This window comes from Zeaxanthinibacter sp. PT1 (genome assembly GCF_028464225.1).
In the GTDB taxonomy this organism is placed as follows: domain Bacteria; phylum Bacteroidota; class Bacteroidia; order Flavobacteriales; family Flavobacteriaceae; genus Zeaxanthinibacter.
In genome coordinates this window covers 57672-173014 of record NZ_JAQPCN010000002.1, presented here as the reverse complement: position 1 = coordinate 173014, position 115343 = coordinate 57672, and the positions used below count along the sequence as shown (strand labels likewise).

General features: G+C 45.2%; 91 protein-coding genes and 2 tRNA genes (2 of these 93 cut by a window edge). 51 read left to right on the top strand and 42 right to left on the bottom strand.

Annotated elements, in window-relative coordinates; translation table 11 throughout:
* On the top strand, positions 1 to 796 hold the 3' portion of the coding sequence (locus tag PP178_RS07765) for a UDP-2,3-diacylglucosamine diphosphatase (protein WP_272593772.1). 65 nt of this gene lie to the left of the window's left edge; only the last 796 of its 861 coding nucleotides appear in the window; the start codon falls outside the window, past its left edge; the stop codon is at positions 794 to 796.
* On the opposite strand, the gene PP178_RS07760 is transcribed toward PP178_RS07765, so the two are convergent.
* Positions 776 to 3685 carry an FAD-binding and (Fe-S)-binding domain-containing protein gene (locus tag PP178_RS07760; RefSeq protein WP_272593771.1) on the bottom strand — a complete coding sequence of 970 codons (2910 nt, stop codon included), beginning with the start codon at positions 3683 to 3685 and terminating at the stop codon, positions 776 to 778. The genes PP178_RS07765 and PP178_RS07760 overlap by 21 nt on opposite strands.
* Positions 3686 to 3778: 93 nt before the next feature.
* On the opposite strand from PP178_RS07760, the gene PP178_RS07755 reads away from it, so the two are divergent.
* Both PP178_RS07755 and PP178_RS07750 read left to right on the top strand, forming a co-directional pair.
* A complete protein-coding gene (locus PP178_RS07755; RefSeq protein WP_272593770.1) occupies positions 3779 to 4264 on the top strand; it encodes a hypothetical protein in 486 nt (161 codons plus the stop codon).
* 106 nt (positions 4265 to 4370) lie between these two features.
* Positions 4371 to 5477, top strand: a complete 1107-nt coding sequence (locus PP178_RS07750) for a TlpA disulfide reductase family protein (protein ID WP_272593769.1) — start codon at positions 4371 to 4373, stop codon at positions 5475 to 5477.
* A gap of 72 nt (positions 5478 to 5549) precedes the next feature.
* On the opposite strand, the gene PP178_RS07745 is transcribed toward PP178_RS07750, so the two are convergent.
* The gene (locus tag PP178_RS07745) at positions 5550 to 7178 is read right to left on the bottom strand and encodes a hypothetical protein (RefSeq protein ID WP_272593768.1); all 1629 of its coding nucleotides are present in this window, start codon (positions 7176 to 7178) and stop codon (positions 5550 to 5552) included.
* Between the two features lie 141 nt (positions 7179 to 7319).
* Positions 7320 to 7970, bottom strand: a complete 651-nt coding sequence (locus PP178_RS07740; RefSeq protein ID WP_272593767.1) for a rhomboid family intramembrane serine protease — start codon at positions 7968 to 7970, stop codon at positions 7320 to 7322.
* A 57-nt stretch (positions 7971 to 8027) separates the two neighbouring features.
* On the opposite strand from PP178_RS07740, the gene PP178_RS07735 reads away from it, so the two are divergent.
* Positions 8028 to 8906, top strand: coding sequence for a lysophospholipid acyltransferase family protein (locus PP178_RS07735; RefSeq protein WP_272593766.1), 879 nt, complete (start codon positions 8028 to 8030; stop codon positions 8904 to 8906).
* A 72-nt stretch (positions 8907 to 8978) separates the two neighbouring features.
* On the opposite strand, the gene glmM is transcribed toward PP178_RS07735, so the two are convergent.
* Positions 8979 to 10373, bottom strand: a complete 1395-nt coding sequence (gene glmM / locus PP178_RS07730; RefSeq protein ID WP_272593765.1) for a phosphoglucosamine mutase — start codon at positions 10371 to 10373, stop codon at positions 8979 to 8981.
* 88 nt (positions 10374 to 10461) lie between these two features.
* On the opposite strand from glmM, the gene PP178_RS07725 reads away from it, so the two are divergent.
* Both PP178_RS07725 and ggt read left to right on the top strand, forming a co-directional pair.
* Complete coding sequence (locus tag PP178_RS07725) at positions 10462 to 11064, top strand: acyl carrier protein phosphodiesterase (protein WP_272593764.1); 603 nt, start codon at positions 10462 to 10464, stop codon at positions 11062 to 11064.
* Entirely contained in the window at positions 11043 to 12725 is a 1683-nt protein-coding gene (gene ggt / locus PP178_RS07720) for a gamma-glutamyltransferase (protein WP_272593763.1), read from the top strand. The genes PP178_RS07725 and ggt overlap by 22 nt, the downstream gene beginning before the upstream one ends.
* 23 nt (positions 12726 to 12748) lie before the next feature.
* Here ggt and PP178_RS07715 read toward each other — a convergent pair whose 3' ends face one another.
* The gene (locus tag PP178_RS07715; protein WP_272593762.1) at positions 12749 to 13504 is read right to left on the bottom strand and encodes an XRE family transcriptional regulator; all 756 of its coding nucleotides are present in this window, start codon (positions 13502 to 13504) and stop codon (positions 12749 to 12751) included.
* 172 nt (positions 13505 to 13676) lie between these two features.
* Between PP178_RS07715 and PP178_RS07710 the strand changes: the two genes are divergently transcribed.
* The 8 genes from PP178_RS07710 to PP178_RS07675 all read left to right on the top strand — a co-directional run bounded on the left by PP178_RS07710 (position 13677) and on the right by PP178_RS07675 (position 25650).
* On the top strand, positions 13677 to 13841 hold the full coding sequence (locus tag PP178_RS07710; RefSeq protein ID WP_272593761.1) for a hypothetical protein: 165 nt from the start codon (positions 13677 to 13679) through the stop codon (positions 13839 to 13841).
* A 24-nt stretch (positions 13842 to 13865) separates the two neighbouring features.
* Positions 13866 to 15128, top strand: a complete 1263-nt coding sequence (locus tag PP178_RS07705) for a putative DNA modification/repair radical SAM protein (RefSeq protein ID WP_272593760.1) — start codon at positions 13866 to 13868, stop codon at positions 15126 to 15128.
* A 2-nt stretch (positions 15129 to 15130) separates the two neighbouring features.
* Positions 15131 to 15922 (top strand): TIGR03915 family putative DNA repair protein, encoded by a 792-nt coding sequence (locus PP178_RS07700; protein ID WP_272593759.1) that lies wholly within the window; start codon positions 15131 to 15133, stop codon positions 15920 to 15922.
* A 98-nt stretch (positions 15923 to 16020) separates the two neighbouring features.
* The gene (gene uvrA, locus PP178_RS07695) at positions 16021 to 18879 is read left to right on the top strand and encodes an excinuclease ABC subunit UvrA (protein ID WP_272593758.1); all 2859 of its coding nucleotides are present in this window, start codon (positions 16021 to 16023) and stop codon (positions 18877 to 18879) included.
* A gap of 52 nt (positions 18880 to 18931) precedes the next feature.
* Positions 18932 to 19618, top strand: a complete 687-nt coding sequence (locus PP178_RS07690) for a TIGR00730 family Rossman fold protein (RefSeq protein WP_272593757.1) — start codon at positions 18932 to 18934, stop codon at positions 19616 to 19618.
* A 66-nt stretch (positions 19619 to 19684) separates the two neighbouring features.
* Positions 19685 to 22465, top strand: a complete 2781-nt coding sequence (locus PP178_RS07685) for a metalloprotease (RefSeq protein WP_272593756.1) — start codon at positions 19685 to 19687, stop codon at positions 22463 to 22465.
* Positions 22466 to 22628: 163 nt separating this feature from the next.
* Positions 22629 to 25040, top strand: coding sequence for an alpha-ketoacid dehydrogenase subunit alpha/beta (locus PP178_RS07680; RefSeq protein ID WP_272593755.1), 2412 nt, complete (start codon positions 22629 to 22631; stop codon positions 25038 to 25040).
* A gap of 232 nt (positions 25041 to 25272) precedes the next feature.
* Positions 25273 to 25650 carry a DoxX family protein gene (locus tag PP178_RS07675; RefSeq protein ID WP_272593754.1) on the top strand — a complete coding sequence of 126 codons (378 nt, stop codon included), beginning with the start codon at positions 25273 to 25275 and terminating at the stop codon, positions 25648 to 25650.
* 1 nt (position 25651) lies between these two features.
* On the opposite strand, the gene holA is transcribed toward PP178_RS07675, so the two are convergent.
* Positions 25652 to 26656: a DNA polymerase III subunit delta gene (holA, locus tag PP178_RS07670; protein WP_272593753.1), complete on the bottom strand. Its 1005-nt coding sequence runs from the start codon at positions 26654 to 26656 to the stop codon at positions 25652 to 25654.
* Positions 26657 to 26682: 26 nt separating this feature from the next.
* Here holA and PP178_RS07665 point away from each other — a divergent pair, with 26 nt between their 5' ends.
* The 4 genes from PP178_RS07665 to PP178_RS07650 all read left to right on the top strand — a co-directional run bounded on the left by PP178_RS07665 (position 26683) and on the right by PP178_RS07650 (position 32001).
* Positions 26683 to 27144 carry a type I restriction enzyme HsdR N-terminal domain-containing protein gene (locus PP178_RS07665; RefSeq protein ID WP_272593752.1) on the top strand — a complete coding sequence of 154 codons (462 nt, stop codon included), beginning with the start codon at positions 26683 to 26685 and terminating at the stop codon, positions 27142 to 27144.
* 95 nt (positions 27145 to 27239) lie between these two features.
* Positions 27240 to 28244, top strand: a complete 1005-nt coding sequence (locus tag PP178_RS07660; protein ID WP_272593751.1) for a glycosyltransferase family 2 protein — start codon at positions 27240 to 27242, stop codon at positions 28242 to 28244.
* Between the two features lie 112 nt (positions 28245 to 28356).
* Positions 28357 to 29226, top strand: a complete 870-nt coding sequence (locus PP178_RS07655) for an OmpA family protein (protein WP_272593750.1) — start codon at positions 28357 to 28359, stop codon at positions 29224 to 29226.
* A 216-nt stretch (positions 29227 to 29442) separates the two neighbouring features.
* The gene (locus PP178_RS07650) at positions 29443 to 32001 is read left to right on the top strand and encodes a zinc-dependent metalloprotease (RefSeq protein WP_272593749.1); all 2559 of its coding nucleotides are present in this window, start codon (positions 29443 to 29445) and stop codon (positions 31999 to 32001) included.
* Between the two features lie 2 nt (positions 32002 to 32003).
* On the opposite strand, the gene PP178_RS07645 is transcribed toward PP178_RS07650, so the two are convergent.
* Both PP178_RS07645 and PP178_RS07640 read right to left on the bottom strand, forming a co-directional pair.
* A complete protein-coding gene (locus tag PP178_RS07645) occupies positions 32004 to 32624 on the bottom strand; it encodes an L-threonylcarbamoyladenylate synthase (protein ID WP_272593748.1) in 621 nt (206 codons plus the stop codon).
* 34 nt (positions 32625 to 32658) lie between these two features.
* Positions 32659 to 34983 (bottom strand): ATP-dependent helicase, encoded by a 2325-nt coding sequence (locus PP178_RS07640; RefSeq protein ID WP_272593747.1) that lies wholly within the window; start codon positions 34981 to 34983, stop codon positions 32659 to 32661.
* 180 nt (positions 34984 to 35163) lie between these two features.
* On the opposite strand from PP178_RS07640, the gene PP178_RS07635 reads away from it, so the two are divergent.
* From PP178_RS07635 to PP178_RS07620, 4 genes are all read left to right on the top strand, one after another.
* On the top strand, positions 35164 to 35709 hold the full coding sequence (locus PP178_RS07635) for a DsrE family protein (RefSeq protein WP_272593746.1): 546 nt from the start codon (positions 35164 to 35166) through the stop codon (positions 35707 to 35709).
* Positions 35710 to 35713: 4 nt separating this feature from the next.
* The gene (locus PP178_RS07630; RefSeq protein ID WP_272593745.1) at positions 35714 to 36988 is read left to right on the top strand and encodes an amidohydrolase; all 1275 of its coding nucleotides are present in this window, start codon (positions 35714 to 35716) and stop codon (positions 36986 to 36988) included.
* 45 nt (positions 36989 to 37033) lie between these two features.
* On the top strand, positions 37034 to 37843 hold the full coding sequence (locus tag PP178_RS07625) for an OmpA family protein (RefSeq protein ID WP_272593744.1): 810 nt from the start codon (positions 37034 to 37036) through the stop codon (positions 37841 to 37843).
* A 105-nt stretch (positions 37844 to 37948) separates the two neighbouring features.
* Positions 37949 to 38467 carry a DUF7935 family protein gene (locus PP178_RS07620; RefSeq protein WP_272593743.1) on the top strand — a complete coding sequence of 173 codons (519 nt, stop codon included), beginning with the start codon at positions 37949 to 37951 and terminating at the stop codon, positions 38465 to 38467.
* 5 nt (positions 38468 to 38472) lie between these two features.
* On the opposite strand, the gene PP178_RS07615 is transcribed toward PP178_RS07620, so the two are convergent.
* Both PP178_RS07615 and PP178_RS07610 read right to left on the bottom strand, forming a co-directional pair.
* Positions 38473 to 39381, bottom strand: a complete 909-nt coding sequence (locus tag PP178_RS07615; protein WP_272593742.1) for a patatin-like phospholipase family protein — start codon at positions 39379 to 39381, stop codon at positions 38473 to 38475.
* Complete coding sequence (locus tag PP178_RS07610; protein ID WP_272593741.1) at positions 39378 to 41477, bottom strand: M1 family metallopeptidase; 2100 nt, start codon at positions 41475 to 41477, stop codon at positions 39378 to 39380. Before PP178_RS07610 ends, PP178_RS07615 begins: the two co-directional genes overlap by 4 nt.
* Positions 41478 to 41549: 72 nt before the next feature.
* Here PP178_RS07610 and recG point away from each other — a divergent pair, with 72 nt between their 5' ends.
* From recG to leuB, 5 genes are all read left to right on the top strand, one after another.
* Positions 41550 to 43655, top strand: coding sequence for an ATP-dependent DNA helicase RecG (gene recG, locus PP178_RS07605; protein ID WP_272593740.1), 2106 nt, complete (start codon positions 41550 to 41552; stop codon positions 43653 to 43655).
* Between the two features lie 301 nt (positions 43656 to 43956).
* Positions 43957 to 45366 carry a 3-isopropylmalate dehydratase large subunit gene (leuC, locus tag PP178_RS07600; RefSeq protein ID WP_272593739.1) on the top strand — a complete coding sequence of 470 codons (1410 nt, stop codon included), beginning with the start codon at positions 43957 to 43959 and terminating at the stop codon, positions 45364 to 45366.
* Positions 45367 to 45397: 31 nt separating this feature from the next.
* A complete protein-coding gene (gene leuD / locus PP178_RS07595; RefSeq protein WP_272593738.1) occupies positions 45398 to 45994 on the top strand; it encodes a 3-isopropylmalate dehydratase small subunit in 597 nt (198 codons plus the stop codon).
* Between the two features lie 33 nt (positions 45995 to 46027).
* Positions 46028 to 47545 carry an alpha-isopropylmalate synthase regulatory domain-containing protein gene (locus PP178_RS07590; RefSeq protein WP_272593737.1) on the top strand — a complete coding sequence of 506 codons (1518 nt, stop codon included), beginning with the start codon at positions 46028 to 46030 and terminating at the stop codon, positions 47543 to 47545.
* A gap of 17 nt (positions 47546 to 47562) precedes the next feature.
* Entirely contained in the window at positions 47563 to 48618 is a 1056-nt protein-coding gene (gene leuB / locus PP178_RS07585) for a 3-isopropylmalate dehydrogenase (RefSeq protein ID WP_272593736.1), read from the top strand.
* Here leuB and PP178_RS07580 read toward each other — a convergent pair.
* From PP178_RS07580 to PP178_RS07535, 10 genes are all read right to left on the bottom strand, one after another.
* Positions 48615 to 49817, bottom strand: a complete 1203-nt coding sequence (locus PP178_RS07580) for an MFS transporter (RefSeq protein WP_272593735.1) — start codon at positions 49815 to 49817, stop codon at positions 48615 to 48617. The genes leuB and PP178_RS07580 overlap by 4 nt on opposite strands.
* Before the next feature lie 235 nt (positions 49818 to 50052).
* A complete protein-coding gene (locus PP178_RS07575; RefSeq protein WP_272593734.1) occupies positions 50053 to 51645 on the bottom strand; it encodes an NADP-dependent glyceraldehyde-3-phosphate dehydrogenase in 1593 nt (530 codons plus the stop codon).
* Positions 51646 to 51686: 41 nt separating this feature from the next.
* On the bottom strand, positions 51687 to 53162 hold the full coding sequence (ilvC, locus tag PP178_RS07570) for a ketol-acid reductoisomerase (protein WP_272593733.1): 1476 nt from the start codon (positions 53160 to 53162) through the stop codon (positions 51687 to 51689).
* A 39-nt stretch (positions 53163 to 53201) separates the two neighbouring features.
* Entirely contained in the window at positions 53202 to 53729 is a 528-nt protein-coding gene (gene ilvN / locus PP178_RS07565; RefSeq protein WP_272593732.1) for an acetolactate synthase small subunit, read from the bottom strand.
* 6 nt (positions 53730 to 53735) lie between these two features.
* A complete protein-coding gene (ilvB, locus tag PP178_RS07560) occupies positions 53736 to 55469 on the bottom strand; it encodes a biosynthetic-type acetolactate synthase large subunit (protein ID WP_272593731.1) in 1734 nt (577 codons plus the stop codon).
* A 26-nt stretch (positions 55470 to 55495) separates the two neighbouring features.
* A complete protein-coding gene (gene ilvD, locus PP178_RS07555) occupies positions 55496 to 57172 on the bottom strand; it encodes a dihydroxy-acid dehydratase (protein ID WP_272593730.1) in 1677 nt (558 codons plus the stop codon).
* Between the two features lie 189 nt (positions 57173 to 57361).
* Positions 57362 to 58201, bottom strand: a complete 840-nt coding sequence (locus tag PP178_RS07550; RefSeq protein ID WP_272593729.1) for a biotin-dependent carboxyltransferase family protein — start codon at positions 58199 to 58201, stop codon at positions 57362 to 57364.
* Entirely contained in the window at positions 58188 to 58931 is a 744-nt protein-coding gene (pxpB, locus tag PP178_RS07545; RefSeq protein WP_272593728.1) for a 5-oxoprolinase subunit PxpB, read from the bottom strand. Before pxpB ends, PP178_RS07550 begins: the two co-directional genes overlap by 14 nt.
* Entirely contained in the window at positions 58928 to 59671 is a 744-nt protein-coding gene (gene pxpA / locus PP178_RS07540) for a 5-oxoprolinase subunit PxpA (protein ID WP_272593727.1), read from the bottom strand. The genes pxpB and pxpA overlap by 4 nt, the downstream gene beginning before the upstream one ends.
* 4 nt (positions 59672 to 59675) lie before the next feature.
* Positions 59676 to 60866 (bottom strand): Nramp family divalent metal transporter, encoded by a 1191-nt coding sequence (locus PP178_RS07535; RefSeq protein WP_272593726.1) that lies wholly within the window; start codon positions 60864 to 60866, stop codon positions 59676 to 59678.
* Between the two features lie 220 nt (positions 60867 to 61086).
* Between PP178_RS07535 and PP178_RS07530 the strand changes: the two genes are divergently transcribed.
* From PP178_RS07530 to PP178_RS07520, 3 genes are all read left to right on the top strand, one after another.
* A complete protein-coding gene (locus PP178_RS07530) occupies positions 61087 to 61530 on the top strand; it encodes a hypothetical protein (protein WP_272593725.1) in 444 nt (147 codons plus the stop codon).
* Positions 61531 to 61703: 173 nt separating this feature from the next.
* Complete coding sequence (locus tag PP178_RS07525; RefSeq protein WP_272593724.1) at positions 61704 to 64094, top strand: penicillin acylase family protein; 2391 nt, start codon at positions 61704 to 61706, stop codon at positions 64092 to 64094.
* A 91-nt stretch (positions 64095 to 64185) separates the two neighbouring features.
* Positions 64186 to 65319 carry a DUF819 family protein gene (locus PP178_RS07520; protein ID WP_272593723.1) on the top strand — a complete coding sequence of 378 codons (1134 nt, stop codon included), beginning with the start codon at positions 64186 to 64188 and terminating at the stop codon, positions 65317 to 65319.
* Positions 65320 to 66173: 854 nt separating this feature from the next.
* On the opposite strand, the gene PP178_RS07515 is transcribed toward PP178_RS07520, so the two are convergent.
* The 8 genes from PP178_RS07515 to PP178_RS07480 form a co-directional block, all read right to left on the bottom strand.
* Positions 66174 to 67499: a serine hydrolase domain-containing protein gene (locus PP178_RS07515; protein WP_272593722.1), complete on the bottom strand. Its 1326-nt coding sequence runs from the start codon at positions 67497 to 67499 to the stop codon at positions 66174 to 66176.
* Positions 67500 to 67630: 131 nt separating this feature from the next.
* Positions 67631 to 69166, bottom strand: a complete 1536-nt coding sequence (locus PP178_RS07510; protein ID WP_272593721.1) for a YifB family Mg chelatase-like AAA ATPase — start codon at positions 69164 to 69166, stop codon at positions 67631 to 67633.
* Positions 69167 to 69235: 69 nt separating this feature from the next.
* Positions 69236 to 71626 carry a penicillin acylase family protein gene (locus tag PP178_RS07505; protein ID WP_272593720.1) on the bottom strand — a complete coding sequence of 797 codons (2391 nt, stop codon included), beginning with the start codon at positions 71624 to 71626 and terminating at the stop codon, positions 69236 to 69238.
* Positions 71627 to 71698: 72 nt separating this feature from the next.
* Positions 71699 to 73684 (bottom strand): cytochrome c biogenesis protein CcdA, encoded by a 1986-nt coding sequence (locus PP178_RS07500; protein WP_430974702.1) that lies wholly within the window; start codon positions 73682 to 73684, stop codon positions 71699 to 71701.
* Positions 73672 to 74979 carry a tRNA lysidine(34) synthetase TilS gene (gene tilS / locus PP178_RS07495; RefSeq protein ID WP_272593719.1) on the bottom strand — a complete coding sequence of 436 codons (1308 nt, stop codon included), beginning with the start codon at positions 74977 to 74979 and terminating at the stop codon, positions 73672 to 73674. The genes PP178_RS07500 and tilS overlap by 13 nt, the downstream gene beginning before the upstream one ends.
* Positions 74980 to 75022: 43 nt before the next feature.
* Positions 75023 to 75865 carry an alpha/beta hydrolase gene (locus PP178_RS07490; RefSeq protein WP_272593718.1) on the bottom strand — a complete coding sequence of 281 codons (843 nt, stop codon included), beginning with the start codon at positions 75863 to 75865 and terminating at the stop codon, positions 75023 to 75025.
* Between the two features lie 45 nt (positions 75866 to 75910).
* The gene (locus tag PP178_RS07485; RefSeq protein ID WP_272593717.1) at positions 75911 to 77218 is read right to left on the bottom strand and encodes an anthranilate synthase component I family protein; all 1308 of its coding nucleotides are present in this window, start codon (positions 77216 to 77218) and stop codon (positions 75911 to 75913) included.
* A gap of 5 nt (positions 77219 to 77223) precedes the next feature.
* Complete coding sequence (locus tag PP178_RS07480) at positions 77224 to 77757, bottom strand: NADPH-dependent FMN reductase (protein ID WP_272593716.1); 534 nt, start codon at positions 77755 to 77757, stop codon at positions 77224 to 77226.
* A 118-nt stretch (positions 77758 to 77875) separates the two neighbouring features.
* Here PP178_RS07480 and PP178_RS07475 point away from each other — a divergent pair, with 118 nt between their 5' ends.
* The gene (locus PP178_RS07475) at positions 77876 to 79060 is read left to right on the top strand and encodes an acyltransferase family protein (RefSeq protein WP_272593715.1); all 1185 of its coding nucleotides are present in this window, start codon (positions 77876 to 77878) and stop codon (positions 79058 to 79060) included.
* A 55-nt stretch (positions 79061 to 79115) separates the two neighbouring features.
* Here PP178_RS07475 and lpdA read toward each other — a convergent pair whose 3' ends face one another.
* Entirely contained in the window at positions 79116 to 80522 is a 1407-nt protein-coding gene (gene lpdA / locus PP178_RS07470) for a dihydrolipoyl dehydrogenase (protein ID WP_272593714.1), read from the bottom strand.
* Positions 80523 to 80662: 140 nt separating this feature from the next.
* Positions 80663 to 81127 carry an Lrp/AsnC family transcriptional regulator gene (locus PP178_RS07465; RefSeq protein WP_272593713.1) on the bottom strand — a complete coding sequence of 155 codons (465 nt, stop codon included), beginning with the start codon at positions 81125 to 81127 and terminating at the stop codon, positions 80663 to 80665.
* A 151-nt stretch (positions 81128 to 81278) separates the two neighbouring features.
* Between PP178_RS07465 and PP178_RS07460 the strand changes: the two genes are divergently transcribed.
* From PP178_RS07460 to ribB, 8 genes are all read left to right on the top strand, one after another.
* On the top strand, positions 81279 to 82496 hold the full coding sequence (locus PP178_RS07460) for an aminotransferase class I/II-fold pyridoxal phosphate-dependent enzyme (protein ID WP_272593712.1): 1218 nt from the start codon (positions 81279 to 81281) through the stop codon (positions 82494 to 82496).
* A 76-nt stretch (positions 82497 to 82572) separates the two neighbouring features.
* Complete coding sequence (nhaC, locus tag PP178_RS07455) at positions 82573 to 84051, top strand: Na+/H+ antiporter NhaC (protein ID WP_272593711.1); 1479 nt, start codon at positions 82573 to 82575, stop codon at positions 84049 to 84051.
* Positions 84052 to 84160: 109 nt separating this feature from the next.
* On the top strand, positions 84161 to 84667 hold the full coding sequence (gene tpx / locus PP178_RS07450; RefSeq protein WP_272593710.1) for a thiol peroxidase: 507 nt from the start codon (positions 84161 to 84163) through the stop codon (positions 84665 to 84667).
* Positions 84660 to 85025 carry a diacylglycerol kinase gene (locus PP178_RS07445; RefSeq protein WP_272593709.1) on the top strand — a complete coding sequence of 122 codons (366 nt, stop codon included), beginning with the start codon at positions 84660 to 84662 and terminating at the stop codon, positions 85023 to 85025. Before tpx ends, PP178_RS07445 begins: the two co-directional genes overlap by 8 nt.
* A 64-nt stretch (positions 85026 to 85089) precedes the next feature.
* Positions 85090 to 87450 (top strand): FtsK/SpoIIIE family DNA translocase, encoded by a 2361-nt coding sequence (locus tag PP178_RS07440; RefSeq protein ID WP_272593708.1) that lies wholly within the window; start codon positions 85090 to 85092, stop codon positions 87448 to 87450.
* 3 nt (positions 87451 to 87453) lie between these two features.
* Positions 87454 to 88101 (top strand): LolA family protein, encoded by a 648-nt coding sequence (locus tag PP178_RS07435; protein WP_272593707.1) that lies wholly within the window; start codon positions 87454 to 87456, stop codon positions 88099 to 88101.
* A gap of 72 nt (positions 88102 to 88173) precedes the next feature.
* Positions 88174 to 89625, top strand: a complete 1452-nt coding sequence (locus PP178_RS07430) for an LptF/LptG family permease (protein ID WP_430974701.1) — start codon at positions 88174 to 88176, stop codon at positions 89623 to 89625.
* Positions 89598 to 90764, top strand: a complete 1167-nt coding sequence (gene ribB / locus PP178_RS07425; protein ID WP_272593705.1) for a 3,4-dihydroxy-2-butanone-4-phosphate synthase — start codon at positions 89598 to 89600, stop codon at positions 90762 to 90764. Before PP178_RS07430 ends, ribB begins: the two co-directional genes overlap by 28 nt.
* Here the strand turns inward: ribB and PP178_RS07420 are convergent.
* The 3 genes from PP178_RS07420 to PP178_RS07410 form a co-directional block, all read right to left on the bottom strand.
* Positions 90761 to 91954, bottom strand: coding sequence for a DegT/DnrJ/EryC1/StrS family aminotransferase (locus PP178_RS07420; protein WP_272593704.1), 1194 nt, complete (start codon positions 91952 to 91954; stop codon positions 90761 to 90763). The genes ribB and PP178_RS07420 overlap by 4 nt on opposite strands.
* A gap of 64 nt (positions 91955 to 92018) precedes the next feature.
* Positions 92019 to 92663: an NAD(P)H-dependent oxidoreductase gene (locus PP178_RS07415; RefSeq protein ID WP_272593703.1), complete on the bottom strand. Its 645-nt coding sequence runs from the start codon at positions 92661 to 92663 to the stop codon at positions 92019 to 92021.
* A gap of 4 nt (positions 92664 to 92667) precedes the next feature.
* The gene (locus PP178_RS07410; RefSeq protein ID WP_272593702.1) at positions 92668 to 93426 is read right to left on the bottom strand and encodes a sulfite exporter TauE/SafE family protein; all 759 of its coding nucleotides are present in this window, start codon (positions 93424 to 93426) and stop codon (positions 92668 to 92670) included.
* A gap of 158 nt (positions 93427 to 93584) precedes the next feature.
* Here PP178_RS07410 and PP178_RS07405 point away from each other — a divergent pair, with 158 nt between their 5' ends.
* Positions 93585 to 94049, top strand: coding sequence for a hypothetical protein (locus PP178_RS07405; protein ID WP_272593701.1), 465 nt, complete (start codon positions 93585 to 93587; stop codon positions 94047 to 94049).
* Positions 94050 to 94080: 31 nt separating this feature from the next.
* Here PP178_RS07405 and PP178_RS07400 read toward each other — a convergent pair whose 3' ends face one another.
* The gene (locus PP178_RS07400) at positions 94081 to 94407 is read right to left on the bottom strand and encodes a DMT family transporter (protein WP_272593700.1); all 327 of its coding nucleotides are present in this window, start codon (positions 94405 to 94407) and stop codon (positions 94081 to 94083) included.
* A gap of 1494 nt (positions 94408 to 95901) precedes the next feature.
* Positions 95902 to 95986: transfer RNA gene (locus PP178_RS07395), tRNA-Ser, on the bottom strand.
* A gap of 250 nt (positions 95987 to 96236) precedes the next feature.
* Between PP178_RS07395 and PP178_RS07390 the strand changes: the two genes are divergently transcribed.
* From PP178_RS07390 to PP178_RS07375, 4 genes are all read left to right on the top strand, one after another.
* Positions 96237 to 97049, top strand: a complete 813-nt coding sequence (locus tag PP178_RS07390) for a sulfite exporter TauE/SafE family protein (RefSeq protein WP_272593699.1) — start codon at positions 96237 to 96239, stop codon at positions 97047 to 97049.
* A 75-nt stretch (positions 97050 to 97124) separates the two neighbouring features.
* Positions 97125 to 97472 (top strand): rhodanese-like domain-containing protein, encoded by a 348-nt coding sequence (locus tag PP178_RS07385; protein WP_272593698.1) that lies wholly within the window; start codon positions 97125 to 97127, stop codon positions 97470 to 97472.
* A gap of 105 nt (positions 97473 to 97577) precedes the next feature.
* Positions 97578 to 98885 (top strand): NAD(P)/FAD-dependent oxidoreductase, encoded by a 1308-nt coding sequence (locus PP178_RS07380; RefSeq protein ID WP_272594094.1) that lies wholly within the window; start codon positions 97578 to 97580, stop codon positions 98883 to 98885.
* A 149-nt stretch (positions 98886 to 99034) separates the two neighbouring features.
* Positions 99035 to 100363 carry an MBL fold metallo-hydrolase gene (locus PP178_RS07375; RefSeq protein WP_272593697.1) on the top strand — a complete coding sequence of 443 codons (1329 nt, stop codon included), beginning with the start codon at positions 99035 to 99037 and terminating at the stop codon, positions 100361 to 100363.
* A gap of 41 nt (positions 100364 to 100404) precedes the next feature.
* Here the strand turns inward: PP178_RS07375 and PP178_RS07370 are convergent, their stop codons facing one another.
* Genes PP178_RS07370 through PP178_RS07360 form a run of 3 tightly spaced genes read right to left on the bottom strand, consistent with a single transcriptional unit; the run spans position 100405 to position 103923 of the window.
* Positions 100405 to 101412 (bottom strand): 4-hydroxyproline epimerase, encoded by a 1008-nt coding sequence (locus PP178_RS07370; protein ID WP_272593696.1) that lies wholly within the window; start codon positions 101410 to 101412, stop codon positions 100405 to 100407.
* A 7-nt stretch (positions 101413 to 101419) separates the two neighbouring features.
* The gene (locus PP178_RS07365; protein WP_272593695.1) at positions 101420 to 103003 is read right to left on the bottom strand and encodes an aldehyde dehydrogenase (NADP(+)); all 1584 of its coding nucleotides are present in this window, start codon (positions 103001 to 103003) and stop codon (positions 101420 to 101422) included.
* Positions 103000 to 103923, bottom strand: coding sequence for a dihydrodipicolinate synthase family protein (locus PP178_RS07360; protein ID WP_272593694.1), 924 nt, complete (start codon positions 103921 to 103923; stop codon positions 103000 to 103002). Before PP178_RS07360 ends, PP178_RS07365 begins: the two co-directional genes overlap by 4 nt.
* A gap of 208 nt (positions 103924 to 104131) precedes the next feature.
* On the opposite strand from PP178_RS07360, the gene PP178_RS07355 reads away from it, so the two are divergent.
* Entirely contained in the window at positions 104132 to 105694 is a 1563-nt protein-coding gene (locus tag PP178_RS07355; RefSeq protein ID WP_272593693.1) for a M28 family peptidase, read from the top strand.
* Between the two features lie 108 nt (positions 105695 to 105802).
* Here PP178_RS07355 and PP178_RS07350 read toward each other — a convergent pair.
* Positions 105803 to 105878, bottom strand: a tRNA-His gene (locus PP178_RS07350).
* A 346-nt stretch (positions 105879 to 106224) separates the two neighbouring features.
* Between PP178_RS07350 and PP178_RS07345 the strand changes: the two genes are divergently transcribed.
* The gene (locus PP178_RS07345; RefSeq protein ID WP_272593692.1) at positions 106225 to 108294 is read left to right on the top strand and encodes a tetratricopeptide repeat-containing sensor histidine kinase; all 2070 of its coding nucleotides are present in this window, start codon (positions 106225 to 106227) and stop codon (positions 108292 to 108294) included.
* Here PP178_RS07345 and bshB1 read toward each other — a convergent pair.
* Both bshB1 and PP178_RS07335 read right to left on the bottom strand, forming a co-directional pair.
* Positions 108291 to 109013: a bacillithiol biosynthesis deacetylase BshB1 gene (gene bshB1, locus PP178_RS07340; RefSeq protein WP_272593691.1), complete on the bottom strand. Its 723-nt coding sequence runs from the start codon at positions 109011 to 109013 to the stop codon at positions 108291 to 108293. The genes PP178_RS07345 and bshB1 overlap by 4 nt on opposite strands.
* Positions 109014 to 109066: 53 nt before the next feature.
* A complete protein-coding gene (locus PP178_RS07335; protein WP_272593690.1) occupies positions 109067 to 110242 on the bottom strand; it encodes a trans-sulfuration enzyme family protein in 1176 nt (391 codons plus the stop codon).
* A 347-nt stretch (positions 110243 to 110589) separates the two neighbouring features.
* On the opposite strand from PP178_RS07335, the gene proC reads away from it, so the two are divergent.
* From proC to PP178_RS07310, 5 genes are all read left to right on the top strand, one after another.
* Positions 110590 to 111396 (top strand): pyrroline-5-carboxylate reductase, encoded by an 807-nt coding sequence (gene proC, locus PP178_RS07330; RefSeq protein WP_272593689.1) that lies wholly within the window; start codon positions 110590 to 110592, stop codon positions 111394 to 111396.
* A 2-nt stretch (positions 111397 to 111398) separates the two neighbouring features.
* The gene (proB, locus tag PP178_RS07325; protein ID WP_272593688.1) at positions 111399 to 112169 is read left to right on the top strand and encodes a glutamate 5-kinase; all 771 of its coding nucleotides are present in this window, start codon (positions 111399 to 111401) and stop codon (positions 112167 to 112169) included.
* A 16-nt stretch (positions 112170 to 112185) separates the two neighbouring features.
* Positions 112186 to 113385, top strand: coding sequence for a glutamate-5-semialdehyde dehydrogenase (locus tag PP178_RS07320; protein WP_272593686.1), 1200 nt, complete (start codon positions 112186 to 112188; stop codon positions 113383 to 113385).
* A gap of 94 nt (positions 113386 to 113479) precedes the next feature.
* Complete coding sequence (locus PP178_RS07315; RefSeq protein ID WP_272593685.1) at positions 113480 to 114322, top strand: GNAT family N-acetyltransferase; 843 nt, start codon at positions 113480 to 113482, stop codon at positions 114320 to 114322.
* Between the two features lie 115 nt (positions 114323 to 114437).
* The gene (locus PP178_RS07310) at positions 114438 to 115256 is read left to right on the top strand and encodes a membrane metalloprotease (protein ID WP_272593684.1); all 819 of its coding nucleotides are present in this window, start codon (positions 114438 to 114440) and stop codon (positions 115254 to 115256) included.
* A gap of 3 nt (positions 115257 to 115259) precedes the next feature.
* On the opposite strand, the gene ccsA is transcribed toward PP178_RS07310, so the two are convergent.
* A protein-coding gene (gene ccsA, locus PP178_RS07305; RefSeq protein WP_272593683.1) for a cytochrome c biogenesis protein CcsA crosses the window boundary here: on the bottom strand, positions 115260 to 115343 show its 3' end. It continues 3105 nt past the right edge of the window; only the last 84 of its 3189 coding nucleotides appear in the window; the start codon falls outside the window, past its right edge; the stop codon is at positions 115260 to 115262.

Below are 115343 nucleotides of genomic sequence, written 5' to 3'. Positions count from 1 at the left end.
GGCTCATGAACTTCTGACATACCTGAGCAGCATTAAACCAAAGACCCTGATTCTCAACGGCGGACTAGTCGCAGATGCCGGCAGTGGTTTGTATCAACTCCCGAAGATACAGCTTAAAGTGATCAAAAAGATTATCGCTATGGCTTCACAAGGAACATCAGTTTATGTTCTGGCCGATGAAAAAGACCACTACCTAAAAAAACTTACCGGAATTGCCATCGGCACCATAGAAATTAGGAAAGAACTTATCCTGGAACTGGATCATAAAAAAACCTGGTTTTTACATGGGCAGCATTTTGATCTTGATCAGAAATCCGCAGTATTTTTAAAACCATTCGGGCGTTACAGTTACGCCTTGTTAACCCAGTGGAATAGCCTGTTTAGCCCCCTGAGAGCATTATTTAGAAAGACAAAGAATGATACAACTCAACCGGTAATCGACTCATTACGCCTCAAGCAGTTTCGCAATTACGCGATCAGCTGTGCCGGTAACAGGGGGTATGAGGCAATCGCCTGCGGTTACACCGGGCATGCGGATAAGCACTTAAAGGAAGGTAAATATGGGAATGTGCTTTACCTGAACTCCGGGGACTGGCTGGGTGAAATGACCGCCCTCGAATACGCTTTCAAACGCTGGAAGATATATAAGTACAATGCAGATAAATGCAGTGCCTTTTATACCGATGAAGAGCTTAAGGCCCTGGCCCTGCATGACGTCAGGGCCCTCGCGGACTTACCCAATAAACGCAAACAAGGCAGGGATTCCAAAAAGTTTTTACACAAGCGCGTCTCTTAGGATACTTACAGGGTGTTGAGCCTCCCTGCCGGTCCCATCCATGATCTGGTGCCTGCAGCTGGTACCGTTAGCCGCAATCAGCACTTCCGGAGCAGCCTTGCGAACCGCGGGAAATAACCTGAGCTCCCCTATGGCCATACTTACGTCATAATGCTCTTTTTCATACCCGAATGAACCTGCCATACCGCAACAACCCGAGTTAATTATAGTCACTTTAAAATTCTCAGGCAGGTTCAGCAGATCAAAGCTCACCTTTTGGTCAGACAATGCTTTTTGATGGCAATGTGTGTGCAGCTTAACAGTTTTTGCCTCTTTAGTGAATAGTTGTTTATCCAGGTGGCCCAACTTAATTTCCGCGGCAAGAAATTCTTCAACCAGGAAGGCTCTGCCGGCGATCTTGTCCACCCTTTCCTGCTCCAGTCCAAATCTTTTGTATTCGTCCCGGAAGGTCAGTATGGCTGATGGCTCCAGTCCTAAAAGCACCCAATCTTCATCCAGTTTACCGGCTAGGGTTTCCACATTCTTGCCGGCAAGTTTTTTGGCCTGTCCCAGGAATCCCTTAGAAAGATAAGTACGTCCACTTTCTCCGTAAAAAAGTTCCACTTCATATCCCAAAGACCGTAGCAAAACTATGGCGTCCTCTCCCAGGCCGGTATCCAGGTACCTGGTGAATTCATCAATATACAGGATAACTTTTTTATTTTTTGTAATTTCTTTATTATCAAGGTGTTTTAATTGTTTATGGAAATTAAAACTTGAAACTTTAGGAAGGCTTCTGTCGGCGGCTACTCCTGTCACTTTCTTTAATAATCCACTGAGTCCCTTACTGCTGTAGAGGGCGTTGGTCAATCCCGGCCATAAACTTCCCAGCCTGTTCAGGCTTGTATTGTGAGCGAAAAGCCGACTCCGTAAACTAAAGCCATTAGCCTTCTGGTATTGGTATAGGAATTCGGACTTAAGACTCGCCATATCTACATTACTCGGACACTCACTTCCGCAAGCTTTACAGCTAAGGCAAAGATCCATAGCATCTTTCAGGGCAGTACTGTCAAAACTGTTGGCACTGCCATTGCCGGTAAGCACCTCCCTTAAAACATTGGCACGACCCCGGGTGGTATCTTTTTCATTCCGGGTGGCGTGATAACTTGGACACATAGCCCCGGCTGAATGATGCGTTTTCCTGCAATCCCCGCTACCGTTACATTTTTCAGCAGCCTTTAATATGCCCTCACTGTCTGAAAAATCCATAAATGTGCTTATAGAGGGTTCTTCCCGCTCCACTACATACCTCAGGGATTCATCCATGGGGTAGGCATCCACGATCTTACCGGGATTAAATATACCCCTGGGGTCAAAATACGATTTCACCCTGCGAAGCAGTTCGTAGTTCTTTGCACCGATCATCAGGGGAATAAACTCTGCGCGTACAATTCCGTCACCGTGCTCACCACTGAATGATCCCTTGTATTTTTTGGTCAGCTCAGCCACATCGGTAGTAATCTTCCGGAACAGCACCACATCTTCCTTCTTCTTAAGGTTGAGGATGGGTCTTAAATGAAGCTCCCCGGCACCTGCATGAGCGTAATAAACCGCCTTCTGGTTATACGAATCCATAATGTCCGTAAATTCTGAAATAAACCCGGATAGGTCTTCGAGGGCGACAGCAGTATCTTCTATGCAGGCCACAGCCTTCCTATCCCCTACCATATTCCCGAGTAGCCCTAAGCCGGCTTTCCTCAGCTCTATTGCTTTGTTAATGTCCGGACCGGACAGTACGGGCTGGGCATAACTGTTTCCTGAGGCCGTAATGGATTGTAATAAGGATGCGACTCTTTCCTCCAGCAGGGCCTCGCTTTCTGCGCGCACCTCTAACATCAGTAATGCAGCAGGGTCTCCCTGTACAAAAAAGCGGTTGGCCAACTGGGCGCGATTATTTTTCGTGCAGTCCAGGATCACCTTATCCATCATTTCACAAAGGTAAAGGGTGTGCTGCATCAAGGGGGCAACATCAGCCAGGCAGGCTTTTAAGGTCTCGTAATGAGTCACCACCATGGCAGTATAGGCAGGAGGCAATTCATCCAACGCCAGGGTGATCTCCGTGCTAAATGCCAGTGTACCCTCACTACCGCTTAGAAGTGAACAGAGGTTAATACTAGGAGAATCACCACCAAAAAGTTCACTCTCCAGCAAGGCGTCCACGGCGTAGCCGGTATTTCGCCTGTGGATACTTTTCTTGGGAAATTCTGAATGAATTTCATTCTGTATTACTTTGTTAGACAGCTCCTTATATATATTATTATAAACCTCTCCTTCAAATGTGTCTTCTTCGGCTTTTTCCAGGAATTCCGCAGAACTCATCTTGCTGAAGGTGGCGATAGAACCATCCTGCAGAATAGCTTTTAAAGACAGCACTTTATCCCTGGTAACACCATACTGGATAGATGTGGTACCACTGCTGTTATTTCCTACCATCCCCCCGATCATACAGCGGTTAGAGGTAGAGGTATTAGGTCCGAAGAATAATCCGTGTTCAGCGAGGTATGCATTTAACTCATCCCGGATTACCCCGGGTTGCACCGTCACCTGTTTCTTATCCACATCAAGATGCAGGATCCTGGTAAAATACTTTGAAACGTCAACAACTATACCCTCCCCTACGCACTGCCCGGCAAGGGAAGTTCCGGCGGTACGGGGTATGATTCCCACTTCGTGTTCCGTAGCAAAACGCAACAATTTTTTAATATCGTCGTTAGAGCGTGGAAAAGCCACCGCTAATGGTGTTTTTCGATATACCGAGGCATCTGTAGCATAGAGTTTCCTGCCAAGGTCACTATAGTCTAGGTTCCCTTCCAGGGAGTCACCTAAGGCTTTGAGCAAATTATTATTCAATTTAAACTAAATTTGGTTACTAAATTAAGTCTTTATTAACGATACACCATTAGCAAGTAGCTAATTTTGGTCTAACTAAAAAAATGATTCACCATGAGAATATTGAAACCATTAACACTATTATTTTTATTTGCGACTTGCGCCATCAGCGCACAGTCTTTATCCGAACACGCTCTTGGTCTGCGACTGGGGGATAGCGACGGTTTCGGAGCTGAGATCTCTTACCAGAACGCACTGAGTTCGGATACCCGGCTGGAGCTTGACCTGGGTTGGAGAGACAGCAGGAATTACGATGCTTTTAAACTGGCCGCTGTACACCAGTGGGTGCGCCCTCTTGATGGCAACTTCAACTGGTTTTACGGCCTAGGAGGCGGACTGGGTAATGTTGATTTCGCCAACACCGAGTTTGATGATGGTCTTTTCCTTTTCGGGGCCGGGAACATTGGTGTGGAATACGATTTTGATATTCCCCTGATGCTTTCATTAGATTTCAGGCCGGAGATCGGTATTGTCGGGTATGATGATTTCAGTGATAACTTTGATTTTGACATCGCACTGGGAATTCGTTACCAGTTCTGATCCAATTTTAAATAAAAATCCCTTAAAGTCCTTAACATAAGCTCTTGTTAAGGACTTTTTTTATTCGAGGGCAGTTAGCTATATTTGGCCATCTTAAAATAAAGAAATGAAGAAATACACCCTAGTTTTGTTAAGTGTCCTTGGCCTTGTTGCCTGTAATAGTGAACCCGATGGCTTCACCATCAATGGTGAACTCAAAGGTGAAATAGAGGACGGAACAATGGTCTTCCTTAAAAAGACCAACGAACAGAACCAGCCCGTAGATGTAGATACTGCCCAAGTGAAAGACGGGAACTTTTCATTTAAAGGAAAAGCAGGAGAACCGGAAATACATTACGTATTTATCGATAATATCAGGGGTAATATTCCCGTGATCATAGAAGAAGGAGAAATTGAAGTGGAAGCCCAAAAGGACAGTCTTCCATTTGCCGAAGTTGAAGGGACCTTACAAAACGACCTGTTTGGCGACTTCCTAGATGCTTCACGGGAGCTATCGCGCAAGGCGATGTCCATGAACGAGGACATGAGGGCTGCTACTGCTAAAAAGGATACCGTAGTGATGAATTCGCTGCGCGAGGAATATTTTGAACTTCAGGAAGAAGCTAAAAATTTTGAAATATCTTTTGCAGAAGAAAACCCCAACTCCCTGATCTCTGCTTTAATCATCGAGAAAGGATTAACTACCGGATCGCTGGCTGATAACAAGGCCAAGACGATGTACGATGCTTTGACCGAAGAGATCAAGAATACCCGGGTAGGAATGCGTATCAAGGAAAAACTGGAGAAAAGTGCTAACACCTCCATCGGTGCAAAGGCTCCTAACTTTTCAGCCCCTACTCCTGAAGGTGGAGAATTAGCCCTGGCCGATGCCATGGGAAAAGTAACCATAATCGACTTCTGGGCAGCATGGTGTAAGCCGTGTCGCGCAGAAAACCCTAATGTAGTTAAGATCTATAACAAGTATAAGGACCAGGGATTAAATATTCTCGGAGTTTCCCTGGACCGGAAGGCCGAAGACTGGAAAAAAGCCATCGAAGACGACGGGCTGGCCTGGGATCACGTATCTAACGTGAATTATTTTGACGAAATAGCACAGTTATATAGTGTCAATGCTATCCCGGCTACTTTCATCCTGGATGAAAACGGCGTTATTGTTGCAAAGAACCTGCGAGGGGAAGCACTTGAACAAAAAATTGCAGAGCTTTTGCAATAAGTAAAACCATATTTAAAATAAAAAAAGCCCGTTGATCAACGGGCTTTTTTATTTAGGGTATAGAATGTATTATTAGAATTTACCCCTTACATCTTCAAAATTACCTTTCACCGTGGCATTTTCATGTATAACCACATCCCCGAAAACATTAGCGACGGATGAATCACCGAGAAATTCCAGTGTTGCTCCTTCCTCTACTTTCAAATTTCCGTACAAGATCATGTCACCTTCTATCTTAAAGGTTGCACCTTTTTTAACCGTTATATCTTTACGTCCATTATTACGACCTACGATCAGTACGCCATTTAATTCCATAAGGGCATCGGCTTCAATACTCACAGCATTACGGATAGACCACGAGCCACAGAGAAGTAAAGCTCCTTTATTGACAATATGGTTTAATCTTTTTGCACCACTGTAGGCCACAGATTCCCCGACATTTACAGAAAATTTATCACTCCCTGTATATTCTGGAAGATCAGAACATCGGTCTACCAACGTTTCCGCAGGACGGTTCATTTTAATAATCTGCAGGCCTTCTGATCCGGAAGCAGCAAATATATAATCGCCTTTAGAAGCCACATAGTTGATAGAGCCTCTCAGCTCTACCACTCCCACGACCTTAGAACTGCCATTCTCAATTTCTGTAAGACTAAGGCCGGCGCCGCCGTTGGCCATCATCAGCAGCCCGTCATTGGTCGCCACGGCATTGGTTACCTGGTCTCCCGGGCTAACCCCTTCCGGGTCTACCATAATTGGGATATAATCCAGCAGAGCTCCGTCAGACAGCGAATAGACCCCGGTTCCTTTGGCAGCTTCGGAAACCATGATCCTGTCGTCGTGAAACTTCAAGGTCTTTTTGGTGGATGGACCAAAATCTGTATTGATGTTTATCTCACGGACTGTCTTATATTTTTTATCCAAAACCTTTACACCTTGGGAAGCATCCAATAAAGCGATCTCTTCGCCCCTGATCGAGAGGGACCTGAGATCGGCATACATAAATTCATCTTGCAGTGTCAGGTCATTCTGACTGTAAACCGTCAGCGAGCCGTCTTTTCCACTGGTCACCAAAACTTCGTCATTGTGGATAAATACATCATTGGCTGTAAATCCTTGCTGGAAACCGTATATGATCCCACTGAGATTAGAAAAATCTCCGGCGTTTACCGGGATCTTTGCTATAAAGGAATTGCTGGGAGCGGCATCGGAGATCATGGCATCTACACCGCCTACGGCATATACATGACCATTGTGATATTGAAGGGCATTGATATCCGCATTCCTGTAGACCACCCTGGAGGTAACCCTGGGGTCATGGGGATTGGAGATATTGATGATCTCAATGGCACCGGAAAAGGTTTCATTCACCACATTATAAGACACATAGGCAAAGTCACCTTCTACATCCACGTGAGAGGCTGTAAGCAGGCTATTTGGGGGACTCACTTGGGCCACCAGGCTCAATGGGTAATTACCCGCTGTGTCTGCAGCACCTTTGCCGTTAGCGCCGGGAGCATCATCTTCATAGATGTCTAGCACTCCGGCTACTGAGAATGAAACACTGGGTTGCAATACGGTTGCGTCATTTTCGGTGACGACGGTATCCGTAAGGTTGTCTTGGTAGATTGTCGTCTGATCAGAACAAGAGGTAGCCAATAGTGAAACAGCGACCACAACCAGGGGGATCTTCTTAAGCATAAATAGGTGTTTTTGTTAATGTAGGGCTTTACACTAACGAACGAATATCCTATTTCTTGTCCTTTTTCGATATTCGGTAAGAAAAACACCTTGAATTACAGTAATTAGCCAAAATTTCATGTGAACAGCCTTAATAGGGCGCTATAGCTTTCCCATTTTCTGAAGGATAAAGAGCAGGGCAATCGGAATCGCGAGCAACAGGACCATCCAGGTATCGGTAACCAAAAGATCCGGCTTAAAAAGCAGGGTGGTGATGTAGCCCCCGACTGCTCCGCCAAAATGAGCTGTATGACCTATGTTCCCTACTCTTTTCTTCATACCATAAATGGAATATAGCAAGTATCCAACTCCCAGGATATAAGCAGGTATCCCGACTGTGGGAAGAAAGATAAAATACAAGGGGTCATTGGGTTGTAGGAGGATGGCAGCATACAATACACCGGTTACTGCACCACTGGCCCCTACCGCGCTGTAATAATATTCGTTCCTATGAAAATATAAAGCCAGGAGACTACCGGCCAATAAGCTCACAAAGTAGAGCAACAAAAACTTTACAGAGCCAAACCAGGCAATAACCACATCGGCAAAGAAGAAGAGCGTGAACATATTCAGGAAAAGATGCGCGATGTCTACATGGAGAAAACCCGAAGTGATCATTCGCTCCTTTTGACCCGCCTGGATCTGGCCAATTCCGAATTTATAACGCTCAAAAAAACTAAGATCATTAAACCCTTTTATTGATATTAAGGCGTTCGCTGCGATCACAGCCAGGGTTACCAGGGCAATATTCATAGGCAGTACTTAATTTAGGGCCAAATATAAGTATATTTGCCCACAGTAAAATACTGCATGCAACTACTCATCTACATCCTCTCCTACCCCTTTTTGTGGTTACTTTCCATACTTCCGGCCCGTATATTTTACGGGGTATCAGACGTCATCTACATACTCATATTCCATGTTGTGGGATATCGGAAAAAAGTCGTCCTGGACAACCTGAAACTATGTTTCCCGGAGAAAGTAGAAGAAGAACTCTTCAGAATCCGGAAAGAGTTCTACAAACATATGTGCGATATGTTCCTGGAAATGACCAGGACCATGAACTTCAGCCAGGCCCAATTGGAGAAGCACTATCGAATAATAAACCTGGATACCTTACTGGAATCTGAAAAACATAAGAGCACCCTGGTGCTTACTGCACATTACGGGAACTGGGAATGGAGTGTAATCCTGAACAGGCTGATAAAATCTAAGGGATATGCGGTGTACCAGAAGATCAATAACCGGTATTTTGATCAATTGGTTCGCAATATACGCTCCAAATGGGGAGCAGAGCCCATTCACCAGAAAGAGACCGTAAGAACTATAGTAAAAAATGAAAAAGAGGGCATAAGGTCACTGTATGGGATCGTGGCCGACCAATCTCCTCAAAAACACCGGGCAAAGTACTGGAATAATTTTATGGGACATTATGTTCCTATCTTCACCGGGCCGGAAGACCTTGCTCGCAAATTGGACCTGGCCGTATATTTTGCCCGCGTCACAAAAATTAAAAGGGGCTATTACACTTTTGAATTGGTCCCTATTACCTTGAATGGCGGGAATACCCAAGAACACGAGATCACTGATACATTTATGGCACTGACCGAGGATCGAATCCGCACAGCTCCAGCCTATTACTTATGGACGCACCGCCGATGGAAACATCGCAAAAAAGCAGGGGCCTGATTCTTAATAGTCGCTACTTTCCATCAAAAAGAAACCCCGGTTTCCCGGGGTTTACAAATTATAGCGCGAGGACTAGGAGGTGATCCCGGCCGTCGCCCTGATCTCTTCCATAATCCTGTCGCCCAGAGCATCTGCCTCTTGCTGGCTTTTGGCTTCTGTATAGATTCGGATGATGGGTTCTGTATTGGATTTACGCAGGTGTACCCAGCTTTCTGAAAAATCGATCTTGACCCCATCTATGGTAGAGATGTCTTCATTGCTGTATTTATCTGCCATCTCCTGGAGAAGCATGTCTACATTCAGCTCCGGGGTAAGTTCTATTTTCTTTTTGCTCATAAAATAGGCTGGGTAGGAAGCTTTTAATTCCGCAACTGTTCCTCCCCTTTCTGAAAGCAACATTAAGAATAAGGCTGTACCTACCAGGGCATCCCTTCCGTAGTGGCTTGCAGGGTAAATAATTCCACCATTACCTTCACCGCCAATAACGGCATTCACTTCTTTCATTTGCGACACCACATTCACCTCTCCTACTGCTGCAGCGTGGTACTTTCCGCCATGCTTCTCTGTAATATCCCTCAATGCCCTGGAAGACGACAGGTTAGACACTGTATCTCCTTTCTTCTTTCCTAATACGTAATCTGCGCAGGCAACAAGGGTGTATTCTTCCCCGAACATTTCTCCATCATTGCTGATAAAGGCCAGTCGGTCCACATCGGGGTCCACAACGATCCCAAAATCTGCCTTCTCAGCCACGACCATCTTACAGATATCTCCTAGATGTTCTTTAAGGGGTTCCGGGTTATGGGGAAATTGACCGGTAGGATCACAATATAATTTTACGACTTCCACCCCTAAGGCTTCAAGCAGCATGGGGATGGCAATACCCCCGGATGAATTAACTCCGTCTACTACTACTTTAAATTTTTTCTCCCTGATAACATCCGCATCGACCAATTCCAGGTCCAGGACTTCATCGATATGAATATCCATATAAGCGTCATTGTTCAAGACAGATCCCAGGGAATCTACGGTAGCAAAACTGAAATCTTCACGTTCCGCGATATCCAGGATGGTAGCACCTTGTGCAGCATCCAAGAATTCGCCTTTCCCGTTAAGTAATTTTAAAGCGTTCCATTGCTTGGGGTTATGGCTGGCAGTAAGGATAATTCCCCCATCAGCTTTCTCAAGGGGAACGGCGATCTCTACTGTAGGCGTAGTAGAGAGACCTAGATCTATCACATCAATACCTAAACCAACCAAGGTAGATACCACCAAGTTCTGTATCATTTCCCCGGATATCCTTGCATCACGACCAATGACCACTTTTAATGCCATCCGGCCTGTATGCATTTGCAGCCATCGTCCGTAAGCCGCGGCAAATTTTACAGTATCTATAGGTGTGAGGTTATCATTCGGGCGACCTCCAATGGTGCCCCTTATCCCTGAAATGGATTTGATCAGTGTCATATGTTCTTCTTACTTTTTGGCAAATATACATCTCTTATGAGGATGCTGTGTTGTGAATTTGTAAATTCGAGATCCTAAGCTGTTACCTATGAATTTCCTTGCGCATATCTACCTTTCCTTTGAAGATGACGAGATCACCATTGGGAATTTTATAGCAGACAGTATCAAGGGTAATAAGTTTAAGCATTACCCCGACCGCATTCAAAAAGGAATATTATTGCACCGCGCCATCGATACTTTTACTGACGCACATCCCATTACCAAACAGAGTAGCAAACGTTTGCATAAGAATTACAGTCACTACAGCAGGGTGATCGTCGACATATTTTACGATCATTTCCTCGCCAAGAACTGGCAGCGCTATTCCAGCATGCCCCTACCCTTGTATACAGATCGGTTTTATGATCTGCTCGAGACGAATTTTGAGATATTACCAGAAGGGGTACAACGGATGATGCCCTACCTGGTCACGGACAATTGGTTATTGAGCTACGCCTCTATTGACGGGATCTCCCGGGTGTTAAATGGAATGAACCGCAGAACACAGAATCGCAGTAAAATGAATTTTGCCGTAGAAGACCTGCAAGAACATTACACCGTTTTTGAAATTGAATTCACCTTATTTTTTGAAGAAGTTATATCTTTTGCCAAAGATAAATACCTGAGACTATGCGACGACTCATTTACCTGATCCCTCTTTTACTTATAATTTCATGTGCCCGGAAAGAAGCAGAACCCACCGGGTTTGTTGCGGAAAAGGCGATGGTAGTATCGGCCAGGGAAGAAGCATCCCGAATAGGGGTGGAAATCCTGAAGAAAGGCGGTAACGCATTTGATGCCATGGTGGCTACAGAGATGGCATTGGCTGTGGCTTACCCCTTTGCCGGTAATTTAGGAGGTGGCGGTTTTATGGTCTACAGGAAAGCTGACGGAGATGTCGGTGCGCTGGATTACCGGGAAATGGCCCCCCTTTCTGCTGATAAGGATATGTACCTGGATTCGCTCGGGAACGTTATCCCGGGAAGAAGCAGGATAGGAGCTACCGCTGTCGGGGTACCGGGGACCGTAGCAGGGGTATTCGAGGTTCATAAAAAATTTGGTTCCCTCCCTATAGAGGAGATCTTTGCCCCTGTGATAGCCCTGGCAAAAAACGGGGTTGTCGTCACAGAAAAACAAGCAGAACGATTAGATAAATACCGTGATGAGATCTTGGAAGTCAGCGGGGACAGCACCTTCTTCTACACTCAGTGTAAGGCCGGTGATAGCCTAAAATACCCTGCCCTGGCAGAAACACTCACACAAATTTCATTGCATGGGAGGGATGCTTTTTATAAGGGCGATATAGCACAAACCCTTGCCAAATTCATACAGCAAAGAGGCGGTTATGTGACCACCGAAGACCTGGCCGCATACGAGGCCAAATGGCGACAGCCCGTTATTTTCAATTACGAGGACCTGCGAATTATTTCCATGAGCCCCCCCAGCAGTGGTGGGGTGACCATGAACCAGATCTTCAGAATGATCGCGCCTTATAACTTGTCGAAATTCGGACATAACAGTGCAGAATCCATACAGTTGCTGACCGAAGCCTTCAGAAGGGCTTATGCAGACCGGAATTACTACCTGGGAGATCCGGACTTTGTGGATATTCCATTAGATTACCTGTTGAGCGAGAGCTACCTGCAGGAAAGGATGTCCGATTTCAGTTTTAAGCAGGCCACACCTTCAGAGGAGATCAGGGAAGGACAGGTGCAGATGGCCGAAAGTATGGAAACAACTCACTATTCTATAGTGGATTCGGAGGGTAATGCTGTTTCCGTAACCACCACCCTGAACGGAGCCTACGGTTCTAAACTCTATTCTGATGAACTGGGCTTCTTCCTCAACAATGAAATGGACGATTTTAGTGCTAAGGCAGGTGTTCCCAATATGTTTGGTCTTATCGGTGCCGAAGCCAATAGTATAGCACCGGGTAAGCGAATGCTGAGCAGTATGACCCCGACCATAGTGGAAAAAGATGGAAAGCTATGGATGGTAGTGGGTACCCCCGGTGGTTCTACCATCATAACCGCAGTAGCACAGACCATTCTCAACGTACAGGAGTTTAACCTGAGCATGCAGGAGGCAGTAAATGCCCCGAGGTTTCATCACCAGTGGCTGCCGGACGAGATCGTCTTTGAGCCCGAAGCTTTTTCCGAGGAGCTTATTAAAACACTGGAATCTAAAGGGTACCATATTAACCAAGGACGTACACCGGTCATCGGGAAGGTAGATGCCATTAAGATCTTAGAGGATGGTCGACTGGAAGGCGGAGCCGATCCAAGGGGTGACGATACCGCTGTTGGTTATTGATAGATTAATTCCCTATTTGCAGATCAGGATTTACCCAGCTGGCGTTTAAGGTCGTCCATGGATTCCTGCAGTTGCTTTAATAATCCTTTTTCGGTGGTTGCATCCAGACCAAATGTGATCTTACTGCTCACCTGCCAGAGCTCCTGGATATGCTGGGGGTCTACCTCGTATGGCGGGTAGGTCTCGTTAAGGGAAATGAGCATTACCCTCCTGCTGTTAGGCGGCCTTTCTATCTTTTTAACCAGTACCGCATCCTGTAATACCACCACATACATCTTGTTAGCACTTACATCTTCTAAACTCTCTACAGCCTTGGCAAGAACCCACTCTCCCGGTCTAAGATTGGGCAGCATACTGTCTCCTTCTACCTGGAATCCCCGGTAAGTGGCATTCCTGAACTCGGGTAAGGGAAGGTCAAACGCTGGCAGTTGCTGGTACCAACTCGTATCCTGAATATTCTGAGGATATCCGGCTGCTGCCTTGGCATTGACCAGGACCATATTATCGCGGTCAGCAGAATCGACGGTCACCACCTTTGGAATGACATTCACATTAGCGGTTTCCAGGTATTGCTGATCGCTTTCCCCATATAACCACAGCGGATTAATCTTGAAGGTTTTCAGGAGTTCGGCAACCACCTTACCGGATAGTTTGGTCCTTCCCCTTTCAATATCCGCAGTAGTGCTGGATATGCCTAATAACTGGGCGAACTCTGCCTGGGTATACCCTAATGCCCTGCGAACTTCGGTGAATCTTTTAATCGTTAACTCCTGGTCCATAATACATATCCTTTTATCAATAAGCCCCTGTCTATCCTGATGCTGCGCCTATCACATCAGAGTTCCCGGCCCTCTTCAAAAGTACAAAATTTGGAGTATTTCCAAAATTTTATTTGGATTATTTCCAATATTAGGAATATTTCCATAATTTTGGAATAATTACAAATAATGCGTGATGATACTACAGCAGAAATTGGCCGATTGGGCACGGAAGGGAATGGAGGACCAGGGGCAACAACCCGGGCAGGTGAGAGTGAGAAGACGGGGAAGGGTAAAAAGCACCTCTTCTTTAGAAGCATCAGCGACCAGCGGAATGCAACTGAACCTATTTGAATAGTTCAAATCAAAACTTAACCTGGGAATGGATTATAACAGAATTCGTGAAAAATTAAGTATACTGGCCGATGCCGCTAAATACGATGTCTCTTGTGCCAGCAGCGGCAGTAACCGGAAAAATACATCCAAAGGTCTGGGCGATAGCACAGGAATGGGAATCTGCCATAGTTATACAGAAGATGGGCGATGTGTTTCCTTGCTGAAAATATTGCTTACCAATCACTGTATTTTTGATTGTGCCTACTGTGTCACCCGCAAGAGCAATGATATTCCAAGAGCCGCTTTTAAGATACAGGAGGTGGTAGACCTGACTATTAATTTTTACCGCCGTAATTATATTGAGGGGCTCTTTCTGAGCTCCGGTATCTTTAAGAGTGCAGACCATACTATGGAGCGACTGATCGCAGTGGCGAAGAAGCTGCGGTTAGAGGAAAACTTTAATGGGTATATCCACCTGAAATCCATTCCGGGCGCGAGTGATGAACTCATGTACGAGGCTGGCCTGTACGCGGACCGCTTATCGGTCAATATTGAGATCCCCACCATTTCCGGTTTAAAATTACTGGCTCCCGATAAGCGTCACGAAGACTTTACCCAGCCCATGAATAAGGTGAAAAACGAGATCATCCGATACCGGGACGAGTTAAAGGTGAACCGCCATACTCCTAAATACGCTCCGGCCGGGCAGAGTACCCAGATGATCGTTGGTGCCACGGGCGAGTCTGACCGGGACATCATGTACAGTGCCACCCATTACTATCGAAACTACGGTATGAAACGCGTCTACTATTCCGGCTACATCCCCGTGGCTTCGGACACCCGCTTACCTGCATTGGGTTCCCAGGTTCCTGTGTTACGGGAGAATCGCTTATACCAGGCAGACTGGCTGCTACGGTTTTATGGTTTTTCAGTAAAAGAACTGTTGGATGAGCAAAAGCCTTTCCTCGATACCGATATAGACCCCAAGCTCAGCTGGGCCCTTCGAAATTTACAATTGTTCCCCGTAGATATAAATACCGCTGACAAACAACTGCTGGCGAGGGTACCCGGGATCGGGATCAAAAGTGTACACACTATTTTAAAAGCTAGAAGACACCGCGCCCTTACCTGGGATCACCTCTCCCGCTTTCAGTTGGCCCTGAACCGGGCCAAATATTTTATCACCTGTGCCTCCCCTGATGTATACCACAGGGACCGGGAAGCAGGTAACCTTAAAGCGCTGATCTTACAGCAGTCTCATGGCAAATACAGACACCTTCACTCTAATCAACTCAGTTTATTCAATTGATCATGGAACAAGCTACAATTTTACTTTACGACGGAAGTTTTAACGGTTTTCTGACCGCAGTGTTTAAAACTTACAGTGATAAGATCATCACTGCGGATATCCAAAGAGCGGACCATGGCCAACATGGGTTGTTCTCGGATGCCGTCTATATCGTGACTGATACGGCCCTGGCTCAAAGGGTGTGGAACGGGATAAGAAAAAAAAACGGGCAGGCCATTAAAGAGATCTATTTTGCTTTTCTCAGTGAGCAGGAAGGTATAGAGCGGCTGTTGTTATCCTATATACAGAGAATCTTTTCAGAAGTACGTGCAGTTCGCACAGATCTCGGGAACGAAATGGTGCTGCGCATCGAACAATTGGCTCGTAAGGTGGGGCGTGAAAAGCATCGGATGGAAGCTTTTGTTCGATTTCAGCTTACCGCAGATGGAATCTATTTTGCCAATATTGAACCTGACTTCAATGTACTGCCCTTAATCTCACGCCATTTCCGTTCCCGTTATGCAGACCAGGAGTGGATCATATACGACCTGAAACGCAATTATGGCCTCCATTATGATGGAAACCGACTAAGCTTAGTCAATATGGACCTGCCTAAGTCTTATACCAATAGCCTGAAGCTGGGAGATGAATTCCACGAAGATGAAAGTGCTTACCAGCAGCTCTGGGGCACTTATTTTCAGAAGACCAATATTCGATCAAGAATCAACAAAAAACTTCACGAACAACACGTTCCGCGTCGCTATTGGAAATACCTGAGTGAGAAGAACCCGGCGAATGCTCTACCGGGTGCCTGAGCGTTTTAAATCTTAACCTGATATTAACAGCCGGCAAGATGAATGCTGCTTCCGTTTTACGGCTGATTATTGTATTTTAGCGGTTTGGCTGATTGTTAATGATAAGATACGAAGAGAACATAGAAGTAAAGGGGGCAAGGGTACACAATCTAAAGAATATTGATGTCACCATCCCCAGGGAACAATTGGTTGTAATTACAGGGCTCAGCGGCAGTGGCAAGTCGTCACTGGCCTTTGATACCATCTATGCAGAAGGACAACGAAGGTATATTGAAACCTTTTCGGCCTACGCAAGGCAATTCCTGGGGGGATTAGAAAGGCCTGATGTAGACAAGATTGATGGTCTCTCGCCTGTAATTGCCATAGAACAGAAAACTACCTCTAAATCACCCCGGTCTACCGTGGGGACCATCACCGAAGTTTACGATTTTTTAAGGCTGCTGTTCGCAAGGGCTGCAGATGCTTATAGCTACAATACCGGGGAAAAGATGGTCAGTTATAACGATGAGCAGATCGGGCAGTTGATCACATCTTCATACGACGGTAAAAAGATCAATATCCTGGCTCCCGTCATACGTTCCCGGAAAGGTCATTACAGGGAACTATTTGAGCAGATTGCAAAACAAGGTTTTGTAAAAGTACGTGTAGATGGTGAGATCCGCGACCTGGTCAAGGGGATGAAAGTAGACCGTTATAAAACACATGACATAGAGATCATTATAGATCGTTTAAAGGTCTCGGATACCCCCGATTTCCAGAAAAGACTTGCTGAAACAATCCCCACGGCCATGTACCACGGAGACAATGTGATGATGGTCCTGGAAGAAGGAGCCGAAGTGCCGCGATACTTCAGTCGTGACCTCATGTGCCCTACTACGGGTATCTCCTACCCCAACCCGGAACCCAATACCTTTTCCTTTAATTCGCCCAAAGGGATGTGTCCTAAGTGCAACGGCCTGGGCCACGTTCACCAGGTTAATAAGAAAAAGATCATCCCTAATCCAAAGCTGTCTATCAAGGCCGGAGGATTAGCTCCATTGGGAGAATTCAAGAAATCCTGGGCATTCCGACAGCTGGAAACCATCGGTACCCGCTATGGGTTCGAATTGACCGACCCAATAGAGAAGATCCCGGCAGAAGCCCTGGATGTGATCATGAACGGCGGAAACGAAAAATTTGATTATACCTCCAAAACCCTTGGGGTAAAACGGCAGTACCATATTGATTACGAAGGCATCGCCAATTTTATCCACAGCCAGTTTGAAAGTAATGACAGCAGGGCTATCCGGCTCTGGGCAAAGGAATATATGGATAAGGTAGAATGTCCTGCCTGCGAGGGGAGTCGCCTGAAAAAAGAAGCACTTAACTTCAGGATTTCTGAAAAAAGTATTGCAGACCTGGCTCATATGGATATCGGGGAATTGGCTGAATTCTTTGAGAATCTGGATCACTCCCTGGAAGGTAACCAGAAGATCATTGCCAGTGAGATCATTAAGGAGATCAGCAGCCGAGTGCAGTTTTTACTGGATGTAGGCCTCAATTACCTATCATTGAACCGCAGCTCAAAATCCTTATCGGGGGGTGAAGCGCAGCGTATTCGGCTGGCCACCCAGATCGGCTCGCAACTTGTCGGAGTTTTATATATCCTGGATGAGCCCAGTATCGGCTTACATCAACGGGACAACCAACGCCTGATAAATTCCCTGGAATCACTGAGGGATTTAGGGAATTCAGTGATCGTGGTCGAGCATGATAAAGATATGATCCTCAGTGCAGACCATGTCATTGATATTGGTCCGCGTGCAGGACGGCATGGAGGTGAGATAATTTCCGAGGGGCCACCGTCAGAATTGGCACACCACAAAACCTTAACCGCAGAATACATGTCCGGAACACGGGAGATCCCCGTTCCCGAAGAAAGGAGAAAGGGCAATGGAAAATCCATTACCCTGGAAGGATGTACAGGGAATAACCTGAAAGATATCAAGGTCAAATTCCCGCTGGGTACCCTGATCGGGGTTACCGGGGTTTCGGGTAGTGGAAAATCTACCCTGGTCAACGAGACCCTCTACCCTATCATGAACGCTCACTATTTTAACGGGGTTAAAAAACCCATGCCCTACAAGTCGATCAAGGGCCTTGAACATATAGATAAGGTAATCGATATCAACCAGTCGCCAATTGGGCGTACCCCGAGATCTAACCCGGCAACCTATACCGGGGTCTTCAGCGAGATCCGATCGCTGTTTGCCAAGACCCCTGAGGCTGCGATCCGTGGATATAAGCCGGGCCGTTTTAGTTTTAACGTGAAAGGCGGGCGATGCGAAACCTGCCAGGGCGGTGGGATGCGGGTAATAGAAATGAATTTCCTCCCTGATGTCTACGTAGAATGTGAGACTTGCAACGGCAAGCGATTTAACAGGGAAACCCTGGAGATCCGCTATAAAGGCAAATCTATATCGGACGTATTGGAAATGACCATTAATGAGGCGGTCGAATTCTTTGAAAATATTCCAAAGATCTACCGTAAACTCAAGACCATCCAGGATGTAGGCCTTGGTTATATCTCACTGGGCCAACAGTCTACCACACTCTCCGGGGGTGAAGCACAGCGGGTTAAATTAGCCACTGAGCTCTCTAAGAGAGATACCGGTAATACGTTCTATATCCTTGACGAGCCTACTACCGGACTTCACTTTGAGGATATACGAGTGCTGATGGGCGTATTAAATAAGCTGGTTGATAAAGGAAACACTATCTTGGTCATCGAACACAATATGGATGTTATCAAGATGGCAGACTATATTATAGATATAGGTTACGAGGGCGGACGTGATGGCGGACAGGTCGTCGCCACAGGTACCCCGGAAGAAGTAGCACAACATACTAAAAGTCATACTGCGAAGTTCTTGAAAGAGGAACTTAAGATAAAAATACCTCAATCCGTAGACCGATAATTACCGCAGGGGAATATCATAAGCGGAAATAAATACATACAGACTATTACCAATGAGAAAAGAACAACATTCTAAAGGATGGAATGAGATAAAAACAAACGACTCCTGGGCGATCTTCAAGATCATGGGAGAATTTGTAAATGGATTTGAAAAAATGAGTGCCATAGGACCATGCGTTTCCATATTTGGTTCAGCCCGGACCAAAGAGGACGGGAAGTACTACCAATTGGCTATCGAGATTGCACAGAAGGTGGCTGAGGCCGGTTACGGTATCATCACCGGGGGTGGGCCGGGGATCATGGAAGCCGGTAACCGTGGCGCGCACCAAGCCGGGGGAACCTCGGTAGGTTTGAATATCGATCTGCCTTTTGAGCAGCACGATAACCCGTACATCGACAGTGATAAAAGCCTGGATTTTGATTACTTCTTTGTGCGCAAGGTTATGTTTGTGAAGTATTCACAAGGATTCGTGGTAATGCCCGGCGGATTTGGAACCCTGGATGAACTCTTTGAAGCGATCACACTGATACAGACAAATAAGATCGGGAAGTTTCCCATCATTCTGGTCGGATCCGAATTCTGGCAGGGACTGCTGGACTGGATCAAAGAAACCATGTTAGGTGTAGGAAACATCTCTGCCACGGACCTGGACCTAATCCACCTGGCAGATAATGCCGAGGAAGTGGTTGACATAATTGATGCCTTTTACAAAGGGCATACTCTTAGTCCAAACTTCTAAAGGCTTATGGTGTCCCTGCGCTCTAATGCCTTTACCATCCTATTGCTGTCCTATCTATGTACTGGTATGATCCAGGAAATAAAGGGGCAGCATAATAATATTATTACTGCTACGCTAGACGCTGAGTCCAAGCAGATAGAGATTCAGCAAGAATTTGTCTACGTTAATGACTCCAGGGATACCCTGCAATTTGTCTACTTTAACGACTGGGCCAATGCTTATTCCGACAAGAATACAGCCCTGGCAGAACGCTTTGCTGAAGATTTTAAAAAAAGTCTCCATCTCGCCTCGGAGGACGAAAGAGGGTACACCGAAATTCTAGGTGTGGTAGATGATGAATACAGGGCTATCTCTTATAAACACCTGCAAGGGAAAGACATGATCCGGGTGGCCCTCAATAAACCCCTAGCACCGGGATCTTCAGTCAAAATCTTTTTTACCTATAAAGTTCAACTCCCGCCAAATAAGTACACCCCATATGGCTACAACAGTCGCGGGGGTTATTACCTGAAAGACTGGTACCTTACTCCCGTGGTGTACGACAGCACCTGGCATCTTTACAGTAATAAGAACCTTGAAGATCTGTATACCGATGTAACAGATACATACCTTAATTTTGTATTCCCTGATTCCCTTTACCTGGGTACAAACTTTAACGAAGTGAGTATCACCAGGCTGCCCGGGAAGCAATACGCATCACTAAAAGGGATTAACCGCAAGAATTGCGATATTATCCTGAATCATCAAAAGCGTTTCCAAAAACATGTTACCCCGGAACTTATCGTAGTTACGGATATACAGGCTAATAAATACGACGAACTCTCCCAGGGCTTGTCTATTAACAGGATCACCCGGTTTATCGATGATAACCTGGGGAAATTCCCCTATGAGCAATTACTGGTCTCCGAGATCGATTTTGACAAGAATCCCTTGTATGGATTAAATATGCTGCCTTCGTTCATCAGGCCGTATAACGAACAGTTCCAGTTTGAGATGAAATTTTTGAAGACCGCGTTGCGTAGCTATATGAGGGAAACGGTCTTCCTGGATCCAAGACATGAAAATTGGGTTAGTGATGCCATGGTCAATTACCTGATGATACAATTCGTAGAAGAATTCTACCCGGACCAAAAATTATTAGGGAAATTGTCCGACATCTGGGGATTGCGCAGTTTTCAACTGGCACAACTGGATTTTAACGACCAGTATTCATTGTTCTACATGCTGATGGCTCGGAAGAACCTGGATCAGCCCCTGACTACCCCCAATGATTCCCTCATCAAGTTCAACCAGAAGATTGTCAACACTTATAAGGCGGGCCTGGGCCTGGCCTATCTCGGAGAGTATATCGGGAAAGAACGCGTAGATAACAGTATTAAGGAATTCTACCAGGAGTATCGATTAGCCCCGGTTACCGCCGCCGATTTTGAGCGGGTTCTCGAGCAAAATTCGAATAAGGACATCGGTTGGTTCTTTGAAGACTATGTCTCATCAAATAAAAGAATCGATTTTAAGATCAGAGATGTTGAAAAGACAGAAGATTCCTTACATGTGACCCTGAAGAACAAAACAGGAACTAAGGTGCCCATCTCTATTTTCGGTTTGCAGAATGATTCGGTCGTCTCCAAATACTGGATCAGTGGTTTTGAAGAAGAAAAAGAGGTTACCCTACCACGGGGTGACGAGGACCGATTGGTCCTGAATTATGACCAGGTAATCCCGGAATTCAATCAAAGGGATAACTGGAAATCCCTGAACGGTTTTTTTTCCAGTAATAAGAAGTTGAAACTACAGTTCCTGAAAGATGCGGAAGATCCTTACTACCGGCAGATCTTCTATATGCCCGTAGCCAATTTCAATATTTACGATGGAGTTTCGCCCGGAATTCGCATTACCAATAAAACTCTGATAGAGCGACCTTTTATATTCGACTTTGCCCCTACTTACGCTATGAGGGAGAGATCCATGGTAGGCTACGGTCGTTTTACCCTGAGGAATTACCATGCTAAAAGTGGTTTATACGTCAGTAACTTCAGTTTAGGAGGGTCTACGTTTCATTTCCAGGAGAATTCCCGCTATTCTACCCTGACCCCTTCCTTCTCATTAGGTTGGCGGCCGGATAACCTGCGTTCCAACAAAAGACAGTCACTGCTGTTGCGACACGTCAATGTATTCAGGACCATCGACCCATCATTAGGAGATTTGGAAACGGAACCGGATTACAGTGTGCTCAATGCCAGGTTTATTCATAGTAATAATGGGATAATCGACTATTTCTCTTGGTTTGCCGATTTCCAATATGAAAATAATTTCACCAAGCTGGCCCTCGATATGGAGTACCGCAAGCTGTTTGAGAATAACCGACAGCTGAACCTGAGGTTTTTTGCCGGTAAATTCTTTTCAAATACCACCAATTCCGATTTTTTCAGTTTTGCGCTAGACCGTCCTACGGATTACCTGTTCGATCTTAATTACCTGGGCAGATCAGAAGAGTCCGGGATTACCAGCCAGCAGATCATTATCGCTGAGGGTGGGTTTAAATCTAAAATCCCCAACCCCTTTGCGAATGATTGGATGGCCACCACCAATGCCAGTTTCAATCTTTGGAGGTGGATAGAGGTATACGGAGATGCCGGATTCCTTAAAAATAAGGGGGAAAGTGCCAGGTTCGTCTATGATTCCGGTATCCGCCTTAACCTGGTTACCGATTATTTTGAACTGTATTTCCCGGTGTATTCGAGCCTTGGATGGGAACTGGGGCAACCCAATTACGACCAGAAAATTCGTTTTATCGTAACCTTAAGCCCGCGTACACTAACCGGTCTTTTCACCAGGCAATGGTTCTGATTTATTGAATAATTCTCAGAATAACAGCTTTATTTTAGTGGATACATAAAATTTTAGGCATCAAACCAAGCTTTGTTAAAAAATTATTAATCATTTAGCGTATTTTCTCATTGCAAAAATCAACTGGATTTGATATTTTTGCAGCAAACATGAACTTAGCCCTATGAAAGTTAAACTAGAGACCGGAGACGATATATCATTTGAGGATTTCAGGGCGCAAATACTCCAGGACTACCAGACCGCAGTAACCAGCAGGGAATGCAGTGTTCTTGGTCGCAGGGAAGTTCTCACCGGAAAAGCGAAGTTCGGTATTTTTGGCGACGGAAAAGAATTACCACAACTTGCCATGGCAAGAGCTTTCAAGGATGGCGACTTCCGAAGTGGATACTACAGGGACCAGACCTTTATGATGGCCTTAGACCTGCTTAAACCTAAAGACTTTTTTCACGGCTTATATGCCACCACAGATATTGCCCAGGAACCAATGAGTGCCGGTAGGCAGATGGGTGGGCATTTTGGCACTTACAGCCTGAACGAGGACGGCAGCTGGAAATTCCTTACCAAACAAAAAAACAGTAGTCCTGACATCTCTCCTACTGCAGGACAAATGCCCAGGTTGTTAGGTTTGGCCCAGGCCTCCAAAATATACCGACATGTCAAAGGAATCGATGCTGAAAAATTCTCTGTCAATGGGAATGAAGTAGCATGGGGAACTATTGGAAACGCCAGTACCAGTGAAGGTCATTTTTTTGAAACTATAAATGCTGCCGGGGTTTTACAAGTGCCCATGGTAGTGAGTGTCTGGGATGATAAATACGGGATATCCGTACCTGCCCAGTACCAGACCACCAAAGAAGATATATCTGAGATTCTTAAAGGATTCCAGAGAGACGAAGAGAACCCGGGTTACGAAATACTGAAAGTGAAGGGTTGGGATTATACAGCCCTTATCCATACTTACGAAAATGCCTCGGATATTTCCAGGGAAGAACATGTGCCCGTACTGATCCATGTCGTTGAACTCACTCAACCGCAAGGACATTCTACTTCGGGGTCACATGAGCGTTATAAGTCTGAAGAGCGACTGGAGTGGGAAAAGGAATACGACTGTAATAAAAAATTCCGCTCCTGGATCCTAGAAAATAATATTGCTGATGAAGATGCCCTGACCGATCTGGAAAAGAAGATCAAAAAAGAAGTCAGGCTGGCCAAAAAAGAGGCTTGGTTAGAGTTCCTGGCTCCACAAAAAGAAGCCAAGAAAAAACTGGTAGCAACCCTTGAAAATGCAGCACAGGCCAGCAATAACAAGGTATTTATTGCCAAATTAAAGAACGATCTCATCGCTATTGATGAGCCCATGAAGAAAGACCTGGTATCCAAAGCCCGAAAGGCGCTGAGATACATGATCGGTGAGACTTCTGAAGCAAAACAGGTATTATCCGATTGGATTTCCGATTATATAGATAAAGAACAACCTAACTACAGCTCCCATCTTTATAAAGAAACCAAAGGTAAGGCGACGGAGATAGCCGCCGTACCACCCACCTACGATGAAAATCCTGAAGCGGTAGACGGAAGGATCATCCTGAGGGATAATTTTGACCAATTGTTTGGCAGGCACCCGGAAGCTTTGATCTTCGGAGAAGACAGTGGAGCTATCGGGGATGTTAACCAAGGCCTGGAAGGCTTGCAGAAAAAATACGGTAAGCTCCGAATCGCTGATACCGGCATACGGGAGGCTACTATTATAGGCCAGGGAATTGGTTTGGCTTTACGAGGCCTTCGACCGATCGCAGAGATACAATACCTGGATTACCTCTTATACGGGCTACAAACGCTTAGCGATGACCTGGCTACCCTACTCTACCGTTCTGTAGGGAAGCAAAAAGCTCCGCTAATCGTTAGAACAAGAGGACATCGACTGGAAGGAATCTGGCACTCAGGATCACAGATGGGTGCTGTAATCCATTTACTGAGGGGAATGTATATTCTTACCCCGAGGAACATGACACAGGCTTCAGGGTTCTATAATACCCTTATGAAGACAGATGAACCTGCGTTGATCGTGGAAAGCCTGAACGGCTACCGATTAAAAGAGCCTACGCCGAATAACCTGGGAGAACATTGTACGCCTATCGGGAAAGTGGAGGTCATGCGAGAGGGTTCTGATATTACCTTACTTTCTTATGGTTCTACGCTTAGGATCGTTATGGAGGTGGCAAAGGAGTTACTGGAGGTAGGGATTGATGCCGAGGTCATCGATGCACAATCACTTTTACCCTTTGATCTTGAAGGAGAAGTGGGTAAAAGTGTTGAAAAGACCAATCGCTTGTTGGTCATAGACGAAGACGTACCCGGGGGCTGTTCTGCCTATCTTTTACAGGAGGTGATCGAGAAACAGGGGGCATACCGATTCCTGGACAGTGCACCACAAACCCTTGCTGCAAGGCCACACCGACCTGCCTACGGTACAGATGGAGATTATTTCTCCAAGCCAAGTGCTGAGGATATCTTTGAAAAAGTATATCGTATCATGCACGAAGCGAACCCGGCAGATTACCCATGGCTGCGGTAATGATCCGCTGATTTTAAACCAAGCTGTAATTCCGGGACCATAATCCCAAACTTTTATGCGTCTTTTTATGTGCTATTTCAACGGGTATAACACATTGAAAAAGAGCAGGTAAAAGGTGTTTTGAATGCTTTTTTCTTAAAATATCGGTAATTTTTCTGCGTTTATCATAATAGATGTTTACTGCTGTCCGTAAATTTTATTTTACATTTAGGCAGAACTTAACTATTTCAACATGAATAGAAGCTTAAAGACCGATCTGGGGCTTGCCCTGCTCCGTATCGTGCCATCAGCCCTTATGCTAACCCATGGTATTGGAAAATTTACGCGCCTGATCAATGGTAATTTTGAATTTGCAGACCCATTGGGACTCGGGCAATCGCCCTCCCTTTTCCTGGCCGTGATAGGCGAATTTATTTGTCCTGTACTGGTGATACTGGGTTACAAGACCCGTTGGGTTGCGGTACCCCCTGCAATCACCATGCTGGTAGCGGCTTTTGTAGTACACGCCAATGATCCCATTGGTAAAAAGGAATTGGCCCTTTTATACATGGTCTTCTTTATCGTAATCATTTTATTAGGACCCGGGCGTTACAGCATTGACAAAAAGTAAATCAGACAATTTTTACCAGGAGTTCTTTTAGGAGATCGGCCTGGGACATATTAGCCGCCCCTACTCCTTTACCTTTCATATCCATTTCCCGGAGATTGGAGACAATCCTGCTCACTTCCTTCATAGGATAGTTTCGGGCAGCGGTCTGTATTTCGGGCACGAAATAGGGATTTATCTTGAGTGCGCTGGCCACACTCCTGGAGGAATGATCGGTCAGCCCGTGGTATTGCAGGAGTTGTGAGAAATAGCCATGTAAAAAAGGTACCGTCATGACAAAAGGATGCTCTTTTGGATTCTGGGAAAAATAATTAACGATACGTGTTGCTTTAGCAATATCGCGTTCCCCCAGGGCTTTCTTCAATTCAAAGTGATTGTAATCCTTACTGATCCCGATATGCTTTTCGATCAGTTTAGGAGTTACCTCTTCCCCTTCGTTCAGAAGCCCCTGTAGCTTTTCCAATTCTTTATCAATCCGGCTCAGGTCTGCTCCCAGGTATTCTACAAGGAGGATGGATGCCTTGAGGGAGATAGCATGTCCCTTGCTCTTCATCAGTTGACGTATCCAGTCACCCACTTTATTCTCGTAAAGCTTTTTGCTTTCAAAAATCACAGCCTGGCTGTTCTTAAGGGTTTTGATGAGTTTTTTACGCTTGTCAACGGTCTTGTACTTATAGCATATGACCAGGACTGTACTCGGTTGTGGCTGGGCGGCATAGCTCGCTAGTTGTTCTATGGTTCGCACCAGGTGCTGCGCTTCTTTTACGATGACTACTTGCCTTTCGGCCATCATCGGAAATCGCTTGGCTATGGACACGATCTCATCTACACTGGTGTCCTTCCCATAGACCACGGTTTGGTTAAATTCACGCTCCTGTTCGTTTAGGATAGATTCCCCAATAAACTGGGCCAGTTTATCAATGAAGTAGGGCTCTTCTCCCATCAGGAAATAGATGGGCCTGATATCCCCTTTGCGGATTGCCGCTACGATCTGTTTTACTTCCTCCATTCAGATAAAATCATCAACTTTGCGGTATGCAACGATTGAACTTCCCTTCATATCAATTTCGTTTCAAAAGTAGCGAAAATAAGGTGCGTATCTTTGATCTCATCCGCAAAAAATTCGTTCTCCTGCAGCCCGAGGAATGGGTAAGACAACATGTCTTATTATACCTTCATAAGGAGATGGGTTACCCGGCGGGTCATCTTAATGTAGAGAAACAACTGGAAGTTAACCGATTAAAAAAGCGTTACGATATTGTAGTCTTTAATCCTGATGGTTCCCTGGAAGTGCTGGTAGAGTGCAAAGCACCCCAGGTGAAGATTACCCAGGATACTTTTGACCAGATCGCCCGTTATAACTTGCAATTGCGATCGCGATACCTGATGGTGACCAACGGCCTGGAACATTTTTACTGCCGATTACATTACGACGAACAACGATACGAGTTCCTCCCAGCACTCCCCCGGTATTCCGCCCACCTAAGAGGCAATTGAGCAGTATGGGAACAGCACTGCAGTTCTAAAATATTTCTTTACTTTGCCAGCTTTAACCAAACCTAAAAGGCTCAACAGACCAAGCCACCGGACACATGCTTAAATTCGCCATTGTAATACTGAACTGGAACGGGGAAGCTCTGCTGGAACGATACCTGCCATCGGTTGTCCGATTTTCACCAGGAAGGGATGTCTACGTGGTCGATAATGCATCCACAGATGGCTCTGTCAGTTTTGTGCAAGAGCATTATCCAGATATTAAAATTATCGAGAACCCTACCAATGGTGGCTTTGCCAAAGGGTATAACGATGCCCTGCCCCAGGTAGATGCAGACGTCTACTGCCTGTTGAATTCTGATGTTGAAGTTACCGAAGGCTGGTTAGAGCCGATAGAGGCCCTGATGGAAAACAAGCCTGAAGCCGCCATCGTACAGCCCAAGATCCTAGACCTGATGAGACAAGATCACTTTGAATATGCAGGCGCTGCAGGTGGTTACCTGGATATGCTGGGTTATCCCTTTTGTCGTGGACGAATCTTCCAGGCCCTTGAAAAAGATCGTGGTCAGTATAATGATACCCGTGAAATCTTCTGGGCCACCGGGGCATGTATGTTTATCCGAAGCGATGTCTATAAGAGCCTGGGAGGCTTTGACGAGCTGTATTTTGCGCACCAAGAGGAAATTGACTTGTGCTGGAGAGCACAAAATGAAGGGCTTAAAGTATTCTATACCGGGAATTCTGAGGTGTATCACCTTGGAGGTTCTACCTTGAGCAACATGAATCCCAAAAAAACCTTCCTGAATTTCAGGAACTCCCTTTATTCTATCACAAAAAATCTTCCCCGCAGGAGAGCATTCCCACTCATTTTATGCAGGCTACTGCTCGACTTTGTAGCGGCACTTCGTTTTGTTTTTCAATTGAAAATCAGGCATGCCTGGACGATTTTAAGGGCTCACCTGAGTTATTACAAACATTTCAGGGCTGTTTACCGCAAAAGAAAAAAGAAAGATTTTTTAAAAAATTACTACATCGTAACGTCCATAGTATGGTCACACTTCGTACATCAAGTAGACAATTTTAACGATTTAGTAAAAGATTAACTATATTGGTAAATTGTCGGATTGAAATATATATAATTTTGATCTCGATTTCACAATCACTCAAACTAGATAGAAAACAAATAACAAACAATTAAATCATTTAATCATTATTATGAAAAAAATCATGTTAGGGGTACTGGGGATGACCCTTCTACTTTCATCCTGTGTATCACAAAAAAAATATGCAGAACTTGAATCAAAACAAAAAGAGACCCAAGACCTGTTAAACAGTGCCACTGTAAAACTGAATACATGTCTTGAAGAGAAAGCTACCGCAAGTTCCAGGTTACAGACCCTAGAAGATCAGAACGCTTTCCTGAAAGCTAACAACCAGGAGCTCATTAACAATATGGGTAACCTTACCACCCTTACCACCAAAGGTGCAGAGAACCTAGAAAAATCTTTGGAAAGCCTTAAGGAGAAAGATCTTACTATCCGTAAGTTACAGGATGCCATCACCAGGAGAGATTCTGTGAACCTTGCATTGGTACAGAGTCTAAAAGGTGTTCTTGGAAATCTTGATGATGAAGACATCGAGATCAGTGTAGAAAAAGGAGTAGTATTTGTTTCTATCTCTGATAAATTGCTTTTCAGCACAGGTAGTTACACCGTGACCCAGGCAGCTAAGAATGTTCTTGGTAAAGTAGCCCAGGTAGTCAACAACAAGCCTGACTTTGAGTTCATGGTAGAAGGACATACAGACAATGTGCCTTACCGTGGAAGCAACGGAGTATTGTTAGACAACTGGGATCTTAGTGTAAAAAGAGCAACCTCTGTAGTGCGTATCCTTGAAAAAGATTTCGGTGTTGCACCGGCTAGGATGACTGCCGCTGGAAGAAGCCATTACGCTCCATTGGTGGAAAACACCACTTCAGATAACAAGGCTAAGAACAGGAGGACCCGTATCGTAGTATTACCTAAAATTGATCAGTTTTACAGTATGATCGAAGAAGGTATGAAGGATCCTGCTATCAATAACTAAGCGTTATTCCTGATACCGCTGGTAGCAGCAAAGCTGCTCAGCAACACATTTAAACCAAACCACGGCAAAACCAAGAAGGCAATGTCGTGGTTTTTTTGTACCCGTAAATATTTGTTATGTTGTAATAAATACGAATTCAATCAGCGAAATTAATAGTGCTGATACAGATCATCAATCAATTCAACCTATTCTGTTAACCCAAATCTTGCTGACACTATGAGAATCATATCGTTGTCGTTATTCATACTCCTAATCTGCATATCCTGTGCCTCTAAACAAGCGTTAGTCCAACAGAATACTGTTACCGCAAATGCCGGCAAGACCGGTGGTATTCCCAGTATTGAAGATTTACTGGGCAAGGATGCAGAGTTTTCAGAAGGGCTGTTCAATATTTATCAGAAGGCAGGCGAGATCTATTTTGAAATACCCGATAGCCTGTTGAATCGGGAAATGCTGGTAGTAACACGATTTATTAAGACTCCTGCGGGAGCCAAGAATTATGGAGGTGAAGAAATTGGTGATAAAACCATATACTGGGAGAAAGGTCCGTCAGACCAGCTGTTCTTGAGGATTTCGACCCTGGTCAGTGTAGCCGATGAGGAAGAGGCCATTGCCTCCGCAGTTAATAATGCAACCGTCACCCCTATCCTGGAAGCCTTTGATATAAAAGCGCGCAATGATAAAATTGGCAGTTCTCTAATTCGGGTGGACAAGTTTTTAAACAGCGATAACCCCCTGTTAACGATGAGTCCTTCACAGAAGGACGCCTATAAACTGAGCACCCTTGAGGATGACAAATCATATGTAAAGAACATCAGTTCTTTCCCAATCAACACGGAGATCAGGAGTGTAAAGACGTATAAAGCCAGGTCCGGGGATTCGAGGAAAGAACTCCCGGCCATAGCCTTATCCGGGGTAGTTACTTTAGAGATCAACAACTCCCTCATCTTACTTCCGAAAGAACCGATGAAAAAACGTGCTTATGATCCCAGGGTGGGTTATTTTGCCAGCTCTTACCTGGAATATGGGGATGAGCAGCAGAAAGTTGCGGAAAACATTTACATCCACCGCTGGAGGTTGGAGCCCCGGGAAGAGGACAGGGAGCGCTGGTTATCCGGAGAGCTGGTTACACCTAAGGAGCCCATAGTATTCTACCTTGATCCTGCCACCCCTAAAAAATGGAGACCATTCCTGATACAGGGAATCAACGACTGGCAGAAGGCGTTCGAAAAAGCGGGCTTCAAAAATGCCATTGTAGGGAAAGAATGGCCGGAAAACAATAAGGACATGAGCCTGGAAGATTCTCGTTTTTCCGTACTCCGATATTTTGCATCACCATCACGAAATGCTTACGGCCCCAACATCACTGATCCGCGGAGTGGTGAGATCCTTGAAAGTCATATCGGTTGGTACCATAACGTACTCAGCCTTGTACACGATTGGTATATGATACAAGCAGGAGCTGTGGACCCCGGGGCCAGGAAAATGGAGTTCGATACGGAATTAATGGGCCAACTGATTCGTTTTGTCTGTTCCCACGAAGTAGGACACACCTTAGGGCTTCGACATAATATGGCGGCGAGTTTTGCCACCCCGGTAGAAAAACTCAGGGATGCGGAATGGCAACGAAAATACGGTCATACCAGCTCCATAATGGACTACGCTCGATTTAACTATGTGGCCCAGCCACAAGACAGTATTGCTCGTGAAGACCTGATGCCAAGGATCAACGATTACGACCTATGGGCCATACAATGGGGATATGGCCCTTTACCAAAGAATCCCGGTGGGATGGATGAAAAAGAATTACTGAATGCCATGGTAGTAGACAGCATCTCTAATAATCCCCGGCTGTGGTTCGGAGGCGAAGGACGGGATTTTGATCCCCGTTCCCAGCGTGAAGATCTCGGTGACCAGGCCGTCATTGCCAGTAATTACGGTATCCTGAACCTGCAGCGCATCGTCCCCCACTTACCGGAATGGACCCGGGTGAGACGCAGCGACAGCTATCGAAACCTGGACCAGGTTTATACCGCCCTGGTTAAACAATATGACAATTACCTGTTCCATGTGGTGAAAAACATCGGCGGAATTTACGAAACGCCAAAAACCATGGGAGAGACCGGGGAGGTCTATGCCCCGGTGGATGAACAACTTCAGAGGGAAGCCCTGGTATTCCTGGATCACCATATATTTAATGAACCCAAATGGCTGCTTACCAACGAAATTTTAAATAACATCCAGTCGCCCCAATCTAAGGAGGCCGTTACAAGGACTATGGAAAGTGTAATGCTGAACCTGCTGGGCGGAAGCCGTTTAAGCCGGATGACCTTTATCACGGAGCGTTTCCAGGACCGCAATACCTATACGCCTGAAGAATATATGGACGATCTATATAAAATGACCTGGGGTGACCTGAATGTATTCTACCAGGCCAGTACATACCGTCGAAAACTACAGAAGGCCTATGTAGAAAACCTGATCGCCCTCTACCGCCCGGACAAGGCAAAAGGAGCCATTGGAGGTCTGCTCGCAAAGCTCTCTGAAGATTACACCTCTAACACCGATGTGAGGTCGCTGGCTTTGAGTTACTTGTTGCAGCTGCAGAAGGATATTAAAAGCAACCTTACGGTCATCAACCACCGGATGACCAGGGCTCACCTGCAATACCTGGAAAAAGAACTGGCCGAAGTAATCGGGGAAGCAAAAGAAGGACAGCGTTTTATTGCGCCTTATAACCCGGACATGTCGATCAAAGCTGAAGAAGGCAGGTAGCCTCAGAAAATATCCGGGTCGCCCTTTCCTTCACGAACAACAAAAGGTTCGGCTTCGGACAGGTCGATCACAGTGGAAGGCTGGTTGTCCCCGTAACCCCCATCAATCACAACATCGACGAGGTTATCCCATTTCTCCAGGATAAGTTCCGGGTCTGTAGTATATTCTAACAGTGTATCTTCATCCTTTATGGAGGTACTGACAATGGGGTTTCCCAGGGCTTCAACCAAAGCACGGGCTATATTGTTGTCCGGCACCCTGATCCCGACGGTCTTCTTCTTCTTAAAATCTTTAGGCAGGCTGTTGTTCCCGGGCAGAATAAAGGTATAAGGACCGGGAAGCGCTCTTTTCAGTATTTTGAATGTCGGGGTATCTATCTGCCGAACATAATCGGAAAGGTTACTGAGGTCTGCGCAGATAAAAGACCAATTGGCCTTGGCCAGCTTAACACCCTTTATCCTGGCGATCTTCTCCAGGGCTTTACTATTAGTAATATCACATCCCAAGCCGTAAACCGTATCGGTCGGGTAAACGACCAAGCCGCCCTTCCGGAGTATATCGGCAACCCGTTTTATCTCCTTCGGAGATGGATTGTCTTCGTAAATCCTGATAAACTCTGCCATATTCATTTAAGATTGGACTCCGCTCCGTGGATCCTTAGTCCAGGATCTCCAGTTTTGCGAATCGCAGTAACAATTTTTTTATATCCCCTTTTTCAAAACGGATCTCGGCTTTCTTGTCGTTCCCTACCCCTTCTATCATCAGCACTTCTCCCCTGCCGAACCTGGAATGATTGACACGGGTTCCAACTTCCAGGGAAGTATCGGTTGCACTAGAGTTGCCCACGGGGGTAGACAGCTCAGGCTTAAGCTTTCGCAATTTTCTCAGTTGGTTCTGGGTGGGCTGGTTGCCACTAGGCGGAGCACCATTCTTGGGCTTCTCTTGTCGTAACCTGCTCTTATCCACTTCCCCGAAGATATTCTTATCGATAAAAGATTTGTATTTATAAGTATCTACGGGGGTAAGTCGCTCAACGTATTGTTCATCTATTTCTTCCAGGAACCTGCTGGGTTCAGAGTCGATCAGTTTTCCCCAGCGATACCGGTTCTGGGTATAGGTCAGGTAAGCCTGTTCTTCTGCACGAGTGAGGGCCACATAAAATAACCTTCGTTCTTCCTCCAGTTCGCTCCTGGTATTCATACTCATGGCCGATGGGAACAGGTCTTCTTCCATCCCTACGATAAAGACAAAAGGGAATTCGAGTCCCTTAGCAAGGTGAATGGTCATCAGGGCCACCCGGTCATCATCCCCGGTGTCCTTATCCAGGTCTGTGGCCAGGGCCACATCTTCCAGGAAGGTTGACAGGTCTCCCTGTTCATCAGCCAGTTCTTTCTGCCCCTCCACGAAATCTTTTATACCGTTCAGGAGTTCTTCAATGTTCTCCATCCTGGCAATACCTTCCGGGGTTCCGTCTTTTTTGAACTCGAGCAGCATCCCGGTTTTTCTCGCCACATGTTCGGCAAGGCTGAAAGCATCAGCAGTTTCGTTCATGATCTGGAAACTCCGGATCATATTGACAAAATCCTCCAGTTTCCTCTTAGTCCCGGAATTAATCTTCAGGTCTATCTTATCCAGGTTCTGCATCACTTCGAAAATCGATCTCCCGTAGTGGTTGGCAGCAACGGTCAGTCGGTCTACCGTGGTTTGTCCTATCCCCCTTGCCGGGAAGTTGATAACCCGTTTCAGGGCTTCCTCGTCTTTAGGGTTGATGATCAGCCGCAGGTAAGACAATACATCTTTGATCTCTTTCCGCTGGTAGAAGGACAATCCCCCGTAAATACGGTACGGGATATCTTTTTTTCTCAGAGCGTCTTCAATAGCCCTGGATTGAGAGTTGGTACGGTATAGCACAGCGAAGTCACTATCTGGCCTTTGCGACCGCATCTTCTCGTCAAAAACCGTATTGGCTACAAAACGTCCTTCCTCCGCATCGGTTACACTGCGGTGGATCTTTATTTTAGGGCCGTCATCATTAGCGGTCCAGACCACTTTTTCCAGCTGGTTCTTATTATTGGCAATAATGGTATTTGCCGCGTTTACGATATTCTTAGTAGAACGGTAATTCTGCTCCAGCCGGTACATGGCTGCATCATCATAGTCTTTCTGGAAGTTTAGGATGTTACTGATGTTTGCTCCCCTGAAAGAGTAAATACTCTGGGCATCATCTCCCACGACACAAATATTATTATACCGGTCTGCAAGAGCTTTTACGATCAGGTACTGGGAATGGTTAGTATCCTGGTACTCATCAACCAGGATATACCTAAAACGATCCTGGTATTTCATGAGAACTTCGGGAAAGCGGGTCAGCAACTCGTTCGTCCTTAGCAGGAGGTCATCAAAATCCATGGCACCCGCCTTAAAACAGCGATCCACATACTCTTTATAGATTTCTCCTGTCCTGGGTTTCTTTGCCATGGCATCCGCTTCTACAAGGTCCTGGTTCTGGAAGTAGGCCTTTACCGTGATCAGGCTGTTCTTGTAGGAAGAAATGCGGTTCTGGATCTGCTTGTATTTGTAGATATCCTTATCAAGTCCCATCTCCTTAATGATGGAAGCAATGAGCCTCTGGGAATCCTGGGTATCGTAGATCGTAAAATTACTTGGAAACCCCAGTTTGTCGCCATCGTATCGCAATAAGCGCGCAAAAATAGAATGGAAGGTTCCCATCCACAGGTTTTTAGTCTCCGATTTACCGGCAAGTTCCGCTATCCTGTGTTTCATTTCACGGGCAGCCTTATTGGTAAAGGTAAGGGCAAGGATATTGAACGGATCCACTCCCTGGTCCATGAGGTAAGCGATTCGATAGGTCAGTACACGAGTCTTTCCCGAGCCTGCACCGGCAATTACCATCAGGGGTCCTTCCTTGTGCAATACGGGGGCTCGCTGGGCCTCGTTCAGTTCATTGATAAATTGTTCCAACAGTAGTTTTTTAAAAATCTTGGGCGGGGTATAAAATTAGCTATAATCAGGCGTATCCTGAAACGGAGAGGCAATAAACTTATTAAAAATAAACCTAATAATGTTTCCGCTAAGATTAACCCGGGTCGCTATGCGTTTTAGAGACAATTTGAATATATTTAGCGTTTCCAAAACCCTACTATGAAGCGTCAAACATTTCTCCTCCTGATATTAGCCCTTCTATTTATGGTTCCTATGACCAATGCACAACAAGCAAAAGCCGGCCCGGTGATCAAAAATTACGGAAAAGTCTATCCCATTGCAAATCCGGGTTTTAATACCAATACTTCCCTGGATTTCAACGTTGTTTTTGATGTTACCGCGAGTCCGGAAAACAAAGAAGAGTTGAACAAGTCTATAGAAACTGCGGCCAGGTTCCTGAATATGCATGCACAGGCAGGGGTCCCGGTATCACAACTTTCGGTGGCCATGGTCGTACACGGATCTGCTACGCTGAATATGATTGATAACAAGGCTTACGAGAAAAGATATGGAATACCGAACCCAAACGAGCCCCTGATCCGGGAGTTGCTCAACCATGGAGTTCAGATCATACAATGCGGGCAATCGATCAATGGTCGAGGGGTTGCTCGCGAAGAACTTATCCCCGGGGTGCAACTGGCCCTTTCAGCTATGACTGCACTGATACAATTGCAGGGGGATGGATACCGTTTAATTAAATTCTGATAACATGAAAAAACTAGTACAATGCGCCATTCTGCTGACAGCCGTTTTTGGGATGGCACAGGGCAGCGGCCTTGAAAAACAATACGAGGAGATCGAGGAGCAAGTGATCAGCTGGAGGCGTGATATCCACCAGAACCCGGAATTGTCTAATCGCGAGTTCAAAACGGCAGAAAAAATAGCAGCGCACCTCAAATCCCTGGGGATGGACGTACAGACCGGTGTTGCACATACCGGTGTGGTCGGAGTACTTAAAGGGGATGGACCCGGGAAAGTCATCGCTCTCAGGGCCGATATCGATGCCCTACCCGTGACCGAAAGGAACGACCTGCCTTTTAAATCGACGGTGACTTCTGAATTCCTCGGCGAAAAAGTGGGTGTAATGCATGCATGTGGTCATGACACCCACGTAGCTATACTGATGGGGGTGGCCGAAATTCTCTCCAAGAATAAAGACAAGATCAATGGTACCGTGAAATTTATCTTTCAGCCGGCAGAAGAAGGTGCGCCTCCCGGGGAAGAAGGCGGGGCAGCCCTGATGATTAAAGAAGGGGTACTGCAAAATCCTGATGTGGATGCCATTTTTGGACTACACATCAATTCACAGACACCTGTAGGGGTTATTCGGTATAAATCCGGGGGAACCATGGCTTCTGCCCAGAGATTCTCTATTGAAGTAAAAGGGAAGCAGAGCCACGGATCACAACCCTGGTCCGGGGTAGATCCGATCCTTATCAGCGCAAAGATCATCGACGGGCTACAGACCATCGTCAGCCGTGAGATGAACCTGACCAAGGAAGCTGCCGTGATCACTGTTGGTAAGATCAAAGCTGGAGTAAGGTCTAATATAATCCCGGAAAGTGCCGAGATGATCGGTACGATCCGAACGCTGGATTACGATATGCAAAAACAACTGAATAAGCGAATGGAAGAAATGGTTCCTGCAATTGCCAAGGCTTATGGCGGAGAGGCGACTATTGAGATCGTCACGAATACTGCGATTACCTACAATGAACCGGATCTCGTGACCCAGATGCTGCCCACCATAGAACGTGTTGCCGGCAAGACCAATGTACAAACCCAGAACGCTATCACCGGTGCGGAGGATTTCTCCTATTACCAGGAGAAGGTTCCCGGCTTTTTCTTCTTCCTGGGCGGAATGACCCCGGGTACTACGGAATCTTATCCTCACCATACGCCTGACTTCATGATAGACGACAGCGGGTTATTGCTGGGCGTAAAAACCCTGACCGAAATGAGCCTCGATTACCTGAATCAATAAAAATACCGGGCCCTTCACTAGGGCCCATTTAAACACCTGAACACCATGATGAAATTACCTGCACTCCTATTGTGTAGCGCCCTGCTTTGTGTACACAGCTTTTACGGGCAGAAGAAAAAAGACCTGATCCTGAAAGTTGACGAATTGCAAACAGAGCTCGATTCGACCAGCCGACTCTTACGCGAATGCCAGAGAAAAGAAAGCGCACAGCGGGCTGTGATCACTGATTACGAGCAACAACTGGCAGATTCCCGGAAGACCAATTCAGACCTTTTAAACACCCTGACGAGGGTGACGGAGGAATCTAAGTCCCAAACTGAAAATATCGGGAAATCCCTGGAAAATCTTAATCGTAAGGAGAACCAGTTGAGACAGATCAACGAAACCCTGACCAGCACGGATTCTACTACCATCCAATTACTTACCTCTATTAAAAAGAGCCTGGGTGACGAGGTGCCCATAGCCCTGGACAAAAACGTCTTCACCATCGCACTGGACAACAGCAGTCTATATGGCAGCGCTCCCCAGCAATACACCATTGTTGAAAGCGGGAACGGGATTTTAGAAAAAGTTGCCCAGATCATGAAGTTACATCCTAAGGCCAGGCTTTATATTGAGAGTAACCCGGCCCCAGCTTTGGCAACGGATAAAAAAGCATTATCGGGATCGCAACTGAGTGCCTTGAGAGCCAGTGCCGTGAAGCAGTATTTACAAGAAAATTCGGCTATTTCCCCGGAGTTTATGATCGCCACAGGTCAAGGACAGGGCCCGGCCAATAAAACTTTACTAAGGATCACCCCGGATTACGATCAATTCTTTGAAATGGTCAAGGAGCTCATGAAAAATACGCGATAAAAGAGTTTTAATGAGCCGCTGAGTCCCATTGCTTGCTGAACTGTCATAATTTTTAAATAAAACCAGCGTTGTACAAGGGAGCAAACCAACTAAATACATTACAACATGACCGGAGACGGAATCTTTCAGTTATTCGCCTATTTATTACCTGCTGTAGTAACAGGAGCCATCGCGTTTTACTTTTTCAGGTTACATACCAGGAATGAAGAGGGTCGGCGCAGGTTCTTACTGCACAAAGATGCCCAAAAGAATGCACTCCCGTTGCGTTTACAAGCCTATGAAAGGATGGCGCTTTTCCTGGAACGTATATCAATTCCAAGCCTGGTGGTGAGGATTTCACCGAAATCAGCGGATAAGAATGCCTATGAAACACTGTTGATCAGGAATATTGAGAACGAATTTGATCATAACCTATCCCAGCAGATCTATATGAGTGATGAGTGCTGGAATATCATTAAGGCCGCGAAAAATGCCACTATACAAGCTATCAGGAAGGCTGCGATGAGTGAAGCCGACAATGCTGACAAATTAAGGGAAGACATACTGAATGATACTATGGATAAAGCTTCGCCTTCTGCCACTGCACTTTCTTATATTAAGAAAGAAATCGGGGAACTCTGGTAGAATAACTATTCGTTGGGCTCTATCTGGCTTAGATTTTCACTTTTTGATTGTGCAAAATTAAAACCGCTGGACCACCAGCTGGTCATCTTCTGTTTATCAAAAATCAGGGAGTTGGTGGTGAGAACAGTAGGTGTATAATAGAAATTTATAATCGATTCATTCTGGTTGGCCACGAACTTCCCAATGCGAATATTCTGCCTCTCTATCCGGTCTAGCATAAAACTGAACATACTTGTGAGTAAAGAAAATACATTTTTTGAAGGAAGCCTGTTATAATGTGTAACTTCTGTATGTAATATAATGGCATCTACTTCGGTAGCCCCCCTTTTAATTGCTTCTTCTATAGGCACCATGGATCCAAGCCCTCCATCCGCATATTCACAACCATCCTTTCTTACCAGGCTCATAAACGGGGTATAATTGCAGGAAATCCATATCCACTCACAAAAATTATCATAATCAAAATCGCGAATCGACTTATATTCTACCTGGTTAAGTGACAGGTTGGATACGGTGACAACAATATCCTTATGCTGTTCTTTCAAGCTTTCAAACTCCTGCGGACTCAGGGTCTGTCGGATTAATTTTAAAAGGTTGTGGCTTTCCCCGAATGTTTTGCTGCCATCATAGAAATTCTTAAGCACATTCCAGTGATTGATCCCAATGGTGGCCACCCCATGTTTCTTATTGATCGTAAAAGGGCAGCGAGAAAAAATACTGTTCTGGTTCACCGAGGTATACACCTCTTTAATCTTTTCTATTTTACCCAGGGCAAGGTGTGATATCAGCAGGCTACCTGTAGAGGTACCGATAAAAATGTCGTATTCATGACCGTGCTCTTCCATGAGGTACTGTGCAACTCCCCCGGCAAAGGCTCCTTTACTGCCCCCACCCGATATGACTAATGCCCTCATAGTTCCTTTAGTTTTTGGTTGATATATTCAGCCTTATCCGCAGGCATTCCTGCTGCCACACGCCGAATCATGGCAAGTTGTTTATCGTCTTTCATCAAACGCTCCATTAAATCTCTGCTAAATTTCCGAAACTGCCAAGAATGATGTGTTGTTGCCAGTACCAGGTCATGGATATTCTCTTCCGTGAACATCCTGGCTTCCTCCAGGTAACGGAAAGCCCCCAGGCGAATATCAAATGGGTATTTGGGATCGGTATACCCGGATAATTCCAGGTAATATTCCTTCTCCATACCCGGATCATAATCTTTGGTAAATAATGCCAGGGTAAGCCAGAGAAGACGGACATTATAGTTAGGTAGTCCCAGAATATTACGGGTCTTATAAAGGTAAGATGAACGCTCCTCCGGTCGGTGTACCCATAATTTAAACAATGCGTTTTCTACGGTGACATAGCTTGGGTCGTCCAGGAAAGATTCGTAGGTATCCACCAAGGGTCCAGGTACACCTGAGTTGGTTAAGGCAAGTGCCTGCCTTGATTTTGGCCCTGCGGTCTCCATAAGATCGGCAAGTAGTTCTGCAGGTATGGATTTGTGGTAATCACTGATAAGGTTTGCCCTGAAAAGGTCGGACTCATTTTCTGACCAGTCCAATTTTAATATAGTTGCACTGGAATCCCTGGCTACAGTCAGGGTGTTCTGTAATTCACGGAAATTCCTGATTTCCTCATTACGGTTACTCAATAATTCCATGGCTTCCTTATAGGGGAATTGTTTTGCCTCCAGCCATGTCTGACTAAAAGTTGATAGATCACGATCCGATACAGATTCTACCTGCTCGAGGAAATCCCGGACCGTGGCATTGGTATAAGCATAGCGATCCAGGAATAAGCGGATTCCAGCCTTGAACTGTTCATCTCCTACTAATTCCCTGAGGGCAATAAGAGCCCAGGCTCCTTTTTCATAAAAGGTAAGGCTGCCTGCTTTAGGATCTAATAGAGATTCGCCTTTATGCTGTTGAGACATACGATCCAGGGTACGGGCGCTTTCAAATAACTTCCAATAGAAATAGTCGTCCCCGAATACATGTTTTTCAGCCAGGAGCGCGTAATAGGAGGCGAATCCTTCATGCAGCCAGTGATGCTCGGCAGATACTTCGGTGACCAGGTTTCCAAACCACTGGTGGGCCAGTTCATGGGCGTTGACATTCACGTAATTCTTATCCGCAAAAGCCAGGCTGTCGATGACGTAGGCATCGGAAAATACGGTGGTAGTGGTATTCTCCATGCCAGCATAGAGAAAATCGCGCACCGGTAATTGCCTATAGACCTGCCATGGGTAGGGCACCCCGATCTCCTCTTCAAGGAAATCAAATATTTCCTTAGAATAGCGGTATGTAGGCTCTACCCTGAGGCTGTCTTCCGGGTAATAATACAATTCAATGGGAACCCCGCTTGAGGCCGTTAATTCCTTTTTCCCGTATTTCCCAATGACAAAGGCAAGCAGGTAGCTGCTCATCGGTTTATCCATATCAAAAGACCAGGTTGCGGTACTATCATTTATTACGACCGCTTCCTGTGTACCGTTGGCGGTGACAAAATAATCTTTATCAAACGTTATTTGAAGATCGTAAACTATCTTTTCGGTCATATCATCTATTCCCGGTAACCAGTGACTGCTGTATTTACCCTGGCCCTGGGTCCAGACCTGGCGTACTTCGGTTGATTCATTTGGCAGGTCCCAACCAATAAAGTACACTGTCTCTTTGGGATGTGCTACGTAAGCGAGAGAAAGGGAATATTTCCCGGGTTTCAATTTCTTTTTAATCAGCAGGGACCTGCCATCGTCAGTAAACCGTATTTTCTTCCCCCCTACCCGAACGGAATGGAAATCCATATTCCTCGCATCCAGGCTAAGGACTTCTATAGGCTGTAAAACTTCTAAGGAATAATCTACTTTGCCGCTGATCTCCCTGTTTAAGGGGTTAACAAGGATCTCTACCTTGGCCTCGAGGAAATCGACACTATTCTCCCGCTGGGCAAGGAGTTGCAAGGAGGCGAGGAGTAGAAAAATGAGTAAAAGAAATGGTCTTTGGTTCACGGGCTGTAAATTACATTAAAAATAGGTTTTTAGTTTATTGCAGGTATATAGGGGAACCTTTATTTTAGTCGGATGAATGCCAAGTTTCTTCAAACCCCTATAGCCTACCTTAAAGGCGTGGGGCCCAACAGGGCCGAGACTTTGCAATCAGAATTGGGCATTCACACTTACCAGGACCTGCTGCACTTATTCCCGAACAGGTATATAGATAAGACTCAATATTACACCATAAACCAATTACAGCGAAATTCTGCCGAAGTTCAGATTGTGGGTAAGGTGGTGCATTTAAAAACTGTTGAACAGGCCAGGGGAAGCCGATTAGTAGCCACATTTGAGGACCAGACCGGGGAAATGGAATTAGTGTGGTTCAGGGGTCATAAATGGATCCGTGAAAGTCTTAAGCTAAATGTTCCTTATGTGATCTTCGGGCGACTGCAATATTTTAACGGCCGATTCTCTATGCCCCATCCTGATATGGAATTGGCCCAGGAACACCAACAAGGTATTCGTATTGCAATGCAACCGGTCTATCCTTCCACTGAAAAGCTGCAGAAGAAAGGAATCACTAATCGCTTAATGAATAAACTGCAGCAGCAGTTGTTCAGTGAATTACCCGGTGCATTTGCTGAAACCCTGCCCGATAAATTAATCGAAGAGCTTCACCTCAGTAGTAAATCAAAGGCCTTGTTCCATATTCACTTTCCCAAGAACCAGGAAGCCCTGTCAAAGGCACAGTTCCGCCTAAAATTTGAAGAGTTTTTCTATATACAACTACAGCTGCTCTTTAAAAAACAAATGCGGAAACAGAAGATCAAAGGAATGCCTTTTGATAAGGTAGGCCAATATTTCAACAGGTTTTACCAAGAACATTTACCCTTCCAGCTTACCGGGGCACAACAGCGTGTTATCAAAGAAATACGGGCAGATCTGGGCAGCAATGCCCAGATGAACAGGTTACTGCAGGGGGATGTAGGCTCGGGAAAAACCATTGTTGCATTGATGGCTATGTTGTTAGCCATAGATAACGATTACCAGGCCTGCCTGGTCGCCCCGACAGAGATACTGGCTGTTCAGCACTATAATGGGCTGAAAGAATTATTGGGAGATTTGGGGGTAAGCATAGCCCTATTGACAGGATCCGTAAAACAAAGAGATCGTAAGCCCCTTCACGAGGCATTGAGTGATGGCAGCCTGAATATACTGGTGGGCACTCATGCTGTGCTTGAGGATAAGGTCCGGTTTAACAACCTGGGACTAGCCATCATTGATGAACAGCACCGTTTTGGAGTGGCACAACGCGCCAAATTATGGCATAAGAACCAATTACCTCCCCACGTATTAGTTATGACAGCTACCCCGATCCCGCGCACCCTGGCCATGAGCCTGTACGGGGATCTGGATATCTCCGTGATCGACGAACTTCCCCCGGGCAGGAAACCCATCAGAACCGTGCATCGGTTTGATGCCAATAGGTTAAAGGTGTTCCGTTTTTTACGGGATGAGATCCAAAAAGGGAGGCAGGTATATATCGTTTATCCTCTTATCCAGGAATCTGAAGCCCTGGATTATAAGGACCTGATGGACGGGTATGAAAGCGTAGTGCGCGAATTCCCCCAACCGGAATACCAGGTCTCTATTGTACACGGGCAGATGAAGGCCGAGGATAAGGACTACGAGATGGAACGATTCCTTAAAAAAGAAACCCAGATCATGGTAGCTACAACAGTGATCGAGGTAGGAGTCAATGTTCCCAACGCCTCCGTAATGATCATTGAAAGTGCGGAGCGTTTCGGACTTTCCCAGCTACACCAATTAAGAGGCCGAGTAGGCCGTGGTGCAGACCAGAGTTATTGCATACTGATGACCGGGCAGAAATTGTCGTCAGAGGCAAAAACCAGGTTAGAGACTATGGTCAGGACCAATGACGGGTTTGAAATTGCCGAGGTAGACCTTAAATTAAGGGGTCCCGGGGATTTAATGGGTACCCAGCAAAGTGGTGTGCTCAACCTGAAGATCGCAGATGTGGTTAGAGACAGGGATATTTTACAAACTGCGCGCTACTACGCCCAGCAATTACTCAAGCAAGACCCGGAGCTGGGAGCCCCGGAAAATCTTGCTGTACGTGTCGCCTACAGCCGTTTATCGCGGCATAAGGATATCTGGACGTATATCAGCTAGACAATATTTCGCTATTCTTCTAAAAGGGGGCAAAATTCTTTACTCTGTTATTCTATGCATTGTATCAACTGATATAATGAGCTGAAGTTAGGAGTGCAAGGACATTCCAGTAGAAAGCCTATGTCTTGACAATGGTCAAAATTTACTCAATAACCATATTAATTGTCACACAATCAAGTATTTACAACTTATTAAAGGCTATTGAACATCGTAATTTGAAATCGCGGATTCAAGGGACTGTAAATATGCTTTAGTATTTTTGATGGCTTAAATTACTGGCTAATCACAAGCTATTTCAATTATGAGTAAAACACTGTTTGATAAGGTCTGGGACGCCCACGTGATCAAAAAGATTGAGAACGGGCCACAAGTACTATTTATAGATCGGCACCTTGTCCATGAAGTAACCAGCCCGGTAGCTTTCCTGGGGCTTAAAAATCGTGGGATTAAAGTTCGCTTCCCGGAACGGACCTTTGCAACCGCAGATCACAATACGCCTACCCGGAATCAACATTTACCGGTAGCGGACCCACTTTCTGCCAACCAGTTGAAAATGTTGGAACAGAATGCCGCCGAACACGGTATACCCTACTGGGGACTAGGGCATGAAAAGAACGGGATAGTACATGTCATTGGACCGGAAAACGGGATAACCGTTCCCGGCGCAACTATTGTTTGCGGGGATTCCCATACGTCTACCCACGGGGCTTTTGGCGCCATAGCGTTTGGAATCGGGACTTCTGAGGTAGAAATGGTTCTAGCCACTCAATGCATACTGCAACCCAAACCCAAGCGGATGCGAATCAATGTACATGGCAAATTGAATGCCGGTGTTACCCCTAAAGATGTAGCACTTTATATTATCTCGCGACTTACAACCTCCGGGGCCACCGGGTACTTTGTAGAGTATGCCGGGGAAGTATTCCGCGACATGTCTATGGAGGGCCGAATGACCGTTTGTAACCTGAGTATTGAAATGGGTGCCAGGGGCGGAATGATGTCACCGGATGAAAAGACTTTTGAATATATCAAAGGCCGGGAACATACTCCGAAAGGAGAAGCCTGGGATACCGCGATGGAATATTGGGATACTTTAAAGACCGATGAGGATGCCATATTTGACAAGGAAGTCAGTTTTAACGGGGAGGATATAGAACCGATGATCACTTATGGTACCAATCCCGGGATGGGTGTCGGTATCACCATGGGTATACCTACAGCTGATGCTGTGGAAGGCGGAGCTGCAACCTATGCAAAATCGCTGGCTTATATGGATTTCCAGGAAGGGGAATCTATGATTGGAAAACCGATAGACTTCGTTTTCCTCGGGAGTTGTACCAACGGCCGGATTGAGGATTTCAGGGCATTTACCGGTATTGTAAAGGGCCGGAAGAAAGCAGAGCATGTTACGGCATGGCTGGTGCCCGGGTCTCACAAGGTAGAAGCTGCCATCAAGGAAGAAGGCTTGTTGGATATACTAATCGAAGCAGGATTTGAATTAAGGGAACCCGGCTGTTCGGCTTGCCTTGCGATGAACGACGATAAGATCCCGGCCGGTAAATACGCGGTAAGTACTTCTAACAGGAATTTTGAAGGCAGACAAGGGCCTGGTGCACGTACCTTGCTTGCCAGTCCCCTGGTTGCTGCGGCTGCTGCGGTAACGGGGAAGGTGACTGATCCGAGAGAGCTCCTGGAATTGGCCACCGCATAAAGTCGAAGAATTAATTAAAAGATTACAAAAAATGGCTTACGATAAATTTGATGTACTCACCAGCTCAGCAGTACCCTTACCTATAGAAAATGTGGATACGGACCAGATCATCCCGGCTCGTTTCCTGAAAGCTACGGAACGTGAAGGATTTGGAGACAATCTTTTCCGCGACTGGCGTTACCACCCGGACAATAGCCCTAAAGAACATTTTGTACTGAACAATCCAATATATTCGGGTAAGATTCTCGTAGGTGGGAAGAATTTCGGATCCGGCTCCTCTCGGGAACACGCTGCATGGGCGGTGTATGACTACGGTTTTCGCTGCGTGGTTTCCAGTTTCTTTGCAGACATCTTCAGGAATAACTGCCTGAACGTTGGCGTTCTCCCGGTACAGGTGAGTGCAGCTTTCCTGCAACAGATCTTTGAAGCGATTGAAAAAGACCCGAAGGCAGAAATTGAGGTCGATCTACCGGAGCAAAGCATTACCATCCTCCCTACCGGTGCTAAGGAAACTTTTGATATCAACCCGTATAAGAAAGACAATATGCTGAACGGTTTTGATGATATCGATTTCCTTTTAAATCTCGAGGACGACATTACCGCATTTAACGCCCAGAATCCATTATAATATATTGCTAAATTCCCATAGCCCGGTGATGTAATGAAAAAGAGAACCATAGAAATAATGGATACCACCCTCAGGGATGGGGAACAGACTTCGGGGGTTTCCTTTTCAGCCTCGGAAAAACTTACCCTGGCCAAATTGTTGTTGGATGAATTAAAGGTAGATCGTATAGAGGTTGCCTCTGCCAGGGTTTCGGAAGGGGAATTCCAGTCCGTAGCTCAGATCACCCAATGGGCCGCAGAAAAGGGCTACCTGGACCGGGTTGAGGTGCTTACCTTTGTCGACGGCGGAAGTTCTATTGAATGGATGCTTAAAGCGGGGGCCAGGGTGCAGAACCTGTTGACAAAAGGCTCCTTAAATCACCTGACCCATCAACTAAAAAAGTCACCTGAACAACATTTTAATGAGATTGCTGCTGTAGTTGCACAGGCAGAAAAGAACGGGATAAAAACCAACGTTTACCTGGAAGACTGGAGCAATGGCATGCGTAATTCTCCGGACTATGTCTATAGTTTTATCAATTACCTGGCCACTCTACCCATAAAAAGACTTTTACTGCCTGATACGCTGGGAATCCTAACCCCTTCTGAAACCTATACCTTTTTGTCCGATATCAGGAAGAAATACCCGCAATTACATATTGATTTTCACGGCCATAATGATTATGACCTGAGTGTCGCTAATGTAATGGAAGCACTGAGAGCCGGATGTGATGGACTACACCTTACCGTGAACGGCATGGGCGAACGGGCGGGAAATGCCCCATTAGCCAGCGTAGTGGCCGTGGTGAACGACTTTATGCCCCATCACCGGATCAATGTCAAAGAATCTTCGCTATTCAAAGTCAGTAAGCTGGTGTCTACCTTTACAGGTTTTGGCATCCCTGCCAACAAACCTATCGTAGGTGACAATGTTTTTACACAAACTGCTGGAATACATGCAGATGGAGATAATAAAAAGAATCTTTACTTTAATGATCTTTTACCAGAGAGATTCGGGCGGAAACGGAAATATGCACTTGGTAAGACCTCGGGAAAAGCCAATATTCAAAAGAATCTGCAGGAACTGGGACTTACCCTGAATGATGAAGAGCTCAAAAAAGTTACCCAGAGGATTATAGAATTGGGAGATAAAAAAGAAAAGGTAACCAAGGAAGATCTTCCCTACATTATTTCTGATGTATTGGACAGCAACACTTATCAGCAAAGGGTTTTTGTTAGGTCTTACGTTCTTACGCATTCTAAGGGCCTTAAACCATCCACCACGGTAGCTGTGGAAATCGACGGAGATTCTCACGAGGAGAATGCCCAGGGGGACGGGCAGTTTGATGCCTTTATGAACGCTTTGAGGAAGGTGTATTCTTCTCGGAAAATGGAGCTCCCTACCCTGACCGATTACGCCGTTCGAATACCACCGGGCAGTAATTCCGATTCCCTTTGTGAAACCATTATCACCTGGGAACATAAGGGCAAGGAGTTCAAGACCAGGGGGCTGGATTCTGATCAAACCGTATCGGCTATTAAAGCCACGGAGAAAATGCTGAATATTTTTTAATCATCAAATATCAACACATGAACCTAAATATCGCCTTATTGGCCGGGGACGGCATTGGTCCGGAAGTAATAGACCAGGCTGTCAAGGTCTGCGATGCAGTAGCGAAAAAGTTTGACCATAGCATTAAATGGATTCCTGCCCTTACGGGCGCCGCAGCCATCGACGCTGTCGGGGATCCCTACCCTCCTGAAACCCATAAGATATGCCAGGATGCAGACGCCGTGCTTTTCGGCGCTATTGGGCACCCGAGGTTTGATAACGATCCTTCTGCCAAAGTACGCCCGGAACAGGGACTTCTGAAAATGCGGCAGGAATTGGGTTTATTTGCCAACGTACGTCCAACCTTCACATTTCCTTCCCTGGTCGATAAATCACCCTTAAAAAGGGAGCGTATAGAGGGAACAGACCTGGTCTTCCTTCGAGAACTTACCGGAGGTATCTATTTTGGAAAACGCGGCAGGGAAGATAATGGGGATACAGCCTATGACACCTGTACTTATACCCGGAAAGAAGTACAACGCCTGGCTAAGAAAGGTTTTGAACTGGCCATGCGAAGGAATAAGAAACTTTGCTGTGTCGATAAAGCCAACGTATTAGAGTCTTCAAGATTATGGAGAGAAACGGTACAGGCTATGGAAAAGGATTACCCGGAAGTAACCGTCAGTTATGAATTCGTCGATGCTGTGGCTATGCGCTTGGTACAATGGCCCAATACTTATGATGTTTTGATCACTGAAAATCTCTTTGGAGATATCCTGACAGATGAAGCTTCTGTAATTTCAGGTTCCATGGGATTAATGCCTTCAGCTTCGGTTGGAGAAAAAGTATCGCTATACGAACCTATCCATGGTTCGTATCCCCAGGCCGCAGGGAAAAATATTGCCAATCCCATGGCTACCATACTTTCTGCCGCTATGATGTTCGATGATTTTGGACTAACAGAGGAAGCAACCGCAATCAGGGACGCCGTAAACCAGGCCTTGGAAAAAGGCGTGGTTACCGAGGACCTTGCCGATAAGGGCACAGCACATGGAACAAAAGAGGTAGGAGATTGGTTAGCAGCGCAGATCTAGGACTGTAATGCCAGTTTCCTTCTGCGATGCTTTACCTGGCGACGCTGCATAAGTAAGAGAACTGTTGCGATAAGCACCCCTACCCCTGCCAAACCTGCTCCGACGAGACCGGGCTTGGTAAAATCGTACCCCATAGCGATGGGTAAGCCACCGAAGAAGGCCCCGGATGCATTTGCCATATTAAAAGCGCTCTGGTTCAATGAAGAGCCTAGCATCTCAGAGCCCTTGGATTGTTGTATTATGGCCATCTGCACCGGAGTTCCCACCGTAAAAGCAACCATACTGATAACAAATGTCATAATTATGGCCGCATAAGGATCTACTGCGATAAAACTATTTAGCACCAGTACCAAGGTCATCAGCACCAGGCTGGTAACCACTGCTTTCATAGGCGCAAACCATTCTGCCAGTTTAGCCCCGAGGAAGTTCCCTGCGACCATTCCTAAGCCGGCGAGGATCATAGCGTAGCTCACCATCTCCTCTTCCCAGCCCGAAACTTTGGTTAAAAGCGGAGCAATATAACTGTACCAGGCAAAGAATCCACCAGTTCCTATAGTGGTGAGAAGAATTAAACCCAGGACCTGTGGTTTAGCAAGTATCCCAATATCTTTTCCAAATCCCTGTGTTGATGCCTTTTCCTGGGCCGGGATCCAGAAATATACACTAAACAACGTTAGTAATCCTACGATACCTGCCAGCAAGAAAGACCAGCTCCAGTGGATCTGTTGTCCGAGGTATGTCCCCAGGGGAACTCCCAGTACATTAGCGACCGTAAGCCCCGCGAACATGGTTGCAATTGCCTGTGCCGCCTTACCTTTCCTGGCCAATTTTGCCGCCACCACGGCCCCGATTCCAAAGAATGCACCATGGGGAAGGCCAGACAGGAACCTGCTTAGCATCAACAGCTCGTAATTAGGGGCAAAGGCTGACAGTGTATTAAAAACCGTAAACCACAGCATGAGGTATAACATAACTTTATGAGCCTCCCATTTCCCGGCAACTGCGGTCAGCAAAGGCGCTCCTACAACCACCCCAAGGGCATAAGCCGCAATAAAATGGCCTGCTTTGGCGATACTGATATCCAGGTCCTGGGCGACGTTAGGCAGAATCCCCATGATTACAAATTCTGTAAGCCCTATCCCGAAACCACCCATGGCAAGGGCAAAGAGGGCTTTATTTCTCGATATATCCGGTTTCATTTATATAAATTTTAGGGCTTCTATGTCCCCTCGGTGAACTACAGAGGAGTTTTGAATTCAAAATTAGCAGTAGATACGAGTGAACAGCTGTCTTGGATTACCAGATTCATGTAGTATTTTACCCTTTATGCTCTCTTATGAGCTAAACCCGGGTTAAAATCAGACATGTGGGCTAGTGAAACAGAAAAGCCCTTTCCGTATTGGAAAGGGCTTGAAATCCATTTTTAGTTATGTGTTATAGAATGTAATCTGTGCTGATAAAATTAGAGAGTTTGGTCTCTAAAAGCTGCTCTACCGTATCGGTATTTAAGGGGTTGTCCTTGAAGGCCACGAAAGTACGGATAGAGAAGGATCGCAGAGCATCGTGAACACTCAGCGTAGATTGTGCCGAATCTTTTCTCCCGGTAAAAGGATACACATCAGGTCCTCTTTGGCAAGAGCTGTTCAAATTCACCCTGCATACAAGGTTTACCAGTGTATCTATTAAAGGGGCCAGGGTATAGACATCTTTCCCGAACAGGCTCACTTGCTGCCCATAGTTGCTCTCGGCCATATCATCCAAAGGCTCCTCGATATCCTGGAAGGACATTACCGGGATTACCGGACCAAATTGTTCTTCCCGGTATACCCTCATATCCTTGGTAACGGGGTACAGTACGGCAGGCCAAATATAATTTTCACTGCGTTCCCCACCTTTTTCATTAATGATCTTTGCGCCTTTTTCCAGGGCGTCATCAATGAGTTCCTGTATGTAATCCGGCTTTCCCGGTTCCGGCAGTGGGGTTAATTTTACACCTTTTTCCCAGGGGTTGCCGAATTTTAGACCATCGACCCTTTTTGCAAAACGTTCCAGGAATTCCTCTTTTACCTCCTTATGAACGTATACGATCTTCAAGGCAGTACAGCGCTGCCCGTTAAAAGACAGGGTTCCCGCGATGCATTCATCAATGGTAAGATCTAGGTCGGCATCCGGCAGGATAATTGCCGGGTTCTTGGCTTCAAGACCCAGCACCAGTCGAAGCCTGTTGCTTTTTGGATGTTGTTCCTGTAGTGCGTTTGCCGACTTGCTGTTACCGATCAAGGCGAGTACATCTACTTTCCCGGTTTTCATAATCGGTGCGGCCACTGCTCTTCCCCTTCCAAATAAAATATTAACCACTCCTTTTGGAAAACTGGACTGGAAAGCCTCCAGCAAGGGCGTGATCAATAAGACTCCGTGCTTTGCCGGTTTAAAAATGGTCGTATTTCCCATGATGATAGCCGGGATCAACAAGGCAAAGGTTTCGTTAAGGGGATAGTTATAAGGTCCCAGGCAAAGAACAACACCAAGTGGCCCCCTCCTGATATGGGCATACACCCCATCATGTTTAGTAAACTTAGCCGAATTCCTATCCAGTTCCCGGTAGTCCTCAATGGTGTTATAGATGTACTCCACCGTACGGTCAAACTCCTTTTCTGAATCGGGTAGTGACTTCCCGATCTCCCACATCAGTAGTTTTACGATCTCGTCTCGTTTAGATTCCATCTGGCTTACAAACTTCATCATGCACTCAATACGATCTTTCACCCGCATAGTAGGCCAGACTCCCTTTCCCTGGTCAAAAGCATCAAGGGCACCCTGTAAGGCGTCCAGGGCCTCGGGCTCCCCCATATCAGGGATACTACCCAGCAAGGTCGGAGCATAGGTTTCTGTAGACGAGATAGAGGAATACACCTCTGTAGTTGCACCATCCCAGTGCTCTAGCTTTCCGTTCACCAGGTATTTTTGCTGGTGAATAGGATTATCAATGGCATAGGCCGCTGGAATCTGATTTATAGTATGTTCCATAATTAAATGGTTATGTTAATTGTTGTATAATCGAGTTAATTTTAAGCCAGGGGTTTCATCGCTGTCATTGATGCTCTTAGCCTTGCACCTACGATTTCAACAGGGTGTTCTCTCAAAGCTTTATTAACAGCGATGAGCTTGGCATTATCAACCCCGTTGCCTTTGTCACTGGCGTATCCTTTCCCTATCACATCGGTGCCTACTTTTTTCATAAAATCGGCTAAAAGTGGTTTACAGGCGTGATCAAATAGATAGCAGCCATATTCTGCAGTATCCGAGATAACCCGGTTCATTTCAAAAAGTTTTTTCCGCGCAATGGTATTGGCAATCAGAGGAGTTTCGTGCAGGGATTCGTAGTAAGCCGATTCCCCGATAATACCCGATTCGGTCATCGCCTCGTAAGCAAGCTCTACTCCTGCCCTGACCATAGCCACCATTAACACGCCATGATCATAATATTCCTGTTCGGAAATCTTGTGATCCCCTGCGGGCGTTTTTTCAAAAGCTGTTTCTCCTGTCGCTGCACGCCACGCGTGGAGGTTTTTATCATCATTGGCCCAATCCTCCATCATAGTTTTCGAGAAGTGACCACTCATGATATCATCCATGTGTTTGTTGAACAATGGCCTCATGATCTCCTTAAGTTCTTCGGACAGTTCAAATGCCTTGATCTTTGCCGGGTTGGATAACCGATCCATCATATTCGTAATCCCTCCGTACTTCAGTCCTTCAGTCACGGTCTCCCATCCATACTGAATCAATTTGGACGCATAGCCGGGTTCTATTCCTTCTGCAATCATCTTATCAAAACAAAGTATGGATCCTGTCTGCAGAAGACCGCAAAGAATCGTCTGTTCTCCCATAAGATCCGATTTTACTTCGGCGACAAACGAAGATTCCAGTACCCCTGCTTTATGACCACCTGTGGCTACTGCATATGCCTTGGCCTGCTCCAACCCTTTATGCTCCGGATCATTCTCCGGGTGAACAGCGATCAGGGTAGGCACCCCGAATCCGCGTTTATACTCTTCTCGCACCTCTGATCCCGGGCTTTTTGGGGCGACCATGATCACGGTGAGATCCTCACGCACCTTCATGCCTTCTTCCACTATATTAAAACCATGGGAATACGATAGTGTGGCTCCTTTTTTCATTTGTGGCATTACCGCTTTGATCACTGCCGTATGCTGTTTATCCGGGGTGAGATTGATCACCAGGTCTGCAGAGGGTATCATTTCTTTATAGGTACCCACTTTGAATCCATTTTCCTTGGCATTCTGGTACGATGGCCGCTCTTCCGAGATTGCCGCTTCCCTAAGGGTATAGCCCACATCAAGACCGGAGTCCCTCATGTTAAGCCCTTGGTTGAGCCCTTGTGCTCCACAGCCTATAATTACTATTTTTTTACCTTTTAATGCGGATACACCATCCAAAAACTCGCTCGACTCCATAAACCGGCATTTACCCAGTTGCATCAGTTGTTCACGTAAGGAAAGTGTATTGAAATAATTTGCCATTTGTTGTAATGATTATTTGATAAATAAATATTGGTTTGATTATTTTTCCTCCATGGCGGCCAGGAAGGAAGAGATCTTCATCTCTGCCTTGGTCACCGTAATTCGCCCGGACCTGACAAATTGCATGATCCCGTAGGGCTTAAGTTGCTTGTACATTTCTTCTATCTCTTCCCGTTTACCGGTTTTAGCCAGAACAAAAAAATCCCTGGATACCGTCACGATCTGGGAATGATTATCCTTGATAATATTCTGTATCTGCCGTTCATCGAACAACAAGTGCGACGCAATCTTAAAGAGTGCTGATTCCTGGTAGATGGTTTCTTCATCCGTGTGGTAAAAAGCCTTGATTACCTCGATCTGTTTTTCAATCTGCATAACGATCTTACGCGTCCAGTCTTCCGTTGTAAAGACAACCACGGTAAACTTAGACACCCCTTCTATCTCTGATTTTGAGACATTTAAACTCTCAATGTTAATGTGTCTCTTCAGGAAAATTCCGGAAATCCTGTTCAGGAGTCCCACGTTGTTCTCAGAATATACTGAAATGGTAAACCATTTTTTTTCCATGCTGTATTATTTTAATCGAATGTCCGATACTGATGCGCCCGAAGGGATCATCGGGAAGACATTGTCCTCTTTTTCTACTCTAACCTCCAAGAAATACGGTTCCTTGGACTGTATCATCTCCGTAACTGCCTCCTGCAGATCTGACCTTTCTTCTACCCTCCTGGCTTTTAGGTGGTATCCTTCTGCAATTTTCACGAAGTCAGGGTTGGTCATCACAGTGGAGGCATAACGCTTTTCAAAGAACAATTCCTGCCACTGGCGAACCATACCCAGGTGTTCATTGTTGAGCACCACTATTTTAACGGCGGTCTTGTTCTGGAAGATCGTTGCCAGTTCCTGTATATTCATCTGGTACCCGCCATCTCCTATGATGGCGACAACTTCACGATCTTCTGCCCCCATTTTAGCCCCAATGGCCGCTGGGAGCGCAAAGCCCATGGTTCCAAGACCCCCGGAAGTAATATTACTTTTAGACTGGGTAAAGCGAGCATACCTGCAAGCGATCATCTGATGCTGGCCAACGTCTGAAACAATAACTGCGTTATCACCTGATGCTTTGTTGATAGCACCTATCACTTCTCCCATAGTGAGACCGGGTTTCTGTGGATTCAGGTCGGCTTTAATGACTGCTTCGTACTCTTGCTGATGTTTTTTCTTGAACTCATTATGCCATGACTCGTGGCTGTTTTCCTTTATCATTGGCAGCAGTTGCTGTAGAGAATCTTTTGCGTTGCCCAGAACAGCCACATCAACCTTGACATTCTTATCAATCTCGGCTGGATCTATCTCAAAGTGGATGATCTTGGCCTGTTTAGCGTAGGTATCCAGGTCACCGGTCACCCGGTCATCAAAGCGCATTCCGATGGCGATAAGTAAATCACACTCGTTCGTAAGTACATTGGGACCATAATTACCGTGCATGCCCACCATGCCTACATTTAGCGGATGATCGGTCTCCATCGCTGATAATCCCAGTATGGTCCACGCAGCGGGAATGCCGGCTTTTTCAACGAACGCTTTCAATTCTTTCTCAGCCTTGCCCAGGATAACCCCCTGCCCGTAAACGATGTAAGGCTTTTTAGCATTATTGATCAATGCCGCAGCCTCCTGAAGGCTACCCTTATCCGGCTCGGGATAAGGTTGGTAACTTCTCACCTGGTTACATGGTTTATAATCAAATTCCAATTCATCAAACTGGGCATTTTTAGTGATATCAACCAATACCGGGCCCGGCCTTCCTGATTTTGCTATATAAAAGGCTTTAGCCATGATCTCGGGAATCTCTGATGCCTTGGTCACTTGGTAGTTCCATTTAGTAACCGGTGTTGAAATTCCAATTATATCAGTTTCCTGGAAAGCATCTGATCCCAATAGATGCCTGGGCACCTGCCCGGTGATGCAAACCATTGGCGTGGAATCGATCTGGGCGTCTGCCAGGCCGGTTACAAGATTTGTCGCACCCGGACCGGAGGTAGCCATTGCAACTCCAACTTTCCCCGTGGCCCTGGCATAACCCTGGGCAGCATGAGCTGCACCTTGTTCGTGCCGAGTAAGGATGTGGGATAATTGATCCTGGAACTTGTACAATTCATCATAGACCGGCATAATGGCGCCCCCGGGATACCCATAAATTATGTCTACCCCCTCTGCCAGCAGGCAGTGTATAATTGCCTCTGCTCCACTGATCTTAGAACGTATTCCGCTTTCTTTCTTCGTTTTTTTGTCTTTTAAAGTTTCCATAGACCTGCTCTACTATGTTAGTATTGTTATAACTCGTCGGTCACACAACCCTGGGAAGCTGACGACACTGTTTTGGCATATTTAAAAAGGCTACCCCTTTTAACCTTTAACGGTGGAGGAGACCATGCGTCCTTACGAGCTTGGAGCTCTTCTTCGCTGAGTGCTACACTAATACTATTCTCCTCTGCATCAATGGTAATCATATCTCCATCTTTTAAAAGGGCAATTGTACCCCCTTCCTGGGCTTCGGGCGAGATATGCCCCACGACAAAACCATGGGTGCCTCCTGAAAACCGACCATCGGTGATCAGGGCTACATCCTTACCAAGACCTGCCCCCATAATGGCTGAAGTTGGCTTCAACATCTCTGGCATTCCCGGGCCTCCTTTTGGACCTTCATATCGAATGACGACCACATCTCCTTTTTTGACCAATCCTTTGCCTATACCTTCATTTGCTTTAAACTCATCTTCGAACACCTTCGCAGGACCCGTAAAATGTAATCCTTCTTTCCCGGTGATCTTTGCTACGGCTCCTTCTTCAGCGAGGTTACCATAAAGGACCCTCAAATGTCCCGTTGACTTAATTGGATCACTAATGGGATGAATTACTTCCTGACCTGACTTAAGTTCAGGGATGTCTTTCAGGTTTTCAGCCAAGGTTTTACCGGTAACGGTAAGGCAATCGCCATGCAACATATCGTTATCGAGCATAAATTTCATTACAGCCGGAATCCCGCCTACCCGGTAAACATCTTCCATCAGGTATTTCCCGCTCGGTTTCAGATCTGCAAGGAATGGGGTTGTATCACTGATACGCTGAAAATCATCCAGGGTAAAATTGATGTCAGCAGCTTTGGCAATAGCCAGGAAATGTAAGACTGCATTGGTAGACCCGCCAAGAACAATGATCAGTCGCACCGCATTTTCAAAAGACTTACGGCTGAGGATGTCCAAGGGCTTAATGTCCTTCTCCATCAGTACCCGGAGTGCCTTACCGGCTTTAATACAATCTTCCTTCTTATCCTTACCTACAGCAGGGTTAGAAGAATTATAGGGTAAAGCCATACCAAGGGCTTCAATGGCAGAAGCCATAGTATTTGCCGTGTACATACCTCCGCACGCGCCTGCACCTGGGCAGGCATTCTGAATCACTTCTTTGTATTCCTCTTCATTGATACTGCCTGCAACTTTTTCACCCCAGGCTTCAAAGGCGGAGACTACATCAAGACTTTTATTCCTTACACATCCTGATGCAATTGTGCCCCCGTAGACCATAACACTGGGCCTGTTCAGCCGTATCATCGCCATTAGAGCTCCCGGCATATTCTTATCGCATCCCACGACAGTCACCAGTCCATCGTAATTCATCGCTTGTACCACGGTTTCCATGGAGTCGGCGATAATATCCCTGGACGGTAGGGAATACCTCATCCCATAGGTCCCCATAGATATACCGTCGCTGACACCAATGGTATTGAATACCAATCCGACCATTCCTGCCTCGGCAACACCGGATTTTACATCCTGGGCAAGGTCATTGAGGTGCATATTACAAGGATTGCCTTCATAACCGGTACTTCCGATACCGACAAAAGGTTTATTCATGTCCTCTTCTTTTAACCCCAGGGCATAAAGCATGGCCTGGGAAGCCGGTTGAGAAGGATCCTGGGTAATTTGCTTGCTGTATTTATTCAATTCCATATATGCGGTGCGTCTTCCTAATTACAATGACTTTCAAAGATAAGCCTTTGACTAGGGCAGGATTCCGGCAGAAGGGAAAGAGGATAAATTCAATGCCTGTCAATAACACTTAAATTATTGATAAACAGCAACTTAAGAGGTGTATTGTTATTATATCCAGCAGGGGTAAAAAAGTAACAGAAGTTTTTATCAATGCATTCTTAAACGGATATGATCCCCGTATTTCTTCTGTGCCAGCAGGGAAACCGCCGTAGAAGAAAGCTGCAAAACCCTTGGGTATCCTCCGGTGGTCTGCCCGTCTCGCATCAGTATGATTAGTTTACCGGCAGGAGTAAACTGTATAGTACCCGGCAGGGTTGCCGAAGTTAGCATGCTCATTTTATGACCTTCAATAGCTTCTTCCAGTTGATAGGCCATGCGATTATTTTCTTTAGCGATGGTGAAGTTCTTACTGAATATCGCTTCCAGTTGGGTGTCGTTCAACATAGCATACTCCGGTCCCGGGCTTACTTTCAGTATATTTTCTTTATAAAACCCCTTGGTGGTCACACTGCTGATCCTCGGTTCAAAATCCAAGGTTTCCTCGTAAGGGATCTGCATGTGTTCCTTAACCATTGCTAAGTCCGTTACCGGGAAATAAAAGGATCTGCTGCCGAGCACCATTTTAGTCTTAAATCCGCCTTTAACGGCCAGGTAGCCCCTGAACCCATGTTCTAACTGACCAAAAGAAATTTCATCCCCGGCCTCTATCTTATGCACGCTATTCTTCTCCAAGGATTCATCATTGCATTTCATTGACAACTCTGCACCGGATGTTGCGATATAGGTAGCCTTCTCAAAAACCAAGGTTGGTCCTGTCATAGTGATCTCGAGTACGGCATCTTCTTCCTCGTTTTCAAGTAAAGAGTTGGCAACGGAAGCGGCATAACTGTCCATAGCACCTGATCCGGGGACACCTAACTTCCGGTAACCAAATCGTCCCAGGTCCTGTATACTTGTATATAGGCCCGTTTTCTTAACTGTCAGCATCCAACTTAATTTTTTCTATTTTATGAATACCAACTTCCGACTCTAATTTAAATAACTGGTACTCTCCTTCACTGATCTCGTAAAAACGAATCTTATCCCCGGTACTTATAAAGCTAGGAGGGTCATTCTCCGAGTTAAAACTCTGTATGGGACAATTGCCGATAATATTCCACCCCCCCGGTGATTCCTGGGGGTAGACACCAGTCTGTTGCCCGGCGAGTCCTACGGATCCGGCCTCAACCTTCATCCGCGGATGCTCTCTCCGGGGAACCTGCAAGCTTTCCGGAAGACCACCCAGGTACATAAAACCGGGCAGAAACCCTAAGCCATATACTGTATAAGTGCAAGAGGTATGTAAACTGACCAGCTCTTCTGGGGTCATTCCGAGTTTCTCAGACACTTCAGGCAGATCAGGTGCAAATTCTTTATCATAACATACGGGCAGTTTCCAGAGAAATCGATCGGGGCTTTCGGCCTTAGTCGCTTTTTCATACCACATTAGCAATTCTCGCTTCAGGTTAGCACTGTCCTCTATGGGCACTCTCCTGATGACTGCCATGGTATGATAGGCCGGGACCAGTTCCCACTTTTCTTTCTTAAGGCAGTTGCTCTCGAGGTAGCTGCTGAACTGCAGCATATCTTCAAGGATAGACTCCTTAACTTCTTCCGGCCATTTAATTAACATGGCATATTCCCCGAAGGGCTCTATGGATATAGGGTATTTATTCACTTGTCCAGGTATATTCCGTATTTGGGTAATTCTTTTGAAATATACGTCAATATTTGCAATGCAGAAGGTGTATCCCCGTGAATACAAAAGGTCTTTGCCTCTATTGAAATATCTTTATGGTCTATGCTTCTGACCTCTCTTTTAAGGATCATTCTTAACATGTGATTCAAAACTTCCTCGGGCGACTCGATCATGGAACCTTCCTGTTTTCTCGAGACCAAACTCAGGTCATTGTTATAAGCCCTGTCCCCAAAAGCTTCAAAAACAATTCTTCTCCCCAACCCAATGGCTTCTTCTACCAGTGCTGATCCATAGGGCGTATAAATTACCAACTCATCATCATATGGTTTTATCGCTTCCAGGAAAGATTTGCTAAGGGATCTATCTGTAGCAATGTCATTGTATAGTGCGCCATGAGGTTTAATATGGTATAAGGTACAATTCTCTTCTTCCGCAATTCTACAGATTAGGGATAATTGCTGCCTGATGGTATTAATCAGTTCGCTTTTCGTTAAGCTCATGGAAATCCTGCCAAAATTTTCCTGATCAGGGTATGAAGGATGAGCCCCCATTTTAATCCCATGGCTATTGGCAAGAGAGAGTACTCGTCTTATCTCCGCTTCATCTCCTGCATGACCTCCACAGGCAATACTGCACGAACTTATGTAAGGGAAAAGTTCAGCTTCATTCCCTATTCCCTCTCCTACATCACAATTGATATCAATTTTTCTCCTGTGCATTTTCTTAAGGGTTAAATACGGTTATAATACTTTTAGCTCCGAGCAATAAGGCCAGTCCTATGATGACCACGGCAAAAATATTTTGTAGAACACTATTCCTGTATTCCCCTAATACGGAAGACTTATTGACCACCCAGAGCAGGAAGATCGCGATTACCGGTAAAAGTAGCCCATTGGCTACCTGGGCAAACTTGATGATCTCAATCGGCCTGAATCCGAAGGAAAGCGAAAGAACTCCAATAAGAAGTACCGTCATCCAAACTGCCCTGAACCTGGCGTCTTTCATATCAGCTTTCCAATCAAAACAACTATTAGCAACGTAAGCCGCAGCCAAGGGAGCTGTAATGGAGGAGGTGATCCCTGCCGCAAAAAGGCCTATTCCCATAAAGTAGCGCGCCCCTTCTCCAAACAAAGGTTGTAGCCCTTTTGCGAGGTCTAAAGCGTTATTAACCTCTGTAGCCGGGATAGCAGAGGCGGCAATTACGATAGTCATCGAAACCAAACCTCCGAGTCCGACAGCCCATAAGGTATCCCCCCTGGCTTTACCAAGATCTTCTTTTCCTTTCCATTTTTCATTGACCAGGGAGGCGTGAAGGAACAGGTTATAAGGTACCACGGTAGTTCCAACCAATGCGATAACGGTCAGGAAGCTACCATCGGGAAGTCCCGGCAATAAAAGTCCGTCCAATACAGCACCTATGTCAGGTTTTGTGATGATAGCCGTAATTATAAACGATATACTCATTAGCAATACTAGGCTTACAAATACCTTTTCCAATAGCTTGTAATTACCGGCCAGTAACAGGAAAAATGCCGCTAAGCCTATGATCCAAGGAAAAAAAGAGGTGTACACATTCCCAAAGACCGCTTCTAAGCCCAGGGTAGCGCCCCCTATATTTCCCGCTTCATAAGCTGTATTGCCAATGATGATTGCACCGAGTACAATTAGCAGCACCAAATTTCTAAGCAGCGGGGTTCTTAGCTGCTCCCTGATCACATCCGCTAAACCATTTTGGGTGACCAGGCCAAGTCGCGCAGCCATTTCCTGTAGCACCATGGTCGCCAGGGTTGATAATAGAAGTGTCCAGAGTAAGGCGTACCCAAAGCCGACCCCGGCAAGGGTGCATACGGTGACAGTTCCCGGCCCGATAAAGGCGGCGGCAACCAGAACTCCCGGTCCTATATTTTTAAACATGCTGCAATTATTAGCGGGTGACTTTCGTAAATATAGGAGGATTCTATAGGATGTACGTACGGATAAGAAGTAAAATTTGAAGCTTAAAAAAGATTAAAATCGTGCAGTTCGTCTAAAAATGTGCAGTTCATCTAAAAACGGGGGGGCGTACATCGAGAAAATATAATAATCGAAAAATACTGCTGTTATAATTATCCCAAACCCCCAACAGACCTACTAAATGACCTGCTTAGAATGCCATAAAGAACTCAGCTACATCGATCACAAAAACGCAATGGAACTCTTCGGTGTGGAGTTATGCAGAAGACACTACGACCGACTGCTTAAACTCAATAAAAGACAAAAAACATCCCTGCAAGCCATCCGACTCTATTATGGATTAAAAGAAGCCGGGGAAAACCCTATGCTGGCCTGGTGGGATGGAAAGAAATCGGTGGACATCGCACTGCCCAGGGTGAAACTGAATGTTGAGATCGACCATCAACCTCAACTCTACAGCCATAAAAGAGCTATGGAAGAACTTGAAGAAGCCATGCAATCCATGAATGAAGGATTTACCACTTTAAGAATACCGCATATGCTTATTGCTGAAAAAATGCGGGAGACGGTACAGGACATCCTACAGATAAAAGCAGGGCTTCAACAATCACAGCAAGTAATATAACGGAACGACACGCTTACTTATAATCATAACCACTAAAAACACTCCATCCCCAGGGGTGTTTTTTTATGCACTATAAACAGGTATATGGGCTTGAGCGCTGTAAACTTTTGGAGATCAGATTTTTTTCTATCTTCATTTACGAGAAGATCCGATCGTCAACTAAAACACCAACCATGAGAATTATTCTTTTCCTGTGCTTTACCCTCCTCCTATTCTCCTGTAAAACCGAATCGAAAAATTACGTAAAACTCGCTGGCCTGGAGGCAACTGTAGAGATAAAAAGAGATCAATGGGGCATAAACCACATCTATGCAGAAAATGAACACGATCTCTTCTTTGCACAGGGTTACGCCGCAGCTCGGGACCGGCTCTTTCAATTCGAGGTTTGGAGAAGGCAGGCGACAGGTACCGTTGCCGAAATTCTGGGAGAGCGTGAATTTGATCGTGACCTGGGCACCCGCTTGTTCAAATTCCGGGGAGATATGACAGAAGAAATGAATTATTATCATCCAAGGGGTGCGGAAATAATCACGGCGTATACCAATGGGGTAAATGCTTATATAGAAGAGATCCGCAAAACACCGGAAAAACTGCCGATTGAATTTAAACTCCTGGGAATAGAACCTGAAAAATGGACCCCGGAGGTAGTCATCTCGAGACACCAGGGACTACTCGGGAATATTGAAGATGAATTGGAGGTAGGCCGGGCGGTGGCTGTATTGGGGCCGGAAAAGGTGAAAGACCTATACTGGTTTCATCCCAAGGACCCTGATATTCAGATGGATCCTTCAATTGACCCGAAGCTTCTCATGGGAGATATTCTGGCACCTTACAAGGCTTATCGGAAAAAAGTAGTATTCCGCCAGGAAGATATAGTTCCGGACTACCGGCACAAACAAGTTGCCAAGGTACTGCTCAATATCAGAGACGGTCTTACTGATCCTCATGGTATAGGCAGTAATAACTGGGTAATTGATGACAGCCGAACCGTTGACGGACATACCTATATGGCCAATGACCCTCATCGGACGATCGCAGTGCCTTCGCTACGGTATATGGCTCACCTGGTGGCCCCGGGATGGAATGTCATTGGTGGTGGGGAACCCGAAATTCCCGGTATTTCTATAGGCCATAACGAGTACGGAAGCTGGGGTCTGACGGTCTTTGAGACAGACGGGGAAGACCTTTATGTTTATGACCTGAACCCGGAAAACCCCGATCAGTACCGCTACGGTGATGGTTGGGAAGAAATGCGACAAATCAAAGAAACCATCGCGGTCAGGGGAAAAGAAAACAGGGAGGTAACATTGAGATACACCCGTCATGGCCCGGTTACCATGGTAGACACCCTGAACCATAAAGCTTATGCCGTTCGTTGTGCCTGGCTTGAGCCCGGTGGGTCTCCCTACCTGGCTTCATTGCGAATGGACCAGGCTAAAAGCTGGGAAGAATTCCGGGAAGCCTGCAGCTACAGTCACATTCCCGGCGAAAACATGATCTGGGCGGATAAAGAAGGGAATATTGGATGGCAAGCAGTAGGTATAGCTCCCGTCAGACCAAATTTTAGCGGGTTGGTCCCCGTACCGGGTAATGGCGCTTATGAATGGGACGGGTATCTCCCGATAAAAGAGAAACCCCATGATTTGAATCCTGAAAAGGGGTATATCGCCACGGCCAACCAGAATGTTATTCCTGAAGATTATGAACACTGGAATGCTGTAGGTTATACCTGGGCTGATCCGTACAGGGGATATCGCATTGAAGAAGTATTATCCCAGGAAAAAAGCTTCAGTATGAAGGATATGAAAGCACTTCAGATGGACTATGTTTCCATTCCGGCAAGGAAATTAACCCCTTTGATACTGGATTTGCAATTTACAGGTAAAGCGGCTGAAGCCCAACAATATCTCGAGAACTGGGATCATACCCTGGGGCCGGAGTCTATCCCGGCTGCTATCTATGTTGCCTTTGAAAACACGCTTGGTGATGAGGCTGATGCAAAATTCATTCCTGAAGCGGCAAAAAACATCATCAGTTATTTACAAATGAAGCGGATTATCGACTGGGTAACGAATCCTGATGAAAGGTTTGGTTCTAATCCTGAGGAGGGTAGAGATGAATTCATACACCGTGTATTCATGGAAAGTGTATCTGAACTGGAGAAAAGCCTGGGTCCTGATATAGCTCAATGGCAATATGGACAGGCTAAATTTAAACACTCGGCCATGGTTCATTCCCTGGGTGAAATCGTTAATGACAGTTTAGCGAGCAAGATGAACCTTGGGCCTTTACCACGCGGAGGTAATTCTTATACCCCGGGATCGACGGGAGGGAATAATCAGCAAAGTAGCGGGGCTTCTTTCCGCATGATCGTTAATTCCGGCGACTGGGATGCTACAGAAGCTACTAATGCTCCCGGGCAATCAGGCGACCCGGCAAGTGACTTCTACGATAATCTTTTTGAAAGCTGGGCAAAGGATGAATATTTCCCAGTGTATTTCTCGGATAGAAAAGTGGATTCGGTGACTGTTGAGCGATTATTATTGGTTCCACCTGGAGAATAAGTTTCATTCTTTTTAGGGGATTTTATTAAGAACCTCAACAACTCCTACACCACGTCAGCCAAGAATATACTAGAAGTAATATATTTATAGAATGAGCATTTCCGAAAACCCGCTATACGTCCTGGGCGTACTTTGCCTGATGGTTGTTCTCTCTATCTACGCAGCAAAGACTACAATCGGTAAAAAACTTGGGGCGGCCCTGTTGGTCATCCTCTTTACAGCGGTGATCGCCAATATAGGGATCATCCCGTCAGCTTCGGATAGTATACCGCTGTATGACGCAATTTTCACCTACGTTGCCCCCATCTCTATCTTCTATCTCCTTCTTGGGGTAAACCTCCGTTCCATACGAACCGCCGGTGCCCCGATGATTGTACTTTTCCTCATAGGCTCGCTGGCAACAACCCTGGGGTTTTTGATCTCATGGGCCATTATTTCTCCACAGGATATCCTGGGTGATGATGGCCGGGTCCTGGCCGGCATGCTGACCGGCACCTATACCGGGGGCAGCGTAAATTTTAACGCAGTAGCCCTGGAATACGATTTCCAGGAGAAGGGTATTTTATATGCAGGAACCATTGCTGTAGATAATGTAATTACAACGCTATGGATCATCATTACCATAGCGATCCCCAATATACTCCGCAGGTTCTGGACCGATAAGAAGATAGGCGTACCCCAAAGGTCCGATGAAAGTGTCAACGGTGATTCTATGAGCCTTCAGTCTTTATCCTGGTTGCTCTTCCTGGGTATCGGGGCTTTTGTCATTACTGAATGGTTCACCAGGATTTTCCCGGCCATCCCTTCTATCATCACGCTTTCTACCATAGGAATTCTCCTGGCCCAATCCCGTTTTGTTTCCCGGCTAAAAGGAGCACATGCCCTGGGACTTTACCTGGTATTCCTCTTCTTGGCGGTTATCGGCGCTTATTGCGAACTGAGTTCTGTTGTCGCTCTTAAGGAAATCGGTATTACTTTGCTGTTGTTCGCTTCACTAGGGGTGCTAATACATGGAGTCCTGGTAATTATCCTGGGTGGTTTGGTCTACAAAGATTGGGAGATGATAGCTATCGTAAGCCAGGCAAATATCGGGGGTGGAACCACGGCCATTGCCCTTGCGGAGACCTTTGACAGAAACGAACTTATTGTCCCGGCCATCATGGTTGGCACCCTGGGTAACGCCCTGGGAACTTACCTCGGTTTCCTGGTGGTATATCTCTTGTAATATGCCTGGACCCGAATAATCCGTATGGCTTGGGCGGGTTGGCAGTTCACAGTTTGTACTTGGCAGTTGGCAACCCGCCCGTAACGGACGGCACGTTCCTGCCCGAACTGAACTGATACGGTCTGGCGGGCGGGTTGTCACTCTGTAACCCTGTCACTATAAATTATGCATGTTTTTTGCACTGAAAATCATTAATTTGTAAGTGGGGCGGGGTCGAAGGCCCCGTGGGTCCGTTTTCGGTATGCAGTAGGCAGTCAACAGTCAGCAGTTGGTATAATTAAAAATCACCTTGCAGTCGGCCGGTACATTCGGGCGGGCTGTAACCCAGTAACCTAAAATCCCACTGCTTGCTTCTTGCAGGGAAACCAATTATCTTTTTGGCATGGGGAGGGGGCTTTCCCCAAAAGGATAGAGCCCTACTTCTAGTATGTTTTTGATTGTTCTTTAGCTATCTATCTATATCCGTGAAACGAATCTGCCCGTGCAGGATTTGTGATTGGCAGATATATATCACACTATCATTTGACCTTAAAACTATTATCCCTTTATCATTCTAACCTTTGTTCCTACTTCTATCCGATCGCAGTTTGGTGCGGGCAGGTTGTAACACGGGAAACAAGAATTTCCACTGCATGTTTTCTGCATTGAATACACCTAACTTCACCAAGGGGTGGGGTTAAGAACCCCGGACTCATTCCAAGTATTATAAAAATGATTCTGACATCCTGGGAAAAACAGCTTTATCTAATACGTAACTTGGGATAAGTATGTGAAGTGGTCATAAGATAAAGTTGAAAAATCCGGTAAAGTCTAGATATTCCTCCTCTGATTAAGCAGGTTGCTACTCGGCAATCTTAGTGGAAAGATGCCGAAGCGGCAAGAGGTTCAGTATCAATGGATACTTCGTTAAATGATAGCTGGCTTTCCGTCTGCTGGTAGACCTCTTTAACTATTTTGTATACATCAGGAACTACCGTTTTAGCAAGTTTGGAATTGCTATTTAAAAGAACACAAATACCCATATCTGATTCAGGATAAATGGCAATTTCATTCCGGTAATTGTTAACACTTCCACCGTGGTGCCATATGGTTTTTTCCTGGGCAGTTTTATCCTCGACAAATTTATGGATTCTCCATCCATAGCCGTAATACGAGGATACGTGTCCGGGCCAGCGCTGGTAGTACTTTCGGCTCCCTTTTATCTCGATGAATGGTGTAAAAGCTTCCTCTAGGGCAGATTTATTCATGATGTCCGGGTGGTGACCGAGCAAAAACTTCATCCATTTACCCATGTCTGCAGCGTTAGCACTAATTCCACCTGCCGCTACCGCGTTATAATAATGATCATTTAATGGCCTTGGTCTCCAACTGTTGCGCCACCTTGTATGTGGTAATGCGACATTTCCGGCATTCACTAATGTTTCATGATCCATAGACGTAGAACACATTTCCAAAGGATTAAAAAACCGATTCTCAAGGGATTTTGTAATATCCTCTCCGGTTGCTTTGTGTATCATCTCGCTCGAAAGGGCAAAAAGCGCATTTTGATAACTATACATTGCCCCCGGCTTGCTGATGGGATTTACTTCTTTGAAACGCGTGGCAATATCTGTAAGCGGTAAACCGGCTTCAATCAAATTAGTATAACTGTGGTATGGGGCTCCGGCGGTATGTGACAATATATTGGCCAAGGTGATTTTATCTGTGTTCTGACGGTCTCCCAACTGAAATCCGGGAATATAATCCCTGACCTTATCTTCCCAGTGCAATTTACCTTCATCTATTATATCGGCTGCAAGGATACCGGCAAATCCTTTGGAAAGTGATCCTAACCTGAATATGGTCTGGCCATCTACCGCTTCCTGGCTACGGATATTCTTTTTCCCGAAACCTTCGGAGATCACGATCGAATTTCCTTTTACAATACTCACCCCTGCTCCAACGATATCTCCGGACGCGATGGCTTGGTCAAAATAAGCTTGTAATGCTATCTGTAATTCCTGTTGCCTCCTCACCTGTAGAGCGTTTTCTTTCGGATTGGGCTGTACTTTTTCAGCCAGGTCTGATGAACTAATATTTTCTGATGGTGCTGCTGCTTCTTGTGACATAAAACCAACACTCAGGCCAATAGCTGCTATAATTACTATAGATGTTATTATATGAAGTCTGTATCGATACATAAGTAGGTTGCTTTTCGTGGGACTGTCAGCGCGTGAAAATAATAGAATATTAATAAATAACCTTTTTCTAGTCATAATATTATGCATTAGAGACACAATATTCAGGGTTTTAACATATAGCATAAAACAGGTCATCCTAACCACCCTTCGCGATCTAAACTTCGGTACTGTATGGCTTCTGCAATATGTTCACCGTTGATGGAATCAGACGCCTCTAGGTCGGCAATTGTCCTGGACACCTTTAAAATCCGGTCATAAGCCCGTGCAGAGAGATTAAGCCTTTCCATCGCCGACTTTAACAATGAAAGGGACTCGGGCGTCAGCATACAATATGAAAATATCTGCTTAGTATTCATTTGGGCATTGTAGTGAATATTGGGAACTTTTCTAAACCTCGCAGTTTGCAAGTCCCTGGCTGCAACCACCCGCTTCCGGATTTCGATACTCTGCTCTCCCCTCCTGTTCTCGGTAAGTTGTTCAAAAGGTACGGGATTTACTTCTACATGTATATCTATGCGATCAAGGAGGGGACCTGATATCTTCCCGAGGTAACGTTGCATTTCTGATGGAGTTGAGCTCCAGGGAGCGGCTGAATCATTGAAGTACCCGCTTGGACTAGGATTCATGCTGGCGACAAGCATAAAACTGCTCGGATAGGTGACGGTGAACCTTGCTCTTGAAATGGTGACTTCCCTATCCTCTATGGGTTGGCGCATGACTTCCAACACACTGCGTTTAAATTCGGGCAGTTCATCCAGGAACAGTACCCCGTTATGTGATAAAGAGATCTCCCCGGGCTGAGGATAAGATCCTCCTCCTACAAGAGCCACATCGGAAATCGTATGGTGCGGGCTCCGAAATGGCCGCTGGCTCATTAGCCCCGAATTTTTCAGTTGCCCTACAACACTGTGGATTTTCGTAGTTTCCAGGGCTTCATCTAAAGTCATAGGAGGTAAAATAGATGGGAGCCGTTTTGCAAGCATTGTTTTGCCTGAGCCAGGAGGGCCAATTAGGATGATATTATGGCCGCCGGCAGCTGCAATTTCCATACAGCGCTTTATACTCTCCTGTCCCTTGACATCTGAAAAATCATGTTCGGCCTGGCTTTGCTGATCGTAAAATATGGCCTGTATATCTACCTGCTTTTCCTGTAAATCTATATCCTTATCAAAGTGCTCGATTAATTCCCGGATATTCTTTAGTCCATATACCTTTAACCCACTGACTATAGCTGCTTCTTCCGCATTCTCCCAAGGTAAAATGAAGTTTTTAAAGCCTGCTTCTCTTGCGCATATAGCAATGGGAAGAGCCCCTTTCATGGGCTGTAAACTACCATCCAGGGAAAGTTCCCCCATGATAAGATAGTCTTCTGAAGCGGTTGCTCTGATCTGACCTGAAGCAATTAGTATCCCAAAAGCAATGGGAAGATCATACGCCGAACCTTCCTTTCTAAGGTCAGCCGGGGCCAGGTTGATAGTAATTTTCTTACCGGGGATTTTATAACCGTTGTTGGTCAATGCTGCCGCGATCCGGTAATTACTTTCTTTGATCGCGTTGTCAGGAAGACCCACGAGATGGTAACCGATACCCCTTCCTACATTTACTTCTATCGTAATCACCTGGGCATCGACCCCAAAAACTGCACTACCGTAAACTTTAGTAAGCATAAGGATACCAGGTCGATATCCCTAAATATACAAAATTATATAGAATATTTTCTATCTATAGCAAAAAGCCTATTCCTTCCTAAGTAACAGGCGGGAAACAGACGTTTCTTCTATCTCCTTTTTGTTCAGCAGCATTTTCCTGAATTCACCCTTAACAAACATCTCAGCCTGGTCCTCGTAATGCGGGCTCAATGGATTTCCCGATTGTCCGGTCGGTAAAATACTGACGCTGTTCTCTATATCCGAAAAATCTATTATCCTCCTGGTAGATGGTCCGGCCGTAACCTGGTATAAACCGTCTCCATCATATGGAAAGGCCAGGTTGTTGATCACTTCACGACTTCCCGGAACGGGATATGGCCCTACATTAAAAAAGGTACGAAGCGCTTCAACTTTGCCCATGGGGTGTTCGTGTTCTAGTGTATGTGTGCGTTCCCAGGTCCATTGGGTATGATCTTCTCCAAGTTGGCCCTTCAAAGATGAAATGGCTTCGTCAAAGGACTTCCGGACGATATCTCTTTTACTTTCCTTTTCAGCTGTGCTGACATCATCCCACCAAACCGATTCTTCCTTGGTAGCCATTGGGGCGATCAAGCGCTTACAAAAATTAGTGTCAAGGAACTTCGGAAAAAGGGTATCTCCGATTTCATCTGCGAAGGTATTTTCAAGGAAAAAATAAATCCATCGGTGATATACCGTTGCAGCAACACTGTTTAACGGGTAATCCCCTTCCCATTTTCCAAGGATATCAAGAATCTTGAGCTCCTGGTCTGTTAGGGACTTCACAGCTATTGATTTAGCAAGGTTCGTAGCCACCATGGGATTTATGGGCGATGTTACATCAGTGATCATCTTTTTGGAGGATTCAAGGTCCCAATCGCTCCTCCCATCCAATAAGTTTACTATCCTGCGTGCCCTGTTCTCCGGTAAATAATAACCCCTGTAAAGCCCCCCCATGATAGAATCCGGTTGATTATTAGCCGAATACACGTAGTTCACAGGCGGATTGACCGACTGTGGATTCTCATTGAAATCGCGATATTGTACCGGTTCTTCCTGTCCATTGGCACCATTAAGGATAAACTTAGAATTAACTCCTTCCGGCAGATCATATAATTTTGCCGTGGCCCACCACGCTATATTCCCTTCAGCATCACCATACATTACGTTGAGTCCCGGGGCATGCAGGTCTGGCAAGGCATTTCTGAAGCTTTCAATATCCTCTGCATGGCTGATCCCGTGTAGTACTTGGAGTAATTTATTATCTAATTGGGTATATAACCAAGACATACTGACTGCCGGTATATTTTCAAGGTCCTTTGAAATGCCATTGACCAAAGGTCCGTGTTCTGAAACCTTATAGGTATAGACTACAGTATCTGCATCCTTCACAGGGATCTTATAGGTCCTGGTAGAATAGTCTGCCCATCCATCTGCAGTTTTATATTTCATGGAGTCTTTAGGATGGACTTCTTCAAAATAAAAATCCGTATCGTCGTTTAGAAACATGGTTAGCCCGTAAGCAGCTTTTCGATTGTGTGCCAACAATGGGAATGGGAAACCTGCAAGATGGTAGCCATACTTTTCGTATCCCGGTGCATTCAGATGTGCTTCATACCAGGTACTGGGCTGTGCAAAACCAATGTGGGGATCATTCGCGAGAATAACCTTACCATTCTTAGTTTTCTCCGGACCAATCACCCAACTGTTACTTCCCATGAACTGTGGAATAGGAAGTCCGGACAGTGAACTGTTTACTACCAAGGCAATCTTCTCCCCTACTTGTATTGCTAGGGAATCTTTGTGATTTGGAATCCTGGTGGGATGTGCTCCTCCATCGATTTCAAGATCGACCAGGTAGGTGCTATCCAGCTTAGTTTTAATAGCCGTGAGTAAGGGATCTGTCCGATGTGCCGTAGCAAAAGTATAAGCCATATAACCCATACTGTTATAAATATCGTTAAGGGTAAAAGGAGTTTTATCTATCCCAGTCAGCAGAAACTCCATGGGGGTCGGTCCATCCGATATAAAACTATTGATACCATCCAGGTAAGCCTGTGATAACCTGACCACCGGGTCATTAGAATCGAGATTCCTGACGGTTTTTTCAGTGGCATCTGCAATACCGAGCGAAAGAAATAATTTGTCTGCGTCTAGTAATTCCTCCCCAAACACTTCTGAGAGTCCGCCAGAACCTACCCTTCTCAATAATTCCATCTGCCATAACCTGTCCTGTGCATGAACATAACCCAAGGCACGAATTGCATCTAGTTCAGATTTGGCGTATATGTGGGGAATTCCATAAGGATCATAAAAAACATTGACCTCCCTCTGTAGTCCGGGCAGCGATGCAGCCCCATCATACTCAGGTTTCAACTTTTGTCTGCCTATTAAGACTACCAAAATAACCACGAGGATAATTCCTAAGAGAATGTATCCTACCGTCTTTACTATTTTCACTGCTATCTATTTTCTATCGACAAGGTAGCAGTTTTTATGGCAGGGAAAAAAACTATCGGCCAATAGCCTGGTTTAGTCTTCTAACATCACCGCTTCCTCCTCAAAATTCATTAATCCCAATTGCAGCCAATCGAGATAGGTAGGGATGTCTGAATTCTGTATGGATGGCGCCAGTACTTCAAGCGAAGGCGATAACAGTACATAATAAGGCTGGGAAGCAGCTCCAAAATTCACCGTCTGGAAGGTACCCCATTTCTGACCAATGGTCTCGATTTCTTTAACCCGTCCTGAATCGTATTTATAAGAGAATTTTTCCGATTCCTTCAACTCCTTACGATCGTCGACATATAAAGAGATCAGGACTACATCCTCGTTTAATATATCGTAGATCGCAGGATCGCTCCAAACATTCTCTTCCATTTTCCTGCAATTTACACATGCCCATCCGGTAAAGTCGAGCAGGATAGGTTTATTCACTTTTCGGGCGTAAGCCAGGCCGTCTTCAAAATCCTTATAACAGTCTATACCCAGCGGACAATCATTTTCCTGCTCCATCACGCTGTAAAATTCAGGAGGTGGAAATCCACTCAGCAATTTCAGCGGGGTTACTTTAAATAAACCAAGTGCCAGGTATAGGGTAAATGCTGCACTTATCAATCCGAATGCTATTCGTGTGGCCGACTTCTTTTGACCTTTAGGCCCCACAATTCCGAGCAAGTATAGCGTCATCCCTAAAGACAATACCAACCATATGGCCAGGAAAATCTCTCTTTTCAATATTCCCCAATTTCCTACCAGGTCTGCATTGGATAAGAATTTCAGGGCCAGGCCTAATTCCAGGAAGCCGAGGACAACCTTTACAGTTGTCATCCACCCTCCGGATTTAGGAAGGGAATTTAACCATGCAGGAAATAAGGCAAACAAGGCAAATGGTAGTGCCAAAGCCACTCCAAAACCAAGCATACCTGCAGAAAGATTGGTCGCTACATCCCCTTCAGCCAGGGCCGTACTTCCTAATAACCCCCCAAGTATGGGTCCGGTACAGGAAAAAGAAACAATTGCCAGGGTAAGTGCCATGAAAAAGATCCCTAAACCACCGCCAACTTTAGCCGAGGCAGCATCCATCTTGTTAGCCCAGGAACTAGGCAGGGTAAGTTCATAATAGCCGAAGAATGAAAATGCAAAGAATACGAAAATCAGGAAAAAGAATACGTTCAGCCATACATTGGTCGCTATCGTATTCAGTATCTGGGAATCTACGGAATCAAATAAATGGAACGGCAGACTCAGCAAGAAATAGATCAATACGATAAAGAAACCGTAGAGTAATGCATTCATAATTCCCTTAGATTTTTTCTGGGAATGTTTAGTAAAGAATGAAACGGTCAGGGGTATCATAGGGAATACACAGGGCGTCAATAGTGCCAGCAGTCCTCCTAAGAACCCAAGTCCAAAGATCACCCATAATCCTCCACTACCTTCCAGGGACTCTCCATTAGATTGGTTGAGCAACTTCTGGTTCTTTAGGTCAATATTCAGGGATTCACCCATGGCGAGGCTTCTCTCGTCTATCGTTGCTTCTTCGATCACAACTTCCTGTCCGTATAAAGGAAAGTAGAAGGTTTCTTCTACAGGGATACAAACTTCTTTGCACACCTGGTAAAATAAATCCAGTTTTACTTGCCGGACTTCTGCGTCAGTAATTCTGATCTTCTGCCTAAAGCGAGCATTATCCTTGAAGAAGGTTTCATCTATTTCGAAAATATCACTGTAAGCCGTTTCTGTTTCACTTTCTTCAGTCGGTCCTAAAAGTTCATAGCCCTCTCCCGCGCCTTCATAAGTAAATTCCGTAGGAAGGGCACCCCCGGAAGGAGTATGCTGGGAATAAACATGCCAACCCTTCATAATATCGGCGGTCAGTATCAGTTCAAATTCTGTATCGGAGATCTGATTCACCTCTTGTGACCATACCACTGGTGATTCGTCTGTTTGTGCGGCAACAGTGAACGTAGCCATAAATGCAAATAAAACGGCTAATACTCCTCTTAATTTACCCATGTAATCTTTAATATATTTTTTGTGTTTTCACGAACTCTGAAACGCTCATCAGGTCTTCTTCCTACTATCCATACAATAGAATCCCCCGAGCATAGCAGCCATTGATCTTCCTTAGCGACGAGATCCATTTTCTCATCTTTAAAGAATTTGGAAACTTTTTTCTTTCCGGGCAATCCGAATGGGCAAAAATAGTCGCCTTTTTCCCATTTTCTCAAGGTCAGCACCTCGTTTAACTTTTCTTTATCAACATATAGTATATTCTTCCCGGTCTCCCCAAGATTATCAACTTCCTGCAGGAGTAGATGAACAGGGACTTTTACCTCCCCCTGCTCAACCGGAATCACATAAATACCTGAATTTTCCGGTTCCAGTGGTTGTAAAAGGAGATCTTCCCGATCTTTGATCAGGCGGTGTGAATGGCTTAATAACATTTTACCACTCCCGGAACTGAGAAGAACTTCTATAGGTTCACCTTCAACAAAACCATACTCCTCGAATAAATAATGAAGGTAAGGTCGCAATGGTCTACATTCTTTTAATTTTCGGATATCAATCCTGTAAATATTCCCTTGCTTCCGAAAAAGTTCATTCTTCAGTTGGGCTATATGGCCACGTATTATTGCGGTACTTCCCTGCAGGTGGTTCAGCGTGTGCTGAAAGTTCTGCATAAAAACAGCATGTGTCTTTTTTAGGGGCGGGACAATTTCCTTACGGATACGATTCCTTAAATACTTCAGTTCCTCATTACTGCTATCCTCCCTCCACCTTAATCCATTCTGAACAGCATATTCTTCCAGGGTATCCCTGTCAAACTGTAATAATGGCCTGGCGACTAAAGCGGTGTTTGCCGGGATACCACTCAGACCAAAAAGCCCGGTTCCCCTGGAAAGGTTGATGAGGAAAGTTTCCAGGTCATCATCAGAATGATGGGCCGTGACCACTTTACATAAGTTTTTTTCTTCTAAAAGATTATGGAACCATTCATAGCGCAAATTCCTGGCTGCCACCTGTACAGACACTTTGTTCTGACTCACATAACCTAAGGTATCAAAGCGATTCACATAGAGTGGAATGTGGTGTTCTTTGCAGAAATCACCAACAAACTCTTCATCCAGGTCGCTTTCTTTACCACGTAAACCAAAGTTAGCATGGGCGACGTGAAAATCAAGACCTGATGAATAGCAGAGGTTTAATAAGACCATACTGTCCATTCCGCCACTGCATGCCAGAAGAAATGTATTTTCTAACAATTGCGGGAACTCCTGAGCTATATGTTCTTTAAACCTACTCTTCACCGGGCCAAAGGTAAAAATATTAGCCTAGTAATTATACATGTACCTATCCCTCTAGATCGTTGTAATAATCTGTGAACCATTTCGCGATATGTTGAAACAACTTTTCACGACTCACATCGTGATGTAACTCGTGTAAACCTTCGTTGAGCAGTACCAATTTGCTGTAATCAGTCCCGTCAGCAAATTCGACCGACCCGCGATGGTCGATGATAGGGTCCTTTTTTCCATGTACCACGAGCGTGGGAATCGCTAGTTGATCGGCATTCTTTATAGTCCAGTCTCCTGCATCCATCACCGGAAATGCATAATTGGGAGTGATTTTGTCATGGACCAAGGGGTCTTCCCTGTATTTTTCCACCTCGTCCGGGATGCTGGATATACCCTCGGGATCCAGGCCGGAGGGCATAGCAAATCTCGGAGCAATTCGTTGCAAAATTCGCCCCAGTTTCATCTTCCATCCCGGTGGTTGATAGGCAAGCCTTAGGTAAGGGCTAGTAGCTATAACTCCAGAAACTGGAGTAGACCTCCTTAATACCAGGTTGAGGGCTAAATTACCGCCCATACTGTGACCATAGAGAAAAAGAGGTAATTCCGGGTATAGATCTGTTGCTTTGGTAATAATATACTCCAGCAAGTCTAATAACTCTTCATATCCCTGGCAATATCCCCTTGGACCATCTGTTTTACCATGACCCAGATTGTCATAATAGAGTACTGCTTGTCCTTGGGCTATTAAAAAGGGGATAACGCTTTGTGTATATCGCCCTGAATGTTCACCAAAGCCATGTATAAGTACAGCCACACCTTTAGGATCCAAGGGTTGTTCATGGTCAAAGAAGACCTTTTGATCATCTTTCCAACTATTAAAACTATGGAGTTCTAGCATGCTTTAAAAGGTAAGATAATCTTTTCAGCTAGCACTGCCACTTACTTACCTAGATTCCCGTTCCAATACTTGCCGCATGGCACGTGCTTTTAGCAGGCATTCTTCATATTCTCTGGCAGGTGTTGCTTTAGCCGTGATGGCACTGCCAACGGAATAGGATACAAATCGGCGGCTGGAATTATAAAGTATACTCCTGATCACCACGTTGAAATCAAAATCACCTGCAGGTGTGAAATAACCGACAGATCCGCTGTACAATCCTCTTTTAGTAGCTTCCAATTCCTCAATAATCTTCATCGCCGAAACCTTTGGTGCCCCGGTCATACTCCCCATAGGGAAAGCATCCCGTAGTAAAGTCACAGGGTCGGCACCGGGATTCACCTCAGCGGTCACTGTAGAGATCATCTGGTGAACTTGTTTAAAAGAATACACTTTACATAATTCGGGCACCTCTACACTGCCTTTCAATGCGTGTTTTGAAAGATCATTCCGGACGAGGTCAACGATCATTATATTTTCGGATCGTTCCTTTTCATCGTGCTGCAACTGCAATTTTAAGAGCTGGTCTTCCCGGGTAGCCGTTGATCTTCTCGCCGTACCTTTGATGGGCTGGGATACCAGGGATTGCCCGATTTTCCGCATAAACCGTTCAGGGGAAGCGCACATTAAGAAACGGTCCGATATTTTTATAAAGGATGCAAATGGCGGCATGGAAAGCTCGTTGAGCCTTGAATATACCCGTAACGGATCTATGGAAGTCCGTTCTGCGTAAAATTCCTGGCAGAAATTGGCCTCGTAAATATCCCCACGGTGAATGTGGTCCAGCATTTTCTGAACCCTCCTGAAATAGGTTTCCTTAAAAATTCTCATTTTGATCTTAGGACCCTCTCCGCTGGAAACACGGTAGGGGGAAATGGTATCAGCATCACAGATGGAGCTGAAATCACCGTCAATCTCAGCAGATACGGATTCTAGATAAGAGAAAGTGGCCGTATTCTCACTCAACCGGATAATCTTAAGCGGCTGGAAGAAATAGAGATCAGGAAATCCCAATCCATCAGCATTGCTTGATTCCAGTGACTCAAGGTCATTTTTAAGATCATAGGTAAGGTAGCCGAATATCCAGTCCTTGGTTTCTGATCTAAATGATCGAAGACGATCAAAGGCATCGGTAACTCCTGTGACCAGCTTGCGATGCGCTCCAACGGCCAGCACAGCATCAAACTGTCCGTAAGGATCATGGTGACCATTACTATCCAGCCAAATTACCTCTTCAAATTGTTGAGACCATGCGAGTAATTTCGATTTGCTGAACCCGGTGTCTTGTATCCCGAATTTACGGTCTATGCGCAAAGTGCTCAGATTTTAGAAAGAAAATGTTGTAGTGCCTGTCGGTGTTGCTCTGCGAGGTCTTTATCAGAAATTCCTTTTTGAGAATCAAAATTGTCGTTAAAAGAAGGCAGCGAAAAAGTTGATACAATTTCTGCCCCAAAACGGGTAAGCATTTTTTCTGTTCGTTCATGAGATCCTATTGCCCCCCTTTTTCCCGGAGAGGTAGACATCAGGAATATCTTAGCTTCTTTTATAAAACCCCTGTCCAGCCTGGATAACCAATCGATCAGGTTTTTGAAGTAGGCAGACTGGCCGCCATTGTGCTCATTGACCGAGATGATAAGTGCATCAACCTCCTGGATGTCGTTATACAGTTCTTTTAATGCATTGGAATACCCCTGTTCTTTTTCCGCATCTTCACTGTACATGGGAAAAGGATAGTTAACCATGTTAAGAAGTCGTACCTGGTGACCTTCTATAAGGGATACTGTATATTTAACCAGGGAATAGTTGATGGACGTGGATGAATTACTCCCGGCAAAGGCAAGAATAGTGGACATAATCAGATTTTAAAAAAACGAAAATACCCTAAAACCCAGAGAATTGCGAAGAATTTGTATAATTTTGCGCCCTGAAACATCCAAACCCCCTGTCTGATAAGTATATAGGGTATTCTTTATGGAACAAAAATTGAGCAGATTATATTTTATAGACGCCATACGTGCCTGGGCCATCCTGATGATGTTGCAGGGACATTTTGTGGACGGACTGTTAGATCCTGTTTTTCGGGATGATTCCAACATAGTTTATGCCACCTGGAAATATTTCCGGGGAATCACTGCACCTGTATTTTTTACGGTATCCGGATTTATTTTCACCCTGTTATTGATAAAAGTTCCAGAGAAAGGATGGCAGAACCCCAGGGTACTTAAAGGGGTAAAAAGAGGATTACAGTTATTATTTATTGGTTACCTCTTAAGACTGAATCTCTTTGGTCTGTTAAAAGGAGAAGTCTATGGTTCATTTTACCTGGTAGATGTGCTTCATTGTATAGGACTATCTCTATTGGGCATTATTGGGGTATACTTATTATCAACTAAGAAAAAACCCATTATTTTTCCTGCAATCCTGGTAAGCATTACTGTACTGTTGTTCCTGTTAGAACCTATGTATAAGCAGTGGAGTTTCTCTTTCTTACCTGATATGCTGGCTAATTACCTGACCAAGGCCAATGGTTCTGTATTCACACTGATTCCCTGGATGGGATATACCGCCTTTGGAGCATTTCTCTCTGTAATATTTTCGCGATACAGGAATATGAAACAGCTGTACCCGGCTTCCATAGCAATATCTTTAATCTCCGGAGTAGCTTTGATCTATTATTCTACCGGGCTTTTCAACTTACTTTTTGAAGCCACCGGAATTGCGGTGTTCCAAGGACTGGTCAACAACAACTACCTGTTTATCCGCCTGGGGAATGTAATGGTTGTTTTTGCGGTGTTTATGACATTGAGACAATTCTTAACGAATAAAACATTGCTACGACTGGGACAAAACACCCTTTCTATCTATGTGATCCATTTTGTGGTACTATACGGCAGTTTTACCGGCCTGGGTATTTATGGATTCCTGCATCACGGGGTGGCTCCTTCTGTAGTTGTTCCCGGTGCCGCTATTTTTATGATCGTTTGCAGCTACCTCGCCCTGAAATATGATGCACAGGAAGAGGCGATCAAAGGGAGAATCTCAACCGCTCTTAACGGTATAAGAGAACAGGCAGAACCGGTGCTCCTGTTTGGATACCGCCAACTAAGATCCACGATGAACTGGATCATGAGGGTAATCGGTTTTGTAAAATCATAACACAAAAAACCCGGCTATTTTCACAGCCGGGTTATCCTATATTCATTTGGTTAGATTAGATGTGCAGCGCCCTGTCTTCAGTGGCCGCCAGCGCAGCTTCTTTTACCGCTTCCGCATAGGTTGGATGTGCATGGCTCATCCGGGCAATATCTTCAGCAGAAGCACGGAATTCCATCGCTGTAACTGCTTCGGCTATGAGGTCGGCACAACGAGCACCAATCATATGTACTCCCAGTACCTCGTCTGTTTTCTTATCGGCAAGGATCTTTACAAAACCATCCGTATCCATACTGGCTCTTGATCGGCCTAAGGCACGCATGGGGAATTGCCCCACTTTATAATCTACTCCTTTTTCTTTGAGTTCTTCTTCAGTTTTACCCACTGCAGCAACTTCGGGCCAGGTGTATACCACTCCCGGGATCAGGTTGTAATCTATGTGTGGTTTCTGACCGTCTAAAATCTCGGCGACCATAGTACCTTCTTCTTCAGCCTTATGGGCTAGCATTGCTCCTCTTACTACGTCCCCTATCGCATAAATATTTTGAGTACTGGTTTGCAACTTTTCATTCACTTCTACCCTACCTGCTGTATCCAGCTTAACTCCTGCTGCTTCGGCATTGAGTCCGTCTGTATAAGGCCTTCTTCCAACAGATACCAAGCAATAATCGCCTTTAAATTCTACTTCTTCACCTTTTTTATCGGTGGCCTTAACAATGACTTCTTTACCTTTTCGCTCAACCGCGGTGACTTTATGAGCCAGGTTAAATTTCACTTTCTGTTTCTTTAAAACCTTCATCAGTTCTTTAGAAAGCGCGCCATCCATCCCAGGGATAATTCGGTCCATATACTCCACCACCGTTATCTCAGCGCCCAATCTCTTATATACCTGTCCAAGTTCCAGGCCGATGACCCCACCTCCGATGATGATCATGTGCTTGGGAATTTCCCCTAGTTTCAGCGCCTCTGTTGACGTGATGATGCGCTCTTTATCGATATTGATAAATGGTAAGCTGGAAGGTTTAGAGCCTGTAGCAATTATGATGCTCTTAGCTTCTATCTCCTCAGTTTTGCCATCCTCCTTGGCGATATTTATATGTGTGGCGTCCTTGAAACTTCCCAGTCCCTGGTACACCTCAATTTTATTCTTATCCATCAGGAATTGAATTCCTTTGGTAGTCATGTCAACAACACCCTGTTTCCGGGAGATCATTTTCTCAAGGTTAACTTTAACCTCGCCCGGGATCTCAATGCCATGTTCTTCAAAATGCTTGACCGCATCTTCGTAATGATGAGAAGAATCTAAGAGGGCTTTAGAGGGAATACATCCCACATTCAGGCAGGTGCCGCCCAAGGTTGAATATTTCTCAATGATCGCTGTTTTCATTCCCAATTGGGCACATCGGATGGCCGCGACATATCCGCCGGGACCTGAGCCAATTACGGCTACATCGTATGAAGTCATAGTATACTTTTCGTTAATGAAGGAAGTTTCCAAGTTCGCGCCTACTCCGGCAACGAATTACAAAAGTACAAATGTTTTAACGTTGCGCAAGCTAAACAGAAACGGCATCCCTATAAGGTTCAGAGAAAACCCCCGGCTTGTCACCCCAATGGAACTGCGGTGGTATATTTTACCTCCGAGATCACGAAGGAGCTTTGGGTACTACCAATATTCTTTATGGCCGTCAGTTTGGTCACCATGAATTCCCGGTATGCCTCCATATCGCTAACATGAATCTTAAGGATATAATCATAATCTCCTCCTATATGGTAGCATTCCACAACTTCTGCAAGTTTCAGCACTTCTTTTTCAAACTGCAGTACATTTTCTTTTATATGCTGGCTTAAGCGGACATGACAGAAGACTGCGAAATTCCTGCCCACTTTTTTCTTATCCAATAAAGCCACGTAATGAGATATGATCCCTTGCTTTTCCAATCTCTTGATCCTTTCATATACGGCTGTAGCGGATAGGCCCAACTCCAGGGCATACTCCTTGATCGTCTTTTTTCCATCCCTTTGCAGGATGCCCAGTAGCTGTAAATCTGTATGGTCTAATGTGATCATGAATATTATTCTGTTTTTAAATCTTAAACGGATAAATTACAAATAATATTCTATAATTTATTCATATCATAGTTGAATTTACTACCAACTCTCATTTTAACAACATATAACACTTGTGTTTTGTAAATTTGATGATTAAACACACATTACTATGGATCGCAAAGCAGCAGACAGGCTACAATATTTACAGTACTTTGGAGAATTTGGTGGAGTGAACCCGTCCATTTCCGATTCTTCGACCTACACTTTTCTCTCGGCCAAAACGATGTTCGACACTTTTGAAGGTAACACCGAAGGCTGCTATCTCTATAGCAGGCACTCCTCCCCTTCTAACCTTTACTTAGGGGAAGCCCTGGCTGCATTGGAAGGTACAGAGACTGCAAACGTAACCGGAAGTGGCATGGGCGCTATTACGGCCACGATCCTGCAGCTTTGTGGTGCAGGAGACGAATTAGTAAGTAGCCGAACTATCTACGGAGGCACCTATGCCTTTATGAAAAATTTCCTGTGCAGGTTCAATATCAACACTTCATTTGTCGATATAACGGACATATCAGCTGTAGAACGATCTATCACCCCTAAGACCAAAATGATTTTTTGCGAGGCGGTGAGCAACCCACTGCTCGAAGTAGCAGATATTAAGGCGTTGGCAAAACTTGCTAAAGCACATAATATACCCCTGGTGGTGGACAACACCTTCACCCCATTATCTATACATCCTATAGCGCTTGGAGCCGATATCGTTATCCATAGTTTGACCAAGTTCATCAATGGTAGCAGTGACTGCGTTGCCGGGGTAGTCTGTGGGTCCACGGATTTCTGTCTTTCCCTCAAAGATGTCAATGACGGCGCGGGAATGCTCCTGGGAAGTACATTAGACAGCCTTAGAGCTGCATCTATACTGAAGAACATGCGAACGCTGCACGTTCGTATCAAAAAGCACAGTGAGAATGCACTATACCTGGCACAGAGTTTTGAGAAAGACGGGCTTAGAGTAGTATACCCGGGCTTGAGTTCGCACCCCGGGCACAAGCTTATGAAATCCATGATCGTTGAGGAATTTGGTTTCGGAGGTATCATGACACTAGACGTAGGTAGCCTGGACAATGCCAATGCCCTCATGGAAATGATGCAGGAAAAGAATTTAGGCTACCTGGCTGTTAGTTTAGGGTTTTACAAGACGCTATTCAGTGCTCCCGGCTCTTCAACCTCTTCAGAAATTTCTGAAGAAGAACAAGAAGAAATGGGCCTTAGTGAAGGACTTATCCGGTTCTCGATCGGTTTAGACAATGATATTGAGCGAACCTACAGGCAGATGCGCGAATGCATGGTAAGCCTGGGTATCCTCAGCGAGGCTGTCAGCGTTTGATAATATAATGACCCGATACAGTGTTTGCAGAACATGTATCAAAATCGTAATATTACGGACAAACTGAAAAGACCAAATGGCGAAAGAACCAGCGAATGCCCCCCACAGTGATGACTCCGTAGAACAGAATAAAGAATTAAACATTTGGGAGGCATTAATCCCAGTATTCGCATTGATTGCGATGCTCGCCTACAATGTTTATGTTTTTGGTGATGATGCCATCAGCGGTTCCAACCAGTTTATCCTGTTATTGGGAGGTGCTGTAGCCGCAATCGTAGGAGCCTTTAATAAGGTCTCTTACGAGCGAATGCTGGAAGAAGTGGCCAAAAACGTAAAATCAACTACCGGGGCGCTTTTAATATTGCTCATGGTAGGAGCCCTGGCTGGCACCTGGTTGATCAGCGGGATCATTCCGGCCATGATCTACTATGGTTTACAAGTACTGAACCCCACCATATTCCTTGCAGCCTGTGTAATCATCTGTGCGGTGATATCCGTGGCGACGGGAAGTAGCTGGACTACCTCTGCCACAGTAGGTATTGCGCTTATTGGTATTGGTGAAGCTTTGGGAGTTTCCCTGGGCATGACCGCAGGCGCAGTTTTATCCGGTGCCTACTTCGGAGATAAGATGTCTCCCCTGAGTGATACTACCAACCTGGCGCCCGCCATGGCCGGTGGTAATCTTTTTGACCACATCCGCTATATGGCGCTAACCACTACCCCAACCATACTGATCACCCTCACTGTATTTATCATTATCGGTCTTACAACAGATACCACGGGTACCCCTGATACGGATAGCATCCTAACCTCCATAAAGAGTACTTTTAATATTAACGGCTGGTTATTCCTTGTTCCTGCTGCCGTTATCTTCCTGATCGTTAAAAAAGCTCCCCCGCTGATGGCTCTTTTGGTTGGTACCCTTCTAGGCGGGGTGTTTGCATTGATATTCCAGCCGGGGATCGTCGCCGGGATTACCGGGGCCGAACAACTCACCTTTGAGTCGGGTTACAAAGGCGTTATAAACGCGATTACGGTTAATACCTCTATCCCGACAGATAACCCTGCGCTTAATGACCTGTTTTCTGCAAAAGGAATGTACGGGATGTTAGGTACGATCTGGCTGATCATCTGTGCGATGGTTTTTGGTGGGATCATGGACGGGATCGGAGCACTTTCTCGCATCACCCAATCCTTGCTGAGCATGGCTAAATCAACCTTTGGGCTTTTTGCCAGTACGGTCGGTAGTTGCCTGGCATTGAATGTAACGGCTTCGGATCAATACCTTGCCATCGTAGTTCCCGGAAAAATGTTTGCCCAGGCGTATGAAGATAAGGGCCTTGCCCCGGAGAACCTGTCCCGGACCCTGGAAGATTCCGGTACCGTTACCTCTGTATTAATACCCTGGAACACTTGTGGTGCATACCACAGCAGTGTCTTGGGAGTGGCCGTAGGTGAGTACTTTGCCTTTGCCATCTTCAATTGGCTCAGCCCTTTTACCACCTTATTCTTTGCAGCAGTTGGCATAAAGATAAAGCAGCTCGCCAAGTCCTAAAATCCCGGTTTATATGATTCCCAGCAGGATTACTTAATTTGGGCAGGTTTTATGGCCATAGGTTTTTTTATATTTCATAATTTCACAACCTAACTTTAAGAACGCAACAATGGCTACAGTTACCGGCAAAGGACAACCCATGAACACGCTCGGAAAACTTCCGGAGGTAGGTAGTAAAGCGCCTGATTTCCAACTTACAAGGATAGATTTTTCAGATGTATCTATTAAGGATTTCAAAGGAAAGAAGATTCTCATGAACATTTTCCCGAGTATAGATACCAGCACCTGTGCTACCTCCGTAAGGAAGTTTAATGAAAAAGCCGCAAATTTAGAAGACACCGTGGTCCTATGCATATCTAAAGATCTTCCACATGCCCAAAAGCGTTTTTGCGGAGCAGAAGGTATAGACAATGTGATCCCGCTGTCCGACTTCAGGAGTGGTAATTTTGGTAAGACTTATGAAGTAGAATTTACAGACACCCCCATTAAAGGCCTCTTATCAAGATCTGTTGTAGTGGTAGACCGGGAAGGAAAGGTCATTTACACGGAGCAGGTTGCAGACACGAGTAATGAACCCGATTATAACGCAGCCTTACAGGCTTTGAGCAATGGCTGAAGAAAGTTTTTTTGTTAACCGTGTCCGCAGTATTGGAATTGCACTGAAAGGTGCAATACTACTGTTACGCACAGAGGGTAGTATCCAGATCCAGGCGGCACTGGTGGTGATCATGACCATAGCCGGTTTCTTTTTTGAGATCAGTACCATGGAATGGATCATGCAGGTATTTGCTATAGGTTTGGTCATGGGTATCGAGGGAGTTAATACTGCAGTGGAGAAACTATCAGATTTTGTGCAGCCTGATCACGATCCCAGGATAGGGTTTATCAAAGATGTATCAGCCGGTGCTGTAATGATTGTTTCTATAGCTGCAACTGTTATAGGCCTACTGATCTACGTACCGAAAATATTTTAAAAAAGAACGGAGGAATCTCCTTCGTGCTTAAATTTGTAATTTAGTTCCCAGATTTTAAGAATTCATGGCTAAGAAGAAAAAAAAGTCCAAACCTACATCTTCTAAAAAAAGCGTTTCATTTCGGCTGTCTAAACAGAATAAGGTCATCTTCGGAAGCCTTTTGGTCCTGTTAAGCCTGGCACTCTTTTTCTCTTTTATATCCTTCTACTTTACCTGGCAGGACGACCAGAGTTTATTGAGCGAGTTCAGGGATCGTAATGCCACCGCCAAGAACCTGCTGAATAAATTTGGAGCGGCGGTCAGCCATTTCTTCATGTATCGTGGATTTGGTATCGCTTCATTGATATTTCCTTACCTGCTCTGCATAACAGGACTTCACCTTTTCCTGAGTATCGGTCGCAATGGCCTGGTCAGAAAATGGATCTGGGGGCTGGTATTTGTCATCTGGATTTCCATCGCCATGGGCTTCTTTGCTTCAGAAATGCCGCTACTCGGTGGTTTGGTCGGTTATGAAATGAACGATTTCCTGCAGGATTACACCGGCAAGATCGGGGTCTTCTTATTGCTTTTATTTGGCCTTACTATTATTATGGTCCGTCTGTTCAAATTCACACCGGAAGGTGTTGCCGATTTCTTCAACAAGAAGAAGGCGGCCGTGAAGAACGAATTTAAAACGGATAAAAGCAGTCCTGAGGCTGAAAAGGATACTGTAGCGACTATCACTAATGAAGAGGAAGAAGCACCGGTTGTACTAGATCCTTACACCCATAAAGAAAACATTCCCCCTTTAAGCCCGGAGCCCAAAGCCGAAATAAAGAAAGAGCCCGAGGACGATCTGGAAATGGAAGTGGAGACTGTGGCGGAAGAGAAAGAAGAAACAGACCTGCTATCCGATAAATTAGTAGAGGATTTTGGGGAATTTGACCCAACCCTGGAACTGGGTAATTACAAGTTCCCACCACTGGACCTCCTGGAACAACACGGATCCGGGGGAGGAATTACGATCAACCAGGAAGAACTGGAGGAGAATAAGAACAGGATTGTAGATACCTTGAAGAATTATAAGATCGGGATTGCCCAGATCAAAGCGACAATTGGTCCAACAGTAACCTTGTACGAAATTGTTCCCGAGGCCGGTGTCCGCATATCCAAAATTAAGAACCTGGAGGATGATATCGCCCTATCCCTCGCAGCTCTTGGTATTCGTATCATAGCCCCAATCCCGGGTAAGGGGACCATCGGTATTGAAGTCCCCAACAAGAACGCGACAACTGTTTCTATGCGTTCTGTGATCGCATCGAGCAAATTCCAAAAGGCAGAAATGCAATTACCCATTGCATTCGGGAAGACCATCAGTAACGAGACCTTCGTAGTAGATTTGGCGAAAATGCCACACATGCTTATGGCAGGTGCCACAGGCCAGGGAAAATCCGTAGGGCTCAACGCCGTATTAACATCCCTCTTGTATAAGAAGCACCCGGCAGAGGTAAAGTTCATTCTCGTCGATCCGAAAAAGGTTGAATTAACGCTTTACAATAAAATAGAACGTCACTTCCTGGCCAAGCTCCCGGATTCTGAAGATGCCATTATTACAGACAACACCAAGGTTATTAATACCCTGAATTCGCTCTGTATAGAAATGGACAACCGCTATGAGTTGCTGAAACTGGCCATGGTACGTAATATCAAGGAATATAACACCAAATTCAAGGCACGGAAACTAAATCCTAATGACGGGCATAAGTTCCTGCCCTACATCATCCTGGTTATCGATGAATTTGCAGACCTGATCATGACGGCCGGTAAGGAAGTAGAAACCCCTATCGCCAGGCTAGCACAATTGGCCCGGGCTATCGGGATCCACCTGATCATTGCCACACAGCGGCCTTCCGTAAACGTGATCACGGGAATCATAAAGGCTAATTTCCCGGCCAGGATCGCTTTCAGGGTTACCTCGAAAATTGACTCGCGAACCATCCTCGATGCCCAGGGTGCGGACCAGTTAATTGGTCGAGGGGATATGTTATTTACGCAGGGGAACGACGTAACCCGGTTGCAATGCGCATTTGTAGATACCCCGGAGGTTGCCAAGATTACGGAATATATCGGGTCGCAGCGCGCTTACCCGGATGCTCATCTCCTGCCAGAATATGTAGGAGAAGATTCTGGCACGAGTATTGATTATGAGATCGCAGACCGGGACGCCATGTTCCGTGAAGCGGCAGAAGTTATCGTTACCGCCCAACAAGGTTCGGCCTCCTTGATCCAACGAAAATTAAAGCTTGGATACAACAGGGCAGGTAGAATTATTGATCAACTGGAGGCTGCGGGAATTGTAGGGCCGTTTGAAGGAAGTAAAGCCAGGCAAGTACTGGTGACGGACCTTTACGCTTTGGAACAGTTATTAGAAAATGAAACAAAATAGAACATGAAGAATATTATTTGCTTATTGCTACTCGCAACCTTCAGTATCACGGGTCTTAAAGCCCAGGATGCCAATAAGGCGAAAGCCCTGTTAGAAGAGGTTTATAACAAGGTGAAAAGCTATGACAACATTACTGTTGATTTTAAATACGAACTCAACAATACTGAAGCCAATGTGAAACAGGAGACACGCGGTGATGTGACCCTACAGGGAGAGAAATATATTTTCAATTATATGGGGTCTCAACAGCTATACGATGGCAAGAAGGTGTACACCATCGTTCCTGAAAATGAAGAGATCACAATTGAGGATAAATCTGAAGAAGGGAATACCATTACTCCATCAGATATGCTTACCTTTTACAGGGACGGTCATAAATACGAATGGGATATCCTGCAAAACGTACAGGGAAGGAAGATACAGTATGTTAAACTGATCCCGATAGACAGCTCTTCTGAGATTGCGTCTATTCTCCTGGGAGTGGATGTGGAAACAAAGCATATCTATAAGCTGATCGAGACCGGGAAAAATGGCACAAAGACCACGATCACTGTTAATTCTTTTAAAACAGATCAGCCCTTGTCCAAAACCTTATTTACTTTTGATGAGAGCAAATACGAGAACGAAGGCTACTACATCATAAGAAACTAAGCATTGCGGATCCTTGACCAATATATATTAAGGCGGTTTCTCCTAAATTTTTTCAGTTCGTTTGTAATATTGATGTTCATCTTCATATTCCAGACGATCTGGCTTTTTATTGACGATCTTGCCGGGAAAGGATTAGACCTGATCATCATCGGGAAATTCCTTTTTTACCTGATGCCGAACCTGACAGAAAAGGTTCTGCCGCTCACGGTATTACTGTCTTCTATTCTCACTTTTGGTGCTTTTGCAGAGAACTACGAGTTTGCCGCGATGAAGGCTTCGGGAATCTCCTTGCAACGTGCCATGTTGCCCCTGATCGTTTTTGTTACCTTCCTGGGATTTGTGACCTTCTATTTTGCCAACAATGTTATCCCGGCTTCAGAGCAGAAGATCTACAACCTTCGCCGGAACATTGCTACGGTTAAGCCCGCGGCGGTAATTGAAGAAGGGGTATTCAGTGATTTTGAAGGCCTAAATATTAAGGTGGATAATAAGTCCGGTGAAAATGACAGGTTTTTGGATAATGTCATTATTCACAAAAAATCCGAGCTGCAGATCAATAATACGGTGATTAAAGCCAAATCCGGGGAGTTGATCTCCAGTGAAGGGTCAGATATCATTCAACTGGTCCTAAAGGATGGACATTACTACGAAGAACTACGGCCTAAGGCAAGTGAAGAAAGACGAAAATATCCTTTTGCCAAATCCAATTTTGAAACTTATACCATCAACATAGAGATCCCGGATAACACCCAGGACCTGGAAGAGGAACGCAATGTACGGACGGATAAGATGAAGAATATCTCCCGTCTTAAAAAGGATATCGATTCCCTGAAGGATAACAACACGGAGATCGTGGTGGCCTTTTCAAAAAATATTGTCAACAGAATGGGTGGATTTCCGCTAGCCGTACCGGATTCTTTAAAAACTCCCTCCCCAGGTATGAATAGCCAAGTGTCTGCGGCTAACGACAGTCTTGTCACAGCCGGGTTTACGCCGGAAAAGACAGAGGTAGACTCTCTTGGGCCTGTGCCTGAGAACATAACAGATCTTTATGCTGAGTGGCAGCGAATCCAGATCTACAACTCGGCCAACAATGCAGTTACCAATATCCTGAATACCGTTAAGGGTAAGAAAGAGGAACTTCAGCGCCGTTATAAGATCTACAATATGCATATCCTATCCCTGCATAATAAATACGCACTCGCATTCTCCTGCATCATCTTATTCTTTGTAGGAGCTCCTTTGGGGGCCATCATCAGGAAAGGGGGGCTAGGACTGCCCATGGTCATTGCCATTGTTCTTTTCCTGGCGTATTATTTCTTAGGCGTGTTTGCCGGTAATTATGCCAAGGAGGGGAATATACACCCTATGCTCGGGGCATGGCTTTCTACGCTAATAATGTTACCTTTGGGTGTTTACCTGACGCGCAGGGCAACGGCAGACAGGGGGCTTATGGATATGGGCCACTTTGTACAAAAGATTAGTAGGCTATTTAAATGGAAAAAGAAAAAAAAGACAGCGTGATCAGCAGCAAAGAAGGAAAAATAGTCCTGAATACTATTGAAGAGGCGATAGAGGATATCAGGCAGGGAAAGGTGATCATTGTTGTAGATGATGAAAACCGCGAGAATGAAGGTGATTTTATCGCAGCCGCTGAAAGCGTGACCCCGGAAATGATCAACTTCATGGCTACTCATGGTCGTGGCCTTATATGTGCTCCCCTCACCGAAAAGCGATGCTCCGAATTAGAACTCTCTATGATGGTGGAGAACAATACCGTTCTGCATCATACCCAGTTCACTGTTTCAGTGGACCTGATCGGCCAGGGCTGTACAACTGGAATATCGGTCCACGATCGTGCCAAAACGATCAAGTCACTGGTAGATAAAAGAACTAAACCGCATGACCTCGGTAGACCAGGTCACATTTTTCCCTTACGGGCAAGGAACGGTGGAGTACTCAGAAGGACCGGCCATACGGAAGCTGCTGTAGATTTTGCCCGTTTGGCGGGCTTTGAACCAGCCGGTATCCTGGTAGAGATTCTGAACGAAGACGGAACAATGGCCAGGTTGCCACACTTAGTTAAAGTGGCTAAAAAATTTGATCTGAAGCTTGTCTCTATTGAAGACCTGGTAGCCTATAGGATGCGCTATGACAGCCTAATCGTGAAAAAGGAATCCTTCCAGGTGAACACCCGTTTTGGCGAATACACCTTACATGCATACCAGCAGACCACTAACGACCAGGTGCACCTGGCGCTCACCAAGGGCAGCTGGACCCCGGGAGAAGCAATACTTACCCGGATCAACTCTACCCTGGTCAATAATGACATCCTCGGTACCCTTACCAATAATGCAGACAAGAAATTGGACGATATGTTCCAGGCACTTAATGAAGAAGGTCGGGGAGTGATCGTATTTATTAACCAGCAGAGCGAATCATTCAACCTGTTAAAACGTATCCGCGGCCTGAAGGAGAACCAGGAAAAAGGAATTATGAAGGCTCCGAAAATAGAAATGGATAGTAAGGATTTTGGTATTGGCGCACAGATCCTCCACGACCTGCACATCAGTAAAATGAGGATCATGACCAATACAACCCAGACAAAGAGAGTCGGAATTGTAGGTTACGGCCTCGAGATTGTAGATTACGTTCCTTATTAGACAAACTGTTTTAAGACGTCGGCCATTTTATCAGCTCTGTCTTGCACCTCCTGCCCTGACCAACTTAACTTGACTAAACTGGAAATAGTCCTGCCCATCCATTGATCAGAATCAGGAAATTGGGCATTAGTCATTGCACTGATCCTCTCTTCAATTTCGGAATTCAGTTTACCCAGGCTTTTTAATTGCTTCAGGTGATCCCATTTCCTGTGGTAATGCCAGTTATTGTCATACCAATAGAAGCAGGCATCTACCCCTGCAGCACCCAGGGCTGCATGTGCATCACGGGCTGCTTGTTCGCCCGGAAGGAAGAAGTTCAGGAAAGAATAATTTTCAACACCCCCCTCCGGCACTCGCCTGAAGGTAATCCCGGGTATTTTTTCCAGAGCATTTCTCATGACCAGGTAATGTTTCTTCTGGATTTCGAGGAATTCATCAAGCCTGGCAAGTTGGGCGACACCAACCGCTGCATTTAGTTCAGAAATACGGTAATTATAACCGAGGAAGGGGTGAGATTCTGCTCCCCTATCATTCCCGCTATGATCATGCCCGTGATCCGAATAATGATCGGCATGCTTATAATAGGTTTCGTCATTGGTGATTAATGCGCCTCCTTCGCCACAAGTAATCGTTTTCACATAATCGAATGAAAAACAACCCAAGTCACCATAACTTCCCAGGGGCTTTCCCTGGTAAGAGCCGCCTATGGCCTGGCAGGCGTCTTCTAGCAGGAGTAATTTATGCTTGTCACAAATTGTCTTTAGCGCCTGGAGATCGGCCATGGAACCGCACATATGTACAGGCATAACCACCTTGGTTCTATCGGTAATAGCCTTCTCCACAGCTTGCGGAGAAAGAGTAAGCGTATCATCAATATCTACCAGGACGGGAATAGCTCCGAGTGCCAGTACGGCCTCAAAGCTCGCTACAAAAGTAAATGTCGGTACTATCACTTCATCCCCTGCGCCTACCCCGGCACTAGCCAGGGCTACGGTTAATGCTGCGGTACCACTGCTCACTAACTGGGCGTACTTGGTCTGCATCCGAGATGCCAGTGCATTTTCCAATTCTTTCGCTTTCCAATGCCCTTGTCGCATTCCGTCAAATCCATAACGCATCAACACTCCAGAGGATAAAACATCCTGAACTTCTGTTCGTTCATTATCTCCAAAAAATTCGAATCCGGGCATACTTATAAGGGTTTAAAAAAGAATAACAAATAAGGTAAATTATAATTTCTGCGGGAGCGAGCCGCTATGATGGGTCGGGAATATGAATGATGGTTTTATCAATGGACCTTCTTACTTTCTTGAATTCAGAGAACATATCATCCTCTGCCCTGTAGCCGACAGGCAATACAAGAACGGAAGACAAGCCGAGTTTGTCAAGTCCAAGGAGTTCATCGTACTCGGCCGGCATAAATCCTTCCATCGGGCAGGAATCTATTTTACGAAAAGCGCAGATCGTTAAAAGGTTTCCCAATGCCAGGTAGGCCTGGTTCCTCGCCCAATCCTCTACCTGTTTCTGGTCCCAGCCCGCAAAGGTTGCCAGCATCTGTTCCTTGTAGGGTTCCAGAATCTCATCACTCGTACCCCTTATCTTCTTGATAGTTTTAAAATATGAACTGATGTAATCCGGGCTAATCTCTTTCTCTATACAAATCACCAGGACATGGGATGCCTGGGACACCTGTTTCTGTCCGTAAGAAAGCGGAAGTAAGCGCTTCTGCAGGTCTTTATCACTCACCACAACCAAACGGATGGGTTGAAGCCCAAACGATGTGGCTGTCAGGTTGAATGATTGTTTCAGTACGGCGATATCCGTATCCGGCAGCATTTTCTCTGCATCAAACTTTTTTACTGCGTATCGCCATTCCAGATGTTGTATAAAATCTTTCATAAAGCTATGGGTTAAAGAACCATAATTTCACGGCCATGATCACGACCATAATCACTAAAAATGTTTTAATAAAACCGTCCCCTTTATCGACAGAAACCCTACTCGAGAACCAGGCCCCCAGCCCATTCCCTATCGCGAGGACAAGTCCCACCTGCCATACTACCTTGTCATTGAGCACAAAGATGAGTAATGCGCCTATAGTATAGATAAACACTACCGCTACTTTGGTTGCGTTGGCCATCACCAGTGACAAGCGGTTGATATAGTGCAGGAAGAGAATGATAATAAAGCCGATACCGGCATTGATAAACCCTCCGTAGATGCCGATAAAGAAAAAGGAAATTATCGCTATCCACAGGTATTTGCCGCTTAGGCGTTCCTGTAATTCCTCCATCCTGATCCTGGGTTTAAAGATAATGATTAAGACCACGATGACCATAACTACAGCCAGGATGCGATTGAAGGTCTCCCCCTTAACATCAACAGCCAGGTAAGCGCCTATTAATGAACCCAGCAGGGCGGCTATCCCCAGGTATATATTGAAGGGAAAAGTAGAGACACCTTTGCTTTTAAAACCTGCAACCCCCATGGCGGTCTGCAGAATAACGGCAACCCGGTTAGTTCCGTTAGCCACAGCAGGCGGGAGACCAAGAAATATCAGCACCGGTAGCGAGAGCAGGGACCCTCCTCCTGCAATTGTATTGATAAACCCTACAATAAATCCGACTGCGATCAATAAGGGATAATGGTACCATTCTTCCATCAAGCAAAAATAAGCTTTGAGCAACAGTTCATAGTTTGTTCATCGAGATTATTGCTGAAAGCATGCGCATTTCATCGATTAATAACTACAGCATGACGATGGCTTTCTATTTTTTTACTAGTTTTATTTGTGAGTTATTTCCTATAAGCCCCCGACCTATGAAGATCAGTACGCTACTCCTTATATTCGGATCACTGCTTTTGACTGTTTCCTGTTCTACGGATGCTGTAGAGACTGATGATCTTTCAGGACTATATGGAACCTACAAACTGACCGAACTCCGGTCTAATGATCCCTCTGAATTTAATTATGGCGGAGTGGCTTCATATAACCTTATCGAAGCTTTACCCTGTTTAGAAGTGATCACCGTGATCAAAGAAGACCATACGTACGAGACTATTGCCGTTGAGCTGGTGACCAGTACTGATCCGGTGAGTAAGGGTTACACCTATGCCTGTGGAAATGAGGCTTTTATCAAGAGAGGCACATGGAATATGTATGACGGGCAAGTGGTGATGGGTAATGCAACTTTTGAGATTGTCGGCAACCAATTGATCGATGAGCGTGATCCTGAACTTGAATGGTTTGACCGCCTGATTCACACCAAGCTCGAAGAATACTAAGCTTACCTCCCACCCCCTTTTACATTAATTACTAAGCGGAGACGTATTTTAGCCCTATTATAGATCCTATCAGGGTGGTAATAAAGAATACCCTCCAGAAGGTTGCCGGTTCTTTAAATACCAGGATACCGACCAAGACGGTTCCAACAGCCCCGATCCCTGTCCAGACCGCGTAAGCCGTACCAATAGGGAGTTCCCGTGTCACTTTCACCAGCAGCAACATACTAACCGCGAGGCAGATGACAAAGCCGCTGTACCAGTAGGTCACCTCGTTACCTGCGGACTCCTTCGCCTTACCAAGGCAAAAGGCGAACGCCACTTCAAATAATCCTGCGATGATCAATAGCAACCAATTCATAGCGTAATTTTAAAAGCCGTAGCTACAAAGATGGAACAAAAAAACGGCAAGTGCTTAAGTTACATTTATGCCATGATAGTATGGACATCACACCGGTTAAGTTCTATTTTGGAGACCAACCTACATTTTGGGGACAAGCCCCCTCCCCATGACCAAAAGATAATTGGTTTCACTGCAGGAATCAAGTAGTGGGGTTTTTGGTTACAGCCCGCCCGAACGTACCGTCCGGTTCGGGCGGGAGTTACAAAGGGACATAGGTACAGAGGGACAAAAGAGACTGAATTATTATAAGGCATGCTCAAAGCTCAAACCTCGAACCACCCCCCGGGGTTCTTAACCCCGCCCCGATTCTAAGTTAACTAAGTCCAATGCAGGAAACATGCAGGGTAATTGAAAAAGGGACAAAAACAACTTCCGCCACAGCCAGTTATTTATGCTGCGTCACGATGGTTGTAAATTCCCGGTGGAATATTATCCCTCGAACTTCAAACTCCAAACCTCGAACCACCAGAGTTACTCGCTGCGCCCACCTACCGCCGGGCTAGCTCCTGATCCCGGGTGGGGGTTCCTCCATGAAAACCCGATGCTGGCGCCCTCGAACTTCGAACCAACCCGGGGTTCTTAACCCCGCCCCGCGTACAAATTAATGTTCTTCAATGCAGAAAACTTGCAGTGAATGAAGTGATAATTGGCCAGGGTGATGAAAGGATAACTCGACTCTTTGCGTTAATTAGTCTGCTCACTTTTGCCTGCAACAATTGGCGGCAGGCATGCTCAAACATCGAACCTCAAACTTCAAACTTCGAACCATCCGGATTACTCGCTCCGCCCGCCTGACGGCAGGCAAGCTCGTGATCCCAAGGGGGGACCTGCATTAAAAACCCGATGCTGGCGCATCGATGGCTTTTTTTTATTCCCCTACGCTTTGGAAAGAACATCCCAATTCGAACTTCAAACTTCAAACTTCGAACCATCCGGATTACTCGCTCTGCCCGCCTTACGGCAGGCTAGCTCGTGATCCCGGGTGGGGGACCTGCATGGTGAAAACCCGATGCTGGCGCATCGATGGCTTTTTTTTATTCCCCTACGCTTTGGAAAGAACATCCCAATTCGAACTTCAAACTTCAAACTTCAAACTTCGAACCATCCGGATTACTCGCTCTGCCCGCCTTACGGCAGGCTAGCTCGTGATCCCGGGTGGGGGACCTGCATTAAAAACCCGATGCTGGCGCATCGATGGCTTTTTTTTATTCCCCTACGCTTTGGAAAGAACATCCCAATTCGAACTTCAAACTTCAAACTTCGAACCATCCGGATTACTCGCTCTGCCTGCCTTACGGCAGGCTAGCTCGTGATCCCGGGTGGGGGACCTGCATTAAAAACCCGATGCTGGCGCATCGATGGCTTTTTTTTATTCCCCTACGCTTAAGGGAGCAAGCTCCCTACGCTTTGGGGAATAAAAAAAACCCTGGGCTTTCACCTAGGGTTTTTATGCGGAGGAAGAGGGATTCGAACCCCCGGAGGTGTGACCCTCAACAGTTTTCAAGACTGCCGCATTCGACCACTCTGCCATTCCTCCTTAGCGGCTGCAAATATAAAAAGGATTTTCTATTATCAATAGTCTTTCGTTAAATTATTAATCAAAAACAACCTATTAATCTGATTTATAATCCCATAATGAACCACACTGGTATGCCTTTCCCCACACTCTAGAAAATCATTTAAAATAGACCTGGTTAATTCATCGGACGGGGATAACAGCTCTGTAACCTTTGTTACTCCTGATCATTAATAGTGCTCTTACCTTCGTACAAATAAATTGGTACTGAATGGAAATACTGCAAATTATAGGCTATGCCGGGGCTTTGATCATTGGAATATCATTAGGACTTATTGGGGGTGGAGGTTCCATTTTGGCTGTACCTGTACTGGCCTACCTCTTTTCTATCAATGAAAAACTCGCTACCGCTTATTCTCTTTTCATCGTAGGGACCAGCGCTTTGGTTGGTAGTTATCAACAGCATATAAAGGGCTATGTAGATTGGCGTACAGCCGTGGTATTTGGCATACCAGCGATCACAGGTGTTACTTTGGTCCGGTATTTTTTTATCCCTGCGCTCCCTGAACTGCTCTTTTCTGTAGGTGGTTTTGATTTTACACGCAGGATGGGAATGTTCGGCCTGTTTGCGATCCTGATGATCCCAGCTGCCTATTCCATGCTTAAGAAAGATAAGATTGGTATTAAGAAACCTAGCGGTGATATTTCCTATAATTATCCATTGATACTGCTTGAAGGGATTGTGGTGGGAGGAATTACCGGGATTATCGGGGCAGGTGGCGGATTTCTTATCATCCCGGCCTTGGTGGTACTGGCTAATGTAGAAATGAAAAAAGCGATAGGTACCTCTCTTATCATTATAGCAGTAAAATCTCTATCGGGGTTTTTCCTCGGCGATGCCATGACCATGGAAATTGACTGGATATTCTTAAGTATATTCACAGCAGCATCCCTTATAGGCATTATCATTGGAAGCTACCTTGGAAATTTTATTGACAGCAGGAAACTAAAAAAAGGGTTTGGTTATTTTATACTACTTATGGCTGGCTTTATTTTTTATATGGAATTCGTCTTCCTACCCTGAAACTACCAATAATACACCCATAAAATAGCGTAGTAAACATCATAATTTTAAAATAAATCATTAAAGAATTAAGATATGTCCTTTTTAAGCAATCTATTCGGTCAGAAGTCCAATAGCTCAGAGAAGATCACCATCCTTGATCCGGAAGCATATGCCGAAGCAATAGATATGGGCCAGGTACAATTGGTCGATGTAAGAACAGCAAGTGAATATCGAAGCGGCCATATTAAGAACGCCAAAAATATCGACTGGTTCAAGCAAAAGAACTTTACAGAATCTGTAAAGAAACTGGACAAGGACCAGGAAGTATATCTCTATTGCCGGTCAGGAGCTCGAAGTTTAAAGGCTGGCAGAAAGCTTTTAGATATGGGGTTTACAAAAGTCTATGATCTTAAGGGCGGTTTCAATGCCTGGAAACGATAAGATCGTAGTTCAGGCACTACAGCAGCGGGACCTCAATGTAACTCAAGTTACTGAAAGGCAACACACTAAGGTGTATTTTTAGAGAAACAACTAATTCTCATGAAAATGGACCCACGTTACCAAGTACTAATTATCGGCGGTGGAACTGCCGGAATTATGGTGGCTTCCCAGCTACTCAGGCAAAAGAAAATAAATGATGTCGCCATCATAGAACCCGCGGACACTCATTACTACCAGGCGGCATGGACCTTGGTTGGCGCAGGGGCCTACAATTTTAGCAAAACAGCTAAACCCATGGCTTCAGTAATACCTGAAGGGGTTACTTGGATCAAGGAAAAAGCAACGATGCTGGATCCGAATCACAACAGAATATTTACTTCAGAATCAGGATCAATCAGCTATAATTACCTGGTCGTAGCACCGGGACTTACCTATGATTACTCACAGGTACCCGGACTGGGGGAAGCCATAGACCGTGGTGTTGTATGTAGTAATTATACCGATCCTGAACATACCTGGGAAGTCATAAAAAATTTCAAAGGCGGAACGGCCTTGTTCACACAGCCGGCCACCCCTATAAAATGCGGGGGTGCCCCCCAAAAAATTATGTATCTCGCCGAGAGTTATTTCAGGAAGAGCGGTGTGCGCAATAAATCCGAAGTAATATTCGCAACACCCGGAACCATCATCTTTGGTATACCGGAAATTGCCAATACATTAATGGATGTCGTAAATAGGAAAGATATCAACCTGAGATTCTATCATAATTTGGTTAAGGTTGATGGCGAACGTCAAATTGCCTGGTATGAGATTAGTAAAGAGATAGAAGACGGGAAGCAAGTGATCGCAGACCGCGATGGTGATACTAAAAGCCTTGACGAATCCCTGCAATATAATTACAAAGACGTAAAAGTCTCTGTTAATGGAGACCTGTACGGTATACATTATGATATGTTACATACAGCACCACCTTCGGTAGCGCCCGAGTTTGTAAGGAACTCTCCATTGGCGAACAAATCTGGCTGGGTGGATGTTAATCCTGATACCCTGCAACACAATAGCTACCCTAATATTTTCAGCCTGGGAGATGTGGCCGGTTTACCGACCGCCAAAACCGGGGCAGCGATAAGGAAACAGGTTCCCGTAGTGGTTGATAACCTGGACCTGCTTATCAGGCACCATAAAATGGGGCAATTGAGTTATAACGGGTATTCCTCATGTCCACTAGTAACAGATTACGGAAAGATGGTGCTGGCCGAATTTGACTATCAGAATAACTTTACACCGGATCCAAAATTAAAGCAGATGCTCGTATTTGACAGTGCCAAAGAACACTGGCGCCTCTGGCTGTTAAAAAAATACGGTCTCCCCTACCTCTATTGGAATAAAATGCTGAAAGGCAAAATGGTCTGATGGTTATAGCCCTGTAAGAAAAATTAATCAAAAAGGCTTTTGGTTCATTTTTTCTTGCTTTCCTTTCTGTCCTTTCAGTCTAAGTAACTTATGTTACTGCCATAAACATTACAGTACACTAATTTTACTATTGAAAAAACAGTAGAAAAATGATTATTAAACAATTTGAATATAATCCGTTAGCCCATTATTCGTATGCCATTGTAAGCAACGGAGAAATGGCAATCATAGATCCCGAAAGGGACCCCATACAGTATTACAATTTTGCTAAAGAACAGGAGGCCGTGATTACTGCTGTAATTGAGACCCATCCTCATGCCGACTTTATCAGTTCTCACCTGCAGATTCATAAAGAAACAGGGGCCACCATCTACAACAGTGAAAAGTTAGGGGCAGAATACACCCATCAAACTTTTGATGAAGGAGACGAGCTTAATATAGGCAATGCCAGGCTGCGTGCGATTAACACCCCAGGTCACTCTCCGGACAGTATCACAATTGTAGCAGAAGAAAGAGATAAAACCGTGTTATTTACCGGGGATACACTCTTTATAGGTGATGTCGGACGCCCTGATCTGAGGGAAAAAGCCGGGAATATGAAAGCTAAACGGCGAGAATTGGCCGAGGCCATGTACCACACGATACAGGAAAAATTTAAGGACCTTCCGGACGATGCTATAGTTTACCCGGCACATGGAGCAGGATCGCTTTGCGGAAAGAATATGAGCGATGATAGCAGCAGTACCCTGGGTAACGAGAGAATGGGGAACTGGGCCTTCCAGGACCAGTCCAAAGAAGATTTTATCAATACCCTTTTAGACAGTCAACCCTTTATCCCCTCTTATTTTGGGTATGATGTGGACCTGAATAAAGCCGGTGCTCCTTCATTAAGAGATGCCATGGCTGCTGTTCCATTCAAAATAAATGAGTCCGTAAGTAAGGGAATAATAATTGACGTACGGGATGAAAGTAAATTCAAAGCTCACCACCTGCCGGGCAGTATTAATATACAGGCTGTTTCTGAAAATTCTAAGTTCGAGACCTGGCTGGGAGCAATCGTTAAGCCAAAAGAGGAATTTCACATTGTCGTAGAATCACCTACAGATATGGTGCCCGTGCTGGAACGGGTATGTAAAATTGGCTACGAACAGCAATTGAGCTCTATAGTGACTTTACCCTATAAATCCATGGTAGCGACAGATAGTCTGGATTTGACTGATTTTAAGAAAAATCCTGATCAATATACCATTGTCGATATCAGGAATGCCAGTGAAGTCGAGGAAGGAAAGTTCTTTGAGAATGCGCTGAGTTACCCGCTCAACACCCTAAGGGACACTGTAGACGAGATCCCTCGGGATAAACCCATAGTCGTGCATTGTGCAGGAGGATACCGAAGTGCAGCGGGTAGTAGTATCCTGGCTAAAGAGTTGGACCAGGACGTATATGACCTTGGAGAGGCAGTAAATGAATTCAAATAATATAATTTTTTAAAGGAAACTTATGTAATGGCTTCTGGGAATTAAAGCACCTGGAAGCCATATGCATATGGATCATTATCGTCTATAGTAATGGTATTTTGTCCGTAGATCCTGGCCCAGCCTTCAATGCTAGGTATGATCGCGGGCTTTTCCCCTACTTTGGTAATTTGTTCAATGCGACCCGTAAAGCGTGATCCTATAATACTTTCATGGATAAAGGGTTCACCCGCCTGCAATTTTCCCTGGGCAAACCATTGCGCCATACGAGCACTGGTACCGGTACCACAAGGAGAACGGTCTATGGCCTTTTCACCATAGAAAACAGCATTCCGTGCTGTAGCTTCCGGGCTGATCGTGTCCCCGGTCCACATTAGGTGGGTAACATCCCTGATCCTGCTATCAAGGGGGTGTATAAAACGGTCTGGGTAAGTTTGGTTAATCTTTTGACGAATCTCCCCACTGAAATGGACGATTTCTGAAGGCGACAAATATTGTAAACCCCCGTAATTCTTCTGTGGATCAATGATCGCATAGAAATTCCCGCCATATGCGACATCAAATATCAAAGGCCCCAGTCGCCTGGTATCGACCTTTAAATCTTGCTCCATCAAAAAGGAGGCTATGTTGGTAATTTTTACCCAGTCTACCTTATTTCCTTTAAGACCGTAAGCCGCAGTGACGAGCCCGGCCGGAGTTTCCAGGCGAACAGTACCCGGACTTTTCGGAATTATCAATTGATGCTCTATCGCAATAGTTACGGTGCCAATAGTACCATGGCCGCACATAGGCAGGCAGCCACTGGTCTCTATAAATAATATCCCGGCATCGTTTTCAGGGTTCGTGGGGGGATAGATCATACTCCCGCTCATCATATCATGCCCCCTGGGCTCAAACATAAGCCCCTTCCGTATCCAATCATAATGGGTGAGAAAATGCAAGCGCTTTTCTGCCATACTGGCTCCCAGCAGTAAAGGTGCTCCCTTGGCAATAACCCGCACGGGGTTACCACAGGTGTGACCATCAATACATTCAAAAACATGCACTGCCATACGTCTATTATAGGGGGTGATCGGTATACCTACCGTTTACTTTCCTGTTAATTCCAAGTGGATTAGTGTCCTTTAATATTACCGGTAATAGCGACTGGGGACAATCCTGGAAACAAACCGGTCTTACCCATCGATAAATGGCTCGCATGCCTACCGATGTAAACCGGCTGTCCGTGGTTGAAGGATATGGACCTCCATGCTGCATGGCTTCTGAAACCTCTACCCCGGTAGGAACACCGTTAAATAATAATCTTCCTACTTTGGATTGTAGTTTCTTTACAAGTTTTCCGTTCTGCGACAATTCTGCCATTTCCCCGACAACAGTCCCCGTTAGTTGTCCTTTAAGGCTATCTACCACATTGAACATCTCCTGTAAATCCGAACATGACACTAGCAGGCTGAAGGGTCCAAATACCTCGTGTTGTAAGTCAGGATTCTGCATAAAATCGTGTCCTGAAACCGTTAAGAGTACCGGGGCAGCTTTGTAATTTTTATCACTCTCCCCGGGATCTGATACTATGTGGGTATTAGGTTGTTTTTTCTGGGCCGATGCGCATCTTAAGTAATTCTGGTGTATATCGGGATGTAGCATAGTCCCCTGTTCTGATTTTATGAGAGAAGTACTAAGCGTACTCGAAAATTGATCCAGGGCTTCACCCGTAATTCCAATGAGTAAGCCCGGGTTGGTACAAAATTGACCGGCCCCTAATGTAATCGAGGAAGCGAATTTCTCTGCCCAGCTGTCGGCATTTGATTCGAGTGCACCCGGTAATAGTACTACCGGGTTTACGCTACCCATTTCTGAGAAAACCGGGATAGGTTCTTCGCGCTGCCCTGCCAAGTCGTACAATGCTCTTCCACCCGCCACACTACCAGTAAAACCTACGGCTTTAATCCCCGGATGAATTAACAGCTGTTGTCCTACCGTAGTTCCCTGGCTATGCAAATGTGAAAAAACTCCGTCCGGCATTCCCGTGTTCTCCGCTGCCTTAATAATGGCCGAAGCGACCAATTCACTGGTACCGGCATGCATGGGATGACATTTATAGACCACCGGGGACCCGGCTGCCAGTGCACTCACCGTATCACCACCGGCCGTTGAAAAAGCGAAAGGGAAATTACCTGCTCCGAACACAGCAACCGGCCCTATAGCAAATAGTACATTCCTGAGATCGGGTCGCGGATGGGGTTGCCGTTCAGCATCTGCAGTTTCAATCACGGGATGTCTCCAATCTTCATTTTCGATAAAATGAGCAAAGGACTGCAGTTGGTTCAGGGTCCTGCCCCTCTCTCCTATCGCCCTGCCTTCCGGCAAACCGGATTCCTTGCAGTAAGTAAGGATGAGCTGATCTCCAAGCCGACTGATCTCTTCAGCAATAGCTCTTAAGAATTTAGCCCGCTCTGCTCCTGCTAATTCGCTGAATGCAGGAAAGGCCGAAGTAGCAAGGGTAACGGCCTGATCAATCTCTTCTTCGGTTGCTTCAAAATATTGCTCTTGGTTGGGCTCATCTTTTAGCGGGTTATAGGTAGAAAAATGACTACTTCCTTGTGCAGACCGGGTTTTACCTATAAAATTCTGTCCTGTGATCATTGCTGAAAATGTTTTTTGAAATCCGGTATCTGCGGTCGCTCCGAAAGAGCCTTATCTATTATGGATTTTACTGTTCTACGCTCATCACCGCTCAACGGCAGCCTTGGTGGTCGTACATATTCCGTTCCTAGCCCGGTTGCTACTTCTGCCAATTTTATATTCTGCACCAACTGTGGATTGATATCCAGTTCAAGTAAAGGAAGGAACCAACGATAGAGTTTAAGGGCTTCCTCCGTTCTGCCGGCCCTGATCAATTCATATATGGCAACCGTCTCATGCGGAAACGCGCAGACTAATCCGGCTACCCAGCCATCTGCACCCATCAACAGGCTTTCCATAGCCAGGGTATCCACACCACATAAAACTTTAAGTCGGTCTCCAAATTCGTTCTTAATCCTGGTGATATTAGAGATGTCGCGGGTAGACTCCTTTACCGCCTGTATATTTTCATGTTCTAACAAGGTTTTGAACATAGCAATACTCACCCCTACCTGGTAATCTACCGGGTTATTGTAAATCATTATAGGTAATTCAGTTTCCCCGGCGATAGTTTCAAAGAAGTGTAAAATCTCCTTTTCCGTGGCTTTATATCGCATCGGGGGCAGTATCATAAGACCACTTGCCCCGCAGGATTCCGATGCTTTGGCATAATGGACTGCATCTTTGGTAGAACCTGTAGCAATAGTACTGATCACCGGAACTCGTCCCTCTACCGCCATCACAGCTTCTCGAAGTAGTTGCTGTAATTCATCCTGGGATAAGGTACTGGCTTCCCCCAGGGATCCCCCCAATATGACTCCGTGTACTCCCGCGTCTAATTGCGCCTGTAGATTGTGTTTAAATGCGGGGAGGTCTAACTCGTCCTTAGCGGTGAATTTTGTGGTCATTGCCGGCATAACGCCTTCCCATCTGAATTTCATAATTGGTCGGTTTACCTTGCAAAATACATTTCTTTTCTATGGGTCACAAGGTAGCTCTACATATTTTATCGCTTTACCAAAACCTAGGCTAATAGACGATAACAAACCTTTTTTTCAGGACAGAGATCCATACTACCAGACTTGAAAAGTTGCCCTGATAATTGCAGAAGTTTTCACTATTTTTGATGAATTCACTAAAAATAGAATAATGCAAAACAAATTACCCCTATTGGCTCTCGCCTTATTCATGGCCTGTAATTCGTCCCAGACCACGGTATCGGAGTCCCAGGAAAATAAATCTATGGCTGATCCGGCTAAGACCTATGCAGCTACCATCACAGAATCTGAATTACGGGAACATCTGTTTACCTATGCTTCTGACGAATTTGAAGGCAGGGAGACCGGGAAAGAAGGACAGAAAAAAGCGGTAAACTATCTTAAAGAACAATACCAGCAAATGCAGATACCGGCAGCACAGGCCAATGGAAACTATTTCCAGGAAGTTCCATTGGAGATCACTAAGCTACCGGAAGGTTCAGTCGCATCAGGAGATGCAACCTACACTATGGGAAAGGATTTCATCACCTTTTCTTCAGTTGAAATAAGTTCAGACCAGTTGGTCTATGCCGGTTATGGTATTGAGGATACCAATTATACAGATTTCGATGCTATTGATGTAGCGGGCAAAGTGGTTTTGATCAAAGCGGGAGAACCTGTAAAGGAAGATAAAACCTACAGTGTATCAGGATCTATGCAGCCTTCGGAATGGAGCAGGATGTCTGAAGGATTGGCTAAAAAAGCAGAATTACTCACGGAAAAGGGAGCTAAAGCCATTCTTTTTTATGACCCAAAGAATTATTCCAGGTTCAAGCGTTCATTTGATTATATGAGTCGCAATAACAGTGGAAGGATGGGTTTAAAGCAGGAGGACAATAGTGCTGCCTTAATCGTGATATCTAAAGATATGGCTGCTTCACTTCATCCGGAGATCGATGAAAAGGCAGAGGCTACCCTTTTGGATAAACCAATAGAAATTAAGTTGAAAAGTGAAAACGAACAGATCAGCTCTGAAAATGTCGTAGCCGTTATCAAAGGATCAGAGAAACCTGAAGAATACATTGTAGTTTCTTCACACCTGGATCACATTGGTGTTAATGACGATGGTAAGATTAATAATGGAGCCGATGACGATGGTTCCGGTACCGTCGCCATGTTAGAAATTGCCGAAGCTTTTAAAGAAGCAGTAAAAGCGGGGAACGGACCCAAAAGATCACTGGTCTTTTTGCACGTGACCGGTGAAGAAAAGGGTCTACTTGGATCACAGTACTATACCGATGTCGATCCTATTTTTCCTTTGGCAAATACGGTCGCTAACCTCAATATAGATATGATCGGAAGAATTGACCCCAAGAGAGATGGCGATCGCAATTATATCTACCTGATCGGATCGGATAAGTTGAGTACAGATCTTCACCAATTGTCAGAATCGGTAAATGACGAGTATACCAATATAGAATTGGATTATACCTATAATGATGAAGATGACCCTAATCGTTTCTATTACAGGAGCGATCATTACAATTTTGCAAAGAACAATATTCCGATCATTTTTTACTTTAACGGGACCCATGCAGATTACCACAGGGATACAGATACACCTGATAAGATCAATTATGATCTGTTGAAAAACAGGACGCAATTGGTTTTTTATACCGCTTGGGAATTGGCTAACCGGGATAGGCGTATTATCGTTGATAAAGCCACGAAATAGTGCAGTTGATTAAATTCTAATTCAATAAAAATGGAGGTCAATGACCTCCATTTTTTTATATAAAAAAAAGTCCCGATCAGTAAAGAAAGGGACTTTGTCCAATGTTTCGGGTGGAAGACCGGGTTCGAACCGGCGACCTCTGGAACCACAATCCAGCGCTCTAACCAGCTGAGCTACAACCACCGTTTGTCATCTAAGCCGCAATCAGTAAGGCTATTCGGCCTATAGATCCCCAGTTAAGAGAATCCCCTGCTTGTCAGCGGTGGCAAAGGTACTTTTTTTTAGCACAAGCTTCCAAAAAAAAATTCAAAATTTTATTTCGTTCCACTTCATTTACTCTCCAATAATTTATGTAATCCATTACTTACTTCTGCTGAAGGTAATTTTTAAAATATCGATGAAATACACTTCAATACCGATAAAACAACCAAAATTTCCGTTTTCACAACATAAATTAAATGTAGCGCCGTTGTATAGATAACTTTATCACAACCTATTGAAACCAAACCTGTCCCAAACAACCACTATTCATGTTCGTGAGATCATCCTATAAGCGATTTATCCGATTATTTTTACTTCTGCTGCCGGTAGTCGCCTTTGCCTTTAGTGCCCAGGTCAACGAACGGGAGGAACTTAAAAGGAAGATCAGACAAATACAGGCCAGCAATGCCAATTACCAGAAAGATTCGGTCTATATCGATCTCTTACTGAACCTGGGAAAAGAAATTCGCTATTACAACTCGGATAGCCTCTATATTCTCGCAAAAGATGCTTTGGCATTTAGTAGAAAAATAAACTATCGCAAAGGTGAAAGCTACTCCTTTATGCGCATTGGTGATTACTATTCTGATAAGGGTGATAATAAAATGGCCGTTACCTTCTACGGAAAATCCCTGAACATCGCCAATGAAATTAAAAATACCGGGATAGCCTTGCAAACCATTAATAACCTCGCTTCTGAATATGGTTATATCGGGGATTATTCCAAAGCATTAAGTGGATACCTGGAAGGTATTGAAATGGCTAACAAGGTCAATGATAAGGAGATGCTCTCTATCATGAACGAGAATATTGCGAACCTGTATGCTTCCCAAAAGGATTATACGCAATCACTGGAATTCTTCAAAAAAGTCAGCAAACTGAATGAGGAGATCGGGAACGAGGTTTATTCGGCCCAGACCAATAGTAACCTGGCTTCTGTTTACGCCGAAATGGGAGAACAGGAATACGCAATGTTCCACATCAACAAGGCCATTGCCGTATTTGAGCGTCGTAACCTGGAAGATTGGCTTGCCTTTGCCTACGAGACAAAAGGGAAGGTATACCTGCAACAAGAGAATTATAAATGGGCCTTATACTGGTACCACCAGAGTGAACTACTTCATCAAAAGATCCAGGATGACCGGGGTATTATTGACCTTTATAACGGTATGGCCGAAGCCCACTTGGGTAAAGGTAATGATAGCATCTCTGAGCATTACGCCCAGAATGCATTTACAATTTCTACCCGGATACAATTTACCGAAGGAACCCAGAAATGTGCCAAAACCCTTTATAAGATTCATAAGAATAAAGAGAACTTCGCTGAGGCGCTGAGATACCACGAACTTTTTCAAAGACTCTCCGATACCTTGTCAAGGAATGAGAATTCCAAGATCCTGAGCATGCTCAAGACAAAAAATGAATACGATAAGCAAAAGATTGCCTTGATCGAGGATAATAAAAGAGAATTAGCCAAGCAGCAGAGTTATGTGAATATAGCCCTCTTTGTTCTCCTGATATTTATCGTAGTGACCTACCTGGTGCACCGCGGTCAGAAAATACAGAAGGTACTTAACCAAGAACTGAAATCCAAACAAGAGAGCCTGAAGCTCAGGGAGGCCGAGTTGGAGGAAAATATAAGTACGAAGAACAAATTATTTTCCATAATCGGACACGATCTAAGGGGACCTATCGGCGCCTTACAGAGCTTACTAAATATGTTTAAAGACGGTGAAGTTGGAAAAGACGATTTTTGGGATTTCATCCCCAAACTTCGGGATGACGTAGACCATATCAGTTTTACCCTGAATAACCTGTTACAATGGGGGTATACCCAGATGAACGGGGCGGTCACCAAACCAACGGTAGTAGCTATTGATTCACTTGTAGCTGAGAACATCAACCTGTTATCGGAAATGGCGGAAAATAAGAAGATCACCATAAATAATGAAATCCCTAAGAATACCCTGGTTTATGCCGATTCTAACCAGATCGATATCGTGGTGAGAAACCTGATCAGCAATGCGCTTAAATTTACTCCGGACAATGGGATCATCCAATTGAAGGTAGAGGATCACCAGAAACATTTTGAGTTCTCAGTTAGGGATACCGGTGTGGGTATGGACAAGATCACCCAGGAAAAATTATTTTCCAGGGATGCCAATGTCAGTACATATGGAACCAATAACGAAAAAGGTACCGGTCTTGGACTTTCCCTTTGCAAGGAAATGGTAGAGAAAAATAAGGGAACTATCTGGGTAGAAAGCGCGTTACGAATTGGAACCAGTTTCTATTTCACAATTCCCAAATACGAGAAAGCCCTTAGTAAAGCCTCCTAAATAAGATCTCTCAACGAATTGGCAGCGATTACTCGCTCTGTATTAAATCCCTCTGCGTATTCCACACCGACGAGACGCCCCAGGTCCCTTGCCCTGTAACCTATACTCTCCTGGAAGTTCTTACTGCTGATCGGTGTATCCGGTGCATTGGTATCCGGGTCATAAAATTGAGAAGAATAGGCGGCAATTGCCTTTTTTTTGGTATCCATATATCCCGTAACATCAATCACAAAGTCGGGTTCTAAATTCATCCATTGTATATAGTGGTATACCTGTTTTGGCCGCCAGGGATCCTGCCATTTGTCATCGCCCTCCATGCGGGTATCGATCTTAATCAGCCCACTGAGGAAACAAGCATCGCTGACCAGGGCGCTACCGCGGCCATGATCAATATGCCTGTCCTTTACCGCGTTACACAAAACAATATCCGGGCGGTATTTACGGATCATTCGGATGAGTGCCAGTTGATGTTCTTTATCATTGACGAAAAACCCATCGGCAAACTCCATATTCTCACGAACAGAAATCCCCAGGATTTTAGCCGCTTCCGCAGCTTCCCTGTCGCGAATCTCTGCACTTCCCCTGGTACCGAGCTCACCTCGAGTAAGATCTACAATCCCTACTTTCTTACCCAGGGCTACTTCTTTTGCTATGGTGCCCCCCACGCTTAACTCTGCATCGTCAGGATGGGCCCCGAAAACCAAAATGTCTAATTTCATAACTATTCTAAATGCCATTACCGGGTAACCGGAGAATGTCGTTATCGTTTAATTTATTTAGAGGTAACCGCTGTTTTTTCGGTGCTGGCCATAATTGCCTGGTCTATGTCGGCTATCAGGTCGTTAATATCCTCTATCCCCAGCGAGAACCTGATCATACTTAATGATATTCCCAGTCTTAGCCGTTCATCCTCGGGTAATAATGCATGAGAAGTTGCTGCGGGGGATGTCACTGTACTTTCTATCCCCGCCAGGCTCATGGAAGGTTTCACCAGCTTCAGGGACATCCTGAATTTTTCAGGGTCGTAGCCCTGGACCAGGTCAAAGGACAACATACCCCCAAAACCTTTCATCTGCTTAGTGGCAAGAAGGTGATCCGGGTGGGCTTTCAGCCCGGGATAGTGCACCATCTTTACCGCTTTATGAGTACTGAGGTAATTGGCCATTTTCATGGCATTTTCATTCTGTGCTCTTACCCTGATGCCCATAGTCTTCAAGCTTCTCTCTAACAACCAGACAGTATAATCACTCAGGTTACCTCCCAGGTTCCTTCCCATAAGGTTAATGGGCTTCATATGCTCTTCAGAACAGGCTACCGCACCGGCCAGAATATCGGAGTGTCCGCCCATGTACTTGGTGGCACTGTGAAGTACAATGTCTATTCCAAACTCGATCGGGTTTTGATTTACAGGGCTGGCAAAAGTATTATCGATCATGGAGACCAGCTTGTGTTCTTTAGCCAATGCCGCAATTGCTTTCATATCTGTTATGGACAATAGAGGGTTGGACGGAGTCTCTATATAAATTACTTTGGTATCGGGGGTGATAGCGGCTTCAAAAGCAGACACATTACTGCCTTCCACGAAGGTATAGCCGATTCCATAGCGTTCAAATAATTCGGTAACCAGGTTATAGGTACCCCCGTACAGCATTTCCTGCAAAACAATATGGTCCCCGGACTTAAGGTAAGCCAGCAGAGTTGTGCTGATGGCCGCCATTCCACTTCCGAAGATCAGAGCTGCTTCTGTTTTTTCAAGTGCGGCGATCTTCCTGCTCAAAGCCTCCTGGTTGGGTGTATTAAAATACCTGGGGTAACGTTTTATGTCCACATTCTCGAAGGCATACGACGTGCTCATATATAATGGAGAAACGGCGCCTTTAAAAGATGCGTCTTCCAGTTCGCCTGTGTGGGTGCAAATGGTATTAAGACCTAATTTTTTTTCCTTCATAATTGCTGGTTCCTATAGCTGTTAAAGTTAGTAAAAAGTGCAGAACTGCCTATTAAGAACAACAACAACAAAATTGGGGAAGTTTCTATGAGTATAGCTCAACCATATACGTCAATAATACTAGTGATACCACAAAGAATAACACCTCTGTAGCCTTATATTTCAAGGTATGCCTTGAGTAAGACCACCGGAATTTACACCGGGTTAACAATTTGACAATTTAACTGTGTCTGATTATCAGCTTGATGATTTTATTGTTAAAACTCCCGTCATTACTCAATGAATTTTTATATGTCCCAGATTTTTTTAGGTTGTATTCTTAATATTTAAACAAATAACATAAAGTTATGACAGTATTAGTCATCGGTGCAGGAAACATGGGACTTACCTACGCCGAAGGAATGTCCAAATCCCCCTTTCTTAAAAAAAGGAACATCATGATCCTGGACACTTCTGAAGAAAAACAAAAACAAATTGGGAAGATCGAATACTTTGATGGGTTTAAAGACCTCAAAGATTGTGTTCCCGCAGCAGACATCATTTTTGTCGCTGTAAAACCATACCATGCGGATGCATTATTTGAGCAGATGAAACCTTATCTGAACAATGATAAGATCATCATCTCCATAATGGCAGGGGTAACGATACAGGGGATGCGGGATGCCACCGGCATTTCTAAGATCGTACGAGCCATGCCAAACCTACCGGCTGCCGTAGGAAAAGGAATTACTTCTTATGTATCTGCACCTGAAGTTTCACGGATAGAACTTTTCACTGTAGAAGGTTTACTCGCCAGTACAGGGAAAGCAATCAGGGTTAGCAGTGAAAAATATATAGATGCCTCCACCGGTATCTCCGGAAGCGGACCCGCCTATGTCTTCTATTTTATGCAGAGTATGATGGAAGCAGCACTACAGATGGGCTTTGATGCCAACGATTCTAAAGTGCTGGTGAGTCAGACCTTTACCGGTGCGGTCGAATTATTTAACCAGTCCCAACTCTCACCTAACTCCTGGATGGAAATGGTTGCCTCTAAGGGTGGAACCACCAGGGCAGCCTTAGACTCTATGGATGATAATAATGTAAGTGAATTAATTAAAGAAGCTGCTTTCGCCGCCTTTAACAGGGCTGTAGAGCTTGGAGAAACTCATTAATTATGTACGAGAAGAAAATAGTGATCAAGGTTGGTACTAACGTGATGACCAACAAAAATAACAGGATCGTAAGACCGGTGCTACGGAGCCTGGTTTCCCAGATCGCAGAATTGTATGAACAAGACATTATAACCGTCTTAGTTTCTTCAGGTTCTGCTATTGCCGGGAGAGAAGTCCTTGGAAAATCCAAGATTGAGGATAAAACCCAGAGAAGGCAGGTATATTCTGCCATCGGGCAACCCAGGATGATGAGGTTGTATTACAACATCTTCCAGGATTACGGGTTAAAATGTGCCCAGGTCTTACCGACCAAGCGGGACTTTAACCCGGGAGTACATCGTGAAAATATGATCAATTGCTACGAAGGCTTATTATCTGAAGGAGTGATCCCGATTGCGAACGAAGATGATGCGGTTTCAGTTACCATGTCTATGTTCTCAGACAATGATGAATTGGCCACACTTGTTGCCAATTTACTGAATGCGGATATGCTGATCATTCTTACGGATATTGACGGGCTTTACACCGGTCACCCGGAAGACGATGAGACCAAGCTGCTGCAGGATGTACACGTAGATGACAATATCGATAAATATATCGCGGAATCCGGTAAAAAAGAAGGAGAAGGTCGTGGAGGAATGGCTTCAAAAATGGATTACGCAAAACAAGCTGCCTCTAATAATATTCCTACCTATATCGCCAACGGTAAAACGGAAAATATTATCCTGGACATTGTTGCCGGTAAAGCTGTAGGAACAAGAGTGAGCTTATAAACTCAAAAACAATTCAATGAAATTACTAGATACAAATAAGAAAAATAATGTCCTTAAATCCATGATCCGGATCCTTGGGGAAAATCGGTCAGAATTACTGGCTGCCAACAAGGAAGATCTGGACCTGTTTAAAAGGGACGACCAGGCCATGTATGACAGGCTGGTTATAGATGATTCTAAAGTAGACGGTATGATCGCGTCTGTACAATCGGTCATGGAACAGGAAGATCCTGTTGGGAAAGTTATCTCTGACCGTGAAGTACACGACGGTTTAAAGGTGATCAATAAGACAGCTCCCTTCGGGACTATCATGATTATTTATGAATCAAGGCCTGATGTCACTATAGAAGCAGCTGTCCTGGCTTTTAAAGCCAATAATAAGATCTTGTTGAAAGGCGGTAAAGAGGCCAAGCACAGTAACGCCATGCTGGTCGAATTCTGGCATCGTGCTCTTACCGAAAACGGGCTTGACAAGGACTGGATACAACTCATGAACATGAGTCGTGAAGAAACACAGGAATTCCTAAGGAATCCTACCCAGCCCCTGGACCTTATCGTACCACGGGGAGGTGAACGCCTCATTAATTTTGTGAAAGATCATGCAGAATGTGCAGTATTGGTCAGTGGTAGAGGGAACAACTTTTTGTTTATTGACAAGCACGCCGATTGGCAAAAGACCAAGCAGGTAATTCTGAACGCAAAAACGCATAAAATTTCTGCCTGTAATGCACTGGATAAGATATTAGTCCACAGCGAGTTCCCGGAATATGAAGCTAAGCTGAATGAATTGCATGGGTTCTTAAAAGAAAATGGCGTTGAAGTTCTTACAGATGAAAGGACCAACAAGGTGCTCACTGAAACCGAGACCGTCAAAGACGAATCGGTTTGGTATGAAGAGTTCCTGGCCATGAAATGCGTGATTGGTACCGTGGACAGCGTGGATGAAGCCATGGATAAGATCAACAAATATTCAGGCGGACACTCTGCAGCCATTATGTCTGACGACCAGCAGAACGCTGTACAATTCATGGAACAGGTAGACAGTGCCGCAGTATACCAGAATGCCTCTACGAGATTTACAGATGGGGGAAGTATGGGTGTAGGCGCAGAATTAGCCATAAGTACAGACAAACTGCACCACAGGGGACCACTTGGTTTGAATGAATTAGTGACCAATAAGTATTACGTGTACGGGGACGGACACGTTAGATCCTAGTCTTAACTGAATTTAAGGTAGTCCACTTCCTCTTGCTGTATAATACAGCGACAGGAAGTGGCTCTGCTTTTAACCGGAAAATTACACAGCATATATGGGATATGATTCAATGGAAAATATTAACGGAGCCGTAGTTCATCACGGAGGGGGCAACAAGAACCTGTACGTTACGCTTTACCAACGTGAAACACTTGAAGAAGTGATAGCTAAAATGAACCATATGGCCAAGGAACTGGATTGCGATAAGATCGTCTCTAAAGTTCCTGAATGGGGAATAGAACCGTTCCTCGCTAAAGGGTACCAGGAAGAAGCCAAAATACCCGGCTTATTTGATGGGGACACCACCGGTTATTTTCTTTCACAATTTCTTGACCCGCAACGGAAACATTGCGAAAAGCGGGAACAGAAAGTCATAGATTCCGTCAAAACTATTGCCAAAGCATCAGTGACAAATTCCAATGCGTATAAAATGTCTGGGAATTTCCAATTGAGAGAATTGACTGAGAAGGACAAAGATTCATTGATCGCCCTGTATAAAGCAGCCTACCTGGACTATCCCTACCCTTCACGTTTTGCTAAGCAAGTAGACGAAGGCTTTAATAAAGGAGCGGTATATTTTGGAATTTTTGAAGAAGGCAAACTGGTTGAGACCGCAAGAATGTATGTCTATCCTGAATTGGTACACGCAGAGATCTCAGATTTTGCCTCGCATCCTAATCACAGGGGACAGAACCTTTCATACTACCTGGTAGAAAAAATGATTGCGAGCGCAAAAGAAAGGTCGCTCAAATCGATATGTGTGCAGGCAAGAGCTACCTCTTACGGCAGAAATATCACGCTTAGTAAACTGGGCTTTGAATGTGGAGGTACACTCAGGAACAATACCCTGATTGGGAGCAGCTTGGAAAGCGTAAACGTCTGGCACCAAAAGCTTTGATGCTTATTTATTTGAAAAATCGATAAAAAAAACGACTTTTGCAGCCGTTTGAACCGATATATAAATAAAATATTTAGCAGGGGCGACCGTTATTGAGTTACCCCAATCTTTAACTATGAAGCTGACAACCCCATTCAGATCTTCTCTGAACATCATTGCCATTGTAGTTCTATCCATAATTTATTCCTCCTGTTCTACAGATGCTATGCAGCCCATTAATGAGAGCGTAGACAACCAGGAACAGCAAAATATAGATAAGGATGCCAACCGCCGGAGTACCGGTAGTTCTTCAGAAGCTTTACTTTCTGAAAAGGCGTTTACTTCCATACAACTTGAGCTCCAGTACATGCCGGGAATGGAGCCCAGCCAGCAGACCGTTGAGAACTTCAAGGATTTCCTTGAAAACAGGCTGAACAAACCCCAGGGTATTACCCTATCCGTAAAAGAGATTCCGTCCGGAAATAAAGAATTTTACAGTATTGACGATATTGTCAGCCTGGAGAACAATCATAGGACGGCTTATAATGATGACCGCCAGATCGCGGTCTGGGGTATTTTCCTGGATGCTGAGTATTCAGAAAATACGGAGAACGGTACCGTGTTAGGGGTAGCTTTTAGAAATACTTCTTTTGCGCTATTTGAATCTTCAATACAGGATTTCAGCAATCGCCCCTTCTCCCCTTCCAGAACTGTGTTAGAGTCTACTGTACTCAACCATGAATTTGGGCACCTTATGGGCTTAGTGAATGCCGGTGCACCGCTACAATCCAATCACCAGGATACTGAACACGGAAGGCATTGTACCGATGAGAATTGTCTTATGTACTGGACGGCTGAGACCGGTGAGGGCATTGTTGACATGCTCACCGGTGGAAATATCCCATCTTTGGATAATCAGTGCATCGCTGACCTGAGAGCCAACGGGGGAAAATAACACTCAGCTTGCTTTGGCTGATTTCTTCTTTGGGTAATGGATACCGTTTCTCCAGTAACTAACAGCTCCCAGCACCCCAACTCCGGC

Excerpts from the sequence above, each read along its gene's own strand:
- PP178_RS07755 (WP_272593770.1), top strand. The coding sequence starts at position 3,779 with ATGAGAATATTGAAACCATTAACACTATTATTTTTATTTGCGACTTGC.
- PP178_RS07750 (WP_272593769.1), top strand. The coding sequence starts at position 4,371 with ATGAAGAAATACACCCTAGTTTTGTTAAGTGTCCTTGGCCTTGTTGCC.
- PP178_RS07745 (WP_272593768.1), bottom strand. The coding sequence starts at position 7,178 with ATGCTTAAGAAGATCCCCCTGGTTGTGGTCGCTGTTTCACTATTGGCT.
- PP178_RS07740 (WP_272593767.1), bottom strand. The coding sequence starts at position 7,970 with ATGAATATTGCCCTGGTAACCCTGGCTGTGATCGCAGCGAACGCCTTA.
- PP178_RS07735 (WP_272593766.1), top strand. The coding sequence starts at position 8,028 with ATGCAACTACTCATCTACATCCTCTCCTACCCCTTTTTGTGGTTACTT.
- glmM (WP_272593765.1), bottom strand. The coding sequence starts at position 10,373 with ATGACACTGATCAAATCCATTTCAGGGATAAGGGGCACCATTGGAGGT.
- PP178_RS07725 (WP_272593764.1), top strand. The coding sequence starts at position 10,462 with ATGAATTTCCTTGCGCATATCTACCTTTCCTTTGAAGATGACGAGATC.
- ggt (WP_272593763.1), top strand. The coding sequence starts at position 11,043 with ATGCGACGACTCATTTACCTGATCCCTCTTTTACTTATAATTTCATGT.
- PP178_RS07715 (WP_272593762.1), bottom strand. The coding sequence starts at position 13,504 with ATGGACCAGGAGTTAACGATTAAAAGATTCACCGAAGTTCGCAGGGCA.
- PP178_RS07705 (WP_272593760.1), top strand. The coding sequence starts at position 13,866 with ATGGATTATAACAGAATTCGTGAAAAATTAAGTATACTGGCCGATGCC.
- PP178_RS07700 (WP_272593759.1), top strand. The coding sequence starts at position 15,131 with ATGGAACAAGCTACAATTTTACTTTACGACGGAAGTTTTAACGGTTTT.
- uvrA (WP_272593758.1), top strand. The coding sequence starts at position 16,021 with ATGATAAGATACGAAGAGAACATAGAAGTAAAGGGGGCAAGGGTACAC.
- PP178_RS07690 (WP_272593757.1), top strand. The coding sequence starts at position 18,932 with ATGAGAAAAGAACAACATTCTAAAGGATGGAATGAGATAAAAACAAAC.
- PP178_RS07685 (WP_272593756.1), top strand. The coding sequence starts at position 19,685 with ATGATCCAGGAAATAAAGGGGCAGCATAATAATATTATTACTGCTACG.
- PP178_RS07680 (WP_272593755.1), top strand. The coding sequence starts at position 22,629 with ATGAAAGTTAAACTAGAGACCGGAGACGATATATCATTTGAGGATTTC.
- PP178_RS07675 (WP_272593754.1), top strand. The coding sequence starts at position 25,273 with ATGAATAGAAGCTTAAAGACCGATCTGGGGCTTGCCCTGCTCCGTATC.
- holA (WP_272593753.1), bottom strand. The coding sequence starts at position 26,656 with ATGGAGGAAGTAAAACAGATCGTAGCGGCAATCCGCAAAGGGGATATC.
- PP178_RS07665 (WP_272593752.1), top strand. The coding sequence starts at position 26,683 with ATGCAACGATTGAACTTCCCTTCATATCAATTTCGTTTCAAAAGTAGC.
- PP178_RS07660 (WP_272593751.1), top strand. The coding sequence starts at position 27,240 with ATGCTTAAATTCGCCATTGTAATACTGAACTGGAACGGGGAAGCTCTG.
- PP178_RS07655 (WP_272593750.1), top strand. The coding sequence starts at position 28,357 with ATGAAAAAAATCATGTTAGGGGTACTGGGGATGACCCTTCTACTTTCA.
- PP178_RS07650 (WP_272593749.1), top strand. The coding sequence starts at position 29,443 with ATGAGAATCATATCGTTGTCGTTATTCATACTCCTAATCTGCATATCC.
- PP178_RS07645 (WP_272593748.1), bottom strand. The coding sequence starts at position 32,624 with ATGGCAGAGTTTATCAGGATTTACGAAGACAATCCATCTCCGAAGGAG.
- PP178_RS07635 (WP_272593746.1), top strand. The coding sequence starts at position 35,164 with ATGAAGCGTCAAACATTTCTCCTCCTGATATTAGCCCTTCTATTTATG.
- PP178_RS07630 (WP_272593745.1), top strand. The coding sequence starts at position 35,714 with ATGAAAAAACTAGTACAATGCGCCATTCTGCTGACAGCCGTTTTTGGG.
- PP178_RS07625 (WP_272593744.1), top strand. The coding sequence starts at position 37,034 with ATGATGAAATTACCTGCACTCCTATTGTGTAGCGCCCTGCTTTGTGTA.
- PP178_RS07620 (WP_272593743.1), top strand. The coding sequence starts at position 37,949 with ATGACCGGAGACGGAATCTTTCAGTTATTCGCCTATTTATTACCTGCT.
- PP178_RS07615 (WP_272593742.1), bottom strand. The coding sequence starts at position 39,381 with ATGAGGGCATTAGTCATATCGGGTGGGGGCAGTAAAGGAGCCTTTGCC.
- recG (WP_272593740.1), top strand. The coding sequence starts at position 41,550 with ATGAATGCCAAGTTTCTTCAAACCCCTATAGCCTACCTTAAAGGCGTG.
- leuC (WP_272593739.1), top strand. The coding sequence starts at position 43,957 with ATGAGTAAAACACTGTTTGATAAGGTCTGGGACGCCCACGTGATCAAA.
- leuD (WP_272593738.1), top strand. The coding sequence starts at position 45,398 with ATGGCTTACGATAAATTTGATGTACTCACCAGCTCAGCAGTACCCTTA.
- PP178_RS07590 (WP_272593737.1), top strand. The coding sequence starts at position 46,028 with ATGAAAAAGAGAACCATAGAAATAATGGATACCACCCTCAGGGATGGG.
- leuB (WP_272593736.1), top strand. The coding sequence starts at position 47,563 with ATGAACCTAAATATCGCCTTATTGGCCGGGGACGGCATTGGTCCGGAA.
- PP178_RS07580 (WP_272593735.1), bottom strand. The coding sequence starts at position 49,817 with ATGAAACCGGATATATCGAGAAATAAAGCCCTCTTTGCCCTTGCCATG.
- PP178_RS07575 (WP_272593734.1), bottom strand. The coding sequence starts at position 51,645 with ATGGAACATACTATAAATCAGATTCCAGCGGCCTATGCCATTGATAAT.
- ilvC (WP_272593733.1), bottom strand. The coding sequence starts at position 53,162 with ATGGCAAATTATTTCAATACACTTTCCTTACGTGAACAACTGATGCAA.
- ilvN (WP_272593732.1), bottom strand. The coding sequence starts at position 53,729 with ATGGAAAAAAAATGGTTTACCATTTCAGTATATTCTGAGAACAACGTG.
- ilvB (WP_272593731.1), bottom strand. The coding sequence starts at position 55,469 with ATGGAAACTTTAAAAGACAAAAAAACGAAGAAAGAAAGCGGAATACGT.
- ilvD (WP_272593730.1), bottom strand. The coding sequence starts at position 57,172 with ATGGAATTGAATAAATACAGCAAGCAAATTACCCAGGATCCTTCTCAA.
- PP178_RS07550 (WP_272593729.1), bottom strand. The coding sequence starts at position 58,201 with ATGCTGACAGTTAAGAAAACGGGCCTATATACAAGTATACAGGACCTG.
- pxpA (WP_272593727.1), bottom strand. The coding sequence starts at position 59,671 with ATGCACAGGAGAAAAATTGATATCAATTGTGATGTAGGAGAGGGAATA.
- PP178_RS07535 (WP_272593726.1), bottom strand. The coding sequence starts at position 60,866 with ATGTTTAAAAATATAGGACCGGGAGTTCTGGTTGCCGCCGCCTTTATC.
- PP178_RS07530 (WP_272593725.1), top strand. The coding sequence starts at position 61,087 with ATGACCTGCTTAGAATGCCATAAAGAACTCAGCTACATCGATCACAAA.
- PP178_RS07525 (WP_272593724.1), top strand. The coding sequence starts at position 61,704 with ATGAGAATTATTCTTTTCCTGTGCTTTACCCTCCTCCTATTCTCCTGT.
- PP178_RS07520 (WP_272593723.1), top strand. The coding sequence starts at position 64,186 with ATGAGCATTTCCGAAAACCCGCTATACGTCCTGGGCGTACTTTGCCTG.
- PP178_RS07515 (WP_272593722.1), bottom strand. The coding sequence starts at position 67,499 with ATGTATCGATACAGACTTCATATAATAACATCTATAGTAATTATAGCA.
- PP178_RS07510 (WP_272593721.1), bottom strand. The coding sequence starts at position 69,166 with ATGCTTACTAAAGTTTACGGTAGTGCAGTTTTTGGGGTCGATGCCCAG.
- PP178_RS07500 (WP_430974702.1), bottom strand. The coding sequence starts at position 73,684 with ATGGGTAAATTAAGAGGAGTATTAGCCGTTTTATTTGCATTTATGGCT.
- PP178_RS07490 (WP_272593718.1), bottom strand. The coding sequence starts at position 75,865 with ATGCTAGAACTCCATAGTTTTAATAGTTGGAAAGATGATCAAAAGGTC.
- PP178_RS07480 (WP_272593716.1), bottom strand. The coding sequence starts at position 77,757 with ATGTCCACTATTCTTGCCTTTGCCGGGAGTAATTCATCCACGTCCATC.
- PP178_RS07475 (WP_272593715.1), top strand. The coding sequence starts at position 77,876 with ATGGAACAAAAATTGAGCAGATTATATTTTATAGACGCCATACGTGCC.
- lpdA (WP_272593714.1), bottom strand. The coding sequence starts at position 80,522 with ATGACTTCATACGATGTAGCCGTAATTGGCTCAGGTCCCGGCGGATAT.
- PP178_RS07465 (WP_272593713.1), bottom strand. The coding sequence starts at position 81,127 with ATGATCACATTAGACCATACAGATTTACAGCTACTGGGCATCCTGCAA.
- PP178_RS07460 (WP_272593712.1), top strand. The coding sequence starts at position 81,279 with ATGGATCGCAAAGCAGCAGACAGGCTACAATATTTACAGTACTTTGGA.
- nhaC (WP_272593711.1), top strand. The coding sequence starts at position 82,573 with ATGGCGAAAGAACCAGCGAATGCCCCCCACAGTGATGACTCCGTAGAA.
- tpx (WP_272593710.1), top strand. The coding sequence starts at position 84,161 with ATGGCTACAGTTACCGGCAAAGGACAACCCATGAACACGCTCGGAAAA.
- PP178_RS07445 (WP_272593709.1), top strand. The coding sequence starts at position 84,660 with ATGGCTGAAGAAAGTTTTTTTGTTAACCGTGTCCGCAGTATTGGAATT.
- PP178_RS07440 (WP_272593708.1), top strand. The coding sequence starts at position 85,090 with ATGGCTAAGAAGAAAAAAAAGTCCAAACCTACATCTTCTAAAAAAAGC.
- PP178_RS07435 (WP_272593707.1), top strand. The coding sequence starts at position 87,454 with ATGAAGAATATTATTTGCTTATTGCTACTCGCAACCTTCAGTATCACG.
- PP178_RS07430 (WP_430974701.1), top strand. The coding sequence starts at position 88,174 with ATGTTCATCTTCATATTCCAGACGATCTGGCTTTTTATTGACGATCTT.
- ribB (WP_272593705.1), top strand. The coding sequence starts at position 89,598 with ATGGAAAAAGAAAAAAAAGACAGCGTGATCAGCAGCAAAGAAGGAAAA.
- PP178_RS07420 (WP_272593704.1), bottom strand. The coding sequence starts at position 91,954 with ATGCCCGGATTCGAATTTTTTGGAGATAATGAACGAACAGAAGTTCAG.
- PP178_RS07415 (WP_272593703.1), bottom strand. The coding sequence starts at position 92,663 with ATGAAAGATTTTATACAACATCTGGAATGGCGATACGCAGTAAAAAAG.
- PP178_RS07410 (WP_272593702.1), bottom strand. The coding sequence starts at position 93,426 with ATGGAAGAATGGTACCATTATCCCTTATTGATCGCAGTCGGATTTATT.
- PP178_RS07405 (WP_272593701.1), top strand. The coding sequence starts at position 93,585 with ATGAAGATCAGTACGCTACTCCTTATATTCGGATCACTGCTTTTGACT.
- PP178_RS07400 (WP_272593700.1), bottom strand. The coding sequence starts at position 94,407 with ATGAATTGGTTGCTATTGATCATCGCAGGATTATTTGAAGTGGCGTTC.
- PP178_RS07390 (WP_272593699.1), top strand. The coding sequence starts at position 96,237 with ATGGAAATACTGCAAATTATAGGCTATGCCGGGGCTTTGATCATTGGA.
- PP178_RS07385 (WP_272593698.1), top strand. The coding sequence starts at position 97,125 with ATGTCCTTTTTAAGCAATCTATTCGGTCAGAAGTCCAATAGCTCAGAG.
- PP178_RS07380 (WP_272594094.1), top strand. The coding sequence starts at position 97,578 with ATGGACCCACGTTACCAAGTACTAATTATCGGCGGTGGAACTGCCGGA.
- PP178_RS07375 (WP_272593697.1), top strand. The coding sequence starts at position 99,035 with ATGATTATTAAACAATTTGAATATAATCCGTTAGCCCATTATTCGTAT.
- PP178_RS07370 (WP_272593696.1), bottom strand. The coding sequence starts at position 101,412 with ATGGCAGTGCATGTTTTTGAATGTATTGATGGTCACACCTGTGGTAAC.
- PP178_RS07365 (WP_272593695.1), bottom strand. The coding sequence starts at position 103,003 with ATGATCACAGGACAGAATTTTATAGGTAAAACCCGGTCTGCACAAGGA.
- PP178_RS07360 (WP_272593694.1), bottom strand. The coding sequence starts at position 103,923 with ATGAAATTCAGATGGGAAGGCGTTATGCCGGCAATGACCACAAAATTC.
- PP178_RS07355 (WP_272593693.1), top strand. The coding sequence starts at position 104,132 with ATGCAAAACAAATTACCCCTATTGGCTCTCGCCTTATTCATGGCCTGT.
- PP178_RS07345 (WP_272593692.1), top strand. The coding sequence starts at position 106,225 with ATGTTCGTGAGATCATCCTATAAGCGATTTATCCGATTATTTTTACTT.
- bshB1 (WP_272593691.1), bottom strand. The coding sequence starts at position 109,013 with ATGAAATTAGACATTTTGGTTTTCGGGGCCCATCCTGACGATGCAGAG.
- PP178_RS07335 (WP_272593690.1), bottom strand. The coding sequence starts at position 110,242 with ATGAAGGAAAAAAAATTAGGTCTTAATACCATTTGCACCCACACAGGC.
- proC (WP_272593689.1), top strand. The coding sequence starts at position 110,590 with ATGACAGTATTAGTCATCGGTGCAGGAAACATGGGACTTACCTACGCC.
- proB (WP_272593688.1), top strand. The coding sequence starts at position 111,399 with ATGTACGAGAAGAAAATAGTGATCAAGGTTGGTACTAACGTGATGACC.
- PP178_RS07320 (WP_272593686.1), top strand. The coding sequence starts at position 112,186 with ATGAAATTACTAGATACAAATAAGAAAAATAATGTCCTTAAATCCATG.
- PP178_RS07315 (WP_272593685.1), top strand. The coding sequence starts at position 113,480 with ATGGGATATGATTCAATGGAAAATATTAACGGAGCCGTAGTTCATCAC.
- PP178_RS07310 (WP_272593684.1), top strand. The coding sequence starts at position 114,438 with ATGAAGCTGACAACCCCATTCAGATCTTCTCTGAACATCATTGCCATT.